We start from the raw sequence: 112,088 nt of genomic DNA on the forward strand, positions 1-112,088 counted from the left end.
GAACCGGCGGGCAGGCAAACGGCGGGCCGATTTCAGTATGGCCGCCGCATCCGGCGGCTGCGGAATAGAGCCGATTTTTCAACCGGAGAGAGATCCGATGACATTTACCAGGAACCTGAGGCGTGCCTGTCGCCCGATGGCAGTCTCTGGCCTGTCCCCGGCGCTTGATCTGACAGAACATGAGGACAACCAATGGCGGTGAATTCGAACCAGATGCAGGCGCTTCTCTGCACCGAGCCGGGTCGGCTGGACGTGGTGCAACGCCCCCGCCCCGAAGACAAACCCGGGCATATCCGGCTTAGGGTCGAAGCAATCGGGATCTGCGGAACCGATTATCACATCTATGACGGCAACCAGCCCTTTCTTGCCTATCCGCGCGTCATGGGGCACGAACTGGCCGCACGCGCGCTGCAGGACAGCGCTGACGGTCGTATCGCGCGCGGCGATCTGGTGGTGGTGAACCCCTATATCACCTGTGGCACCTGCCACGCCTGCCGCATCGGAAAACCCAATTGCTGCGAGGCTATCGGGGTGCTGGGCGTTCACCGCGACGGCGGCATGTGCGAAGAAATCGTCGTGCCGGAAGGCAATGTCTATGTCGCCACCGGGCTCGACGCGACTGCGGCTGCGATGGTCGAGTTTCTGGCCATCGGTGCCCATGGCGTCAGACGGTCGCGGCTTGTCGCTGGCTCGACCGCGCTTGTGGTCGGGGCAGGGCCGATTGGCATGGGGGCTGCGCTTTTCGCGCAGGTGGCGGGGGCCCGCGTGACGCTGCGCGACACGTCGCCCGACAGGCTGGCGCTTGCGCAGGGTATTCTGCCCGACGTGACCTGTCAGACCGTGGCCGACGCCGGACCCGAAGCCTTTGACACCGTGTTTGACGCCACTGGCAACATCAACGCGATGAATGCGGGCCTCAGTCTTTTGGCCCATGGCGGGTCTTATGTGCTGTTGTCGGTCGTCAAGGGCGATCTCAGCTTCCCCGACCCCGAGTTTCACAAACGCGAGGCGACCCTGATCGGCAGCCGCAACGCGCTGGAGGAAGACTTCCGCCATGTCATGGATTGCATGGCACGGGGGCTGATTCCGGTCGGGGCCATCGCCACCCATCGCACCACGCTGCACGGCGCCGCCACGGACCTGCCGAAATGGGCGGCAGACCGGGGCACCGTCATGAAAGCGCTGATCCACGTCTGATACCGCAGTCGTTTTTGCACGCGACTTGTTCAGCGGCCTGCTAACGATCACTTGACCCTGTGCAGCCCATTGGCTACGCCGCTGCCAACCCAAAGACAGGAGCCTTTGTGATGGCCAACCCTTCCCTTCTTATCCTCGCCGGTGACGGCATCGGTCCTGAAGTCATGGCCGAAGTGAAGAAAATCATCGGCTGGATGGGCGCAAACCGCGGCGTCACCTTCGATGTGACCGAAGATCTGGTCGGCGGCTGCGCCTATGACAAGCATGGCGTGCCGCTGCACGACGACACCATGGCCAAGGCGCAAGAGGTCGATGCGGTGCTGCTGGGCGCCGTGGGCGGCCCACAATATGACAATCTGGACTTCAGCGTGAAACCAGAGCGGGGCCTGCTGCGTCTGCGCAAGGAAATGGATCTGTTCTCCAACCTGCGCCCGGCTCAATGCTTTGATGCTCTGGCGGACTTTTCCAGCCTCAAGAAAGAGGTCGTGGCCGGTCTGGACATCGTGATCGTGCGCGAACTGACGAGCGGCGTCTATTTCGGCGAGCCGCGCGGCATTTTCGTCGAAGGCAATGAGCGCGTCGGCATCAACACCCAGCGCTATACCGAAAGCGAAATCGTCCGCGTCGCCCGGTCAGCCTTTGAACTGGCCCGCAAGCGCGCGAACAAGGTCTGCTCGATGGAGAAGGCCAATGTGATGGAATCGGGCATCCTGTGGCGCGACGTGGTGCAGGAAATCCATGACAAGGAATACCCCGATGTTCAGCTGTCGCATATGTATGCCGACAACGGCGCGATGCAGCTGGTGCGCTGGCCCAAACAGTTTGACGTGATCGTCACCGACAACCTGTTCGGCGATGTGCTGTCGGATTGCGCGGCGATGCTGACCGGGTCGTTGGGCATGCTGCCCTCGGCCAGCCTTGGCGCGCCGATGGCCAATGGCCGGCCCAAGGCGCTGTACGAACCGGTGCATGGCTCTGCGCCCGACATCGCGGGCACGGGCAAGGCGAACCCGATCGCCTGTATCCTGTCGTTTGCCATGGCGCTGCGCTATTCGTTCGACATGGGCGAGGATGCCACCCGGATTGAAAAGGCGGTCGAGCAGGTGCTGGCCGACGGCCTGCGCACCGCCGATCTGATGGGGCCACAGGATGGCACCCCGATCACCACCACCCAGATGGGCGACGCCATCATCGCGGCGCTGGACGCCAGCCTGTAAGCGTTGAGCGAAATGTTGCACAAAGGCCCGCCCTCTGGCGGGCCTTTGTCATTGATGTGACGGGACCCGTTGAGCCCGGACGTGGTTTCTGCACATACTGATAGCGCAAACAGGGATGGCGCTTTGCCCCTGCCAGCAAAGGGAGAGTCATGGGACACAATGTAAAAGGTGCGCTTCTCGCGCTGCTTGCGTTTGCGATTTACGCGACCCATGACGTTGTCATCAAGTTTCTGGGCGAGAGCTATAACTCGTTCCAGATCATCTTTTTTTCGGGCCTGATGGGCTTTCCGCTGATTTCCTTCATGCTGATGAGCGACCGGACAGACGGCAACCTCATTCCGCGCCATCCGTGGTGGTCGCTGTTGCGTTCGCTGACCGCCGTGTCCACGGGTGCTGCGGCCTTCTATGCCTTTACCGTCCTGCCGCTGGCGCAGACCTATGCAATCCTGTTCGCCATGCCGCTGTTGATCACGGTGCTGGCGATTCCGATGCTGGGCGAAAAGGTGGGCTTCCGGCGCGGCATTGCGGTGGTGGTCGGGCTGATCGGCGTGCTGATCGTGCTGCGCCCCGGATCGGCAGAGCTGTCCTGGGGCCATCTGGCGGCGCTGTCGGCGGCGATGACCGGCTCGCTGACTTCGGTGATCGTGCGCAAGATCGGGGCCGAGGAACGGTCTGCGGTGCTGATGCTGTATCCGATGGTGGCGACCTTTCTGCTGACCGGTGCTGCGATGCCCTTTGTCTATGTGCCGATGCCGCTGGAGCATCTGGCGCTGACCGGGGTGATTGCAGGGCTGGCGTTTGTGGCCGCGCTGCTGTCGATTGCGGCCTATCGCACCGCGCCCGCCATCATCGTGGCCCCGATGCAGTATTCGCAGATCATCTGGGCGGTGATCTATGGCGCGCTCTTGTTTGACGAACAGGCCGATTTTTACACACTGATCGGCACCGGGGTGATCATCAGCTCGGGCATCTACATCGTGCTGCGCGAGGGCACCGGCAGCGTGTCGAAAAACAGCCCGGTTCTGGCCAACAAATCGCGGCCTGAAACCGGGTTGATGCCCCGCATCAGCCTGCTTCTGAAGCGCGGCGAGCGCCGTCGCGCAGAATGACCCCGCGCCCCTCTTGCAAAGCGCAAACGAAAGGTTTAGGGCGTTTCCCACGGTCGGAGCGTAGCGCAGTCTGGTAGCGCACCTGCTTCGGGAGCAGGGGGTCGGAGGTTCGAATCCTCTCGCTCCGACCAAAAAATTCTTGTTTTGCAGCGGATCGGGGCGCGCAAGTCCTGCCTTGAGATCGCCCAACACGGTCATGCAATCAAAAAGGCTGTGGTCAATGCGCGGCGCACGCTGCACCATGACCATTCAGAACATTGCCCTGATGTCGATCATTCGCCTAAGGGTCGCGCTGATCTGAAGACCATCGCCCGTTGCCTCTGAGGTTGCCGCATGCTGGAAATTCTGTCTGACCGCACCTATCGGAACCTGTTCGCGGCTCAGGTTGTTGCGCTGCTTGGCACCGGGCTTGCGACCGTCGCCCTCGGACTTCTGGCCTATGATCTCGCCAACGAGAACGCGGCGATGGTTCTTGGCACGGTGTTTGCCATCAAGATGGTGGCCTATGTCGGCATTGCGCCGGTCGCGGCGGCGCTGGCAGACCGGGTCAACCGCCGGATGTTGCTGGTGACCCTTGATCTGGTGCGCGCGGCTGTGGCCCTGTGCCTGCCTTTTGTCAGCGAGGTCTGGCAGGTCTATGTCCTGATCTTTCTGCTGCAGTCAGCATCCGCCGCGTTTACACCGATGTTTCAGGCCACGATCCCCGATGTCCTGCCAGAGGAAGCCCGATATACCCGTGCGCTGTCGTTGTCGCGGCTGGCCTATGATCTGGAGAACATCGCCAGTCCCACACTCGCGGCGCTTTTGCTGACCGTGGTAAGCTATAACTCTTTGTTTCTGGGGACGGTTGTCGGCTTTGCCGCCTCGGCTGCACTCCTGGTCTCGGTTTCCCTGCCCAGCCCGAAACCCGCGGCGGCACGCGGGATTTATGATCGCACCACGCGGGGGATCCGCATTTACCTGGCAACCCCGCGTCTGCGCGGGCTGCTGGCGCTGAATGTCGCGGCGGCCTCTGCCGGGGCGATGGTGCTGGTCAATTCGGTGCTGCTGGTGCGTGGCACACTGGCGCTGGATGAGGCTGCGCTCGCGTGGACGATCTTTGCGTTCGGAGCGGGGTCGATGAGCGCGGCGCTTGTCTTGCCGCGCCTATTGGACCGCGTGCCGGATCGCCCGGTCATGGTCGGCGGCGCGCTGCTGATGGTGGCCACGCTGCTGAGTCTGGCGGCGACGATTGCTTTTGCCGGGCTTGGCTGGCCCGCCTTGCTGGTTGCCTGGTTGCTGATCGGATTGGGATTTTCCGCCGTTCTCACGCCATCGGGCCGGTTGCTGCGCCGGTCGGCACATGCCGAAGACCGGCCCGCCCTGTTCGCCGCGCAATTCGCCCTGAGCCATGCGTGCTGGCTGGTGACCTATCCGCTGTCCGGCTGGCTGATGACACAGTTCGGCGCGGTCATCACTCTTGCCGTTCTGGCGATGATCGCCAGTGCCGGCATCGCGTTTGCACTTCGGGTCTGGCCGCAACACGACCCCGAGATCATCGAGCATGCCCATGACAACCTGCCCCTCGACCATCCCCATCTGCGTGGCGAACGGCGGCATTCCCATCCTTTTGTCATCGACGAAAACCATGCCCGCTGGGTGCCGTAAGGTTCCGCGACCGGACCAGATTGCGCATCGTCGCAGGTGTTTCGTCAGTGGGCCGGACCGGCCTGAACCCGGCAGGCACGCCAAACGCCTGGCATCCGGCCGGACGCCGGTCAGGGGCTGATATCCATCCAGATCGGATGATGCCGCGCGCCCTCCGGGGTTGGCGCATGTCCCGAAGCCATCACGCTGATCCCGGCAGAGGGCAGAATGTAGCTGACCCGCAGCGGCCCCAGCGTGCCGCCATACTCCACCGTATCGCCCGGCAGCACATCCTGCAGACGTGCATCCGCCAGCAGCGCCCGGATCGCGCCTTTGTCGCCGTTGCCCTTGTCCGGGTCGGCATTGGCCTGACCCATCAGCACGAACGGCTCCTGCGGGGCCTGCGGGCTGTCCAGGAGATGCAGCCAGAACGCCGCCTCATCATGGTTGCGCCGGATATTGCGCCGCTCTGGCCCGTCAAACGCCGGTGGCGTGGCATGCCATGTCAAAAGGTGCAGGCGGCGGCCATCCGGCAGCACCACAGCCGTATCGTGGTGCCCGGTGGTCGACAGCCGCAGCACCTCTGCCGCACCGTCGGGCAAGGGCGGCAGATCTGCCCCCGGCAGATCGCGCCACAGGAGCCCCGAATGATCCACGCTTTGCGCCGCATCCACCGGCAGGCGCGACAGCAGCACCATGCCGCCTTCGCCCGGAAACCGGCCAAAGCCGATGGCATCGCGCGCCTCATCGCTGCGCCCGTTGCCGTCAAGGTCAAAGCCGCTGGCAATGCCGGTATTGGGCCGCAGCGCCACCAGATGGGGATAGGGCAGGGGCAGCGTCGCATTCAGCGCCGCCAGCGCCAGCCCGCCCGCATCATAATCAAACCCCGACAGCACCAGCAGATCCGCCTCCAGCGCCGCAATCGCCGCAGTGGCAATCGCCAGATCGGGTGACTTGCCCGCCGCCAGATCGCGCAACAACAGCCCCGGTCCCGCGCGGTTCAGATCGGTGTTCCAATAGGCCAGCCGCAGCGACTCTGCCGCAGCCGGACCGGCCAGCGCAATCAGAACACCCGCGAGGCCCGCGAGATGGCTGTGCTGTCGGCCCTGACCCGGGCGCGGCGGATGTCGCGGATCATCTCTGCGATCCGCCCCAGCGCGATGCCGCGCATAAACAGGCTGGCAGGAAGAAAGGCCCATGCTGTCATTGTCCAGATCAGGGTTTGCGAGGCCGTCATGCTGTCGGGGTTCACCCCCGAGGAGGACAGGCTGACAATAAACGGGATGATAAAGGGCAGCAGAAAGCCGAGTGCGATGTTGATCCGCCCGTCGCGCTCCAGCCGGTCCACCAGATCACCGGCGGTCGGATCAAAGGTCGGCAGGTTGACCCAGACGTTGAACACCCGGTCGCGCAGCGGCCAGGCCCCGGATTTGAGCAGCAGCACAAACACCGCAAGCGAGATCAGCGAGGTCAGATAGGCAATTCCCGCCGCATCGCGCACCGCCAGAACCTGTTCAGGTGTCGCGGTTTCGGCCAGCATCAGCTTGGCCAGCCGCACCGGAGAATAGGGAAAATCCATCGACCGCCCGACCAGATGCCCGATGGCTTGCACCAGTTCGGTCAGGCTGGTCGCCTCGGTCCGGCCGCTTTCCATGATCGACAGGCAGAACACGGTGGCAAACAGCATCGCCAGCCGCACCCGGTTGAACGGCGGGGCATCGCGGAATTCGATCAGGCTGGGGGCTTCGGTGTTGTATTCCACAAAGGTCAGCAGACCGGCAAACAGCGCCACCAGCGCGGCCATCTGCCTTGCATCAACGGACACGCCCGGCAGCAGCACAGAAGGCGTCACCACCACCAGCACCACCAGAACAGCCCTTATGAAAGCCCCCGAGAAACGCGAGACCACTGCTTTGCCACCTTCCACACGGTCGGGCCCGATACTGTGCCGGGCCCTTGTTCCGAAGATCTCCCACCATTTGTGGCGGGTTGCCTCAATCTTGCCCAATTTGTGCCTTCTTTCGCCCCGCCCCGCAATGCTCCGGTCTGTTTTGCTTATATAATGTGGCACATTCGCGGCGGGAGTGTCGCTTGATTGCATCAAGATTACTTAAAAAAATGGACCGCCCGGGGGGGCGGCCCAAGATGTTGTGGGTGAGGGAAATTCAGGCCCAAGGGCGGGTCGTGGCGGTCTTTGCTTCATAACTGTCGATCGCGGCGGCCTTTTCCAGGGTCAGGCCGATGTCGTCCAACCCGTTCATCAGGCAATGCTTGCGGTGGCTGTCCACCTCAAAGCCAAAGCTTTGCCCGTCCGACGTGGTGACGGTCTGCGCCAGCAGGTCAATGGTCATGCGGGCATTGGCGCCGCGGCGGGCATCGGCCATCAGAACGTCAATCACGTCCTGCGGCATTACGATCGGCAAGATGCCGTTCTTGAAGCAATTGTTATAGAAAATATCGGCAAAACTGGTGGCGATCACGCAGCGGATGCCGAAATCCAGGAGCGCCCAGGGCGCGTGTTCGCGCGATGAGCCGCAGCCGAAATTGTCGCCCGCAATGATGATCTCGGATGTGCGGTAAGCGGGCTGGTTCAGCACGAAACCCGGGATCTCGGCCCCGTCTTGCGTATAACGCATCTCGTCAAACAGGTTCTTGCCAAGGCCCGAGCGCTGGATAGTTTTGAGAAACTGCTTGGGGATAATCATGTCGGTGTCGATGTTGACCAGCGGCATCGGGGCCGCAATTCCGGTCAGAGTGGTGAATTTGTCCATCTTGGTTTCCAATCGGTGCCCACAAGGCGCGCGGCCTTCGGGGGTGTCTGGTTTGCGTATGGCGCGTGTATGGCACGCCTATGGCATATGGCCTGACGTTCGCAGGCGTGGCGCGCGCTGCGCACAAGAGGCGTGGCGCGCGCCGGGTCAGCGGTCAGAAACGGGCGGCGGGGTGAACCCCGCCATCCCGGCTCACATCAACTCGCGCACATCGGTCAGGTGGCCGGTCAGTGCCGCCGCCGCTGCCATCGCGGGTGACATCAGGTGCGTGCGTCCGCCCCGGCCCTGACGCCCCTCAAAGTTGCGGTTGCTGGTCGCGGCACAGCGCTCGCCCGGGGCCAGCTGGTCGGGGTTCATCGCAAGACACATCGAGCACCCGGCCAGACGCCATTCGAACCCGGCGTCGATGAAGATCTGTGCCAGACCCTCTTCTTCCGCCTGCGCCCGCACCAGACCCGAACCCGGCACCACCATGGCGCGGATACCGTCTTTTTTCTTCTTGCCCTTCAGGATCGCGGCGGCTGCCCGCAGATCTTCGATCCGGCCATTGGTGCACGATCCGATGAACACGGTGTCGATGGTGATATCCGACAGCTTCATGCCCGGCGTCAGGCCCATGTAGTCGAGCGAGCGTTGTGCCGCCTCGACCTTGCCGCCGGTGAAATCGGTGGCCGCTGGCACGGTGCCGGTGATCGGCAGCACATCCTCGGGCGAGGTGCCCCATGTCACCACCGGAGCGATGTCTTCGCCTTTCAGCGTGACAACCTTGTCCCAATGGGCATCGTCATCGGAAAACAGGGTTTTCCAATAGGCAACCGCTGCCTCCCACTTCGCCCCTTTCGGCGCGTGCGGGCGGCCCATGCAATAGGCAAAGGTCTTTTCATCCGGCGCAATCAGACCGGCGCGTGCGCCGCCCTCGATCGCCATGTTGCAGACCGTCATCCGGCCTTCCATCGACAGTTCGCGAATCGCCTGACCGCAGTATTCGATGACATAGCCGGTGCCGCCTGCGGTGCCGGTGGCCCCGATCACCGACAGGGTGATGTCCTTGGCGGTGACGCCGGGGCGCAGCGATCCGGTGATTTCCACCTTCATGTTCTTGCCCTTGCGCTGGATCAGCGTCTGGGTCGCCAGCACATGTTCCACCTCGGACGTGCCGATGCCATGCGCGAGGCTGCCGAATGCGCCATGGGTCGCGGTGTGCGAATCGCCACACACCACGGTCATGCCCGGCAGGGTCCAGCCCTGTTCAGGGCCGACGATATGCACGATGCCTTGCCGGACATCGGACACCGGGTAGTAGTTGATGCCGAAATCGCGGGCGTTCTTGTCCAGCGCGTCGACCTGAATCCGGCTGTCTTCGGTCATGGTCGCAGCATTGGCGCGGTCCAGCGTGGTCGGCACGTTGTGATCGGGCACGGCGATGGTCTTTTCCGGCGCGCGCACGGTGCGGTTGGTCATGCGCAGACCTTCAAACGCCTGCGGGCTGGTGACTTCGTGCACCAGATGGCGGTCGATATACAGCAAACAGGTGCCGTCTTCGGCCTGATGGACGACATGGTCGTCCCAGATTTTATCGTAGAGTGTACGCGGAGCGGTCATGGCTCTCACCTTATGCTGGGATGGCTTTTGAAAAGGGCAGGGATCAGCGCCCCAAAGGACGCAGGGTCAGCATCAGAGGCGCGCAAGCACGCTGCAGGTCATGCCGAAAAAGCGGGCGGGAAGCCGCGCACGGTCGGTGATGTTGAAATAGATGAACCCGGTCATGGCGCGCTTGATACGCGCAAATCCGCTGTCAGGCAAGGTTCCATCAGGGGCTTTGCATCCGTCTGCGCTTGCGCACCGGTGAAATCGGCGCTATGGCCCCCGGCTTGCCCGTTTTGTTGAGGTTGCGCCCCAAGGGTGCTACCCTAGGGGCTGTCCCGGCGCCGGGGGTGGATCGGCGCGTCAGATGGAGGACGATGTCCTGTCTCACTCAGATCCTGCGACCGGGCTTCCGGTCGGACCCCGGGCCAACCGCTTGAGCGGCCCGGATTACACCGCCGAACAGTTGCTGGAGGCGGTTCTTGCCTCGGTTGACGATGACAAAGCCGAAGGCATCGTGCAGATCGACCTGCGCGGCCGGTCAGACGTGGCCGATTACATGGTGATCTGCTCGGGCCGGTCGTCGCGTCAGGTGGCGGCGATTGCCGAAAAACTGGCCGACCGGATCAAGCAGGGCTTTGGCTTGGTCTGCAAGATGGAAGGCAAGGAAACCGGCGACTGGGTGCTGATCGACGCGGGCGATGTGATCGTCCATGTGTTCCGCCCCGAAGTGCGCGACTTCTATCAGCTTGAAAAGATGTGGCTGCCGTCGGGCGACGCGCTGCGCGGGTCGGTCGTCTAGACCACATGCGGGTGCATCTTTGCGCTGTGGGCCGGTTGCGCACCGGCCCCGAACGCGCGCTGATCGACGACTATGTGACACGCTTTGACCGCTCTGGCCGGGCGCTGTCCCTTGGCCCACTGACCGAGCATGAGGTCGAGGACAAGCGCGGCGGCGGAATGGCGGCCGAGGCGGAGCTGCTGGCACGTGCCGTGCCGGCGGGGGCGCTTCTGGTGACGCTGGACGAACGCGGCGCGCTGGTCACGAGCCCGGAGTTTGCCGGGATGCTGGCGCGCTGGCGCGACGACGGGCGGCAGGATCTGGCCTTTGTGATCGGCGGCGCGGACGGGATTGATCCGGGGCTGCGCGGACGGGCCGATGCCTCGCTCAGCTTTGGCAAGATGGTCTGGCCGCATATGCTGGTGCGGGTGATGCTGTGCGAACAGCTGTACCGCGCGGCGTCGATTCTGGCGGGGGCGCCCTACCACCGCGCGTAGGCGCTGGTGGAGCGTGCGGATGCCTCCGGCGGGAGTATTTTTGCCAAGATGAACGGGCTTAGCGCAGGCTTGCCCATCTGTGCTGCGCTTTGGTTTCCACCGCGCAGGGGCGGGCGGCGCGCAGGCGGAGGAGGGCGGTGTCGGGGTCTTCGCCTGCATCTGTGAGCAGCCGCAGCACCGCCATGCCGGAGCGGCCGCAGCCGCCCATGCAATGTACCAGCACCCGGCCGCCATGGGCCAGAATCGTTCGGGCGCGGGCCGATGTTTCGGGCCAGAGTGCTGCGGTTGCGGGTTTTGGCGTGCCGAAATCCGGCACTGGCAGGTGCGCCCACGTGATGCCCGCTGCGGCCAGATCTGTGGGCAGACTGGCCGCGCCGCCGGTCGCCAGTTCCAGCTTTGAGGTCATGGTCATGACCAGTATGGGCTGCCACGCCAGCAGGGTGGCAAGGTCGCCTGCATAGTCGCCCGTCCGCCCCGGCATCGGGCAGAGCGCGAGGGTGCCGCCAAGGGCGGGAATTTCTGCAATCTCAAGGGTCATCATCGGGCCTTCGGGTGGACGCGGGCGGTTGCAACGCCTAGGTTGGGGCAAGCAATCTTCCCGGAAGGCAGTATGTCTGACACTCCCGAAAAATCCTATCAGGTTCTGGCGCGGAAATACCGGCCCGCCACTTTTGCCGATCTGATCGGGCAGGAGGCGATGGTGCGCACGCTGAAGAATGCCTTTGCCGCCGACCGCATCGCGCATGCCTTTGTGATGACCGGGGTGCGGGGGGTCGGCAAGACCACCACGGCGCGCATTATTGCCAAGGGGCTGAACTGCGTGGGGCCGGATGGCAGCGGTGGGCCGACGACGGAACCATGTGGCGTCTGTGAGCCGTGCCGCGCGATTGCCGAGGGTCGCCATGTCGATGTGATGGAGATGGACGCCGCCAGCCGCACCGGAGTGGGCGACATTCGCGAGATCATCGATTCGGTGCACTACCGCGCGGCGTCGGCGCGCTACAAGATCTACATCATCGACGAAGTGCACATGCTGTCGACCAGCGCCTTCAATGCGCTGTTGAAAACGCTGGAGGAACCCCCGGCGCATGTGAAGTTCATCTTTGCCACCACCGAGATCCGCAAGGTGCCGGTCACGGTGCTGTCGCGATGCCAGCGCTTTGATCTGAAACGGATCGAGCCTGAGGTGATGATGGCGCACCTGAACCGCATCGCCGGGCTGGAGGGGGCATCGCTGGCGGCGGACGCCATGGCGCTGATCACCCGTGCGGCGGAAGGGTCGGTGCGCGACGCCATGAGCCTGATGGATCAGGCGATTGCCCATGGTGCGGGGGAAACGACGGCGTTGCAGGTGCGCGCCATGCTGGGGCTGGCCGACCGGGGCCGGGTGCTGGACCTGTTCGACCTGATCATGAAGGGCGACGCGGCCTCGGCGCTGACCGAGATTGCCGGGCAATATGCCGATGGCGCCGACCCGATGGCGATTCTGCGCGATCTGGCCGAGATCACCCATTGGGTGTCTGTGATCAAGATCACGCCCGAAGCCGCCGAAGACCCGACCACCCCGCCGGATGAGCGGGCGCGGGGGCTGGATATGGCGCAGCGCCTGCCGATGCGCAGTCTGAGCCGGATGTGGCAGATGCTGCTGAAAGCGATCGAAGAGGTGGGGCTGGCCCCCAATGCGATGATGGCGGCGGAAATGGCGATCATCCGGCTGACCCATGTGGCCGATCTGCCCGACCCTGAAACCCTGATCCGGCGTTTGCAGAACAGCTCTGGCCCGGTGCCGGGGGGGCCGGTAGTGGGCGGCGCGCCTGCGGGTGGGGGCGGTGGCTCTGTGCACGGCGCGGTGCTGCGTGCGCCGTCGGCCCCGATGCGCGGGCCGATGATGAACGGCGCAGGGCAGGTGATGGCGCTTGCGGCCGAGCAGGTGGTCTATGCGACGTTTGATCAGGTGGTGGCGCTGATCCGCGACCGGCGTGACATGAAGCTGCTCTATGAGGTTGAAGAGGGTGTGCGGCTGGTCCGCTACAGCCCCGGCCGGATCGAGTTTGAGCCGTCGCCAAAGGCAGGCTCCGATCTTGCCGCCCGTCTGGGCCAGCGTCTGCAAGCCTTTACCGGCCAGCGCTGGGGGGTGTCGGTGGTCTCGGGCGGCGGTGCGCCGACCCTTGCCGAGGCCCGCGACGCGGGCCGCGCACAGGCCGAGGCCGAGGTGTTGCAGACCCCGCTGGTGCAGGCGGTGATGCTGGCCTTTCCCGGCGCAAAGATCGCCGAGATCCGCACCGCCGAAGATCTGGTGCAGGCCGCCGCCGCCGAGGCGCTGCCGGAAGTCGAAGATGAATGGGATCCGTTCGAGGATAGCTGAGAGGATGATACGATGCTGAAGGGTTTGGGCGGTCTTGGCGATATGGCCGGGATGATGAAGAAGGCGCAGGAGATGCAGACCCGCATGGCCGAGATGCAGGACGAGCTGTCGCGCATCGTGGTCATTGGCGAGTCGGGTGCGGGCCTTGTGCGGGCGCGTGCCACCGCCAAGGGCGAGCTGACCGGGCTGGAGATTGATCCGTCGATCTTTGTCGCCTCGGAAAAAGAGGTGGTCGAGGATCTGATCCTTGCCGCCGTCAAGGATGCACAGGCCAAAGCGGCCGAGCGCAGCCAGTCGGAACTGGCCAAGCTGACCGAAGGTCTGGGTCTGCCCGCTGGCATGAAATTGCCGTTCTAGGGAATGTCCGGCCCCCCGCGCGAAATTGAGGCCCTGATTGCGCTGATGGCGCGGCTGCCGGGGCTTGGGCCACGGTCGGCGCGGCGGGCTGTGCTGCATCTTTTGAGGCGACGCGATCAGGTCATGGCCCCGCTGGCGCAGGCGATGGCCACCGTGGCGCTGAGCGCGCAGGATTGCCGGATCTGCGGCAATATTGGCACCACCGACCTTTGCCCGGTCTGCGACGACCCGCGCCGCGCGACGGGCGAAATCTGTGTGGTCGAAACCGTCGCCGATCTGTGGGCGATGGAACGGGGCGGCGCGTTCAAGGGCCGCTATCACGTGCTGGGCGGTACGCTTTCTGCGCTGGATGCCATCGGGCCAGAGGATCTGCGCATTCCCGATCTGGCCGAACGGGTCCGCACCGAGGGCGTGGCCGAGGTGATCCTGGCGCTGAATGCCACCGTCGATGGCCAGACCACCGCGCATTACATCGCCGATGCGCTGGCCAGCTCGGGCGTGCAGATCAGCAGTCTTGCGCAGGGGGTGCCGGTCGGCGGCGAGCTGGATTATCTTGACGATGGCACCATCGGCGCGGCCCTGCGCGCGCGGCGCCGGGTGTAAACCTGACGGACGACTTGCCGCAGGCGCAGCTTCCCTCTGGACAGGCGGTGACAATTCGACAACCTATGGGCGATAAGGTCCGGGCCGGCACCAACACTTGCATCACTCGGAAGCGGGCTTTCGCCCTCCGACCCGGAGGGTGAAAATACCGTCGTCCGGAGGATCTGGCCAACTCATTGGTGTGAAATGCAGATTGTTTACTTGAATGGCAGAAGTCTGCAATTGACGTGGCGCGAAGTGCAGACGCAATTCCGCCATCCGCTGTTTGTCGGCATGATCCTGATGCTGGAGCTTTGTATCGTTCTGATCGGTCCCTATGATCATTTGCTGAATTTTGACGCCCTGCAACTCGCGATCTTTTACGCGGTTGCCTTCACCAGCTTTACAGCGGCGCTGTACGGTGCGTTTTACATCTGCCACCAATGTGGCTGGCGCGCATACAGCCTGTTCACCGTCACTTTCGGCTGTGTGGCGGCCACGGTCTGCGGGTTGAGCGTGGCCCTGGTGCTGGGTGCGCCAATGCCCGGGTTCAGGGATATGGCACTGGTGACCGGGTTCAATTTGGTGTTCTGCTATCTGGGCGAGGTGATCCAGTCGACGTTCATCATTCCGCGTGTGCTGGCCGATCTGCGTGGCCGTCCGCAAAAGGCCGTGCTGGCCGAGTTCATCACCGCGGAGGCCGGAGCCTTGCCGCATCAGCCGGTGCGCTTTGGACCGGGCACCATTCCGCCGCCGATCTTTGCCGGACGGCCGGCCGAAATGCTGCCCCTGAAAGCCGCGTCGGTCACGCTGTTTGGCCAGGTTTTCCGGACCAGCAGCATCAGCCTGATCGCGGCAGAAGAGCATTACGTTGCCGTGATCCTGCAGGATGGGACGCGCCATTTGTTGCGGGGCAGGATCGCCGATGCGGTGGCATCGTTGCCGCCGGATCTGGGGCAACGGGTGCATCGCAGCTATTGGGTGGCCACTGCCGCCGTTGCCGGTTTCCGCCCGGACAAACCCGGCGCGCAACTGGTGCTGACCACGGGCCAGACCCTGCCGGTCGCCCGCCCGCGCCTTGCTGCCATCCGTGACTGGGCCGAGGCGGCGGCGGAGCGGAGCAAAGCCGGGCAGGGCACTGCACGGCCCGTCAAACCGGAGGGACGCAAGGCCAAAACGCGCAAGGCACCCCAAAGGGTGCCCCATGTCTCATCCTGACACGCCGTTCCGCGCTCAGCGGCGCGGATCTTCGTCATCCTCATCTTCGTCGTCATCATGCTGCGGCAGGTTGAAAAAGCTTTCCGCATCCGAGAAATCGGCGGGCTTTTCTTCTTTTTCCTGACGCGCGAACACTTCCAGCCCCGACGGCATCTTCGGCTCGTCCGACATGCCCAGCGACTGCTCGGTTGACACCAGCTTGCGGCGCTCGTCATCGCTCATCACCACGCCCTCAGAGGTGCGGCGGCGCACGGCGGCCTGAACCGCAGTGTCCAGCTCGGACTGTTTGCACAGGCCAAGCGCCACCGGATCCACCGGGCTGATGTTGTTGATGTTCCAATGCGTGCGCTCGCGGATCGCCTGAATCGTCGGCTTGGTGGTGCCGACCAGCTTGCCGATCGCGCCATCCGACAGTTCCGGGTGGAACTTGACCAGCCACAGAATGGCGGCCGGACGGTCCTGCCGTTTCGACAGCGGGGTATAGCGCGGGCCACGGCGTTTTTCTTCACCCACCGCTGCCGCGTTGAACTTGAGCTTGAGCTTGTAGAGCGGGTCTTTCTGACCCTTCTCGATCTCGCCCGCGTCCAGCTGGTTGTTGGCAACCGGGTCAAAGCCCTTGACGCCGGGGGCCACATCGCCATCGGCAATGCCCTGCACTTCCAATTCGTGCATGCCGCAGAAATCCGCGACCTGCTTGAATGACAGGGTGGTATTGTCCACGAGCCAGACGGCGGTGGCCTTTGCCATAAGCGGCTTGTTCATGCCCAACTCCTTTACAAATCTCTCCCGTGCCGGGAAAACGGCTGCAAGCCTTGGCCTGCGATTTCCACGATGTCGGGAATTCAAGGCTCATATAGGCGGTTTTGACGGATAGGGGAAGCGAAAATGCGGGGGCTGTGGCTGGCACAGATATTTGCGGCGGCGCTGATCTGCGCAAACAGCGGGGGCGCGCGGGCCGAGGGCGAGCGCGCAGGTGACTTCGACTATTACGTGATGGCGCTGTCATGGTCAGCCAACTGGTGCGCGCTGGAGGGCGACGCGCGGCGTGATCCGCAATGCGACCGGGGCCGGGGCACGCCGTTTGTGCTGCACGGGCTGTGGCCGCAATATGAGCGCGGCTGGCCCAGCTATTGCCGCACCAGGGCCGCCGACCCGTCGCGCAGCGACACAGCGGCGATGGCCGATGTGTTCGGCGGGGCAGGGGCGGCGTTTTATCAGTGGAAGAAACACGGGCGCTGCTCGGGTTTGCCCGCGCGCGACTATTACGGGCTGGCGCGCAGGGCATTCACCTCGATCAACATTTCCCCGGTGTTTCCAAAGGTCAACAAAGACCTGAAAGTTCCGGCAACGGTGATCGAAGGCGCGTTTCTGGAGGCCAACCCCGGCTTGCAGCGCGATCAGGTGACTGTCACCTGCCGCGCGGGCATGATTCAGGAGGTCCGCATCTGCCTGACCCGCGATCTTGCCCCCCGCCGCTGCGGCGCGGATGTGATCCGGGATTGCACCTTGCAGGATGCGGAACTGAATGCCGTGCGCTGATAAAAAAACGCGCCCGGAAGGGCGCGTTTTTTGCGGTCACGGGGGGCAGCGCGCTCAGGTCTCCGGCACCAGAATCTCGCGTTTGCCGACATGGTTGGCGGCTGTGACCACCATCTGCTCTTCCATCTGTTCCACCAGTTTCGCGGCCTTGTTATAGCCGATCCCCAGCTTGCGCTGGATATAGCTGGTCGAGCATTTGCGGTCCTTGGCCACAATCGCCACGGCCTGATCGTAGAGCGCGTCATCGCCGCCCTCGCCGGTGGACAGGCCCAGCACCACGTCGATGTCGCTGGCCGAATCCTCATCCGGGCCTTCAACCACGCCCGACATATAGACCGGCGGGCCAAAGGATTTCAGATGGTTGACGATTTCCTCAACCTCTTCATCGCTGACAAACGGCCCGTGAATCCGGGTGATCTTGGCGCCGTTGCCCATATAAAGCATGTCGCCCATGCCCAGAAGCTGCTCGGCGCCCTGTTCGCCAAGGATCGTGCGCGAGTCGATCTTGGAGGTGACCTGAAACGAAATCCGGGTCGGGAAGTTCGCCTTGATCGTCCCGGTGATCACATCGACCGAAGGCCGCTGCGTCGCCATGATCAGGTGAATGCCGCTTGCCCGCGCCATCTGCGCCAGACGCTGGATGCAGGCCTCGATCTCCTTGCCGGCCACCATCATCAGATCGGCCATCTCGTCGACGATCACCACGATATAGGGCAATGCGACCGGCGCGAATTCTTCGGTTTCGAACACCGGATCGCCGGTATCTTCGTCAAACCCGGTCTGAATGGTGCGCTTGAACATCTCGCCCTTGGCCAGCGCCTCGCGCACCCGGCCATTGAAGCCTTCGATATTCCGCACGCCCATTTTGGACATCTTGCGATAGCGCTCTTCCATCTCGCCCACGACCCATTTCAGGGCGACAACCGCCTTTTTCGGGTCGGTCACCACGGGCGACAGCAGGTGCGGGATGCCGTCATAGACCGACAGTTCCAGCATCTTGGGGTCGATCATGATCAACCGGCATTCCTCGGGCGACAGCTTGTAGAGCAGCGACAAGATCATCGTGTTGATCGCCACCGATTTTCCCGAACCCGTGGTCCCGGCGATCAGCAGGTGGGGCATCTTGGCCAGGTTGGCCACAATCGCATCACCGCCAATGTCCTTGCCCAAAGCCAGCGGCAGGCGCATGTTTGAATCGCCAAAGTCGCGGGCAGCGATGATTTCACGCAGGACCACCTTTTCGCGGGTGGCGTTCGGCAGTTCGATGCCGATCACCGACCGACCCGGCACGGTGGACACCCGCGCGCTCAGGGCAGACATGGAGCGCGCGATGTCATCCGCCAGCCCGATCACGCGGCTGGCCTTGAGGCCCGGCGCAGGTTCCAGCTCATACATCGTGACCACGGGGCCGGGGCGCACAGAAACGATCTCGCCCTTGACGCCGTAATCATCCAGCACCGATTCCAGCATCCGCGCGTTTTCTTCCAGCGCCTCATCCGACAGCGCAAACCGCTCTACCGTCGAGGGGCTCGACAGCAGCGACAGCGGCGGCAGCTCATAGGGTTGGCTTACGGCCGCGTCAAAGCGCATGCGCGGCTGGCTTTCGGCCACCGCCTGCCGGGATGGGGTCATCGGCTTTTTCACGATATGCTGCACCACCGGCTTGCGCACTTCGGCCACCGGGATGCGCGGCGGCATCGCGGTCATGACCGGCGATTTCACGCGCGGGATCACCGGGGTCGGGTCATAATCCGGCTCGTAATTGTCATCCGGCTGCCAGTCAGTGCTGTCCTCATCGTCAAAGGCGGGTTCGGGCGGCAGTGGGGCAGACAGCTCGGGGGTAAAGATATTGTCCGCATCTTCCCAGTCTTCGACCGCAATCTCCGGCTCTGGCGTATAGGTCCGGGGCAAAGGAACCACACGCGGCAGCGGGGCGGCCGGCACCTGAGCAGCGGGCACATGCGCTGCGGTCAGCGGCGGCTCTGGCGGCAGACCGGCGGTGACCACCGGCGGTGGCACCGGCACCGGCTTGCGCGTGTCGGCGATCAGCGGCTGCGGCCCGCGCAAGCGCTGGGTCAGGCTGCGCGCCACCGGCGGCTCACGCCGGGCCTGAACGGCGGTGGTGACCGGGTTCAGCACCGGGCCGGGATGGCGCATGCGCGAGCGGATCGCGTCAGAGATCCGCGCCTTGATCCGGTCATCATTCGGGGCCATTTCGTCGGAAAACTCTGGCAGCACCGGCTCCACCAGTTCCGGCTCCGGCTCGCTGCGGCGCATCAGCTGCGGCATCCGTGCCAGCAACCCGGCCTTTTCGCGCGGCGGCGCGTAATGCGCGGCCTCTGCCATAGGCTCGGGATAGCGCGGATCGGCGCGCAGGGTGCTGCGCAAGGCCGAAGGCCGCCCCCATTCCGACGCATGGGCCGCCGCCTCGGTCACCGGGGCTGGCGTGGCCTTCGCCCCCGCCGCGCGGTGGATGGCCGCACTGCGACCGCCCGCAGGGGCCATCACCGGCGCCTCGGGCACATCATCCCAATCCTGCGACCGGGTGGCCGCGCGGTAGGCCATCGCCTCGGCCTTGGCTGCCCGCCGTTCGGCCAGCGCCTCGGCCGCGCGCGAGGTGCCGCGCCCGGCCAGATTAAGCACCGTGCCATAGGCAAAGATCGTGCCCACCGCGAGGAAGCGGGCAATCACCGACAGCTCCAGCAGCGTGAACCCAGTCACCCAGAGCCCCATCACCAGCAACAGCCCGCCCAGGATCAGCGAAAACAGCGTCAGGCCGACCCCGGCACTGACCGGGGCCACCCCCAGCAGCGTGCCCAGAATCGTATCGCCAAACAGCCCGCCCAGACCAAACGAATGCGGCCAGCCCGAACCGGGCACCAAGGTAGCGGCAAAGACCGAGGCGAGGGCCACCGCGATCACCGCAAACACGATGCGCCCCACAGCCCGCTCGGCCCCGCGATGCGTCACGAACCGCACGCCCCAGACGCCCAGGATCACCGGAAGCATCCACGCACCCTTGCCGCCGATGATCATCAGCGTCGAGGCCACGGCGGCGCCAAACCGGCCCAGCATGTTGTTGGCAGGCTCATCCGTCGCCACCATCCAGCCCGGATCTTCCGGCGAATAGCTTCCCAGCATCAGCGCAAACAGCACCGCCACGGCCAGCAGCCCCAGCCCCATCAGCTCGCGCCCCCGGCGTTCCAGCATGGCAGCAGTGTCCTGATCCAGAAGAGGGTCGCGTTGACGCATGTTGATGGATGCCATGACCTTACCTGTCCTCAATCGTAGAGGCAGTCACGAAGGCGGATCAGCCCGTGCTGCAATTCTGTTTGTGGGGCGACCAGAGCCACCCGGATATAGGCCTTGCCGGGGTTCTCCGCCCCGACATCGCGCGACAGGTAAGCGCCGGGCAATACCCGCACCCCCGTCTCGCGCCACAGCTTCAATGCCGCCGCTTCGCCGTCGCCGTCGGGCACGGGAAGCCACAGGAAAAACCCGCCCTCCGGGGCGACCCGGTTGTGCCGCCCGGCAAAAACCTCATCCGCCATGCGGAACTTGGTCTGATACAGCGCCAGACTTTCGGCCACATGCGCCTCATCACTCCACGCGGCTTCTGACACGCGCTGAATCGGCAGCGGCAAGGGCGCGCCCGCAAAGGCGCGCAGCTGGCGGATCCGCGCCATGCTGGCCGCCCCCGTCGCCACAAAGCCCGAGCGCAGCCCCGGCAGGTTAGACCGTTTGGACAGCGAATGAAACACCGCCACCCGCTCCGGGTCGGTGCCGCTGGCCTGCGCCACGGCCAGCGCGCCGGGCGGCGGCGCATCGCGCCAGATCTCGGAATAGCATTCATCGGCGAAAATGCGGAAATCGTGCTTTTCCGCCAGCGCCATCAGCCGCGCCAGATAGTCAGCGGGGGCAACCACACCTTGCGGATTGGCGGGCGAGCACAGATAGGCCACCGTCACCCGGTCCAGAATCTCGGCGGGCAGGCCCTCATAATCGGGCAGAAACCCGGTCTCCGCCGTGGCAGGCACATAGACCGGCTCTGCCCCTACGGTCAGCGCGGCGACGGCATAGACCTGATAAAACGGGTTCGGCATCAGAATGACCGGGCGCTTTCCGCCCTTGGTTTCCGGTGACAGCGCGATGGCGGCGTTGAACAGCCCCTCGCGCGTGCCGTTCAGCGCCATGATCTGGTCGGCGCTCAGGGCCACGCCATAGCGCCGCTGCACCCAACCGGCGATGGCGGCCAGCAGCTCGGGCGTGCCGTCATTCGGCGGGTAGACCCCGAAGCCATCCAGATGCTGCGCCAGAATCGGCCCGACAAAGGCGGGCATCGGATGACGAGGCTCGCCGATGGTCATGGCAACGGGGGTGCCCCCCGGCGCATGTGTGTCCAACAGCTTCCGCAAACGCGGAAACGCATAATCCGGCAGGTTCGAGAACCGCTCTGGAAACGCCATATCTGCCTCATGTTCAGGGTCGTCGCGCCCTGTTTTGTCCCAAGATAGCCACTCATGGGGGCGCGGTCCAGAAAAAGCCGCGACTGCGCGGGGTTAGCCACAAGGGATTGTGTCTTTTTCGCCCGATCCCCGGCCCTGACCGCTAGCGCAGCGCCCGCTCTGCCGCCGCCCCCAGCCGCAGCAGCCGTTCCTCCTGCATCGGCCCCGCCATCAGGCTGATCCCGCAGGACGGCTCCGAGGTTGGCAGGGTCAGCGCGCAGCCCCCCATCAGATTGCCGATCCGGGTGTTGCGCAGCGCCAGCAGGTTTTCCGACACGTAATAGGCATCATCCGTCATCAGCCGCGCGGCATCCGGCGGCAGGATCGGCGCAGTCGGCACCAGCACCGCATCATAGCCCGCCACTGCCTGCGCCCAGAGGGCGCGCAGCGCGTGCAGCCGCCGCCATGCTGCCACATACTCCGCCGCCCCAAAGCCAGCCCCCGAGCGGAACCGTTCCAGAATGCGCGGAAACATCTTTTCCGGCGCGGCCTCGATCACCTTGCCCCAGATGCCATAGGCCTCTGACGTGAACAGAACCGCCGTCAGCGCCATCGCCTCCGCCACCTCCGGCACCGCGCCGCGCTCAATCCGCGCCCCCGCCCGCGCCAGCCGGGCCAGCGCATCGTCAAAGCCGCGCGCGGGGGCCGCGCGCAGATCGTCCAGCGCCACCGTCTCCAGCACCAGGAGCCGCGCCCCCGACAGGCTGGCGCCGGCCAGATCCGCCGGCCGGCCGCCCTCCAGCGCGGCCAGCAGCAGCGCGCAATCCTCGACCGTATGGGCCAGCGGCCCGACGGTATCGAACATCTCGCACAGCGGCACCACGCCTTTGGTGGACACCCGGCCATGGGTGGTCTTCAGCCCCACCAGATCGTTCCATGCCGCCGGAATCCGCACCGACCCGCCGGTATCAGACCCGATCGCCGCCGGTGCCAGCCCGAACGCCACCGAAGCCGCCGCCCCCGAAGACGACCCCCCCGCCACCGCCGCCTCATCATTGATGCAAGGCGGCGTGGCCGTTACCGGGTTGAGCCCCAGCCCGGAAAACGCAAGCTCCGACATGTGGGTTTTGCCAAGGCAAACAAGGCCTTGCAGCGTTGCCATCCGCAACACCTCGGCATCTGCCACCGGGGTCCGCCCCCGCAGCAGCGCCGACCCCGCCTCGGTCGCCCGGCCAGCGGTGTCGAACAGATCTTTCCAGCTCACGGGCACCCCGTCCAGAGGGCCGCGCCGGAACCCGGCCTTGGCCCGCGATGCCGCCGCCATCGCCTCGGACCGGCAGCGGTTGGGCATCACGCGGGCAAAGATCCGGTCGCGCAGCGGGTGGCGGTCAATCGCGTCCAGCTGCATCTCGCACAGCTCCACCGGGTTGATCCGGCCTGCGCCAATCCCTGCCCCCAGCTCTGCCGCTGTCATATTCGCCCAAGTCTTTGTCATGCCATTCCCCAGCCCGCTTGCGGCAAGGCTAGCGGCAAGGCAACGCATGGACAATTCCGATCTTTGCCCCATAGTCCCCGCCATGACATATGACAGCGACATCCTGATTGCCGGGGGGGGATTGAACGGCCCGGCACTGGCCCTTGCCCTCGCGCAAGCGGGGCTGAGCGTCACCGTGGTCGATGCCCGCCCCGCCCCGGCGCGGGCCGAAGCAGGCTTTGACGGCCGCAGCTACGCGCTTGCCATCGCGTCGAAACGCCTGCTGAGCGCCATTGGCATCTGGCCCGCCGTGGCGGAGCAGGTGCAACCGATCCTGCAGATCAAGGCGTCAGACGGCACCGCCGGGCAGGGGGCAGCGCCGTTCTTCCTGCACTTCGACTCGGCCGAGATCGAAGAGGGCCCGATGGGCTTCATGCTCGAAGACCGCCACCTCTACCGCGCTTTCCTTGACGCCATGGCGGCGACCCCCGGCCTTACCCTGCTCTCCGGCGAAACCGTTGTGGCGCAAGACGTGACCCTGCAAGGGGCTTCCGTCACCCTCGCCTCTGGCAAGACCCTGACCGCCCGCCTGCTGGTGGGCTGCGACGGGCGCGGCTCGGGCACCGCCGCGCGGGCGGGGATCACACGGGTTGGCTGGGGCTATGGCCAGACCGCGCTGGTCACCGCGATCCGGCATGACAAGGACCATCAGGGCATCGCCCAACAGTTCTTCATGCCCGCAGGCCCGCTTGCGATTTTGCCGCTGCCCGGCTGGCACCACTCCTCGATCGTGTGGAGCGAGACCGACAGCGCCGCCGCCGCCATTCAGGCGCTGGCGGATGCCGAGTATCTGGAGGTGCTGCGGCCGCGCTTTGGCGATTTCCTCGGCGGAATCAGCCTTGCCGGAGCCCGCTTCACCTATCCGCTGTCGCTCAGTCTCGCGCAGAGCTTCATTGCGCCGCGCATCGCACTGGTCGGCGACGCCGCCCATGGCGTCCACCCGATTGCCGGGCAGGGCCTGAACCTTGGGTTGCGCGATGTGGCGGCGCTGGCCGAAGTGCTGGTCGACGCCACCCGCCGAGGTGAAGACCCCGGTGCTGCGGATGTGCTGGAGCGCTATCAGCGCTGGCGGCGGTTCGATTCCACCACGCTGGCGCTGGGGATGGACAGCGTTAACAGGCTGTTTTCAAACGATAACCCGGCCTTGCGGCTGGCGCGCGACCTCGGCATGGCAGCGGTCAGCGCCCTGCCGGGCCTGCGCCGTGGCTTCATCCGGCAGGCCGCCGGGTTGACCGGCGATCTGCCGCGTCTGCTGTCTGGCCAGGCCCTGTGACCGCAGCATGGGGGCCGTCGCGGGTGGCATCGAGCCACCCGCGACGGCGTTGCCACGGTCGGCCCGCACGGCAGGTACGGTTCTGAGTCCTGTGCGCTTTTTGACGCGGAGGACGCCTCCGGCGGGAGTATTTTGCAAGCAGCAATGGCCAGAATGCGCTTAACCCCGCGTTAAGGTTAACGTGCCAGGATGGCGTGGCGGTACAGGGAGGAGTCCCGATGACCGCAAGCAGCAAGTCGCCCCGGTCGCGTGGAAAGCTCTTCCTGCGCACTGGACCGGTGCCGTTGGCCGGGGCGCGCTGGTCTTGCAATTGCTGCTTTCCAAATACTCAAAATACCACAGCGCCGCGGGGGTGACGGTGGGGTAAATGGCGCCTGACGGATCAGTCTGCCAGGTGCGCGCGGAAGCTTTGCACCACCTGATCATAGACCGCGCGTTTGAACGGCACGATGGCGTCACACATGTCTTGAGCGCCGATCCATTTCCACGCCGCAAATTCCGGGTGTTCGCGGGTGATGTCGATCTGGTCATCGCGGCCCAGAAAGCGGAACAGGAACCACTTTTGTTTTTGTCCGCGGTATTTGCCCTTCCACACTTTGCCCAGCAGGTCCGGCGGCAGGTCATACATCACCCAGTCCTTGGTCTGGCCGAGTGGCTCCACCAGATCGGCGGTGACTCCGGTTTCTTCCCACAGCTCGCGCAGGGCTGCGTCGCGGGGCGCTTCGCCTGCGTCGATGCCGCCTTGCGGCATCTGCCAGGCCGCAGTGCCCGCAGGCGCGTCGAGGCGTTGGCCGGCCCAGATCCTGCCTGTGTCATTGATCAGCATCACCCCGACGCAGGGGCGGTAGGGCAGGGTATCCGGGTCAATCTGCATTCTGTCTGCCGTTCTGGTCCAGCCATCCGGTTTGCCGGGGCAGGGCGGGGTTTACCGCCTGCCCCGGATCGTTCTTCACAGCGTTGCGGCGCATGGCCCCCACGCGAACCTTACTGCGCCACCGCCTGCAAGCCGCGCAGGATGTCGACGGCGTAGGCCAGCTGGTAGTCTTCGTCGCGCAGTTTGGCCGCTTCTTCGGTGCGGGCGCGTTCTTCTTCCAGCAGCTTGCGCTCATCCTCGGACATCGAGTCGTTGGACAGCGTGCCGCGCAGATCGGCCTCGGTGGTCTGGCGGCGGGCGGCGCTGGTTTCTTCTTCCGGCGCGGCTTCGGCATCGGGGTCCGGGCGGGGCTGATTGACCACGATATCGGGCATCACGCCCAGCGCCTGAATCGAGCGGCCCGAGGGGGTGTAATAGCGTGCCGTGGTCAGGCGCATCGCGCCTTCGCCGCGCAGCGGGATCACGGTCTGGACCGAGCCTTTGCCAAAGCTGCGGGTGCCGACCACGATGGCCCGGCGGTGATCTTGCAGCGCGCCGGCCACGATTTCCGAGGCCGAGGCCGAGCCGCCGTTGATCAGCACAACGATCGGCTTGCCCATCGCCAGATCGCCCGCCGTGGCGTTGATGCGTTCGCTGTCACTGGCTTCGCGGCCCCGGGTCGAGACGATCTCGCCCTTGTCGAGAAACGCATCCGACACCCGGATCGCCTGAGTCAGCAGGCCGCCGGGGTTGTTGCGCAGGTCAACGACAAAGCCGTTCACATTCTCCATGCCGCCCAGCTCGTCAATCGACTTCTTCAGGTTTTCTTCCAGCCCCGAAAAGGTCTGGTCGTTGAAGGTGGTCACCCGCAGCACCACGGTATCGCCCACCACGCGGCTGCGCACGGCGGTCAGCTTGATGGTGTCGCGGATGATCGAGACATCGAACGGCTCTGCCACATCCTTGCGCACCACGGTGATGATGATTTCCGACCCGACCGGGCCGCGCATCATGTCGACCGCCGCATCCAGTTGCAGGCCCAGCACCGACTCGCCGTTGACATGGGTGATGAAATCGCCCGCCTCGATCCCGGCCTCATCGGCGGGGGTGTCGTCGATGGGCGACACCACTTTGACAAAGCCCTCTTCCTGCGTCACCTCGATGCCCAGACCGCCGAACTCGCCACGGGTCTGCACCTGCATGTCGTCGAAATCCTTTGGCGCCAGATAGCCGGAATGCGGGTCGAGCGAGGTCAGCATGCCGTTGATCGCGGCTTCGATCAGCTCTTTGCTGTCGACCTCTTCGACATACTGCCCGCGCACCCGTTCAAAAATATCGCCGAACAGATCCAGCTGTTCATAGACATTGGCGTTGCGCGCATTTTCCTGCGCGATCAGCGGGGCAGCCAGTTGTGTCGTCAGGACGACCCCGGCCACGGTTCCGCCGATAGCGGCCATTACGAATTTCTTCATCGCCTCGTCCTATTCCCTCAATGCAGCGAACCATTCGGCCGGATCGACCGGGTCTGCCCCTTGCCTGAGCTCCATATAGAGCGTTTGTGTGCCTTGCACGCCACCACCTTCTTGCGCGGTTGCCAGAAATTCGGCAACCCCCGGCTCGCCGCCGCCCATCAGGCCCAGTGCAGCGCCAAGACCCAGCACCTCACCCACCTGTCCATACACGGTTTCCAGACCCGCAAGGATCAACAGATAGCCCCCTCCGGGCTCCAGCACGATCACATTTCCGTAGTCGAGCAAGGGCCCGAGGTAACGGATTGTTGCGGGCCAGGGCGTGGTGACCAGCGCGCGGGGCCGGGTGGCCAGCGTCAGACCGGGGCGGCGCACCCCCACTGCATCCGATTCCATCGACCGGCGCAGCACCGTGCCCAGCACCGGCAGGGGCAACCGGCCCTTGGCATCGGCAAAACTGCTGGCGTCGCGTTCGTCGAGCGCGAGGCCAGAGGCAAAGGCCTCGAGCGTATCGGCGCTTTCCAGCAGGCCGCGCAGCGTATCGGGGTCTTCGGTAAACCGGCGCGGCAATTCGGTGCGGTCCGAAATCGCCTGGCTCAGGGCGGTGCGCGCCTCTTGCGCCACATCCAGCCCGCCCAGCAGGGTCTGCCCCGCCGCCTGTTGCAGCGCCCGCAGGTCGCGCAACTCGCTTAGTTCTGCGTTCAAGGTCTCGGCCTCGGCCTGCAGCGCGGGGGTCACATCGGCCAGCATCATGCCCGACCGCACTGTGCCCAACGGCCCCGCCGGGTGCAGCAGCAGCAGCGGGCCGGGGCGGCTTTCCAGCTGGCTCAGCACGCCGACCAGCTGCGCCACCCGGTCCCGCTTGGCCTGAAACTGCAATTGCAGTGTGGTTTCGCGCAGATGCGCCTGCCGCAAGGCTTCGCGCAGCGCGCCAAGGCCGGTTTCATAGGCGCGGATGGTCTGGGTCAGCGCCGCCACCCGGTCGCGTGAGGTCTGGGCCGCCTCGAGTGCCGCCACCGCCCCCTGCAGATCGACCGAGGCCTGCGCTGCCTGTTCCGCCACGCCCCGCGCCCCCTGCGCAAGGGCCGGGCCGGTCAGCAGCATCAGGCCAAAGGCGGCAGCGCGGATCATGTCAGCAGGCTAACTCCGGTCATCTCATCCGGCTGCGGCAGCCCCATCAGCTGCAACACCGTTGGCGCAAGATCGGCCAGCCGCCCCCCTTCGCGCAAGCGCGAACCTTGCGGCGCGCCCATCACGATCACGGGAACCGGGTTCAGGGTGTGCGCGGTATGCGGGCCATTGGTCACCGGATCCCACATCTGTTCGCAATTGCCATGGTCGGCGGTGACGATCATCGCGCCGCCCCGCGCCCGCAGCGCCGCCACGGCGCGGCCCAAACCGTCATCCACCGCTTCACAGGCCTTGATTGCCGCGTCCAGCATGCCGGTATGCCCCACCATGTCGGGATTGGCGAAATTCACCACGATCAGATCGTATCCCGCCTCGATCGCGCCCACCAGCTGATCGGCCACCTCCGGCTCGCTCATCTCGGGTTGCAGATCATAGGTCGCGACCTTGGGCGACAGCGGCATGAAGCGGTTTTCACCGGCAAACGGCACCTCGCGCCCGCCGTTCAGGAAAAACGTCACATGCGGGTATTTCTCGGTTTCGGCGAGGCGGAACTGGGTCTTGCCCTGCGAAGCCACCCATTCGCCAAGGCTGTTCACGATCACCCGCTTGGGAAAGGCGGTGGCCATATAGACGTTATGCGCCTCGGAATACTCCACCATGCCCAGCATCGCCGACCAATGCGGGCGTGTGCCGGTGTCGAAAGCGTCAAACCCCGGCTGACCCAGCGCTGCGAGGATCTCGCGCGCGCGGTCGCCGCGAAAGTTCAGGCAGAACAGCCCGTCACCATCCCGCGCCCCGGCATAATCGCCGATCACCGTGGGGGCGAGGAATTCATCGGTCTCGCCTTTGGCATAGGACAGCGCGACCGCCGTTTCGGCAGCCGGCGCATGTTCGCCCGTGCCATGCACCATCGCGCCATAAGCCCGCGCCACCCGGTCCCAGCGGTTGTCGCGGTCCATCGCCCAATAGCGCCCGGTTACCGTGGCCACTTGCGCGCCCGCAGGCAGACCCGCCACCAGCTGCGCCATGTATCCGGCGGCGGAAGACGGCGGCACATCGCGCCCGTCGGTGATCGCATGCAGCGCCACTGGCACGCCCAGCGCGGTCAGCGCCCGGGCTGCCGCAAGCACATGGCTGATATGGCCATGCACGCCGCCATCCGAGATCACCCCCATCAGATGCGCCGTACCGGCCTTGGCCTTGATCGCATCAGCAAACGCCAGCAGCGCGGGGTTAAGGGCAAAGCTGCCCTCCTCCACCGCCAGATCAATCGCGCCCAGATCCATCGCCACCACCCGGCCCGCGCCGATATTGGTGTGCCCCACCTCGGAATTGCCCATCTGCCCGCGCGGCAGCCCGACATCGGGGCCAAAGGTGGTAAGGGTTGAATGCGGGCAGGTCGCCATCAGCGCGTCAAAGTTGGGGGTATGTGCCAGCGCAGGCGCATCCCATTCGCGCACCGGGCCAAGCCCCCAGCCGTCAAGAATGCACAGGACAACGGGTTTGGGGGCAGGGGTCATGGCGCGGCCTCATTTTCTATGCCCTTGGGTGATAGCCCTTGCGAGGCTGCCCGGCAACACCCCCGCAAACAGGCCATCCCATCGCCGCTGCGGTGGGAAAGTCTTAAAAATCAGTAAAATCCGCAGATCAACCCGTTGATTTCACGCCGTTTCATGTCTTGTAACACAGGGGGCACGGGCAGGGGATTTTACAGCGACCCCTCAATAGCCCAGGGCCAGACCATCCTTGCGGGGGTCTGATCCGCCGGTCAGCGTGCCGCTGTCCCAGTCGATCCAGATCGCTTGCCCGCCGCCATGCGGTTCATCTGCCAGCGATACCCGGTGCCCCCGAGCCTGCAACCCGGCGATGGAGGCGGTGGGGATGCCATGCTCGGCCTGCACCTCGCCGTCCTGATAGAACACGCGGGGACAATCCATCGCCTCTTGCAGGTCCATCCCATGATCCAGCAGGTTGGTCAGCAGATGCACATGACCAAACGGCTGGTAATCGCCCCCCATCACGCCAAACGGCATGACCGCGCGCCCGTCCTTTGTCACCATCCCCGGCATGATCGTGTGCATCGGCCGCTTGCCGGGGGCCAGTGCATTGGGGTGATCGGGGTCCAGCCGGAAGCTGGCGCCCCGGTTCTGCAACACCACCCCGGTATCGGCGCAAGTGATACCGCTGCCAAAGGCGTGATAGGTGGAGTTGATGAAGCTGACGGCATTGCGCTCTTCATCGACGATCGAGATGTAGACCGTATCGGTCTTGGCAAGGTCGGGGTCGGGCAGGTCTGTCATGGCGCGATCCGGGTCGATTGCAAGGCGCATCCGCGCCGCGCGCGTGCCGGACAGCAGGGCGGTCACGGTATCATCGCCGGGGGGCAGATCGCCCAGACAGTCGTTGCGGTCGCGGTACGCCAGCCGTGCCGCCTCGATCTCCAGATGCAGCCGTTCGGGGCCAAGCGGATCGAGGTCTGAGAGGGAGAAGCCGGACAGGATGTTGAGCATCAGCAGCGCGGTCAGCCCCTGATTGTTCGGTGGCATCTGATGGATGCGGTAGCCGTGATAGTCGGCCGAAACCGGCGTGACATAATCGGCGCTGGTCGCCGCGAAATCGGCCAGATCGTGCAGGCCGCCAAGCGCGCGCAACCGTCCGACAATCGACTTGGCCACCGGGCCTTCGTAAAAGCCGGCGCGGCCCTGTTCCGCGATCCGCCGCAGGGTCCGTGCCAAAGCCGGCTGGCGGTGCAGATCGCCGGCACGGGGCGCGCGGCCGCCGGGCAAAAAGATCGCCGCAGAGCCGGTGTCCTGCGCCAGCAACTCGCTTGCATTGGCCCAGTCAAACGCCACCCGGTCCTGCACGACATAGACCGTTTCCGCGTAATGGATCGCCGGGGCCAGCACCTTGTCGAGCCCCAGCCGCCCGTGGTCGGCAGACAGGCGGCACCATGCGTCAACGGCACCCGGGACGGTCACCGCAAGCGGGCCATAGGACGGCACCTTGTCCAGCCCCATCTTGCGGTAAGCGTCGATGGTGGCCGCTGCCGGGGCACGGCCCGACCCGTTCAGCGCGATCACAGGCTCTTGTCCCTTGAGGCACATCAGCACAAAGCAATCGCCGCCGATGCCGGTGGATTGTGGCTCTACCACTGCCTGCACCGCCGAGGCGCAGATGGCCGCATCAATCGCATTGCCGCCCGCGCGCATGATTTCCAGTGCGGCCAGCGTCGCCAGCGGGTGAGAGGTTGCGGCCATCGCACCTGTGGCACGCGCGGGGGAGCGGCCGGGAAGCTGAAAATTACGCATCGGAGCTTTTCTTTCTTGAAGCAATATTTGGTATACAGGATTTATGAGGTGTTGATTATCGGCAGTTTCAGGTTTTTTCTTTGTGCTGCCATCCTGTCGTGTGGCTGTCGGTTTGAAACATTGGCCTGCATGGCCGTTGTGAAAGGGCACGGCGCAGTCTCTTCTTCATTTTTGTATACAGAAACGGCATGCATTCGCGTGTCAAGCCAGAATTTTGCCTGACAGCCGGTGTTCGGGTCGACCCGGCTGTGTTCTGTTCATGAACACGCCTCCCCGGTTCCCTGACGCTGACCTGACTGGAGCGGGAGGGTCTGGTCGCCGGACGGGCAGGCTGGCGTTTCGCGATATGGACCATACCGCGCAGGCTGTCTGCGCCGGATGACCGCGGATTGAGCCGTGCCGGACGCCGCCCCGGCTGTGATCCTGCAAGGATCGCGCGGTCAGGTGTTTTGCCGCAGCGACGTATCGGTGTTTGGCCTGATGGGAATCGGCCTGCCTTCGGAATCCAGCGCGACAAAGGTGAAATTCGCCTCGGTCACCTTTTCGGTGCGGGCGATTTCGCGCGGTCGGCGCCACGCATCGACATGGATTGTCATTGAAGTGCGGCCCTGCCTGACCAGCGTGGCATAGAGCGACACCTCATCCCCGATCTTGACCGGACGGTGAAAGATCATGGCATCGACCGCAACTGTCGCACTTCGCCCGCCCGAGGTCAGCGCCGCGACACTTCCCGCAGCAAGGTCCATCTGGCTCATCAGCCAGCCGCCGAAAATATCGCCCGAAGGGTTGGTATCGGCGGGCATTGCGATGGTGCGGATGGTCGGGCTGCCTTCCGGTGGCTGGTCTTCTCGGCTCATGGTGGTCCTGTGATCCTTGGGAACTGGACCTTGAGTCTAACAGATTACGCATGCCCGGACAGGTCCCAACCAGACCAATTCACGGGGCCGATGTATGGGACGGCGCGGGACGCCAGACCTTGCGGCATCCGCCGGTCAGACGACAATACCCGCGCGCGTCAGCGTCTGAGCTTTCAGAACCCGTGCAGCCGGTCGGCCCATTGCCAGCCGATCATGAGTCCCTTGATCCGGGGCAGCATCAGCAGACTGCCTGTCAGCACCACCGCGCTGATCGCCAGAGCCGTCGCCATCGGGCCAAGGTCGCTGTAGACAATCATGAAGTGCAGCATGAAGCCGGCAATGTGGCACATCACCAGAATGGTGAAATAGGCCGGGCCATCATCGGCCTTTTGCTGGGCAAAGCTCTGGCCACAGACCTCACACGCGGGGGCGACTTTCAGATAGCTGGTGAACAACCGGCCCTCGCCACAGTTCGGGCAGCACTGGCGCAGGCCATTCAGGATCGCAGTTTTCTTATCGCGCTGATCATCTTGCATGGCCGTCTCCTGTGACTAGACACAATATATGCGATCAAAGCTCTGAGTTGAACGGTCGCCGCTGCGACCATTCACCTCAGAGCCGTCTGTCAACGCGCATCTGCGATACGGTCATGGCAGAAATCGGTCCGACCGAGGGGAGTTGATACCCGGGCCGTTGACGCGATCAGCCGGTCTGCCGCCGCAGTTCGCGCAGCTGATCGGCGGTGATATAGCCACTGGCGCGAAGCCCTTCATCGCGTTGCCATGATGCCAGCGCGCGGCGCGTGCCCGCCCCGAAGACACCATCAATCCCGCCGGTCCGGTAGCCAAGTCTGGTCAGCCGGCGCTGAATGTCGCGGCGTTCTTCTGCGGTCAGGCTCAGCAGCTGTTCTTCGGTGCGGTCATCAACCGTGTCTGATCCGCCGGGTGGCGGCGTTCCGGCCACCGGCCCGGCCTGCTGGGCGATCAGACGCACCTGCTGGGTCGTGACATAGCCGGTGGCGGGCAGGTTGTTTGCGCTCTGCCAGCGGCCAATCGCGGCGCGGGTGTTCGATCCCCACAGCCCGTCGGCACCGCCGGTCGGATAGCCCAGTTTCGTCAACTGCGTCTGCAGCTGCATGCGCTGTGTCCGCGACAGGCCGATCTGCGCCTCGACCGAGGCTGGCCGGGTATTTCCGGCGATCGGTCCGCTGACGGGCGGAGGCGAGGGCTGGCCCGGTATCACTGACCCACCTAGCCGCGCCAGCGCACGCTCGGCATTGGCGCGGTTCGCGCCATTGGGAAACCGGCTGAGGTAGTTGCGGTACGCCTCGGCGGTGTTCGCACTCTGAGCCTGAGCAAAGGCCGTCTTTTCAAGCTCCTGCTCCACCATTGTCCGGGCTACGCCGGAAAGGATGTCGCCAAAATCGTTCTGTGCGACTGCGGGTCCGGTCAATCCGAGGCTGGTGACCAGCAAGAGGGGGAATGTCAGTGTCTTCATGGCATGGCTTCCTTTCGGATCAAGGGCGGCAAACGCGCACGATCCGACCTCACAACGCACTGTCGCGGCAAAAGTTCCTCACTTCGCGCTGCACGTCAGCCCGAACGCGAGACATCTGGTCGGTGTTGTGCATTCCGACTGACCCCCTGCCGGGGACGGGGGCAACAGCCGCCAGTGATAAAAAGGGAAAAGGGTGAGAGGCTGGACAACGACCCAAGCGGGGCTCGTTACGGCTGCTTCCTTCCGGACCTGACCGGGTTGGCGAGGCGCTCGCCCGCGCCAACCTCTCAAGGCGTCAGATAGGGCAGGGGAACGGCGTTTGCAAGCCCCAGATCGCCAGACAGGAGCGGGTCAGGGGCGGATGATCAATCCCAGATCCCCGCCCAGCGTGCGCCATCGGTCAGGCTGAGCGCGACATGATGGGCAAACCGCCCGGATGCCGGAATGATGTCGGGCACCTGAACCACAGTCATGCCCGCGCTGAAGGCGGCTTCGGCGCCCGGTTCGCTGTCCTCAAACACCAGACAGCGGGCCGGGTCCACGCCCAGGCGCGACGCTGCCAGCAGATAGGGCTCGGGATGTGGTTTCGGTGCGGCCACGTCATCGCGGGTGATCACCGCGTGAAAGGCAGGGCGCAGGCCGGCCTGTACCAGCCGGGCCTCGGCCGGGTCGCGGCGCGACGAGGTGACCAGCGCCAGCCGGTGACGGTCGCGCAACCCGTGGACAATGTCTGACGCGCCGGGCTTCAGCAGCAGGTCAACCGCCTGCGCCGCCAGAAACGCCGTCTGCCATGTGGTGTTCAGGCGGTCCAGATCCAGCCCCGGAAACCGCGACAGGATCATTCCGGCACTGGTGATCTGATCCACCCCGACAAGGCTGTGCAGCAGGTCTTCGACCCCCTCATGCCCCTGCGCCGCAAAGGCCGCAGTTCCGGTCTGCACGGACAGACGCTCACTGTCGACCAGCGTTCCGTCAAGGTCAAAGAATACGGCATCAAACACGGGTCAGTCCTCAGGGCAAAGGGGCGCAGGCCGCCGGTTCGGCGTCTGGGTAACAGATCACACCCGGATGAGAAAGGTGTCGCAGCCCGAGGCTATGGCTCAAAGTGCCATCCGCATCCGCAAGAAACCTTCACTGGTGCGGTTGAGCGGTGTCAGCGCCAGAGCGGGATGCTCGCCCAGACAGGCCGCCGCCATCGGGCTGGTGTCAAAGATGACCGACGTTCCCGGCACCGGCCGGAATCGCCAGGCCGCTGGCTCTGGCCGCAGGGCGGCACCGCTTTCGGACAGCACACGCTGCATGTGGGCAATCAGGATGTCGCGGTTCGGGGTCTGTTCGTCCAGCACCACAATGCCGCTTTCAACCGGGGCATAGCCGCCATTGCCGGAGCCGCGATAGCTGTTGGTGGCCAGGATGAACTCTTGCGCCGGGTCAATGGGCCGGTTCTGCCAGCAAAGGTTGCGGATTCGGCGGCCGCCCCGGTCAGATGGCGCAGCGGTCAGGTCGATCTCATAGCTCAGCCCGCCGATGGTGTCATAGACAAAGGAGGGCAGATCCGGATCGAACAACGGCTGATCCGCCAGCCCCGGCGTTATCTGACAGTAGCCGCGCACCGAACATTCCAACCAGCTGCGCACTGCCGCTCCGGTCAGGCGCAGCGCCATGATGGTGTTGGGGTGAATGTAAAGATCCGCCGCATGGCGCAGCAGGATATCCCCCGCGGGGATATATGTATAATGCTCTGGTCCGCCCAGCCCCCCGGCCTTGAACGGGGCGGTTGCTGACAACACCGGCAGATGCGCCAGCGGCCCCCCGGCCAGCCGCGCGGTGACATAGGCACTTTGCGCCTGATTGACGATCTGCACCGAGGGGCAGTCGGTGACCATTGCGAAAAAGCTGTGGATGGCTTGCGCGGTGCGGCCAACCGGCTTGCGCGCCCAGGCCCGCGTCGCCTGATGAACCTGACGGACCTGCGCGGTCAGAGTGGCATCGGGCACCACCAGCGCCACCGGGCTGCCTGCTTCATCGCGGCAGGCAATGGGCCGCGCCTCGACCCGGTGGCCGGTCACCTGCCAGCCGTCGGGGGTGCGTGTCAGATCAAGGTCGATCACCCCAAGGTGCGACCCGAAAAAGCCCGGCATGACGGCAGGTTTGCCGTGCAGGGTCGCAGCCTGTGCGTCCATTCCCGGCTGGGCGGTCAGCCCCGGTCCGGGAAACACCATATGGACATGGCCCATGACAAGGGCGTCAACCCCGTCGATTTCGGCAATATCCAGTGCCCCGTCCTGCGGGGGCTCGCCCAAGGGGGCGGCACTGATACCGCAATGTGCCAGCACCACCACAACATCGGCCCCGGCAGCACGCAGCGCGGGGAGGTGGCGTGCCACGGTTCGGGCCATCGGGTGCATCTTTACATGACCGTCGATTGCCTGCCGGTCCCAGATCGCGGTTTCGGGGGGCAAGACCCCGATCACCCCCAGCCGGATCAGATGCGCAGTGCCGGATTGGTCGCTCAGATGCCGCTTTATGATGGTCCAGGGCTGTATCAGCGGCGCAAGCGGGCTGTCCTCTCTGGGGATCGTATTGGCGGACAGAATCGGAAAGGCGGCCTCGCCCAAGGCTGACGCCAGAGTGCCGATCCCGTGCGAGAATTCGTGATTGCCAAGGTTGACCGCATCATAGCGCAATTGCTCCATCGCCTGCATCATCGGGTGCGGACGCAGGCCGGTGCGGGCCACATAATCGCCCAGCGGATTGCCCTGCAGAAAATCGCCATTGTCCAGCAGCACCGCCTCTGCCACCTCATGCCGGGCTTGTGCGATCAGGCTGGCGGTCAGGCAAAGGCCTTGGCGCACGCAGGGAGTATCGGCATGATAATCGTGCCCTGACAGGTGCATATGCAGATCGCTTGTCGCCAGCAGCCGCAGGTGAACCCGCTCTGGCAAAGCCGGGTCTTTTGGGTCAGGCAATGGTGCTGCGACAGGCAAACTGAGTGTCATACGCTCGCAATTGTTACAGTGACCCGGGTTCAGGAATTTTTCTCACAGCAATTAGACTTAGGCAAACCGATGGCAAGCCCAGAGAATGCGAAAAATGTAACTGTGACAACTTGTTCTTCTTGGAGTTGCATTTTGACACTACCCTGTCAGCGCCGGTTTACGTATGCCCGCCGGTCATGCGATCACGGGCCAAAGTCTTTGGGCATGCGACAGGGAACGACAATGCAACTGGCGGAAACGGTGACATTTGGCGGCTCGGGGCTCAATCGCGCGGCCGAACTGCGTGGTGATGCGGCAGCACAGGCCGGGATGCTGGCGCGGGGCAGGGTGTTGCCGGTCTGGCGCGGCAAGCCGCTGATGCAGTCAGGGGGCCTGGGCTGGGTCGGCTCCGACTCGGTCGTGCTGTACCATGCCGGCGCGCCGGTGTTTCTGGGGTTTGACGCGGATCAGCCCTGCTTTGCCGCTGATATCTCAGACTGGCTGCCCGAAGCCGGAGCCGAGGCGGTGCAAGCCGGGTTCATGGACCAGAGCGAGCAGCGTCACCCCGGCCTGCCCGACAGCTATGCCTTTGCCGAGTTGCGCGCCGCCATGCTGCGCCTGACCCCGCGCGAGGCTGAGCTGGCGGCAACGGCCAAGGCGGTGCTGCAATGGCACCGCAGCCACGGGTTTTGCGCGGTCTGTGGCGCGGCATCGGCGCCGGTGATGGCCGGGTGGCAGCGATCCTGCCCGGCGTGTGGCGCGCAGCACTTTCCGCGCACCGATCCGGTCGTGATCATGCTGGTCACCCACGGCAATCGCGCGCTTCTGGGGCGCAGCCCGGTCTGGCCCGAGGGGATGTATTCCTGTCTGGCGGGCTTTGTCGAACCGGGGGAGACTGTGGAGGCCGCCGTCCGGCGTGAGGTGTGGGAAGAGGCGGGCATCCGGCTGGGCGCGGTGCGCTATCTGTCCAGCCAGCCCTGGCCATTCCCCGCCAGCCTGATGCTGGGCTGTGCCGCCGAGGCGCTGACCGAGGCCATCACACTGGATCCGGCAGAGCTGGAACATGCGCTTTGGGTCACACGCGAAGACATGGTTTCGGTGATGGCGGGCACTCATCCGCTGATCAAGCCCGCCCGGAAAGGCGCAATTGCGCATTTTTTGATTCAGAACTGGCTTGCAGACCGGCTGGATTGACGCCAGATTCGGACAGGAACGGGCGAGAACAGCCCGGCTTGGCTGTGGGCATCCTGCCCATTGCCGCCAATCCGTGAAACCGGGCAGGGGTACAGGATGCAACTTTCGTCACGAACCGATATCGAGGCGCCGGTAGAGTTTGTCTTTGCCGCCCTGTCGGATTTTGAAGCTTGGGAACGCGCGGCCATGCGCCGTGGCGCAGATGTCAGCCGTATCGACAAGCTGCGCGCGCCCGGCGTTGGCATGGGTTGGCATGTCATCTTCCGCTTTCGTGGCAAAGAGCGCACGGTCGATCTGCGACTGACCGGGCTGGAGCCCGATGCAAAGCTTGCCTTCACCGGCGCGGGCCGCATGATCGAAGGCGATATGTCGGTCGAACTGTTGTCTTTGTCGCCCAAACGCACCCGTCTGGTGCTGCACAGCAAAGTGCGCCCTCTGACCATCGCCGCGCGTCTGTTCCTGCAATCCCTGAAACTGGCCAAGGGCAGGGTGCAGGGCAAGCTGAACAAACGGCTTCAGGATCTGGCGACCGATCTTGAAACCCGGTTTGCCGCAAGCCAGCGCCGCTGACGCCTGCCGAACCGGCAGGCTCTGTCCGTCAGCCGCGGTCGCGGTCTGACGGATAGACGCCCATCACCGTGACATTGTTGGTGAAATACCGCAGCTCTTCCAGTGCGAGCGCGACATGCGCATCTTCGGGATGGCCTTCGATGTCGGCATAGAACTCGGTCGCCATGAAGCTGCCGCCGACCATATAGCTTTCCAGCTTGGTCATGTTCACGCCATTGGTGGCAAAGCCCCCCAGCGCCTTGTAAAGCGCGGCCGGAATGTTGCGGACCCGAAAGGTAAAGGTGGTGATCATCTGCGCGGCACGGCGGCTGTGATCGGCCTCGCGGCTCATCACCAGAAAACGGGTGGTGTTGTTCTTCTGATCCTCGATATGGCGGGCCAGCACCTCCAGCCCGTAAATCTGTGCCGCAAGCTCACTTGCCAGTGCGGCGCGGGTCTTGTCCCCGGCTTCGGCCACCTCACGCGCGGCGCGGGCATTGTCAGAGCTGACGCGGCCGGTGATGCCATGACTGCGCAGAAAGCCCGCGCATTGCGGCAGGATCACCACATGCCCATGCGCCTCGGTCACATCGGCCAGTGATGCCCCCGGCACCCCCAGCAGATTGACATGCACCCGCACAAAGGCTTCGTCCACGATATGCAGCCCGGATTTCGGCAAAAGGCTGTGTACATCGGCCACCCGGCCATAGGTCGAATTCTCGACCGCCAGCATCCCCAGATCGACCGCGCCCGACCGCGTCATCTCGACCACATCCTCGAATGTGGTGCAGGGCACGACCTCCATCTCAGGCCGCGCCTGTTGGCAGGCCTGATGCGAATAGGCCCCAAGTTCGCCCTGAAATGCGATCTTGCCAGTCATGTTTCAGCTCCGATTGATAAACACGCACAAAAAGGGGCGATTGGTCGCGCACCTACACCTTGAAACCTGTATAGGGAAGCGGGTAGAAGCCCTGAAAAGAGAATGCCAAGGGAAAGCGCGACATGTTCGACACGATGACGATGACCAAGGTGTTGGGGGCGGTCTGCGGCTCGCTTCTGGTGTTTCTGCTGGGCGGCTGGGCTGCTACGGCGCTGTATACCACGGGTGGCGGACATGGCGATGACCATGCTCAGGCCTATGTGATCGACACCGGCGCGACAGAGGCGCCCGCCGAAGCAGCAGAGGCCCCGGATTTCGAGGCGATCTTTGCCGCTGCCGACGCAGGCGCGGGCGAAGCCGTGTTTGCCAAATGCCGCGCCTGCCACAAGCTTGACGGCGCCGATGGCGTTGGTCCGCATCTGAACGGCATCGTCGACAAGGCCAAAGCCACGTCGGCAGGCTATGCCTATTCTGACACGCTTCTGGGTATGGCGGGCGAGACCTGGACGCGGGAAAACCTGTATGCCTTCCTGCAGAACCCGCGCGGCTATGCGCCCGGCACCAAGATGGCCTTTGCCGGCCTGCCGCGCAGCGACGAGCGTGCCAACCTGATCGCTTATCTGGCAACGGTCAACTGATCTGCCTGAAACGCTGGCTGAAACAGCCTGCAAGGGCCGTCCCATCGGGGCGGTCCTTTTTGATTCTTGCCCCGATCACGCAATCGCCACTTGAGCCATCGACAAACCGCGCTTTACTTCCCTTAATGAAGCAAAGCCGCGCAAAAAGTGGCAAAGACAGATAGGGGAAGCTCAAATGGCAATGGCATATGGCAAAACGTTGGTGCTGGGTGCGGCTCTGATGACGGCGCTCCCGGTTTGGGCGCAGGAAACGGTGATCACCTCACACGGCATCTCGACCTTTGGCGAATTGCAGCTGCCCGCCGATTTTACCCATCTGCCCTACGTCAACCCCGATGCGCCAAAGGGCGGCGAGATCTCGATCTGGGCGCCCGGCGGCTTTGACAGCATGAACCCCTATTCGGTCAAGGGTCGCGCTGCGGGTCTGTCCTCGGCCCCGTATGAGACGATCGTGACCGGCACGGCGGATGAAATCGGCGCGGTCTATTGCCTGCTGTGTTCCACGATGGAATACCCCGAAGACCGTTCCTGGGTGATCTTCAACCTGCGCCCCGAGGTGACCTTTTCCGACGGCACCCCGATGACCGCCGAAGATGTGCTGTTCAGCTATGAGACCTTTCTGGCAAAGGGCTTAAGCGATTTCCGCGCCATTCTGGCCACCCAGGTCGAAACGGTCGAGGTGCTGGACCCGCATCGCATCAAGTTCACCTTCAAACCTGGTGTTCCCCACCGCGATTTGCCCGCCGACATGGGCGGTCTGTCGGTGATGTCAAAAGCGCATTACGAGGCGAACAATCTGGATCTGGAAGAATCGAGCATGACCCCGATGCTGGGCACCGGGCAATACACGCCGGGCCGGGTCGATGTGGGCAAATCCGTGACATGGGTGCGCAACCCCGATTACTGGGGCAATGATCTGCCGCTGAACAAGGGCCGGGGCAACTTTGACAGCATCCGCATCGAATACTACGCCGACTACGACGCCGCGTTTGAGGGCTTCAAGGCCGGGAACTACACCTTCCGCAACGAGGCCAGCTCGGTCAAATGGGCCACGGGCTATGATTTTCCCGAAATCGCGGACGGCCATATCATCAAAGCCGAACTGCCCGATGGCAGCAAGGCCACCGGGCAGGCGTTCTTGTTCAACATGCGGCGCGAGAAGTTTCAGGACCCGCGCGTGCGCGAAGCCATCGGTCTGATGTTCAACTTTGAATGGTCGAACGCCACCCTGTTCTACGGCATCTATGCGCGCATCACTTCGGTCTGGGAAAACACCTGGCTGGCGGCGACGGGCATCCCATCGGCAGAGGAAACCGCCATCCTGCAGCCGCTGGTCGATGAAGGGCTGCTGCCTGCCACGATCCTGACCGATGAAGCGGTGATGCCCCCCACCTCGGGCGAGCGGCAGCTGGACCGCGCCAATCTGCGCCGCGCCAGTGCGCTGCTGGATGAGGCGGGCTGGACCGTGGGCAGCGACGGCAGGCGTCGCAATGCCGCAGGGCAGGTGCTGTCGGTCGAAATGCTGAACGACAGCCCCAGCTTTGACCGCATCATGAACCCCTATATCGAAAACCTCAAAGCGCTGGGGGTCGATGCGAAACTGACCCGCGTTGACAATGCGCAGATGGAATCGCGCACCCGCCCGCCGTCTTATGATTTCGACATGGTGGTCGGCAATGCGCGGTCGAACTACATTTCCGGGTCGGAACTCAAGCAGGTTTACGGTTCGGCAACAGCCGACATGTCGGCCTTTAACATCATGGGCCTGAAAAGCCCCGCCGTTGACCGGCTGATTGATGTGGCCATGGCCTCGGCCTCGCTGGAGGATCTGACCGTCGCCACGCAGGCGCTGGACCGGGTATTGCGCGCTGAACGGTTCTGGGTACCGCAGTTCTACAAGAACGCCCATACCGTTGCCTATTATAACATGTTCGAGCATCCCGAAACCTTGCCGCCCTATGCTCTGGGCGAACTGGATTTCTGGTGGTACAACGCCGAAAAGGCAGAGGCGCTGCGGGCAGCGCGCGTCCTGCGATAACAAGAACAACAGGCAGGCACGCCACATGGGCGCCTATATTCTCCGGCGGATTTTGCTGATTATTCCGACGTTGATCGGGATCATGATCCTTAACTTCGCGCTGACGCAATTCGTGCCGGGTGGCCCGGTCGAGCAGGTTCTGGCCCGGATCGACGGCGGCGGCGATTCCATTCAGGCGATCAGCGGCGCAGGGGACGCGGGCATCGGTCAGCAAGGCAACGACACCGGCTATGTCGGGGCCCAGGGCCTCGACCCCGGGTTTCTGGCCGAGCTGGAAGTGCAGTTCGGCTTTGCCCGTTTTGTCTGCGACCCGGCCTTTACCGGCACGCCATCGGCCCGCGCGCCCGAATGCGTCAAAGAGCTGATCCCGGCGTGGGAGCGGTTCTTTATCATGATGGGCAATTACATCCGCTTCGACTTTGGCGAGAGCCATTTCCGGTCTATCGGGGTGCTGGATCTGGTCTGGGAAAAGCTGCCGGTGTCGCTGACCCTTGGCCTGTGGTCGACGCTGATCGCCTATGCCATCTCGATCCCGCTGGGCATCCGCAAGGCGGTGCGCGACGGGTCGCGCTTTGACACCTGGACCAGCGGCGTGATCATCGCCGCCTATGCCATTCCCGGATTTCTGTTTGCCATTCTGCTGTTGGTGCTGTTCGCGGGGGGCAGTTACTTTCGCTGGTTCCCGTTGCGCGGCCTGACTTCGGACAATTTTGATCAGCTCTCGATGATCGGCAAGGTGCTGGATTATCTGTGGCACATCACCCTGCCGGTGCTCGCCTCTACCATCTCCAGCTTTGCCACCCTGACCCTGCTGACCAAAAACAGCTTTCTGGACGAGATCAAAAAGCAATACGTGATGACCGCCCGCGCCAAGGGCCTGTCCGAGCGCAGCGTTCTGTATGGCCATGTGTTCCGCAACGCGATGCTGATCGTCATTGCGGGCTTTCCGGCGCTGTTCCTGTCGGTGTTCTTTGGCTCCAGCCTGATCATCGAGACGATCTTCAGCCTTGACGGTCTGGGCCAGCTGGGGTTCCGTGCGGCGGTCGAGCGGGACTATCCGGTGATCTTCGGCACGCTGTTCTTCTTTGGCCTGATCGGTCTGGTGGTCGGCATCCTGTCAGACCTGATGTATGTCTGGGTTGACCCGCGCATTGATTTCGAGCGGAGGGGGTAGCACATGGCCCTGTCCCCGCTGAACCAGCGCCGCTGGCGCAATTTCAAGGCCAACCGCCGGGCTTATTGGTCGCTGATCCTGTTTTCCATCCTGTATGGCATCTCGCTTTGTGCCGAGCTGGTCGCCAATGACAAACCGCTGCTGGTGCAGTTCCGGGGCGAATGGCACGCGCCTTTCGTGCAGTTCTACCCGGAAACCGCCTTTGGCGGCGATTTCCAGACCGAGGCGAAGTACAAGGATATCGAAGTGCGCTGCCTGATCATGGCCGCCGGGTCCGAGGCCTGCTGGGACGACCCCGAGGGCATTCTGGCCGAGGCCACGACCATGGGCACCGCCGCAGGCGAGGCGATCGAGCCGGGCCGGATCATCTGGGCCCCGGTGCCCTACAGCTTCACCACCATCAACGACATCGGCAAAGCCGCTCCCTCTGCGCCGGACGCGCAGCATTGGCTGGGCACCGATGACACCGCCCGCGATGTGCTGGCCCGCGTGATCTATGGCTTCCGCCTGTCGGTCAGCTTTGCGCTGATCGTCACCGTGCTCACCTCGGTCATCGGCATCGCCGCAGGCGCGGTGCAGGGCTACTTCGGCGGCGTCACCGACCTGATCTTTCAGCGCGTCATCGAGATCTGGGGGGCCACGCCGTCGCTTTATGTCATCATCATTGTGGCCGCGATTTTCACCATGAACTTCTGGATACTGGTGTTTCTGATGGTGCTGTTCGGCTGGACCGCGCTTGTCGGCGTGGTGCGGGCCGAATTCCTGCGCGCCCGCAACTTCGAATATGTCCGCGCCGCCCGCGCGCTGGGCGTGCCCGACCGGGTGATCATGTTCCGCCACGTGCTGCCCAATGCCATGGTCGCCACGCTGACCATGCTGCCGTTCATCATCACCGGCACCATCGGCGCGCTGACCGCTCTCGACTTTCTGGGGTTCGGCCTGCCGTCTTCCTCCCCGTCGCTGGGCGAGATGACCCAGCAGGCCAAGCAGAACCTGCAAGCGCCATGGCTCGCCTTTACCGCGTTTTTCACCTTTGCCATCATGCTGTCGCTGCTGGTCTTCATATTTGAGGGTATCCGCGACGCCTTTGACCCGCGAAAGACCTTTCAATGAGCGTGCTTGCGGTCAAGGATCTGAAGATCAGCTTCCGGCAGGATGGACGGGTGATACAGGCGGTCAAAGGTGTGACCTTTACCGTGGGCAATGGCGAAACCGTCGCGCTGGTGGGCGAATCCGGCTCGGGCAAATCCGTCACCGCGCTGTCGACGGTCGGCCTGCTGGGCGATAATGCGATTGTCGAGGGCTCGGTCACCTATCAGGGCGCGCAGATGGTAGGCGCATCGGAAACCGAACTGCGCCGGGTGCGCGGCAATGACATCAGTTTCATCTTTCAGGAACCGATGACCAGCCTCAACCCGTTGCACACCATTGAAAAGCAGCTGGGCGAAAGCCTTGCGCTGCATCAGGGTCTGGTGGGGCAGGCGGCGCGCGCCCGCATTCTGGATCTGATGGAAAAGGTCGGCATCCGCGACGCGGAAAGCCGCCTTGGGGCCTATCCGCATGAGCTGTCCGGCGGGCAGCGCCAGCGGGTGATGATCGCCATGGCGCTGGCCAATGGCCCTGACCTGTTGATCGCGGATGAGCCGACCACGGCGCTGGATGTCACCATTCAGGCCCAGATCCTTGACCTGCTGGCCGACCTGAAGCGGTCTGAGGGTCTCAGCCTGCTGTTCATCACCCATGACCTTGGCATCGTGCGCCGCATTGCCGACCGGGTCTGCGTGATGCAGGGCGGCGAGATTGTCGAACAGGGGCGCACCGTCGACATTTTTGCCAACCCGCAGCACCCCTATACCCGGAAACTGCTGGCGGCAGAGCCGACCGGCCTGCCGGATGCGGTGCCGGAAAACACGCCCGAGGTGGTCAGCACCAAATCCCTGCGGGTCTGGTTCCCGATCACCGCCGGCTTCCTGCGCAAGACGGTGGGGCATGTGAAAGCGGTCAACGACGCCACGCTGTCGGTGCGCGCGGGTGAGACGCTGGGCATCGTCGGCGAAAGCGGGTCGGGCAAGACCACGCTGGCGCTGGCCATCCTGCGGCTGGTGCCATCGACCGGGCCGGTGGTGGTGCTGGGGCGCGACATTTCCGGCCTGACCGGGGCCGCCCTGCGCCCGGTGCGCCGCGACATGCAGGTGGTGTTCCAGGACCCGTTCGGCAGCCTGTCGCCGCGCATGACCGCCGAGCAGATCATCGCCGAAGGGCTGGCGCTGCATGGCACCGACACGCCCGCACAATCGCGCGACAAGGTGGCTGCGATCATGACCGAGGTGGGGCTGGACCCCGCCACCATGACCCGTTACCCGCACGAATTTTCCGGCGGCCAGCGTCAGCGCATCGCCATCGCCCGCGCCATGATCCTGCGCCCGAAACTGGTAGTGCTGGACGAGCCGACAAGCGCGCTGGACATGACCGTTCAGGTGCAGATCGTTGACCTTTTGCGCGATCTGCAGCGCAAATGGGGGCTGGCCTATATCTTCATCAGCCACGATCTGCGCGTGGTCCGGGCGCTGTCGCACAAGGTGATGGTGATGAAAGCGGGCGATGTGGTCGAACAGGGCGACGCCCGCGATGTATTCGACGCGCCCACATCAGACTACACCCGCGCGCTGATGCTGGCCGCTTTTGGTGCCATGCCGGGGGCGCAGGCAAAGGCCGACGCATGAAGCTGTTGTTCCTGCACCAGAACTTCCCCGGCCAGTTCCTGCATCTGGCCCCGGAAATGGCCCGGCGCGGCCATGACGTGCTGGCGATGACCGATGCAAAGAACAACCGCCAATCCACCGTCAAGACCCTGCGCTACAAGCATGCCGCCGCCAAGGTTGACCCGGCGCAGACCCGGCTGGGGCGCAATTATACCACCATGTCAGACCGGGGCGTCACGGTCGCGCGCGCCTGCGCCCATCTGCGCGACACCGAAGGCTATACCCCCGATGTGATTTTCGGCCATTCCGGCTGGGGCGAGACGCTGTTTCTGAAAGAAATCTGGCCGCAGGCCAAGCTGATCGTCTATGCCGAGTTCTACTATCGCGGGGTCGGGGCCGATGTCGGTTTTGACACCGAGTTCACCCCTTACGGTCTTGACCAGATCCTGATCGCGCAGGGCCGCGCCGCGCATCTGGGGCAGGCGCTGGTCCATGCTGATGCTGGTCTCGCGCCGACCGCATGGCAGGCCAGCACCTATCCCGATGCGCTGCGCCCGATGATCCGGGTGATCCATGACGGCGTCGATTGCGATGTGATGCAGCCGAACCCGCAGGCCAGCCTGACCCTGCCGGATGGCCGCACCTTACGCGCGGGCGATGAGGTGCTGACCTTTGTGAACCGCAATCTGGAACCCTACCGCGGCTATCACACCCTTATGCGGGCGCTGCCCGATGTGCTGCGCGCCCGCCCGAACGCCCATGCAGTGATCGTCGGCGGCGATGAGGTGAGCTATGGCAATCCGCCAAAGGGGGCAAAGGGCTGGAAAGACCTGATCTTATCCGAAGTGCAGGACCGTCTGCCGATGGACCGGGTGCATTTCATGGGCAAGGTGCCCTACGGCACCTTTGTCTCAATCATGCAGATCAGCCGGGTGCATGCCTACCTGACCTATCCCTTCGTGCTGTCGTGGTCGATGCTGGAGGCGATGGCGGCAGGCTGTCTGGTCGTCGGCTCCGACACCGCCCCGGTGGCCGAGGTGATCCGGCATGGCGAAAACGGCCTGCTGGTCGATTTCTTCGATGTGCAGGCTTGGGCGCAGACCCTGACCGACACGCTGGCCAACCCTGATCGCTACGCCCCGCTGCGCGTGGCCGCGCGTCAGACGGCGCTTGCGCAGTATGACCTGCGCGGCATCTGTCTGCCGCGCATGGTCGAGTTTGTCGAAAGCTTCGGCCCGCAGACCTAGGCTGCTTTCGCCTGCGTCAGCTCTGTCAGCACCTCTGCCGCGATCTGGAACGACCGCAGCCGCGCCGTGTGGTCATGGATCATGCCGGTCACCATCAGCTCATCCGGCTGATAGCGTTCGATCATTGCCGCCAGCTCGCGGCGCAGCGTCGCGCGCGACCCCACCGCTGCCACCGAAAGTGCTGCTTCGACCCCATGCATCACCTGCGGCGGGATCTGCGCCTCAACATCATGCACCGGGCGCGGCAGTTTGCCGGGCTTGCCGGTCCGCAACCGGGCAAAGGCCAGCATCTGCGAGGTGCGCAGGAACTGCGCTTCGGCATCGGTGTCCGCCGCGCAGACCCCCGCCGCCATCATCGCATAGGGCTCGGCCAGAAACTGCGACGGGCGGAAGGTGGAGCGATAGGTGGCCAAGGCATCCTCCAGCATCGCCGGAGCAAAATGCGAGGCAAAGGCGTAGGGTAGCCCCAGATAGGCCGCCAGCTGCGCGCCATAGAGGCTGCTGCCCAAGATCCAGACCGGCACATGCGTGCCCGCCCCCGGGATCGCCTGCACCGCTGCATTCTCTGGCGGGGTGTCGAAATACCCCATCAGCTCCACCACATCCTGCGGGAAGCTGTCATCGGGTGCCATATGCCGCCGCAGCGCCCGTGCGGTGGCCATATCGGTGCCCGGCGCGCGGCCAAGCCCCAGATCAATCCGCCCCGGATACAGCGTCTCCAGCGTGCCGAACTGCTCGGCCACGATCAGCGGCGCGTGGTTGGGCAGCATGATGCCACCCGCGCCGACGCGGATGGTCTTTGTTGCCCCGGCCACATGGCCGATTACGATGGCGGTGGCCGCGCTGGCAATGCCGGGCATGTTGTGATGTTCGGCCAGCCAGAAGCGGTGATAGCCCGAGGCTTCGGCCAGCTGTGCCAGGGCAACTGTGTTGGCCAGCGCCTGTGCGGTGCTGCTGCCTTCGGGCACGGGGGACAGATCGAGTAGCGAGTAATGGTGCATGGCGGTATCTCCTGCCCGTCGATCTAGGGGCAGGGGACGCGCATTGTAAGACCCAAGGGCGCTCAGACCGCTGCGGAATGCTGCGCCTTGGTCTGGTCATAGGCATCAAACGCCCGCGCCACCATCCGCGTCAGCGGCCGCGCTGCGGGCGGGATCGTCAGGCCAGAGGCATCCAGCTTGATCATCCCATCAAACCCCTCTGCCGCGCGGCGCAGCATCGCGTCCAGCCGGTCGGGGGTGCAGGCGAAATCGCGCAGAATCTCGGTGCGTGACACGTGGAAATCGCACATCAGCGCCTCGATGATCCGGGCGCGCATCTTGTCTTCGCCCGCAAAGACATGGCCGCGATGAGTGGGGAACTGCCCGGCCCGGATCGCCTTGGTGTAATCCGAAGTGCCGCTGACATGCTGCGCAAAGCCTTGCGGAAACCGGCTGATAGACGACGCGCCCAACCCGATCAGCACCGGGGCGGTGTCATCGGTATAGCCCTGGAAATTCCGCCGCAACGTCCCCGCTGCCAGCGCCCGCGCCATGCCATCGGTGGGCCGGGCGAAATGGTCGATGCCGACATCGACATAGCCATCCCAGCGGAACAGCTCTGCCGCCGTCTCGAACAGCCGCAACCGCTCTTGCGGGGTCGGGATCGTGTCCGACGGGATCATCTGCTGGCGGCGGCTCATCCACGGCACATGGGCATAACCGTACAGCGCCACCCGGTCGGGCGACAGCGTCAGCAGCTTTTGCACCGAATCGGAAATCCGCGCCGTGGTCTGGTGCGGCAGGCCATACAGAATATCGGCGTTCAGACTGCGCACCCCCCGGTCGCGGATCATGTCTGCCACCTGCCGTGTCAGCTCATAGCTTTGTTCGCGGCCGATGGTCTTCTGGATCAGCGGGTCAAAGTCCTGCACCCCGATCGAGGCACGGTTCATGCCCGCTGCGGCCAGCGCATCCAGCCGCACAGCATCAATCTCGTTCGGGTCGATCTCGACCGAAAACTCGGCCCCTGCGCCCAAGGGCACCGCCTCAAACACCGCCGCTGCCAGCCGCTCCATCTGGGAAGCGGGCAACAGGGTCGGCGTTCCGCCGCCCCAATGCAGCCTTGACAAGGTGACCCCGCGCGGCAGATGCTGACGCAGCAGCGCAATTTCGGCATGAAGGGTCGCTGCATAGGCGTTCACCGGATCGTCGCTGCTGGTTCCTTGGGTGCGGCAGGCACAGAACCAGCACAAGCGCCGGCAGAACGGCACATGCAGATAAAGCGAAATCGCTGACCCCTCCGGGATCGCCTCGATCCACTGGGTGAACAGTGCAGAGTCCACTGTCCCGTCAAAATGCGGGGCCGTGGGATAGCTGGTGTAGCGCGGCACGCGCGCGTCAAAGAGTCCAAGGCGAGCAAGTTGCGGTGAATGTGTCATTCCCGTATCTTCACCGCACAGAACCAGATCTGCCTTGATACAGATCAACCAAGGAAAGAGTGGCAATGTCCGTTCACCGAGACATCCGATCACCAACCCAGGACTGTGGCGAATGCCCGATCCGTCACCGGGCCGTCTGCGCGCGGTGCGAAACCGATGAACTGGCCCAGCTGGAGCAGATCAAGTACTATCGCAGCTATCAGGCCGGTCAGACCGTGATCTGGTCCGGTGACAAGATGGATTTCGTGGCCAGTGTCGTGACCGGCATCGCCACCCTGACCCAGACGATGGAAGACGGCCGCCGCCAGATGGTCGGCCTGTTGCTGCCATCTGACTTCGTTGGCCGCCCGGGCCGGTCCTCTGCCGCCTATGACGTGACTGCGACCACCGATCTGGTGATGTGCTGCTTTCGCCGCAAACCGTTCGAAGACATGATGGCCAATACGCCACATATCGCGCATCGCCTGCTGGAAATGACGCTGGATGAGCTGGACGCCGCCCGCGAATGGATGCTGCTTCTGGGCCGCAAAACCGCGCGGGAGAAGATCGCGTCGCTGCTGGCCATCATCGCCCGCCGCGATGCCAGCCTGAGAGAGCCGCGTGCCAATCTGGGCGCGATCACCTTTGACCTGCCGCTGACGCGCGAGGAGATGGCTGACTATCTTGGCCTGACGCTGGAAACCGTCAGCCGCCAGATGAGTGCGCTCAAACGTGATGGCATCATCACGCTGGACGGCAAACGCCATGTCACGATACCCTCGGTTGATGCCCTGATGGAAGAAACGGGCGATGACAGTGATGGGGGTTTTCTTGTTTAAGACTGCGGCTTTGGCTCTGGCCTTTGCGCTGCCTGCACAGGCAGGATTGGCGGCAGATGTGATGCGCTGCGGCTGGTACGCCAACCCGACGCCGGGCAACCACTGGCTGACCGACCGCGATGGCAGCTGGATTCTTTCGACCCAAGGCGGCCCCGAAGTGTCGGGCTGGTTCGACCTGCCAGCCGAGGCCTTTGCGTTTGACGGCTCGAACTGGATCGAAACCAACGGCTCTTATGGCTATGGCTGCGCCTGCATCACCGGACGGTTCGGCACCGCCGACACGGGTGAGGTGATACACGTCACCAGAATGACGGCCTTGCCGCTGTCGCGCTGCACGGCGGACCCGGATTTGCCAGCGGCCGAGGGCTAAGCGCCCCCGGCCACAAGCCGGTCAATGCGCCATCAGCACCGGCACAGTCGCCTGTTCCAGCATATTGCGCGTGGCCCCGCCCAGAATCGCCTCGCGGAACCGCGAATGGCCGTAAGCGCCCATCACCAGCAGATCGGCGTTCATGTCGCCGACATGGCGCAACAGCACATCGGATACGCGGGGCAGGGTGCGGGCCAGCACGGTCACTTCGGCGTGCACGCCATGGCGCACCAGCATCTGGCACAGCATGCCGCCGGGGTCTGACCGTTCCGGCCCGTGAACCGGCGGGTCGATGACGGTGATCGTGACCTGATCCGCCTGTTTCAGCAGCGGCAGCGCCGCGCGCACCGCAGCCAGCGCCTCACGGCTCTGATTCCAGGCCACGACGATCCGCTTGGGTGTGGCGCTTGCCAGCCCGGTTTCGGGCAGCACCAGCACCGGCGCATTGCCCTCGAACATCGCGGCCTCGACCACGGCTTCGGCCTCTGTCCCCTGGTCCTTGCCGTAAGGGCGTGCCAGCACGACCAGATCGGCAAAGCGCGCGCGCCGGGCGACCAGTTCGGTCATCGCGCCAATCTGGGTGACTGCCGCCTCGACACTGGCGCGCAGGCCCGGACTTTCGGCCCGCACCGCAGCATTGACCGCCGCTTCGAGTGTGCGCGCATCTTCTTCGGCGCGATCCTGCGCCACCTGCAACAGCACGGCACCCGATCCGACATAGGCATAGCCGATCTGGGTGCGGTCCACCCCCAGCGCCAATACATCCAGATGCCCGTCATTCTGTACACAGATCTGCGCCGCAGCCGCGATGGCCAGCGGCACATGGGCAGCATGGGTGGCAACGGTAAAAATGGATTTATAGGTCATGGACAGGCCTCCTGTTTCCCTACGCCCGTATCCTGTGGTCCGAACCGGGCCCCAAAGCGATGACGTCATGCTGATCATTATCATGCGCGCGAACAGCATTGGTTGACATGGATCAAGGCCGCGTCCCGTCGGCTCGCGCAAAAGCAGGAGTGTCGGAAAGCGCGTGGACTCCCCCGAATCAAGCCGGGGCCAGATTCAGCCAAAGACGAAGGGACGCGGAATGTGGGATTATCTAAAACTGGTTGTGCTTGGCCTGATCGCCGTTGCTGCGGCGATTGCGGCCAATTACGCCTGGGATCTGGCCTATATGGTCAATGCGGTCACCGTCATGCTTGCGGCGGGCATCACCTTTTTGGTGGTGCTGCGCAGCGCGGGCGAGACAAAGACCGTCAACAGGAACGAATACATGGATGGGGTGGTGCGCGCAGGCGTGATTGCCACCTCGTTCTGGGGGATCGTCGGCTTTCTGGTCGGCGTCGTCATCGCCAGCCAGCTTGCCTGGCCCTGGCTCAACTTTGAGGCATTGCAGGGGATCGGCAACTTTGGCCGCCTGCGCCCGCTGCACACCAGCGCGGTGATCTTTGCCTTTGGCGGCAACGCCCTAATCATGACCGCGTTCTACGTCGTGCAGCGCACCAGTGCGGTGCGGCTGTGGGGCGGCAATCTGGCGTGGTTCGTGTTCTGGGGCTGGCAGCTGGTGATCGTGCTGGCCGCAAGCGGCTATGTGCTGGGCGCCACGCAGTCCAAGGAATACGCCGAACCGGTCTGGTATGTTGACCTGCTGATCACCGTGGTCTGGGTCTCTTTCCTTGCGGTGTTCGCCGGCACGCTGATGAAGCGCAAGGAACCCCACATCTATGTGGCAAACTGGTTCTATCTGGCCTTTATCATCACCATCGCCATGCTGCACCTTGTGAACAACATGGCGATACCCGTGTCGTTCTTCAGCTCGCAATCGGTGCAGGTCACCGCAGGCGTGCAGGATGCGATGATCCAGTGGTGGTATGGCCACAACGCGGTGGGCTTCTTCCTGACCGCCGGGTTCCTGGGGATGATGTACTACTTCGTCCCGAAACAGGCCGAACGCCCGGTGTTCAGCTACAAACTGTCGATCATCCACTTCTGGGCGCTGATCTTCCTCTATATCTGGGCCGGTCCGCACCACCTGCACTATACCGCGCTGCCCGACTGGGCCTCGACGCTGGGCATGGTGTTCTCGATCATCCTGTGGATGCCAAGCTGGGGCGGCATGATCAACGGTCTGATGACGCTGTCCGGCGCATGGGACAAGCTGCGTACCGATCCGGTGATCCGGATGATGGTGGTCAGCATCGGTTTCTACGGCATGTCGACGTTTGAAGGCCCGATGATGAGCATCAAGGCCGTGAACTCGCTGTCGCATTACACCGACTGGACCATCGGTCACGTCCACTCCGGCGCCTTGGGCTGGAACGGCATGATTACCTTTGGCGCGCTCTACTTCCTGACCCCGCGCCTGTGGAACCGCGACCGGCTCTACAGCCTCAGCCTTGTCAGCTGGCACTTCTGGCTCGCCACCATCGGCATCGTGCTTTACGCCTCGTCGATGTGGGTGTCGGGCATCATGGAAGGCCTGATGTGGCGCGAAGTCGATGCCAATGGCTATCTGGTGAACGCATTCGCCGACACCGTTTCCGCCAAATATCCCATGTATGTGGTGCGTATGCTGGGGGGGCTGCTGTTCCTCTCGGGTGCGGTCATCATGTGCTATAACCTGTGGATGACCGTACGTGCGCTGCCCAGCCGGGTGACGACACATGCGGCTGTTCCTGCTGAATGACCGGAGGGCAGGACAATGGCTTTTCTTGACAAACACAAGGCAATCGAAACCCATGCCACGCTTCTGATGGTGCTCAGCCTGCTGGTTGTGTCCATCGGCGGTCTGGTCCAGATCGTCCCGCTGTTCTATCTTGAGAACACGATCGAAAAGGTCGAAGGGGTCCGCCCCTACACCCCGCTGGAACTGACCGGGCGTGACATCTACATCCGCGAAGGCTGCTACAACTGCCATAGCCAGATGATCCGCCCGATGCGCGACGAGGTGGAACGCTATGGCCATTACAGCCTGGCGGCCGAGTCGATGTATGACCATCCGTTCCAGTGGGGGTCCAAACGCACCGGGCCCGATCTGGCCCGGGTGGGCGGGCGCTATTCCGACGAATGGCATCAGGATCACTTTACCAACGCCAAATCGGTGGTGCCTGAATCGGTGATGCCGCCCTATGGCTTCCTGTTCAACCGCGAGATCGACGGCAAATACATCGAGAATGTGGTCAAAACCCATGCCTTCGTCGGCGTGCCCTACTCCGAGGATATGGTCGCCAACGCACAAGCCGATTTCGCGGCGCAAGCCGATCCGAACGGCGACTCCTCTGGCCTGCAATCGCGCTATGGCGCGGCGGCGGTGCCCAACGGGGCCGATGTCAACGTGCGCAACTTTGACGGCCAGCCCCGGCTGACCGAAGCCGATGCGCTGATCGCCTATATGCAAGTCCTCGGCACGATGGTCGATTTCTCGACCTTCACGCCCGACGCCAGCCGCTAAGGGGGGGATATGGAAACCTACAGCTTGCTGCGTGAATTTGCCGACAGTTGGGCATTGTTGTTGCTGTTCCTGTTCTTCCTTGGCGTGGTGTTCTGGGCGTTCCGCCCCGGCAGCCGCAAGGTGCATGACGACGTGGCCAACTCCATCTTTCGCAATGACAAAAAACCTGCCGAAGGGAATGACCCCAAGGCCCACGTGAAGGAGGCGTGACAGCATGTGCGCCAAGAAAGTGACGCAAAAACCAGCCGAGGTGCCGACCACCGGCCACGTCTGGGACGGCATCGAAGAGCTCGACAATCCGATGCCGCGCTGGTGGGTCTGGGTGTTCTATGCCACCATCGTCTGGGGCATCGGCTATTCCATCGCCTATCCGGCATGGCCACTGATCACGGGGGCGACGCCGGGTCTGCTCGGGGCCTCGACCCGCGCCGATGTGGTGGCCGAGATCAAGCAGTTCGACGATGCGAACAGCGCGATCAAGGCCCGACTGGTCGAGGCTGACATGACAACGGTGTCGCAAGACCCCGAGCTGATGTCCTTTGCCCAGAACGCCGGGGCCGCCGTGTTCCGCACCAATTGCACCACCTGTCACGGGTCCGGTGCCAACGGCATCGCGGGCAAGGGCTATCCCAGCCTGCTGGATGATGACTGGCTCTGGGGCGGCGATGTTGAAAGCATCCAGACCACGATCACCCACGGCATCCGCAACACCACCCATCCCGATGCGCGCTATTCCCAGATGCCCGCCTTCGGGGTCGACGAGTTGCTGGAAAAACCCCAGATTGCCGAAGTGGTGGAATATGTCCTGAAACTCTCGGGGCAGGACCATGACGCTACCCTCGCCACAGCGGGCGAGACGGTGTTTCTTGACAACTGTTCCGCCTGCCACGCCGAAAACGGCACCGGCGACATCAGTCAGGGCGCGCCGAATCTGGCCGATGCGATCTGGCTCTATGGCGGGTCGCGGGATGCGATCACCTATACCGTCGTCAACGCCCGCTTTGGCGTGATGCCGGGCTGGAACACCAAACTGACCGAGGACGAGATCCGCGCCGTGGCTCTTTATGTCCACAGCCGCGGTGGTGGTCAGTAACGAGTGCCACCCCGGACAGGGGCAACCTTGTCCGGGGGTTTTTGCGCCTTCGTCACAGGGGGCGCACGTCCTGTCGCCAGCCGCATCAGATCCGATGCGGCTTTCGGTCACTCCCCCTGATTTCCCAGTGTTTCAAGTCCTTTCGCGCGTATCTGCCGCATCGAAACCTGCATCTGCGCCGCGCATTTTGATGCAGGTCAATGTCTCGCCGGTCGCCCCGGCGTAGGACAGACTGGAATAAGCCAAAGATCGGAGCCAGGTCGTGAGCACCCCGGAAGCCACCCAACCCCCCCCCAGCCTATATGCCGCGCGCGAACCCATCTTTCCGCGCCGGGTGAAGGGGACGTTCCGCAACCTGAAATGGTGGTTGATGGCGCTGATGCTGGGCATCTACTACATCACGCCCTGGATCAGGTGGGACCGTGGCCCCAGCCTGCCCGATCAGGCGGTCCTGCTCGATCTGGCGCACCGGCGGTTCTTTTTCTTCATGATCGAGATCTGGCCCCATGAGTTCTACTTCGTCGCCGGTCTGCTGGTCATGGCCGGGCTTGGCCTGTTCCTGTTCACCTCTGCCGCCGGGCGGGTCTGGTGCGGCTATGCCTGCCCGCAAACCGTGTGGACCGACCTGTTCATTCTGGTCGAACGCTGGGTCGAGGGCGACCGCAACGCCCGCATCCGCCTGCACCGCCAGAAATGGGATGCCGAAAAGGCCCGCAAGCGTGCGGTGAAATGGACCGCGTGGTTCCTGATCGCCATGGCGACCGGCGGGGCCTGGGTGTTTTACTTCACCGATGCGCCGACGCTGCTGGTCAACCTGTTCACCGGACAGGCCAGCGCCGTCGCCTATCTGACCGTCCTGATCCTGACCGGCACCACCTTTGCCTTTGGCGGGTTCGCCCGCGAACAGATGTGCATCTACGCCTGCCCCTGGCCACGCATTCAGGCCGCGATGATGGATGAAGACACCCTGACCATCGGCTACCGCGACTGGCGCGGCGAGCCGCGCGGCAAGCTGCACAAGGGGGTCATAGCGACAGGGCAGGGCGACTGCATCGACTGCATGGCCTGCGTCAACGTCTGCCCGATGGGCATCGACATCCGCGACGGTCAGCAACTGGCCTGTATCACCTGCGGGCTGTGCATCGACGCCTGCAACGACACGATGGATAAAATCGGCCGCCCGCGCGACCTGATCGGCTATCTGGCGCTGACGGACGAGACCGCCGAACGCGCCGGGGCAACGGCAAAGTCGGTGTGGAAACACGTGTTCCGCCCGCGCACCATCCTCTATACCGTGCTCTGGGCCGGGGTTGGCATCGGGCTGGTCGTGGCGCTGTTCCTGCGCTCGCCGATTGATGTCAACGTGACCCCGGTGCGCAACCCCACCTTTGTCACCCTGTCTGACGGCACCATCCGCAACGCCTATGATGTGCGCCTGCGCAACAAGCAGGGCGCGGATGCGGCGTTCACCATCTCGGTCGCCTCCGACTCCGGCCTGACCGCCGAGCTTGAGGGGCTGGAGGGCCTGTCGGTCACCGTCAACGCCAATGAAACCCTGTCGCAGCGGGTCTATCTGAACGCCCCGCGCGGATCACGGCCCGCCACCACCGACCGCACCCCGATCCGGATGTGGTTCGAGGAATTGGGCACCACGAACCGGGTCCACCATGATACCGTGTTCAACGGAAAGGACGAATAGATGTCAGAATTCACCGGGCGCAAGATGGCAATGGTCATGGTCAGCTTCTTTGGCGTGATCATCGCGGTCAATGTTCTGATGGCGTACAAGGCCGTCAGCACCTTTCCGGGGCTGGAGGTGAAAAATTCCTATGTCGCCAGCCAACAGTTCGACGCCATCCGCACGGCGCAGAAAGACCTGAACTGGACGATGACGCCGGAGTACGATGCCGCTGACCGCAGGCTCTATCTGGCTTTCACCGATGAGGGTGGTCAGCCGGTCCAGCTTTCAAACCTTTCGGTGCTGGTCGGCCGCTCGACGGCGGCGCGCGATGACCAGACCCCCGAGTTCACCTATGCCGCCAACCTCTGGACCACGCCGATTGATCTGGAACCCGGCAAATGGCTGCTGCGGGTCGAAGCCCATGCCGCCGATGGCACGCTGTTTTCGCAGCGCGTCAGCATCATGGTAAGGGGCTGATCCCATGACCCTCGCCGCCGGATCTCTGACCCAACCCGAGCCGATGCGCGCCAGCCTGTCGGCCTGTCCGGCCTGCATCGCGGCCCCCTCAGCCGAGCGTCTGGCGCAGATGGCGCAGCCCACCAGCGCCCGGCTGATGCTGTCGGTGCCGCTGGCGCATTGCGCCGTCTGCATCTCTACCCTTGAACAGGCGATGATCGCCGTCCCCGGCGTCACCTCGGCCCGGCTGAACCTGACGCTGAAACGCATCAGCGTCGAGGCGGAGCCCTCGGTCACCGCCGACACCCTGATCGCCGCCGCCGCCAGCGCCGGATACGAGGCGCATGAGCTGGACCCCGGTCTCTTGTCCAGCACCGAAACCGACCGTCAGGGCCGCGATCTGTTGATGCGGCTGGGCGTCGCGTTCTTTTCGATGATGAACATCATGCTGCTGTCCGTCGCCGTCTGGTCCGGGGCCGAGGATGCCACGCGCGACATGTTCCACTGGATTTCCGCTGTCATCGCCCTGCCCACCGTGATCTTTTCCGGCCAGCCGTTCTTTAAATCCGCGTGGGCGTCCTTGCGCGCAGGGCGGCTGGGCATGGATGTTCCGATCAGTCTTGCGCTGATTCTCGCCTCGTCGATCTCGCTGTTTGAAACCTGGATGTCAGGCCATCACGCCTATTTCGACGCCGCCGTGATGCTGACCTTCTTCCTGCTTCTGGGCCGCTATCTCGACCACCGCACCCGCGCCGTCGCCCGCTCTGCCGCCGAGGAACTGGCAGCGCTCGAGGTGCCCCGCGCCACCGTCCTGCGCGAGGGTATCGAATCGGTGGTCAGCATCACCGAGGTTGCGGTCGGTGATCTGGTCCGTGTCCGTCCCGGCGGGCGGATGCCGGTCGATGGTGTGGTCACACAGGGCACATCCGAACTCGACCGCTCGCTCCTGACCGGCGAATCGCTGCCGGCCTATGCCGGGATCGGCACTGTGGTGTCGGCGGGCGAGGTGAACCTGACCGGGCCGCTCACCTTGCGCGTCACCGCTGCGGGCAAGGACAGCAGCCTGCACCGCATGGCCGATCTGGTCGCCGTGGCCGAATCCGCCCGCACCAAATACACCAGCCTGGCCGAGCGTGCCGCCGCCCTCTATTCGCCCCTTGTGCATATCCTGTCCTTCGCCGCCTTTGGCTTCTGGATGTGGAAAACCGGCGGCGATCTGCGCTATGCCGTCAACATCTCTGCCGCCGTGCTGATCATCACCTGCCCCTGCGCCCTTGGCCTTGCCGTGCCCGCCGTGGTCACCTCTGCCTCTGGCCGCCTGTTCCGCAAGGGCCTGCTGATCAAGCAGGGCACCGCGTTGGAGCGTCTGGCCGAGGTTGATACCGTGGTATTCGACAAGACCGGCACCCTGACCATGGGCGCGCCGGAACTGACCAATATGGACACCCATCCGCGCAGCGCTCAGGAAGTTGCCTATGCCCTCGCCGGTGCCTCGTCGCACCCGTTGGCCATGGCGCTGGCCGATGCTGCGCGTCGCGCTGGTCTGCGCCCCGAGCGGGTCGAAGACATCCGCGAGGTTCCGGGCTATGGCGTTGAAGGTGTCTGGAAAGGCACCCGCGTCCGCCTTGGCCGCGCCGGATGGTGCGGCGGGGAGGGGCTGGACGTGACCGCCACCTACCTGTGCACCGGCACCGGCAGCCCTCGCGCCTTTACCTTCGCCGACCGCCTGCGCCCCGGGGCCGAAACCGCCATCGCCGCGTTGAAAGCCCAAGGCATGGATATCAAGCTGATCTCCGGCGACGTTCCCGGCGCTGTGCGCGATCTGGCCGACCGGCTGGGCATCACCGACTGGACCGCAGGCGCGTTGCCGGCCGAAAAGGCGCAGGCCGTGGCCCGCCTGACCGCACAGGGCCGCCGCGTGCTGATGGTCGGCGACGGGCTGAACGACACCGCAGCCCTCGCCTCGGCGCATGTCTCGATCTCCCCCGCCTCGGCGCTCGATGCGGCGCGGGTCGCGTCTGACATCGTGCTTCTGGGGCAGGATATGGCGCCGATTGCCGATGCCGTCCGCATCGCCGGTCAGGCCACAAGGCGGATCCGCGAAAACTTCGGCATCTCGGCGCTTTATAACGTGGTCGCGGTGCCGCTGGCGCTGGTCGGCCTCGCCACCCCGCTCGCGGCGGCACTGGCGATGTCGCTGTCGTCGATCACCGTCTCGCTTAACGCGCTAAGGCTGAAGTAATGGAAATTCTCGGACTGCTGATCCCGGTCTCACTGATCCTCGGCGGCCTTGGCCTTGCCGCCTTTTTCTGGGCGATGCGCACCAAGCAATTCGACGACCCCGAAGGTGACGCCAACCGCATCCTCACCAAGGAGTATGACGACAAGCCAAAACCGGAAGAGCCGAAACGTTAGGAGATTGTGACCGTCGCCGGGTCCAGCCCGTCAATCGTCACCGTGCAGACCTGCCCGCGCGCAAGCGGGCCCACGCCCGCAGGCGTGCCGGTCATGATCAGATCGCCGGGGGCCAGTTCGACCAGCCGCGACAGATAGGCGATCACGGCAGGCACCGGCCAGATCATGTCTGACAACTGCGCCTCTTGCCGCACAGCGCCATCCACCACACAGCGGATCACCGCATCGGCCGCCACCGGACCGGGCCGCAGCGTACCGATCACGGCAGAGCGGTCAAAGCCCTTGGCCATATCCCAGGGCCGCCGCGCCGCCTTGGCCTGCGCCTGCAGATCACGCCGGGTCAGATCATTGCCCGCCGCATGGCCCCAGATCAGGGCTTCGGCCTCAGACTCGGACAGCATGAACCCGCCCCGACCCAAGGCGACCACCAGCTCGGCCTCATGATGCAGATCGGCGGTCGCGGGCGGATAGGGAATGGTACTGCCCCCCGCCACCACCGCATCAGCGGGCTTGGTAAAGAAAAACGGCGGCTCGGCATTCGGGTCATGCCCCATCTCGCGGGCATGTTCGGCATAATTGCGCCCGACGCAGAAAATCCGCCGCACCGGAAAGCGCTCCGTGGTTCCGGCAATCGCCAGACTGACCGGGGCAGGGGGGGCAAAGACCAATCCGCTCATCGCTCACGGCCCGATGGCAAAGCATTGCACGGCACGGGCCTGCAACCGGCGGCATGCAAGGTCTGCCTGATCCTGCGTCAGCCCCATGAAATTGGCGTCATAGCCGCCCCCGCGCTGCACCACCTTGCGCAACCCGTCGTTCAGAATAGCACTCTCGGCCAGCTGGGTTTTCAACAGCAAGCGTTCCGCCGACGAGCGCGAGTTGAACTTGCCCAGATGCACGCCCCAATGCCGCGCGTTCGAGGTGGACAGCCGGATCACCACCGGCTCTTCCGCCGCCCGTGCCTCTGGTGCGTCAGCCGCGCGGTCAAAGATCGGCGCATTGCGCTTTGGCGGGGCCGAGGCTGCGGGGGCAAGCACCGCCGCCACCTGCATCGGTTCGGTCACCGTCAACTCATCGCTGGGCAGATCAGATTCGGGCAGGGCGGCAAACTGGTCGGCCTGTGCGTCCAGCGTTGGCTCGGCGGCCATCGCCACCGCCTGCGCCGCCAGCGTACCCGGTTCCGGGGCCACCTCGGGCGCAGCGGCAATCACCATTTCTGCCGGTGCCTCCGCAACCGCTTCGGGTGCGGCTTCTGCGACCAGCGTCTCTGGCCGAGCAGGCGGGGCCGCAATCGCGGGGGCCTCAACCGCAGCCACAGCCGCAGCCACCGCCTGCGCGTCCAGCGTGCCGGGCGGCGGCGGCTCTGCCACCGCTTCGGCCAAAGCCGCGGCAATGCTGCCCTCAATCGCAGCCACGGCGACTTCAGCCGCAGCGATCTTGCCCGCATCCGGGCGGGTCACCGGGCGTGGCGAATTCGCCACCGCCGTCTGCAGGCGAATCGTCTTGCCCGCGCCGCCCTGCACTTCGGGCAGCGTATCGGCCTGCGCCATCAGCACCGCCTCTACATCCGCCGAATAGGATGGCACCGGCGGCACGTTGGTCGGCGCGTTCGCCGGGGCCTTCTTGAAGCCCAGATCCAGCAGCTGCGCCACCTTGGCATTGCGCGCCGCCGTCGAAGCCCCACCAAACACCGTCGCAATGATCCGCACATTCCCCCGCTCGGCCGAAGCGGTCAGGTTGAACCCGGCCGCGTTGGTAAAGCCGGTCTTGATGCCATCGGCACCCTTGTAGGCGTCCAGAAACCGGGTGTTGGTGTTGCGCACCTGCGCCACGCCGGCATCGGTCGTCCGGCGCGAAAAGATGTTGTAATACTGGGGGAAATCGTAGAACAGCCGCCGCCCCAGCGTGTTCATGTCGCGCGCCGTCGACAGATGCCCGTTGGCCGTCAGCCCGTTCGCGTTCTTGAAGGTCGAATTGCGCATTCCCAGCGCTTTGGCCGTCGCGTTCATCCGCTTGGCAAATCCAGCCTCGGTCCCGCCGATATGGTCGCCCAGAGCCGAGGCCGCATCATTGGCTGATTTGGTGGCCGCCGCGCGGATCAGATAGCGGACCGAGATTTTCTGCCCCGCCTTCAGCCCCAGCCGCGACGGTGGTTGTCCGGCAGCATTCTTCGTGACCGTGACCAGCGTATCCAGCGACAACCGCCCGCGCTGGATCTCGTCAAAGGTGATATACAGCGTCAGCATTTTGGTCAGCGAGGCCGGATGCAACCGCGTATCGGCGTTCTCGGCATGCAGGATTTCACCCGTGCGGGCATCCTGCACAATCGCGGCATAGGGGGCTGCACCTGACGGCTGCGGGGACGAACAGGCCGCCACCACAATAAATGCCACCAGACAAACGAAATTGCGGGCATGACGCCCCAGAAGCGTTGTCATGATGTCGTTCCTTGCTCTGCCTCGGTCCGCCCCGGATTTTTGAATGGGACGTGATTTGTGGCAACGCTAGCACAGCAGATGATTCCGCAAAACCCCGGAAATTCAAGGGCTTTGCGGTTTATCTTCAGGTTGTGATAATTCGGGCGATTCCCGCGCCGCCCGCCCTATATTTTGTGGTAATACTGCAGTTGAACCACCAGATCGGGCAGGCCGCCCAGATCGGTCAACTGGCGGAACCGCGCGTGCCCCTCGGGCGTCTCGGCGTGCTCCAACGCCCAGGTCAGACCATGCGGTACATGCACGCCCCAGCCCCCGACATCCAGCACCGGCAGCACATCGGATTTCAGCGAATTGCCCACCATCATCGCCTGTTCCGGCGCTGTGCCATGGCGGGCAAAGATCGTCGCATAGACCGCCGCCGTCTTGTCCGACACGATCTCCACCCCGTCAAACAGATCGCCCAGACCCGACTGCGCCAGCTTGCGTTCTTGGTCCAGCAGATCGCCCTTGGTGATCAACAGCACGCGGTGATCCGCCGACAGCGCCTCCACCGCCTCCCGCGCATGGGGGAGCAATTCAATCGGATGGCGCAGCATTTCGCGACCCGCCGCCATCAGATCGCTGATGACAGATGCGGGCACCCGGCCATCGGTCACCTCGATCGCGGTCTCGATCATCGACAGCACAAACCCCTTGATGCCAAATCCATAATGCCCAAGGTTGCGCCGTTCTGCCGCCAGCAACCGCTCGTGCAGGTGATCGTGACCGGCATAATCGCTCAAAAGCGCGACAAAGCGCTCTTGTGTCAGACGGAAAAACGCCTCGTTCTGCCACAAGGTATCATCTGCATCAAAACTGATCGTGGTCAGGGTCATCGTGGCCTCCGTCTGCTTGGTCTTCATGCCTGCTTTACCTCTTTGTCGCAATCGTTGGGGGGACACTCTTTCCCCACGGCCAAAAACCTCTATATTGCGCGCAGAACCCAATCATCCGAATCCCCTTGCATGAGGCACCGCCCGTGAACCAGTTTCCCCATTCCATGTCGGACAAGACCGATGGGCCGGGCAATGACGCGGGGCTGCTCACCAAGACCAAGACCCGCACACAGCGCCCGCCGATGTATAAGGTGATGTTGCTGAACGATGATTATACACCGATGGAATTCGTGGTGCATGTGCTCGAACGGTTCTTTGGCCTCAACCATGCGCAGGCGTTTGAAATCATGCTGACCGTCCACAAAAAAGGCCTCGCCGTTGTCGGCGTCTTCTCGCATGAGGTGGCGGAAACCAAGGTCGCGCAGGTGATGGATTTTGCCCGCCGCCACCAGCACCCCCTCCAGTGCACGATGGAGAAGGAATAGGCGCCCCCGCGCCTGTTCCGCAGATATATGCGCTCCACACGCCTTGATTTCGCCCTCGAAAGCGGTGCCCTTGTTCTGCCGCCCGAAGGTCCGGTTGTGATCTATCGCCCGCGCGAAGGCGATGATCTGTCCAGCATTTCCATCGCCCGCACCCATATCGCCACCGGCTTTCGCCCCGCTGCCGAATGGTTCAACGCGCGCGGCTATCAGGCGGCCGAGGGGCCGCCCTATGCCGCTGCCGTCGTCTGCCTGCCGCGGTCGCGCGATGCCGCCCGCGCCCTGATCTCGCGCGCCATGGTCGAGGTGGTGCCGGGTGGCCCGGTCGCGGTGGATGGCCAGAAAACCGATGGCATCGACAGCATTCTGAAAGACTGCCGCGCCATGGGGCTGGCCATGTCCGGCCCGCTGTCCAAGGCGCATGGCAAGATCTTTGTGCTGCAGGCCGGGGCCGATCTGACCGGCTGGGATGCCCGCCCGCGCCTGATCGAAGGCGGGTTCCAGACCCTGCCGGGCATGTTCTCTGCCGACGCGCCCGACCGGGGCTCGGTCCTGCTGGCACAGGCCCTGCCGGAAAAGCTGGGCACCCGTGTGATCGACCTTGGTGCCGGCTGGGGCTATCTGTCCCGCGCCATCCTCAGCCGGTCTTCGGTGACCGAGCTTGATGTGGTGGAGGCCGAGCAGGACGCGCTCGACTGCGCGCAGATCAACGTCGAAGACCCACGCGCCCGTTTCCACTGGGCCGATGCCCGCAGCTTCAAACCGATGCGCCCGGCGCATGCGGTGGTGATGAACCCACCCTTTCACGCCGGGCGCGATGCCGACCCGGCACTTGGCATCGCCTTCCTGCGGGCAGCGGCCTCCATGCTGGTGCCCGATGGCACGCTATGGCTGGTCGCCAACCGGCATTTGCCCTATCATCAGCCGCTGACCACCCTGTTCCGTCAGGTCGAAGACATCGGCAGTGACTCTGCCTTCCGGCTGACCCGCGCAAGCCACCCGGTCCGGGCGCGCTAACCCCCTTTCCCAACGCTGAGGCTCGCATGTCCCTCTCCATCTCCGGCAAGACCGCCATTGTGACCGGCGCGGCAAAGGGTATTGGCCTCGCCGTCGCCCGCCATTTTCAGGCCAAGGGTGCAAATGTCATGTTCGTTGACATCGACGAACCCTGTCTGGAGGCAGAGCTGGGCGCCGAGGCCCGCGCCGAAGGGCCGGTACGCATGTTCACCGGCGATCTGCGTCAGAAACTGACCATCGCCAATCTGCTGTCCGCCACCATCGACGCCTTTGACCGGGTCGATATCCTGGTGAACGCCAGCCGCCGCATGGCGATTTCCGACCCGCTGAATGCCGAAGATGATGCGGTCGAAATGCTTTGGCAGGAAAACGTGATGACCAGCCTGCGCCTGTCGCAGATGACCGCCAAACGCATGATTGCCCAAGCCGAGAAATCCGGCACCGAAGAGTCGCTGATCGGCGCGATCATCAACATCTCGTCCATCGCGGGCAGCAAGACCCAACCCGGCCTGCTGGGCTATTCGATGGCCTCTGCCGCCGTCGATCAGATGACCCGCTCGCTCGCCGTGGCCCTCGCGCCAAAGGGCATCCGCGTCAACGCCGTCGCCATCGGCTCGGTGATGAGCGCGAGTTTGAAAACCGCGCTCAAGGACACACCTGACTGGCGTGAGGCCATTGTCGGTGGCACCCCGCTTGGCCGCATCGCCGCCCCGGACGAGCTGACCGAGGTGATGCAGTTCCTTGCCTCCGACGCCTCTGGCTTCATGACCGGGCAGGTGTTGCAGGTCGATGGCGGGCGCGGTTTGCTGGACCGCGTGGTGATTCCCGCCTTCTGATCATTCCGGATACTGCGCCTTGCATTGTGCAATCGCCGGGCTTGCGGCGCGCACCAGTGCGGCGCGCTTGTCACGCATCGACGCCAGTTTCTGCGCCTCGGCCCGCAGGTCGATCGCCTTTGGCCGGGTGACCGTCTCGGACACTTCGCGCAGGCACAACTCGGGCGGCGGCGGTGGCGGCGCCGGCTGTCCTTCGACTGCGGCCTCGCGTGCCACCGGGCAGCGCACCCAGCGGTCGCGGTAGGTGGTGACCTCCTCCAGCGCGTAGCCGCGCGCCAGATTGCCCTCGCTCTCCACGATCAGCCGGTCAAGGATCCGCACATCCCGCGTCTCCCGGGCGATGCACTGTTCTTGCGGGGTGCCGCAAGCGGCTAGCAGCAACATAACAATCAGACTGCGGCGCATGGAATCCTCCGGCATTGCCAAGGCTTCACTATACGCCGCCGCTGCGGCAAATGCCATGTTGGCGCGGGCACGGGCATTTGCTAGGCAGGAGGCAACAGGCGAGGGGGACCAACCAATGACCGATCAATTCGATGCCCGGAAGAGCCGTGCCGCAGCATGGTTCCGAACCCTGCGTGACCGGATCGTGGCCTCCTTCGAGGCGCTGGAGGACAGCCACGGCACCGGAACCCCCGGCCGGTTCGAGGTGACCCCCACCACCCGCGCCGATGGCGGCGGCGGGTTGATGAGCGTGATGCGCGGTGGCCGCGTGTTCGAAAAGATCGGCGTCAACGTCTCCGAAGTGCACGGCACCTTGGGCGAGCGCGCCCAAAAGGCGATGGCCGCTCGGGGCGTTCCCGGTATGGAAAGTGACCCGCGGTTCTGGGCCTCCGGCATTTCCCTCGTCGCCCATATGGTCAACCCGCATTGCCCCGCCGTCCACATGAACACCCGCATGTTCTGGACCCCGCATGCATGGTGGTTCGGCGGCGGGGCCGACCTGAACCCGGCGCTGGAATATGCCGAAGACACCGCGCATTTCCATGCCGAAATGCAGCGCGCCTGCGATGCCCATGACCCGGCCTATTACCCGCGCTTCAAGGCCTGGGCCGATGAATACTTCTTCGTCCCCCACCGTGGCCGCGCCCGTGGCGTGGGCGGCATCTTCTACGACGACCTCAACACCGGCGGTGCCACTTCTGACTCGTGGGAGGCCGATTTCGCCTTTACCCAAGCCGTCGGCTCTGCCTTCCTGCCCGCCTTCGTGCCCCTGACCGAACGCCGCGTCGCCACGCCGTGGACCGAGGCCGACCGTGAGGCGCAGCTGATCCACCGGGGCCTCTATGCCGAATACAACCTCGTCTATGACCGGGGCACCAAATTCGGGCTGGAAACCGGCCATGACGCAAATGCCGTGCTGATGAGCCTGCCGCCCATCGCCAAATGGACCTGACCCAGCTTCCGGCTTTTGCGCTCACAGCGCTGCTGATCGAGTTGACGCCGGGACCGAACATGGCCTGGCTGGCGCTGCTTGCCGCGACCGAAGGCCGCCGCCCGGGCTATGCCGCCGTCGCGGGCGTTTGTCTGGGCCTCGCGCTGATCGGCCTTGTGTCCGCGCTTGGTCTTGCCACCCTGCTCCAGGCGCAGCCGCTGGCCTATCAGGCCCTGCGCTGGGCCGGTGTCGCCTATCTGCTGTACATCGCATGGGACACATGGCGCGGGGCCGGGGCGGATGAGGGGCACGCAGGGGCCGGGGCCACTGCCTTTGCGCAGTTCCGGCGCGGGCTGATCACCAACCTGCTGAACCCGAAGGCGGCGGCGTTCTTTGTCACCGTGCTGCCCGGATTCATGACCCCCACCGCGCGTTTTGCCGAAGTGTCAGTGCTGTCCTTTACCTTTGTCGCCATCGCCACCCTGATCCATGCTGCCATCGTCACCACCGCAGGCACAGCAACGGTCTGGCTTGCACAGGGCCACCGCGTCAGGCAAACCCGGCGCATCATGGCCCTTGCACTGGTTGCCGTGGCGCTCTGGCTATTCACAAGGACTTGACCGCAATGACCGCCCCATCGGCCGATATCACCATCCACGCCGCCTATGCCTCCGTGGTCGAAGATGACGAAGACGGGTTTCTGTTCATCGGCTTTGCCCAGGGCGAGGAAGAGGATGAACCCTACGCCCTGTTCCGCCAGCCCCTGACCGGCGGGCCGGTCTGGTTTGCGGTCAATGACGAGGATTTCGGGGCCGAAGACGCGGTGCAAAGCATCACCCGCGATGCGCGCGGCCTGACCATCGCCATCCGCCCCGAGCATGTGGCCAGCTTCGGCTGGGCCGCTGTCATCGCCATCCGCATCGGCCCGCAGACCGAAGATGCCGATCAGGCGCTGGCCGCCCTGCATGACATGATTGGCGATTCTTTCCCCCTCTGACCTGCGCTGAAATCGCTTGGCGATGCGGCCCTTGCGCCCGTATGTCTTGTGACATGCGGGCAGCAGACCCGCCAAAGGGAACAGTGTAGGGAACCATTATCATGAGAAAGCGTCTGTCTGCCGAATTGATCGGCACGTTCTGGCTGGTGTTGGGGGGATGCGGCAGCGCCATTCTGGCCGCAGGCTTCCCCGATGTCGGCATCGGCCTGTTGGGCGTGTCGCTGGCCTTTGGCCTGACCGTTCTGACCATGGCCTATGCCGTGGGCGGCATCTCGGGCGGGCATTTCAACCCCGCCGTCAGCCTTGGCCTTGCCATCGCGGGCCGGTTCGAGATGAAACACCTGCCCGCCTATTGGGCGGCACAGGTCGCGGGAGCGGTGCTGGCGGCGCTGGTGCTGTATGTGATCGTCTCGGGCAAGGGCGATTTTGCCGGGGTCGGCGGCTTTGCCTCCAACGGCTATGGCGCGGCCTCGCCCGGCGGGTTCAGCCTGACGGCGGCTCTGGTGACAGAGGTGGTGATGACCGCCATTTTCCTGATCATCATCCTTGGTGCCACCGCTCGGGGCGCTGCCGCAGGTTTTGCCCCGCTCGCCATCGGCCTTGGCCTGACGCTGATTCACCTCGTGTCGATCCCGGTGACCAACACCTCGGTCAACCCCGCCCGTTCTACCGGCGTGGCGCTGTTCGCCGACGGTCCGGCGCTGGCGCAGCTCTGGCTGTTCTGGCTCGCCCCTCTGGCCGGTGCCGCCATCGGCGCGATGATCTGGCAGGCGCTGCTGGCCGACGACTGAACGAGAGGCGGGGTGAACCCCGCCCTACCCATGCGCAACCGCCGCGCCCGAAGACCGGGCAAATCCGGCAGACAAATGTGTAGGGCGGGGGTCTCCCCGCCCTCCACGTTTCAGGCTTCACGCACCGTATCAATCATCCGCTGCACATTGTCGGGGTCAGCATCCGGCGTGATCCCGTGGCCCAGGTTGAAGATATGCGGCCCCTTGCGGAACGCATCCACCACCCGCCGCGTCTCACGCACCAGATCGTCGCCGCCGGTCACCATATGCACCGGCGACAGGTTGCCCTGCACACAGCCGCCCGGCTGCACATGCGCCGCCGCCCATTCCGGGGTCACCGAATTGTCGATCGCCACACAATCCGCCCCCACCGCCTTGGCAAAGCCGATGTACCCCTCACCCGCCTCCCGCGGGAAGGCGATCACCGGCAGGCCGGGGTGCAACTCTTTCAGCGCCGCAATGATCTTTGCCGCCGGTTTCAGCGCGAAATCGGTAAAATCCGCGCCTTTCAGGCTTCCGGCCCAGCTGTCAAACAGCTTAACCACCTCGGCCCCGGCCTTGACCTGCTCCGACAGATACAGCACCGTCGCATCGGTGATGATGTCGATCAGCGCCACAAACGCCTCGCGGTCCGCCGTTTTCAGGGCATGCGCTGCACCCTGATCTTTCGACCCGCGTCCGGCGATCATATAGGTCGCCACCGTCCACGGCGCCCCGGCAAAGCCGATCAACGTGGTGTCTTTCGGCAACTCCCGCGCCAGAATCCGCACCGTCTCATAGACCGGCGACAGCGTGTCATGAATCGCCTCGATGGGTTTCAGCGCCTGCACCTGCGCCATGCTGGTGGTGGTTTCCATCCGTGGACCTTCGCCTTCGACAAACCACAGCTTTGGCCCCAGCGCCTGCGGCAACAGCAGAATGTCGGCAAACAGGATCGCCGCGTCAAAGCCATAGCGCCGGATCGGCTGCAAGGTAACTTCGGCGGCCAGATCCGGGTTGTAGCACAGCGACAAAAAGTCGCCCGCCTGCGCCCGTGTCGCGCGATACTCGGGCAGGTAGCGTCCCGCCTGACGCATCATCCAGATCGGCGGGGTCGGAAGAATTTCGCCTTTCAGCGCGCGAAGGATGGTCTTTTCGGTCATTCTGGGCTCCTTTGTCCCATGGGTCCGACGTGCGCCCCGCCTTGTCAAGAGTTGTCAGGCGAACCTGACAGTTGTATGCCGGAAGCCATGATGCAAAACCTGCCCACCCCCGCCCAACCCCTGAAGATCGGAACCCGTGGTTCCCCCCTTGCCCTGTGGCAGGCGCATGAGGTGCGGCGCAGCCTGATGGCGGCTTTTTCGCTCCCGGAGGAGGCGTTTGAAATCTGCGTGATCAAGGTGATGGGCGACCAGATTCTCGACAAGGCGCTGAAAGACATCGGCGGCAAGGGCCTGTTCACCCGCGAGATCGAAGAGGCGCTGCTGGAGGGCGGCATCGACATCGCGGTGCATTCGATGAAAGACATGCCCACGCTGCAACCCGACGGCCTGATCCTCGATTGCTACCTCCCGCGTGAAGATGTGCGCGATGCCTTTGTCAGCCCGCATGTGGCCGGTCTGGCCGATCTGCCGCAGGGTGCGGTCGTCGGCTCGTCCAGCCTGCGCCGCCGCGCACAGCTGCGCCTGAAACGCCCCGATCTGCAACTGGTCGAGTTTCGCGGCAATGTGCAGACCCGGATGAAGAAGCTGCACGATGGCGTGGCTGTCGCCACCTTTCTGGCCATGGCGGGACTGAACCGGCTGGGCATGGCCCATATGGCCCGCTCGGCGATCGAGGTCGAAGACATGCTGCCCGCCGTCGCCCAGGGCGCCATCGGGATCGAACGTCGCAGCAATGATGCCCATACCGCCAGCCTGCTGGCCGCGATCCACGACACGCCCACCGGCCTGCGCCTGAACGCCGAACGCGCCATGCTGGCGCGGCTGGACGGGTCCTGCGAAACCCCGATTGCCGGGCTGGCCACGCTGGACGGCTCCAGCCTGCACCTGCGCGGTGAAATCCTGCGCCCGGACGGGTCAGAATCCATCACCGGCAGCCGCTCGGGCCCCGCCGCAGACGCCGCCGCCTTGGGCACGGATCTGGCCGAAGAGCTGCTGTCACAGGCCCCCGCCGGCTTCTTCAGCTGGCGTTAAGCCGCCCGGCTCTTAAATTTCCGTTACATTGGTGTTACATTGCACCGATGCTCGACCCTGACCCCACCCCGCTGCCAAAGCACGTCGCCTCTGCCCTGCAAGCCGCGCTCAGGCAGCCATCACAACGCATCCGGGCGCTGGCCCTGCCGGATGGCGGGCGGGTGTGGCTGAAACGGGTTGAACAGGCCACCGGGCGGATGCGGCTGCAAAAGGGCAACGGCCTGTCGGCCTTTGTCGCCGAACGCGAGGCGCTGCGCCTGTTGCATGCCAAAGGCGTGCCGGTGCCCGAGGTGATCGCCGAAGGCCCCGATTACCTGCTGTTGCCCGACCTTGGCCCCACGCTTTCTGCGCTGATCAGGGACCACACCCACCCCATGCCCGACCGTATCGCCGCCTTTGCCGCCGCAGGCGCGGCGCTGGCGGGTCTGCACCGGGCGGGGTATGCGCATGGCCGCCCCGCCTTGCGCGATTTCTGCTGGCAGTCGGGGCAGTTGCGGATGATTGATCTGGAACGCTTCCGCAGTTACAAGCGCAGCCCGGTTGTGCGGGCGATGGATGTGGTGATCTTTACCCACAGCTGGTTTGCCAATGACCGTGGCATCCTCCCCGGCCCGGAACTCTATGCTGCCATCGACACCTATCGCGCCGCCGCCCCGGCCGGAGTATGGCGCTGGGTTGCGCGGCTGACGCGGCTGCTGGCACCGCTTGACGGGCTGGCCCGCGCTGTGATCCGGTTCAGCAAACCGTCAAGGGATGTGCAGGCGATCCCGCCTGCGCTGGCCTGGCTGCGCCGCGCTACGCAAGCGCCGGGCTGATCCGCCCCCGGTCCGCCAGCCACAGCCCCAAGGCCCCCAGAATCGCAATCCCACCGCCCAGAGCAGCGGTCAGCGCATAGCCGCCAATCGCCACACCCGCGCTGAAGGCCAGCGCCGCCATCACATCCGCCACCAGCTTTTGCAGCGCCAGCATCGACGCCGCCGTGCCGGGCCGCCCCACCATCAGATCCTGATAATAGGAAATCGGCAGGATCAGCATCGCCACCCCGCCCAGTCCCGCAGGCAAGGTCATCGCCCAGATCCACGCCGACCCCGCCAGAAACGGCAGCGCGATCAGGTGGCTGACATACAGAACTGTGCCCCAGAAAATCAGCTTGGGCCGCGAGACATGCGCCAGATAGCGCGGCAACAGCAGCATGAACGGCACCTCCCACCCCGCCACCATGCCGACATAAAGCGCGGTATCCGCCGCATCGCGCCCAGCGGTTTCTGAAAACACCAGCGCGGCCAGGATCATGTACAAAACCCCCGCCGAGGTCACAGCGCCAAGGCACAACAGCCGCAGCGCCACCTCGGGCCGCGCCAGCTGCGCCAGTGCAGCTCCCAGCCGCAGGCCCGACGGCTGATCGGCCCAGCCGGTCTGCCCGTCGCGCGGCCAATACCCCCAGATCAGCGCCAGCAGCGCCAGACTGGCGACGCCCCCGGTGGCATAGGTCAGCATCACATCCGCCCCCCGGCCAAAGGCAAAGGTCCAGAACACCAGCATCAAAAGGAAGGTCACCGACATCGCCGCCCGTACTGTCGCCTGTATCCCCTCGCGCTGCGCCGGAAATCCCTGACTGGCCAGCCGGTTCAGCGCAAAGGCCTGACCAAACACCGACGAGGCCACCGGCAGCAGAATCCCGTTGGTCAGCACAAAACTGACCGGGCCGGGCGCAAACACCATCAGCGCCGCCCCCACAGCGCCAATCAGCGCCGTGATCAGCGCCAGCCGCCGCCGGTTCGCCTTCTGGTCCGACAGAATGCCCAGCAGCACCGAAGTCACCACCGCCACCACCGAGGCCAGCACCAGCACCAGCGCAAACACCGGCTCGGGCAGGCCCAGAACCTCGATCCCGATCAGCGACTGATAGGGGTAGAGTGAGGCGTTGATCATCCCCATCAACCCGATCACCCCCGCCAGCATCCTGAATACCGGGGTTGTCAGAACTGTCTGCAGCGCGGTCACGACAGGGGGGTGCTTTCTGTTGGAATGACCTTGCCGGGGTTCATCCGGCCTTCAGGGTCCAGCGCCGCCTTGATCGCCCGCATCACATCCAGTGCCACCGCATCCTTGCGCCGCGCCATCGAGGGCAGCTTGGACAGGCCGACGCCATGCTCTGCCGAAAAGCTGCCGTGCAGCTCGGCCACCACATCCTCGATCATTGTGATCACCCGGTCATAGGTGGCTTCAGAGCCATCGACCGGGAACGCGGTGAAATGCAGATTGCCATCGCCCAGATGTGCCACCACCATCGCTTCATGCGCCTGATCTATCGCTTGCAGGCGCGCGTGAATGGCCGCCAGAAAATCAGCCGCCCGGTCCAGCGGCACTGCAATGTCGGTGTCGACAAAGGGACGCTTCGCAAAGGTGATCTCTGCCGCCGCCTCACGCCGTGCCCACATCATCAGGCGCTGCGCCTCGCTTTGCGCGACGATGGCATCCGTGATCACCCCCTCCTCCATCAGCGCCGCCACCGTGACCTCCAAAAGTCCGGTCAGCGGCACCGACCCGTCCTCGCCCACGTCGCACAGCGCCGGTGAGGTGGCGCCCAGCTCGGTCAGGATCGTCACTTCCGGCACGTCGCCAAACGGCAGCCCCAGATCGGGCCGCACGCTGGCCAACCGCCGCATGTAACTGGCAGGCATGAATTCAAACGCCTCTACCAGCCCGCCCGACGCCTCTTGCAGCCGGTTCAGCAGCACCGAAGCATCGGCAAGGCTGCGCAGGGCCAGCGTGGCCGTCGCATAGGCGCGCGGGGCAGGGACCAGCTTCATCACCGCGGCCGTGATGATGCCCAAAGTGCCCTCGGCCCCGATGAACAGATCGCGCAAGGCGTAGCCGGAGTTGTCCTTGTGCAGCGCCGACATCAGGTTCAGCACCCGCCCGTCGGCCAGCACCACCTCCATCCCCAGACACAAGGCCCGGGTCGAACCATAGCGCAGCACGTTCGACCCGCCCGCATTGGTCGACAGCACGCCGCCAATCATCGCTGACCCGCGCGCGCCGAACCACAGCGGGAAGTACAGCCCCTGCTCCGCCGCCGCGTCATGCAAGGCCGACAGGATCACCCCGGCCTCCACCGTGGCGATGCGAGTCGCCGGGTTCAGATCGCGGATGCGGTTCATCCGCTCCAGCGAGAGCAGCAAACCACCTTGCGTGTAAGTGCCCCCCACCAGCCCGGTGTTGCCCGAGACCGGCACCACTGCGACCCCATGCCGCGCCGCCAGCCGCAGACAGGCCGAAACCTCGCCGGTATCCGCGGGCCGCACCACCGCCACCGGCTGGCCGGGATATTTCCCGGTCCAGTCCCGCGCATGGCGGTTCCTGTCCGCGCCGGTCAGCACATGGGCCGGGCCCAGCAGGTCTGTCAGATCAGCAATCAGGGTCATCGCGCCATCCTTGCACGGGCTGCCCGCGACGGGCCGCACAGCAATGACCCGACACGCGCCGCGCATCAAGCCCTCGCGGGCGGTCTTTGCTGCTGGCTGCGCTTATTCTGGCCCCGGTCGCGCGCGAAAAACGGCGGATGCCTCCGGCGGGAGTATTTGGCAAGCAGCAATGGCAGGGTCAGTCGATCTGATCCACCAGAGTCAGGATCTGCGGCCCCAGGGCCTCGACCGCGCGTTTCACGCCGTCTGCGTTGGGGTGGATGCCATCAGCCTGCATATATTGCGAAATCTGGCCGGGGTCGGTGGCGGCGGGGTCGATCAGGCCGAAATAGCTGTCGACCAGTTGCGCGCCATAGTGCGCGGCCAGCTCGGGATAAAGCTGGTCAAAGGCAGCCTTGTACTCGGGGCCGAAATTGCCCGGCGCGGCCATGCCGATCAGCAGCACCGGCAGCTGGCGCGTCTGCGCCTCGGTCAGGATCGCCTCGATATTGCTGCGGGTCACCGAGGGTTGCAGCCCGCGCAGCAGATCGTTGCCGCCCAGCGTCACGATCAGGGCATCGACCTCTGGTGTCAGGCTCCAGGCCAGCCGCGACAGGCCGCCAGCCGAGGTGTCGCCCGACACGCCGCCGTTGAGCACGGTGACATCGGCACCTTGCGCGTCGAGCCACGCGTTCAGCTGCGGCACCAGCCCCTCGCCCTCGGGCAATCCGTAGCCGGCGGTCAGGCTGTCCCCCAGCGCGAAAACGGTCACGGGTTCGGCATAAGCCACGCTTGCGGCGGAAAACGGTAACGCCAGCGTGAAGGTCAGGTTGCGCAGGCCGCGCAATGCGCCATATGCAACAGGGGACAGAATAAAGGAAAACATCATGGGTCAGACCGTTCTGGCGTTGAAGGATGCGACGCTGACACTGGCAGGCAATGCCGGGCCGGTCGAAATTCTGAAGGGCATCTCCCTTGATGTCGCGCAAGGCGAGACATTGGGGCTGATCGGTCCGTCCGGGTCTGGCAAGTCGTCACTCCTCATGCTGATGGGCGGTCTGGAACGCGCCACATCGGGGTCTGTCCTTGCGCTGGGGTCGGATCTGACCGCCCTGGACGAAGATGCCCTCGCGCGCTTTCGTAGGGGGAATATGGGGGTGGTGTTCCAGTCTTTCCACCTGATCCCGACAATGACCGCTTTGGAAAACGTCGCCGTGCCGCTGGAACTGGCGGGCGTGGCCGATGCTTTCGAGCGCGCCGCCGAGGAATTGCGCAGCGTGGGCCTGGGCGCGCGGATGGACCATTACCCCACGCAACTGTCGGGCGGCGAGCAGCAGCGCGTGGCCCTCGCCCGCGCCGCAGCCCCGCGCCCGGCGATCCTGCTGGCCGATGAGCCGACCGGCAATCTGGACGGCGTCAACGGGGCCGCGATCATGGACATGCTGTTCGGCCTGCGCGACCGCCATGGCGCGACACTGGTTCTGGTTACCCATGCGCCGGAGTTGGCCGAGCGGTGTGACCGCGTGGTGCGGCTGGCCGATGGCCGGATCGTCGGCGAAGACCGGATGAAGGCGGCGGCGGAATGAGCGCCGTGGCGGGCTGGCCTCTGGCATGGCGACTGGCCCGGCGCGAATTGCGCGGCGGCTTGCGCGGTTTTCGCATCTTTCTCGCCTGCCTTGCGCTGGGCGTGATGGCGATTGCCTCGGTCGGCATGGTGCGCGCCGCGATCGAGGCGGGGTTGCGCGACCAGGGGGCGGTGCTGCTGGGTGGCGATGCGCAGATGGAATTCACCTATCGCTTCGCCGATGAGGCCGAGCGCGCCTATATGGACCGGATTGCAACCGGCGTGTCCGAAGTGGTTGATTTCAACTCGATGGCCGTGCGCGGCGAAGACACCGCGCTGACCCAGATCAAGGCAGTCGATGCCGCCTATCCGCTGCTGGGCGCGGTGGAGCTGGAGCCTCAGATGCCGCTGGCCGACGCGCTTGCCACGCAAGACGGCCTGCCCGGCGCGGTGATGGACCGGGTTCTGGTCGACCGGCTGGGCCTTGTGCCGGGCGATACCTTTCGCCTTGGCGTGCAGGAGTTCCGCCTGGGCGCGGTGCTGCTGCGCGAGCCCGACTCGGCGACCCAAGGCTTTACCCTTGGCCCCCGGACCATGGTGCTGACCGAGGGTCTGGCGCAGTCGGGGCTGATCGGTCCGGGCTCGCTCTATGAAACCGAATACCGGCTGCTGCTGCCCGAAGGCAGCGATCTGGCCGCGCTGGAAGACCAGACCGAGGCGCTGTACCGTGACAATGGCGTGCGCTGGCAGGACAGCCGCCGCGCCACGCCGGGGGTGGAGCGCTTTGTCGAACGGATGGGGTCGTTCCTGATCCTTGTCGGGCTGGCCGGGCTGGCCGTGGGCGGGGTCGGGGTATCCTCGGCGGTGCGCGCCTATCTGGATGGCAAGGTCTCGACCATCGCCACGCTGAAAACGCTGGGGGCCGAGGGCAACACGATTTTCCGCATCTACCTGATGCAGATCGCGGTTCTGGCGGGACTTGGGGTGACCATCGGGCTGGTGCTGGGCACCGTGATTCCGATGCTGCTGGCGCCAGTGATTTCGGCCTCCCTGCCGCTGCCGGTGATCTTCCGGCCCTATCCGATGCCGCTTTTGGAGGCGGCGTTCTACGGGCTGACGACGGCGTTCGTCTTCACGCTCTGGCCGCTGGCGCGGACCCGCAATATGCGCGCCGCTGCGCTCTATCGCGGCGCGGGGCGTGAGGGCTGGGCCGGATGGCCAGCGGCCATCGCCGTGGCCGGGCTGCTGGTGTTGCTGGTCGGCGGGGCTGTGTGGTTTTCCGGCGTGCCGGAACTGGCGCTGGGCTCTGCCGCCGGCATTGCCGGGGCGCTGATGGTGCTGGCGGGGGCGGCGTGGCTGTTGCGCCGGGCGGCCAATGGCCTTGCGCGGTCCGCTCTGGCGCGGGGCAGGGTGGCGCTGCGTCTGGCGCTGGCCGCCATCGGCGGGCCACGGGCCGAGGCGACCAGCGTGGTGCTGTCGCTTGGGCTTGGCCTGTCGGTGCTGGCCGCTGTTGGTCAGATCGAATCCAACCTGCGCCTTGCCATCGCACAGGATCTGCCCGATCGCGCGCCGTCCTACTTCTTTGTCGACATCCAGCCCGACCAGATCGACGGCTTCCTTGCCCGCGTCAACGAGGATCCGGCGGTCAGCCGGGTGGACACCGCGCCGATGCTGCGCGGGGTGGTGACGCAGATCAACGGCCGCCCGGCGCGCGAAGTGGCGGGCGAGCACTGGGTGGTGCGGGGCGATCGTGGCGTGACCTATGCGGCGGTGCCGTCCGAGACCACCACCATCACCGCAGGCGAATGGTGGCCCGCCGATTATGACGGCGCGCCGCAGGTCAGCTTTTCAGCTGAATCCGCCGCCGAGATCGGGTTGCAGCTGGGCGACACCGTCACCGTCAACGTTCTTGGCCGGGACATCACCGCCACCATCACCAGCTTTCGCAATGTGGATTTCTCGTCCGGCGGGATGGGCTTTGTGATGACCCTGAACCCGGCGGCTCTGGCGGGTGCCCCCCACACCCATATCGCCACCGTCTATGCCGAGCCCGAGGCCGAGGCCGCGATCCTGCGTGACCTGTCGCGCGCCTATCCCAATATCACCGCGATCCGCGTCAAGGATGCCATCGACCGGGTGACCGAGGCGCTGGGCGCGATTGCCACCGCCACCGCCTGGGCGGCGGCTGCTACCCTGCTGACCGGCTTTGTCGTGCTGATCGGCGCGGCTGCGGCGGGGGAGCGCGCGCGGGTCTATGAGGCGGCAGTGCTGAAAACGCTCGGCGCCACACGGGGCCGCATCCTCGCCAGCTTTGCCCTGCGCTCCGCGCTGATGGGGGCCGCAGCCGGGCTGGTCGCGATTGTGGCGGGCGGTCTGGCAGGCTGGGCGGTGATGGTGTTCGTGATGGACTCGAGCTACCGGTTCGAGCCGGTCTCGGCCCTCGCGATCATTCTGGGCGGGGTGCTTGCCACCCTTGCCGCAGGCCTCGCCTTTGCCCTGCGCCCGCTGTCCGCCCGTCCGGCACAGGTGTTGCGCGCGGCGGATTGAGAAGAGTGAAGAAAATGGAGCGCGCTTCGCGCGCGCTTTTTTTATCTCGCCTCTGCGGCAAAGCCGCAACCGGCTCGGCCATGCGCTCTGCGCGGGGATATTTAAGCCAAGATAAAGCGGGTGGTCAGAGCAGGCGGGGCAGCCCGATCAGGCCGGGCAGGTCGGCCATGTCGAAAAACGGCTCTGCGCCCACAGCCACCAGCCGCTCTGCCGGGGTATGCGCGGCATAGCCGAGGCAGCGCATCCCGGCGGCTTGTGCCGCCCGTGCGCCGGTCGGGCTGTCTTCCACCACCACGCAATCGGCAGGGGCGACACCCAGGTGCCGTGCCGCGTGCAGATACAGGTCAGGCGCGGGTTTCGGCGCGCCCAGCGTCTGGCCGGAATAGAGGTGGCCCCGGAACCGCGCGATCAGCCCGGGGTGCTGACCCAGCGTGATCTGCATCTTTTCATCCGACCCGTTCGAGCCCATGGCAAAGGCAATACCCGCTGCCTCCAGCCTGTCCAGCACGGTCAGGATGCCGGGGATCAGCGGCGTGCCCTTGGCCAGATGTGCATAAAGCCGCTGGTAGAACGCCCCGACCCAGGTCTCGGGCAGCGCCGCCCCCGCATCCCGGGCGCGGGCCGCCACATCGGCCATGGTGCCGCCGATGAAATCGCGCGCGATCACCTCGACCGTCAGATGCAGGCCATGCGCGGCAAACTCCCCCACCAGCAGCTCGAAGGTCATGCCCTCGCTGTCCACCACCACGCCGTCACAGTCGAAAATCACAGCTTTGGGGGTCATCCGGGCATCCTGAGCAGGGTCACATGGGTGTCGCCATATCTGCGCTGGTCGATGAGGTCCAGCCCGGCGGGCGGCACCGGGGCGGTGCCTTCCTCCCAGACGATCACCGCAGCGGGGGCGAGCCAGCCGCCCGCAAGGCAGCCCGCAATCGCCTTTTCGCCCAGACCCTTGCCATAGGGCGGATCAAGGAACACCAGATCAAACCCCGCGCCCCGGTTGTCCCCCAGCTGCGTCGCATCGCGCCGCCAGACCTCGGTTTCCGCTTCGGCCCGCATCAGCGCGATGTTGCGCCTGACCAGCGCGAGGCCCGTCTTGCCATCCTCGACAAAGCTGGCCTGCGCCGCCCCGCGCGACAGCGCCTCCAGCCCCAGAGCACCAGTGCCGGCAAACAGATCCAGCACCCGCGCGCCCTGCACCAGATTGCCGTGGCCGCCGTTCAGCAACAGGTTGAAGATCGACTCGCGCACCCGGTCGGAGGTGGGGCGCAGATGCGCCAGCGCATCGCCCGCCCCCACCGGGGCCAGATGCAGCCCGCGCGCCCGCCCGCCGATGATCCTCATCGCAAGAGCGCCTTGAGATCGGTGGCCGGGTCCGCCACCACCTCGGGCGCGGGCGATTTGCCCGCCTCGATCAGCCGCTTGCCGACCATATAGGCCCGCGCATCGTTCATCGCATCCAGCGCCAGCAGCCGCTCACCCTGATAATACCAGAACGACACCGCCCCCCCCTCGCCGGGGCGGGTCACGATCCGGTCATAGCCGGTGTTCAGCCCGGCGATCTGCAGCTTGCAGTCATACTGATCCGACCAGAACCATGGCCGCGCCTCATACGCCTTGCCCGCGCCAAGGATATTGGCGGCAACGGTTTCGGCCTGATCAATCGCATTGCCCACCGATTCCAGCCGCAGCCGCCCCGCCCCCCACGGGAAGGACGCGCAATCGCCCGCCGCCCAGACATCCGGGGCCGAGGTGCGGCCAAAGGCATCGGTGGCGATGCCATTGTCGATCACGATCCCCGCCGCCTGCGCCACCGCCGTGTCAGGCAGGATGCCCACGCCGACAAGCACGAAATCGGCCGCAATCTCGCGCCCGTCCGACAGCCGCGCGCCAGTCACGCGCCCGTCGCCCAGCAACCGCTCCAGCCCGGTCGACTCTAGGATCGTCACGCCATGCGCGGCATGCAGCGCGCGGAAATAGTCCGAGGTTTCCGGCGCGGCCACCCGTTGCAGAATGCGCGGCGCCATCTCCAGCACCGTGACCTGCAGCCCGAGCTTTGCCGACACCGCTGCCGCCTCCAGCCCGATATAGCCGCCGCCGACAATCACCACCCGGCGGCCCGGCTGAAACTCAGCCCGCATCGCATCCACATCTGTCAGCCCGCGCAGGGTATAAACCCCGGCCAGATCGCCCCCCATCGCAGCCGGCAAACGGCGCGGCGTTGACCCGGTGGTCAGCGCCAGCGCGTCATAGGGGATCACCTCGGCCCCCAGACTCACCGTCCGCGCCGCCGTATCCACCCCGGTCACCGGCGACCCCAACCGCAGGTCCACCCCCTGATCGGCCCAGAACTCCGGCCCGCGCAGCCACAGCCGCTCGGCCTCCATCTCGCCCATCAGATAGGCTTTCGACAGCGGCGGGCGCTGATAGGGCGGCGCGGTTTCCGCGCCGATCATGGTAATCGGCCCCGTATGCCCCAGCCCGCGCAGCTTTGCCGCCAGCGCTGCCCCGGCCTGTCCCGCCCCGATGATCACCACGCGCATGCCATATTCCTCTGGTCGCCCAACGGGCCGGACCCTATATCTTGCCGCAGTCAGAACGCAACGCGAGAGGGACACCACCATGACGATTTCTATAGGCGACACGCTGCCGGATGCGACCCTGATCAAGCTCGGCGACAAGGGGCCAGAGCCCGTTTCGCTGCAAGATCTGGCACGCGGCCGCAAGCTGGTACTGTTTGCCGTGCCGGGGGCGTTCACGCCGACCTGCCATTCCGCCCATGTCCCCAGCTTTATCCGCACCAAGGACCAGTTCACCGCCAAGGGCGTGAACGAGATCGTCTGCGTCTCGGTCAACGATCCCTTCGTGATGAAGGCCTGGGGCGAGGCGACCGGCGCGACCGAGGCGGGCGTGACCATGCTGGCCGATGCCGATTCGGGATTTACCAAGGCCATGGGGCTTGGCTTCTCTGCCGCGCCCGCCGGGCTGTTGGACCGCTCCAAACGCTACGCGCTTTATGCCGAGGATGGCGTGGTCAAACAGCTGCATCTGGAGGAATCGCCGGGCACCTGCGACATCTCGGGCGGTGAGGCGCTTCTGGCTGCGATCTGAGCCGCGCGCCGCGTTCAGAACAAATCGCTTCCCCTCCCCCTCGTGGGGAGGGGGCAGGGGTGGGGGGCGCGTCAGACCCGCCGCCACGCCCCAGACAGCGCCCTCAATACCCCGCAGCCTTGTCCATCCGCCGCGCCAGATCCACGTCCAGCTTGGTCAGCCCGCCCGCGTCATGGCTGGTCAGTTTCACCTTGACCGTGCGGTAGCTGTTCGACCAGTCCGGGTGATGGTTCAGATCTTCGGCGTCGTCGGCCACTTTCGTCATAAAGGCAAAGGCCTGTTTGAAATCCTTGAACAGAAAGGTCTTTTCCAGCGCATCCTTGTTTTCTGCCATCTTCCACCCGGTGCCGAACAGCGGCAGCAGGGTGGATCGGTCCAACTCTGTTTTGTCGGTCATTCGGGCTTGTCCTTGTTCATCAGCGCATCATCCATCGCGGTCGCCCGCGCAGCGGCTGGGCGGGTCTTGATCCGGTCCCAGTATGCAGACAACGCGTCGGTCCGGGGAAGCGTTCCGAATTGCAGCCCCCAACCGACCTGACTGCCGACATAGACATCCGCCGCCGAAAACGCCTCCCCCGCCACAAACTCATGCCCCGCCACATGGTCAGACAACGCCCCCACCGCCGTTTCCAGACTGCCATAGCCGGTGCGCCCCGCCTCCTGCACGGTGCCGGGCTTCCAGCCAAACGACGCATTCACCGCCGCCTGTTCCAACGGCCCGGCGGCAAAGAACATCCAGCGGTAAAAAGCGGCCCGGCTCGCGGGCATCAGCCCGGCCTGCGGGAAGGCATCGGCCAGATAGGTGCAGATCGCGGCACATTCCGTCACCACCTGCCCGTCATGCACCACCGCCGGCACCTTTCCCATCGGGTTCACCGCCAGATAGCCGGGGGCTTTCATCTCGGCCCCATAGCCCAGCACCACCGTCTCATACGGCTGGCCCAGCTCTTCCAGCATCCAGCGCACGATCCGGCCCCGCGACATCGGGTTGGTGTAAAAGGTCAGGCTGTCCATGATCGTCCCTCACATGGTTCGATGTTACTCTGCCACGCCCGGCCCGCGCTGTCAGTCTTCCGATTGCACCCGGCGGAACGGGCCGTATTGCGTCAGCACCTCGATTTCCTCATCCACCGCGCGGCGCTCTTCCTGCAAGTACCGCGCCACGGCGTCGCGAAAGCCCGCATCGGCGATCCAGTGCAGCGAATGCACCGGGGTCGGCAGATAGCCGCGCGCCAGCTTGTGCTCGCCCTGCGCCCCCGCCTCGACGCGGGCGAGCCCGTTGGCAATCGCCCAGTCGATCGCCTGATAATAGCACAGTTCGAAATGCAGGCAGGGGTGATCCTCACTGCAGCCCCAATAGCGGCCAAACAGCACATCGCGCCCGATGAAATTCAGCGCCCCCGCCACGGGCCGCGCGCCGTCAAACGCCAGCACCAGCAGAATGTCGTCGCGCATGGTCTCATGAAACCGGGTGAACGCTGCCCGCGTGAGGTAAGGTGTGCCCCATTTGCGCGCGCCGGTATCCTGATAGAACTGCCAAAACGCCTCCCAATGCGCAGGCTCGATCTGATCGCCGGTCAAGGCCCGGATGGTCAGGTTTGATGCCCGCGCCGTCTCACGCTCCTTGCGAATCATCTTGCGCTTGCGGCTCGACAGCTGGCCCAGAAAATCGTCAAACGAGGCGTAGCCGTTGTTTTCCCAGTGAAACTGCTGCGTCACCCGGTGCAGCACGCCCTCGACGCCCGCCAAAGCCTCGGCCTCGTCTTCGGTGCAGAATGTCACATGCAGCGACGACAGCCGGTTCTTTGCCGCCACCGAAATCGCCGCCGCCAGCAACAGCTCGCGGTGCGCCGCATCGCCCAGAAACCGCCGTCCGGTCGCGGGCGTGAACGGCACTGCAATCTGCAGCTTCGGATAGTACCGCCCGCCCGCCCGCTCAAACGCCTGCGCCCAGCCGTGGTCAAAGATATACTCGCCCTGCGAATGGCCCTTGGCATACATCGGCACGGCGGCCACCATCCGGCCCGCCTCGCGCAGCACCAGCGGATGCGCGGTCCAGCCTGTGCCGGTCCCGGTCGAGCCGGACAGCTCCAGCGCGCTCAGAAACCGATAGGTGGTGAACGGGTCCACCGGCCGCCCCGATACCTGTTCAGGGGCCGCCACCGCATCCCACTCGTCGGCATCAATCTCGGTCAGGCTCTGGTGCAGGGTGATTTCGGTCATGGTTCCGTTATTCCGGGCGCGCCCGCATAGACTGTGCCGCGCGCCCGCAAATTCAAGCGGGCAGCGCGCTCAGATAGCCCTCGAACGTCACATTCGCCGCAATCTGCCGCGCCATTGCCTCTTGTTCGGACGTGCGGATGGTCCAGCACAGCACCGGCACTCCCGCAGCGCGCAGGTCCAGCACACGCGGCCGTGTCAGGTCATTGCCCTGATGGCTGATGAACGACGCCCCCACCCGGTCAAAATCGGGAATCCCGCGAAGCCGGTCGCAGACCTCGGCAGGCACCGGGGCCCAGTCGTCATACTCATAGGATGATGTGGTCAACCCCCGCGCCACATGTGGCGCCAGCCGTGCCATATGCGCCACCGAATGCGGGTTGAACGACATCACCGCCACTTCGCCGCCGTATCCGGCCAAAGCGTCCGCCACCGCCGCCTCCAGCCGCCCGTCGGTCTCGCCCATCGCCCCGGTCTGATCCTTGATCTCGATCAGCAGCGGCACCCGGCCCGCGACCATGCCCAACACCTCCGGCAGCGTCGGAATCCGGTCGGTGCCCCCGGTCAGCACAATCTGCTCCAACGCGGCGGCAGAGCGCGCCGACACCGGCCCGCGTTCCGCCGTCAGCCGGTCCAGCTCGTCGTCATGGAACACCATGGCCTGCCCATCGGCAGACAGTTGCACATCGACTTCAATGGCATAGCCCGCCGCCACCGCAGCGCGGATCGCGGCAGGGCTGTTCTCGATCCGCCCCTGCGCGCGGTCATGCAACGCCCGATGCGTCACCGGCAGGCGCAGGAACCCGGCGGGCAGGGCGGGGCGTGTCATGTCAGGCAATCTCGAACACCGCTTCGATCTCGACCGCCACGCCAAACGGCAAAGACGCCGCCGACACGGCTGACCGCGCATGCCGCCCGGCATCGCCCAACACCGCCACCATGAAATCCGAGGCCCCGTTGATCACCTTCGGCTGGTCCACGAACTCGGGGCCGGAGTTCACAAACCCCACCAGCTTGACCAGCCGCACCACGCGGTCAATCTCACCGCCCGTCGCCGCCTTGACCTGCGCCAGCAAGGAAATCGCACAGGCCTTTGCCGCCTCGGCCCCCTGTTCCACGGTCAGCTCCGCGCCCAGCTTGCCCTTGATCAGACCGCCCGCGTTCTGGCTGATCTGGCCCGAGATGAACACCTGTTTGCCGCTGATGACCCAAGGCACGTAATTCGCCGCCGGAGCAGGCGCGTCGGGCAGGGTCACGCCCAGTTCGGCAAGGCGGGCTTCGATCTTAGACATGGGAACACCTCCGTTCAGTTTGGCGCAGGCTAGCCGCCTGATCCGGTGGCGGCAAGGCCAGCTGCCCGGCAATTCGGCACTCCAATGTATCACATGACATATCCGGCCCGCCCTGATGCCCGAAACCTGCCCAAAACGCACCGCAAATCCAAGCCTGCGTTGTATTTTGATGCCACGGCCTATATCAAACCCCATGATTATTGCGACGCTGTGACTCAATAACGACGCCCGCCGGTTCCGGGCAGAAAATGGCTGTATCCCGTATGTTTTCCACTGCACCCTGTCTCACCCCCCGCCCTGCGCTGCTGCGCGCCGCCGGCACTCTGGCCGCCGTGGCCCTGCTGGCCGCCTGCGCGCAAAAGCCGGCCCCCTCCGGCTTCAGCGACCCGCTGGAGGTGAACAACCGCGAGATCCACGACTTCAACCGCAGCATCGACAACGCCATCCTGCGCCCGCTCTCCAGCGGCTTTGGCGAGGGGCCGCCCGGCCCGGTGATGCGAGGTGTCACCAATTTCGCGCAAAACCTCGACGCCCCCGGCGCCGTGGTCAACAACCTGCTGCAAGGCCGCCCGCAGTTCGCGCTGCAAAACACCCTGCGGTTCGCGCTTAACACCACCGTCGGCATCGGCGGGCTGTTTGACCCGGCCCGCGCCATCGGGCTGGAGGGCAAGACCACCGATTTCGGCGAAACCCTGCATGTCTGGGGCGCGGGAGAGGGGAATTACGTCGAACTCCCCTTCCTCGGCCCGTCAACGGAACGCGACATGGTGGGCAAGATCGTCGATGTCGGCCTGAACCCGCTGCGCTACGTGCTGCCAAAGCCGGAAAGCAACATCGTGCCGGTGGCAAAGGTGGTATCAAGTCTTGGTGATCGGGCGCGCTATTCCGAAACGGTCGACTCTGTCTTATATGACTCTGCGGACAGCTATGCGCAGGCCCGCCTGCTGTATCTGCAAAACCGCCGCTTTCAACTGGGGCAAACCGCCGGCGACGCTGGCGATGACGCTTTCGAGGATCCGTATGAGGACATCTATGGCGAATGACAGGCTGATCATCACACGTCGCGGCTTTGGCATCGGGCTGGTCGGCGGTGCCGCCGCACTGGCCATGCCCGTGGCCGCTGCGGCTCTTACCGTCGATCAGGCCAGCACACTGGTCGGCAAGGCGATTGCCGATGTGAATGCCACGATCAACTCGGGCAAATCCGCCAGTGCGATGTATGGCGATTTTGAACGCATCTTCAGCCGCTACGCCGATGTGCCCACGATCGCCCGCTCGGCCCTCGGCCCGGCCGCCCGGTCCGCCTCGCGCGCGCAGCTTGCGGCCTTTACCACCGCGTACCAAAGCTACATGGCCCGCAAATACGGGGCCCGGTTCCGCGAATTCATCGGCGGCCAGATTGAGGTCACCGGCGCCCGCGCCGTCAAAAGCTATTTTGAGGTGATCTCGGTCGCCAAACTGCGCGGTCAGGCCCCGTTTGATGTGCGCTGGCACGTATCCGACCGCTCGGGGAAGGATCTGTTCTTCAACATCATCATCGAAGGCGTGAACATGCTGGCCAGCGAACGCACCGAAATCGGTGCGATGCTCGACCGCCGCCGGGGCGACATCGACGGTCTGATCGCCGACATGAAAAACGCCTGACGCCGCGCCCGTCAAAGACCCAGAACGCCGACCCCCGCAAATGCGCAGGGTCGGCGTTTTGCTGTCGGGGCAGGGCGCAGGGATAGGACGAGGCGAGGCACTCACCCCAGCGCCAGCACTCCCGCGCCAATGGCAAACGACCCCAGCAGCATCGCCAGCGACCACAGGTGAAATTCGCGCCACAGCCCCGGCTTGCCCGACAGCCGCAGCGCGATCAGATTGGCCAATGACCCGATGGCCAGCCCAAAGCCGCCGACGTTGACGCCCCATGCCAGCGCGCGCCAGTCGTCGGTGAAGGGCGCAAGGAAAATCGCCGCAGGCACGTTCGACATGATCTGCGACAGCCCCGCCCCCAGCGCGTAGACAGCGCCTTGCCCCTCGGTCCACGCTGCTACCAGATCTGCGGCCCCCGGCATCTGGCCCAGCAGCCCCAGATTGATAAACATCAGCACAAAAACCAGCAGCAGCGGCCAGTCCACCCCGCGCAGAACCGCACGGAAGCACAGCGCAAACACGGCAATCACCGCCACAGCGCCCGGCACCGCAAGCTCTGCATTCACCGCGAACAGAAATAGCGGATAGGCGGCAAGTGCGCTGATCATCAGCCCCCGCTGCACCGGCAGCGGGCCAGAGGTTTCCAGCACGGCCAGCCGCCCCTTGCCAAAGCCCAGCGGGATCAGCGCCAGCAAGAGCACGATCATCGCCGCCGCAATCGGCATCATGGCCAGGGTGAACTGTCCGAATCCAACCCCCGATGTCTGCCACAGGAACAGGTTCTGCGGGTTGCCAACCGGTGACAGCGCCGACCCGGCATTCACCGCCAGTGCCTGAAAGATCACCAGCCGCCCCAGCGGCAGATCGACCATCCGCGCCAGCCCCACTGTCAGCGGCACCGTCACGAACAGCGCCACATCATTGGTCACCACCGCCGACAACGCCGCCGCAAACACCACCAACGCAAAGGCCAGCCCGCGCAGGCTGCCGATCTGCCCGATGATCCAGCGACCGCTGCGGTCAATCAGGCCGGAAACCTCCAGCCCGCGACTCAGCACCATCAGCCCGGCAAGCGCTGCCACGGTTTTCCAGTCCACCAACCCGAACAGGGTGACCGCCGGTCTTGGCACCGCCCAGAGCATCACAGGGAAAACGGCAATCAGCCCCAGCAACAACCAGTCCTGCGCCAGCCGCGCTGAAATGGCGCGAAAAATACCGATCATAGTGCCCGCTCCATGCCTGCCGCGCATGTGACCGGAAATTCCGGCCTTCTCAAGCACAGAATGGGCCGGGGGCGGAACGGGGCAGAAAGACGGCGAAGCGCATCCTGCCTGCTCTGCATCCCTGAGCCTGCCCGGCACCCTGCATCCCTCTTAGGTGGGGGAAGTCTTAAGGTCCGGTTAATATCGCACAACTAACCTGTTGATAACAAAGGGACACTCTCAGTGCCCCCTGTGTTACACACGCCCCCTTTCAGGGGGGCGCACTCAGTTCCCGAACACGCCCATCACATCGCGCAAGACCTGTTCGGCCAGATCGCCCTCCTGTACCGGCCCCTCATTGACCCAGTCATCGGGTATCGGCCCGTCATAGACGATCACCTCCTGCGCCGGCACCTCTGCCGCAGCAGGCGCGCCGGGCTGCGGCACCGAGGTGGGCGACTGACCGTCGGCCATCACATTGGGCGACGACGCGTAGCCCCCCGGCGGCAGCTTCGGCTCGGGGATCAGCATGGGCAGCGGCTGCGGCTGAACGCCATCATGCACCCGCACCATCACCTCGCGCCAGATCTCGGCCGGCAAACCACCGCCCGTCACCCCGGTCAGCGGCGCGTTGTCATCGTTGCCCATCCAGACCCCGGCCACATAGTCAGCGGTAAAGCCCAGAAACCACGCATCCCGCGCCGCCTGTGTCGTGCCGGTCTTGCCCGCCGCCTGCCAACCGGGAATCCGTGCCCGCGTCCCGGTGCCGGACTCGATCACCTGGTTCATCATATAGGTCAGGTACAGCGCCGCCTCTTCGCTGATCACCCGCTGCCCCAGACCGCCAGTCGCGCCCAAGAGCACATCATTCTCACCCTGCAACCGCAGCTCGACCAGACCGTAAGGCGTGACCGAAGAGCCGCCGTTCAGAATGCCGGCATAAGCCCCCGACATCTCCAGAAGGGACGATTCCGACGCGCCAAGCGCCAGCGCCGGCCCATCGGCCAGCGCCGAGACAATGCCGAACCCATTGGCCACCCGCCGCACCGCATCACGCCCCACCGCCTCGGATACCCGAACGGCGGGGATGTTGCGGCTTTCGGCCAGCGCCTGCGCCAGCGTGATCATGCCCTTGAACTGGTTGTCATAGTTCTTGGGTGTCCAGGCCCCGGAACCGGGGATGTTGATGGTCAGCGGCGTATCCTCGACATAATCCGCCGGGGTGAACCCCAGATCCATCGCCGCCGCATAGGCAAAGGGCTTGAAGCTGGACCCGGTCTGCCGCTTGGCCTGTGTGGCGCGGTTGAAACTGCCCGCCGCCACCGCCTCACGCCCGCCGACCATGGCGCGCACCGCCCCGTCCGCCGACATCACCACAATCGCCGCCTGCGCCTTGGAACCCTCTTTCACCTTGGTGTCAAAGACAAACTCCAGCGCCTCTTCCGACGCCTTTTGCAGCCGCTGGTCCAGCGTGGTGCGGATGATCACATCCTCGGTCGTGTTCGATGACAGAAAGCTTGGCGTCGACTCCATCACCCAATCGGCAAAGGCGCCGCCCGATTTCGTCTCGGCGGCCTTTGACAGCCGGGCCGGGTTCTGGCGGGCATCGGCGGCCTGCGCGGCGGTCAGATAGCCCTGATCCTCCATCAGACCGACCACAATCGCGGCGCGCTCCTGCGAGCGCAGCAGGTTGTTGGTCGGCGCAAAGCGCGACGGCGCGGTCAAAAGTCCCGCCAGCATCGCCGCCTCAGCCGGGCCAACCTCATTGGCAGACTTGCCGAAATAACGCTGCGCCGCCGCTTCAAACCCACGCGCGCCCGCGCCCATATAGGCCCGGTTCAGATAGATGGTCAGGATTTCCTCTTTGGAATACTTGACCTCCATCGCCATCGCATAGGGGATCTCCTTGACCTTGCGCCAGATACCGCCGCTGCGGCAGTCCTGTTCATAAGCGGCTTCGGATTTCCATTCGCTGGGGTTATAGGGCACGCCAAGGCACAGCAGTTTGGCGACCTGCTGGGTGATGGTTGACCCGCCGTTGCCCGACAGGGGGCCGCGCCCTTCGCTCAGGTTGATCCGCACCGCCCCGGCAATGCCGCGCGGGCTGATGCCGAAATGGCGGTAGAACCGCTTGTCCTCGGTCGCCACCACCGCGTCATGCAGAAACGGCGAGACATTGGCCGCCGTGATCTGGCCGCCAAACGTCTCCCCGCGCCAGGCAAAGACCTGACCCTCGCGGTCCAGCATGGTCACCGATCCGCGCGCCCGGCCATCCAGCAGTTCGGTCACGGCGGGCAGCTGGCTGTAGAAATAGAACACCGCCAGCGCCAGCACCATGCCGACCACCGCCCCGATGCGCCAGGTCACCCCCCACAGCACCCGCCAGATCAGCCGCCACAACCCGATGATCAGGCCGACAATCAGACCGTGCTGACGCTTTGGCTTGCGCGGCGCGGGTTTGCGCGGCGGACGCCCGCCCGATGTGGGTTTGGCGGCTGCGGGCCGACTGGCCGCATACCGCTTGTCCGCAGTGAGTTTTCCCCGGCCGTTGCCCGATGCTGCCATTGCCTGCCCAACCATTCAAGACGTGTTCTTTTGCCCGACTCTAGCCGGAATAACCCGGGTTGTGGAGAGCGGGCCTTCACGATTCGGATATGTGTCATGCCTAAAAATTCATCAAGTTGCACAATAAGTATAAAAATTGTGCAATAAGGCGCGCATTCAGGCAGAGTTCCGCCGTCGGTTTCTTGTTCTGCACCTGCGAAAGGCGGCTTGTTGTCTGCAAGGGCCCAACCCCGGGCCCCACAGAAATGAAGGGGAAGGACGTGAAACTAATTATTGCAGCAATCAAGCCGTTCAAGCTGGAGGAAGTGCGTGAAGCACTGACCACCATCGGGGTGCGCGGCATGATGGTCACCGAGATCAAGGGTTTCGGCAGCCAGTCTGGTCATACCGAAATTTATCGCGGCGCCGAATACGCCGTGAACTTTGTGCCAAAGGTCCGGCTGGAAATCGTGGTCAGCGACAGCCTTGCGGATGCCGTCGTCGAAACGATCCGCACCACCGCGAAAACCGACAAGATCGGCGATGGCAAGATCTTCGTGCTGGATGTCCAGCATGCCGTGCGCGTGCGCACCGGCGAAATCAACGACGATGCGCTCTGACGCGTTGGGGACAGGGGAAACGCAAAGATGAACACTCCGATGAAACTTGCTGGTCTTGCGACGCTGGGCGCGTCGCTGTTTGCCAGCCTGCCCGCCTGGGCACAGGACGCCACCGCCGAGGCGGCAGAGGTTGTCGCCGCAGCACCGGCGGCCGTGGATAACGCCTTTATTTTCAACACCCTGCTGTTCCTGATCGGCGGCTTTCTGGTGTTTTGGATGGCCGCTGGCTTTGCGATGCTCGAGGCCGGTCTGGTGCGGTCGAAAAACGTCACGATGCAGCTGACCAAGAACATTGCGCTCTTTGCCATCGCCTCGCTGATGTACTGGATCGTGGGTTACAACCTGATGTATCCGGGCGACGCCTGGACCATGACCGGCTATGTCGGCCAGCTGTTCTCGGCCAAAACCATCGGCGGCGATCCTGATCTGGCGACCGGCTATTCGGCCGGATCGGACTTCTTCTTTCAGCTGATGTTCTGCGCCACCACCGCCTCGATCGTCTCGGGCACGCTGGCCGAGCGCATCAAGCTGTGGCCGTTCCTGATCTTTACGGTTGTCCTGACCGGGTTCCTCTACCCGATCGAGGCCTCCTGGCAGTGGGGCGGCGGCTGGTTGTCGGAAGCAGGCTTCTCTGACTTTGCCGGATCGACACTGGTTCACGCCGCAGGTGGCTTTGCTGCCCTCTCGGGTGCGCTGATCCTGGGGCCGCGTCTGGGCAAATACACCAAGGAAGGCCGCGTCAACCCGATGCCGGGTTCCAACCTTGCTCTTGCCACGCTGGGCACGTTTGTGCTGTGGCTGGGCTGGTTCGGCTTTAACGGCGCGTCCCAACTGGCTCTGGGCACCGAAGTCGATGCCAATGCCGTCTCGATCATCTTTGCCAACACCAACATGGCCGCGTCTGCCGGGGCCGTGGTGGCGATGATCCTGTCGCAGCTGATCTACAAAAAGGTCGACCTGACGATGGTGCTCAACGGCGCGCTGGCTGGTCTGGTCTCGATCACCGCCGGGCCGCTGGACCCGTCGCTGTTCGGCGCAGTCTGGATCGGCGGTATCGGTGGCGTGATCGTTCTGGTTGTCGTGCCACTGCTCGACAAGCTCAAGATCGACGACGTGGTTGGTGCGATCCCGGTTCACCTGGTCGCCGGCTTCTGGGGCACCATGGCGGTTCCGTTCTACACCGACGGCACCAGCTTTGGCATGCAGTTCGTGGGCTTCGCCGCAATCGGTCTGTTCATGTTCGTCACCTCGGGCATCGTCTGGGTCGTCCTGAAATCGACCATGGGTCTGCGTCCGACCCAGGAAGACGAGATGATGGGTCTGGACAAGGCCGAACTGGGTCTCGAAGCCTACCCGGAGTTTACCAAGGGCTGACGCCTCCTCCTCCCAGTCAGTCTGACGTCTGGCCCGAACCGCAAGGTTCGGGCCTTTTTACTGGCCCGAATGCGCATGAAAAAGCCCGCGACAGGCGCGGGCTTTCCAACACTCGGGGCTTTGGCTTAGCCCGCAACCTTCGCAATCGCCGCCGCCAGAATCGGCACGGTGCGGGCGTTCAGCCCGGCGATATTGATGCGGCTGTCGCCCACCATGTAAATCCCGTGATCGTCGCGCAGCACGTTCACCTGCGCCTCGGTCAGGCCAAGGCGGCTGAACATGCCGCGATGATCGGCCACGAAATCGAAGCGGTCAGAATTGGTGGCGCGGCGCAGCTCTTCCGCCAGCGCCTTGCGTAAGGACAGCATGTTCAGCCGCACCTCTTCCAGCTCGGCCTTCCAGTCGGCACGCAAGGCATCATCCTCCAGGATCATCGTCACCAGACGCGCACCGTGATCGGGCGGAAAGCTGTAGTTCTGCCGGTTCAGGAATGCCAGATTCCCCTGCACCACCGCCCGGCGCGCGGGGTCTGTCAGGGCGATCAGCACCCCCGTGCGCTCGCGGTAAATCCCGAAGTTCTTGGAACAAGACGCGGCAATCAGCACTTCGGGGAACCGCGCCGCGATCATCCTCGTGGCGGCCGCATCTTCCTCCAGCCCGTCGCCAAAGCCCTGATAGGCCAGGTCAATGAACGGCACCGCACCGCGCGCCTCCAGCACATCGGCGACCTGCGCCCACTGGTCAGCGGTGAAATTCGCGCCGGTCGGGTTGTGGCAGCAGCCGTGCAACAGCACGATGTCGCCCTTGGCAACCTTGTCCAGATCCTCCAGCACGCCCGCAAAGTCGACCCCACGCGTCTCGGCGTCGAAATAGCGATACTCGGCCATCTTCATGCCAAGGTACCTGATGATCGACGGATGGTTCGGCCAGGTCGGGTTCGACAGCCAGACCGTCGCTCCCGGCGACGCCATCCGGATCAGCTCCAGCGCCTGCCGGATCGCCCCGGTGCCGCCCGGCGTCGCCACCGATGCCGCACGGTCGGCAAAACCCTCCCCAAGGATCATCCCGACCATCGCCGCGTTATACGCAGGCTCTCCGGCCAGCCCGGTGTAGGATTTGGTGACCTCCACCTCCCACAGCTTTTTCTCCGCCGCCTTCACCGCCCGCATCACCGGAGTCAGGCCGGTGGCATCCTTGTAGACGCCGACACCAAGGTCGATCTTGGTGTCGCGCGGGTCATCGCGGTACATCGCGATCAGTTGCAGGATCTTGTCCTGCGGTTGCGGGTTCAGAACTTCCAGCATTGGCCTATCCTTTGGCGACGGCAAGGTCTTCGTACATGCCCCATTCGGACCACGATCCGTCATAGAGCGCATGGCTGCGGTGGCCGATCCGTTCCAGCGCAAGGCTCAGAATCGCGGCGGTCACGCCCGACCCGCAAGAGGTGATGGCCGGTTTGGACAGATCCACCCCCGCCGCCTCGAACACCGCTTTCAGATCGGCAGGCCCCTTCATGGTGCCATCCCCGTTCAAGAGCGTGCTGAACGGCACATTCTTTGACCCCGGAATATGGCCCGAGCGCAATCCGGGGCGCGGCTCTGCCACCTCGCCGCGGAACCGTGCAGCGGCGCGGGCGTCGATGATCTCGGCCTGCGCCAGCTTGGCGGCATGCGCCACCTGCGTCACATCCTTGATCAGCTGGTTCTGGCGGCTGACGGTCATGTGGCGGTCGCGCACCACCGGCGGCATATCCTCGACCTCGCGGCCTTCGGCCTGCCATTTGGGAAAGCCGCCGTCCAGCACAGCCACATCCATCTTGCCCATCAGGCGGAACGTCCACCAGACCCGCGCTGCCGAAAACAGCCCCGCACCGTCATAGACCACCACCTGATGCCCGTCGCCCACGCCCATGGCGCGCATCCGGCTCATGAACTTTTCCACCGGCGGCACCATATGCGGCAGGTTCGACCGCTGGTCGCTGATCTCGTCAATGTCGAAAAACCGCGCACCGGGGATATGCGCGGCCGCGTATTCCGCCCGCGCATCGCGGCCCGAGTCGGGCATGAACCACGACGCATCCAGCACCCGCAAATCCGGGTCTTTCAGATGAGCAGCCAGCCAGCCGGTCGAAACCAGCGTTTTCGGGTCGTCGATCGGCGATTGGGTCACGAGGGTTGTCATGCATCAGGCTCCGCGCGGGTCAGCCCCGGCATATATCGGCAGAGGGGCGCAGGGCAAGGGTTCAGGCACCGGGGGCGTGGTTTTGGCCATCCCACGCGTCGGGTTTGGGGCCAAATTGCAGTTGCGCCAATCGAAGTGACGCAGGACCACACCTCGGAACAAACCGGACACTGGCGGTTTGATTGCCGGTATCCGGTTTACCGTTCTACAGTTTGTTTATGGAGTTTCCCCCATCGGCGATCATCGCGCTGCCCGTCACGAAAGAAGCGTGATCAGAAAGCAGGAACAAAGCCGCATTGGCGATTTCGGACGGCTCGGCCATGCGCTTCAGCGCGTGGAAACCGCGCACGACTTCATGAAAACCGGCATCATCACCGGCCATGGGCGTCATCGTGCCTCCTGGGAGGAGTGCGTTCACGCGGGTGTTTTCAGGCCCATGTTCTGCCGCCAGAACCTGTGTCATACCGATAAGCCCCGCCTTCGCAGCGGCATATGCCCCCATGCCGGGTAAACCGATTGTGTGTCCCACGAATGAGGAGGTGAACACAATCGAACCGCCACCGCGTTTGCGCATCGCAGGGATCTGGAACTTGGCTGCATAGAACCCGCTATCAAGGTTTACCGCGATCACTTTATGCCAATTGCTGTCTGCCATGTCGGGAATTGGTCCCATTTCTCCAGTGACACCAGCATTGTTGAAAGCGCCGTCGAGACCGCCAAAGCGCGACTCCGCAAGCTTCACCAACTCTTCGGCGTACCCCCCGTCTTCGACGTTCCCCGCGAGGAAAGCCGCCTCGCCACCCTTGGCAGAAATATCTTCTGTGATTTTCACAAGCAGTTCGGCGCGGCGCGCTCCGAGAACCAGCTTCGCGCCTTCAGCTGCGAAAATTGTGGCGGCGGCAGCTCCAATGCCACTGCTCGCGCCCGTGATGATAATTGTCTTTCCGTTGAGAAGCATTCCCATCTCCATATTCTGAGGTTTGGGAACTGCTTAGTGAAATCGTTCCGCCAGACCGACCCGCTTCTTGCGCAAATACCATCTGCCTGCCCCGAGGCCGCCCTTCATTGCGGGTGCCGCATCATTCAGTCTGGGCTCTGTCCGGTCATTTGCTGCACCACGCACCATCGGCGGCAGATGCCGGGCAGGCCAGCTTCTGCCGCCTTACGAACAACGGATACTCATGGGAACGCGCTCTATTTTCCAAAACACACACGTCATGACGCATGCCATACATTGGCCATACGCAGATCAGACGCGCGCCATAGCCGGAAAAATTCACGTTCAGCACAGCCGGAGGCACCTCTCGGACGGGCACCTCAGTCGCGGTGGTTCTGTTTCATGATGCGAGCCTTCTGCCGGTCCCAGTCGCGCTTGGCGCTGGTTTCGCGCTTGTCGGCCAGCTTCTTGCCCTTGGCGACGCCCAGCTTGATCTTCACGATGCCGCGCTCGTTGAAGTACATCTTGATCGGCACGATGGTCATGCCTTCGCGCGCGGTCGAATTCCACAGCCGCGCGAGTTCCCGCTTTGAAACCAACAGCTTACGGCGGCGGCGTTCGTCGTGGCTGTCCCAGTGGTTCGACTGGGTATAAGGCGCGATATAGCCGTTGATCAGCCACAACTCGCCTCCCTCGACGCTCGCATAGCTGTCGCCGATGTTCGACCCGCCCTTGCGCAGCGACTTCACCTCGGACCCTTGCAGCATGATCCCGGCTTCCAGATCGGATTCGATATGGTAATCGAACCGCGCCCGGCGGTTTTCGGCAATCAGCTTGGAGTTCGGATCAGAAATCTTAACCATCCATTCCACATAAGCGCGCTTCGATGGCAAGTCCAGATGGCGACATACGCAGATGTCGGATCAGGGCAGGCGGGCGGGCACAGCCCCCTGCCGGTTTCCCCGGACAAGCGTGTAAATACCAGAGCTTACGATCAGCGCCGCGCCGATCAGCGTGGCCAGATCGGGCCGCTCGTCAAACACCGCCATCGCCAGCACCATCGCAAACACCAGCCGCACATAGCGGAACGGCGTGACAAAGCCGATCTCGCCGGTCCGCATCGCCGAGGTCAGGGCGTGATAGCCCAGCACCGCAAACAGCGCGGTGCCCGCCAGCAGCGCCCAACCCTGCGCACCCGGCCAGACAGCCCCCCCGGTCCAGCCCAGAATGATCCCCCCTGCCAAGGCCAGCATCGCAAACCCCGCCACCCCTAACTGCCTGTTAGACATCACCTTTGGTGCCGCCCGCGTCGCCAGATCGCGCCCGGCAAAGCCCAGCATCCCTGCCACCGCCAGCAGCGACAGCGCCGAGAACCCGTCAAATCCCGGCCGGATGATGATCAGCACGCCGACAAAGCCGACAGCCACCGCCGACCAGCGCCGCCAGCCGACCCGCTCGCCGAAAAACAGCGCAGCCCCCCCGACCACGACAAGGGGCGAGGCCTGCAGAATGGCCGATGTCGTCGACAGCGGCGTCAGCGCGATGGCCAGCGCATAGAACAACCGCCCCGACACCTCGAACCCCGACCGGATCGCCAGCCCGCGCGTCAGCAGCGCCGGGTGAAACGCAGGCTCCCCCATCCGCCGCGCCATCAGCGCAAACACCGCCATGCCCACCAGCCCGACGATCAGCACCGCCTGACCCATCGGCATCACCCGGGCGCTGGCCTTCAGAAACACATCCTCGACCGCAAACCCCGCCATCGACAGAATCATGAATGCCGCGCCACGCAGATTGTCGTTCTGGAACATCGGGCCCTGCCTGACTGTCTGAGGGTTAGCCGCCGGGGCGCAGCGGACCGCGCCCTATGCCTGTGCATTCATCTTGGCGGAAATACTCACGGGGGGGTCAAGGGGGGCAGTCAGCCCCCCTTTGCAACGGGTCAGGTCAAGCCACGTAAAACGGCCATCCCCGTCCCGTCAAAGCCTCAGTTCAACAGCCCGGCGTGGCGCATCGCCGCCTTGATCTTGTCTTTGGTGCCCTCGGTCAGCGCCACCAGCGGCAGCCGTACCTCCTCAGTGCAGCGGCCCAGCAGCGACAGCCCGTATTTGGCCCCGGCCAGACCCGGCTCGATAAAGATCGCCTCATGCAGCGGCATCAGCCGGTCCTGAATCTGCAGGGCAGTGCGGTAGTCCCCGGCCAGCGTGGCATTCTGGAACTCGGCACACAGGCGCGGGGCGACGTTGGCCGTGACCGAAATGCAGCCGGTGCCGCCATGGGCGTTAAAGCCCAAGGCCGTGGCATCCTCGCCCGACAGCTGGATGAACGCCTTGCCGCAGGTCTCGCGCTGCATCGACACGCGCTCGATCTTGCCGGTGGCGTCCTTGACCCCGACGATGCGAGGCAGCTTGGCCAGCGTGCCCATGGTCTCGGGCGACATGTCCACGACCGACCGGCCCGGAATGTTATAGATGATGATCGGCAACGTGCAGCAATCGTGCAGGGCGGTGTAATGCGCAATCAGCCCGGCTTGGGTCGGCTTGTTGTAATAGGGCGTCACCACCAGCGCCGCATCGGCGCCCACGCGTTCCGCATGGCGGATCAGGCGGATGCCTTCGACCGTGTTGTTCGACCCGGCCCCCGCAATGACCGGCACCCGGCCACCTGCAAACCCGACCACCGCCTCGATCACCGCCTCATGCTCTTCATGGCTCAGCGTCGGGCTTTCGCCGGTGGTGCCCACCGGAACCAGCCCGTGCGAGCCTTCGGCAATCTGCCAGTCCACCAGCTTCTTCAGCGTATCCAGATCGAGTTCGCCGTTCCTGAACGGCGTAACCAAGGCGGGGATGGACCCTTTGATCATGGCACGCAGACTCCTGTTAGCAGCGACGGGGGTATTCGAGTCGCTTGGGCTGAAAATCCTGCCTTGATTATCCGGGGTGCGCGCAATTGCCAAGCACAGCGTTTTTGCCGCAGATCCGGGGGGCGAATTGCGCGCGCGTTGACAGGATCGTGGCTTGTCGGCTCTGACCGCTTCAGGCAAAATCCGATGCATGAGCAGACAAGCAAAAAAAACGATGACAGGAACCATCACCGGCCTGCTGGCCCCGGTTGCGCTTGCCCTTGCGCTGGCGGGTCCGGTGCAGGCCGATGACACTCAGGCGATGCGGCAGGTGCTGTCCCGGATCGCCGCCAAAGACTGGGCCGGGGCCACCGCCCTTGCCCCGCACGAGACCGCCCGCGATCTGGTGGCATGGAACAAGCTGCGCGCCGGCGATGGCTTGCTGGGCGATTACGAGTCGTTCCTGCAACGCCGCCCCGACTGGCCGGGCCTGCCCTTCCTGCGGCAAAAGGGCGAAACCGCGGTTGCGCGCTCGACCTCGCCTGAACGGGTGGTCGCCTATTTCGCCGGAACCGCGCCGCAAACCGGCGAGGGGGCGGTCGCTTTGGTCCGCGCGCTGCAGGCGCTGGGGCGGGCCGATCAGGCCGAAGACCGGGCGATGCAGGCGTGGTCCGACCTGACCCTCACCGCCGAGCAGGAAGCGGCGCTGTTGTCGCTCGCCCCGAAATCGGTCGCACTGGTGCACGAGCTGCGGATGGACCGCCTGCTGTGGGAGGGCCGTCGTCTTGAGGCGGAACGGATGATGTCGCGCCTGCCCGCTGATTGGCAGGCGTTGGCCAAGGCCCGTCTGGCCCTGCAGACCGGGGCCAATGGCGTCAACACGCTGATCAACGCCGTGCCGAATGTGCGCGCCGCCGACCCCGGTCTGGCGTTCGAGCGCTTCATCTGGCGCATGAAGCGCGACATGTATGACGAAGCCCTGCCGCTGATCCTTGAGCGCAGCGCCTCTGCCGCCAGCCTGGGCGATCCGCAGGCCTGGGCGCAACGCCGGGCGATCCTGACCCGCTGGCTTTTGCGGCAGAACCGCCCGGCCGAGGCGTACCGGGTGGCCTCGACCCATCACCTGACCTCTGGTGGCGGCTATGCCGATCTGGAGTTTCTCTCTGGCTTCATCGCCCTGCGCCGCCTGAATGATCCTGCCCGCGCGCTGGAGCATTTCCGCCATCTGGAGGCTGGGGTGGCCACCCCGATTTCTCTGTCTCGGGCGCTTTACTGGCAGGGCCGCGCACAAGAGGCAGCGGGCGCACGTGATGCGGCGCAGCGCGCCTATCAGGCTGCCGCCCGCCACCAGACCGCCTACTACGGCTTGCTGGCCGCTGAAAAGCTGGGGCTGCAGCTCGATGCCAGCCTGATCAGCCCCGCCCGCCCGCCCGACTGGCGGCAGGCGGCATGGACCCGGTCTTCGGTGCATCAGGCGGCGTTGCTGGCGCTGCGCGCGGGCGACCGCACTCTGGCCAAACGCTTCTGGCTGCATCTGGCCGAAAGCCTTGACGCCATTGGCTTGGATCAGCTGGGCGACATGGCGCTGGCTTTGAACGAGCCGCATATCGCTGTGCTGGTGGGCAAACATGCGGCCGAGCGCAGCGTGATCCTGCCGCGCGCCTATTACCCGGTCACCGATCTGGTGCCGGATGGTCTTGCCGTCAGCCGCGCCTTTGCCCTGTCGATTGCGCGGCGCGAAAGCGAGTTCGAACCCGCCGCCCGCTCTACCGCCGATGCGCGCGGGCTGATGCAGCTGTTGCCTGGCACTGCCAAGATGATGGCCACCAAGGTCGCCCTGCCGTTTGACGCGGGCCGCCTGACCCGCGACCCCGGCTACAACGCCACGCTTGGCAGCGCGTATCTGAAACAGCTGGTCGACGAATTCGGCCCCTCCATCGCGCTGGTGGCCTCGGGGTATAACGCCGGCCCGGGCCGCCCGCGCCGCTGGATGACCGAATACGGCGATCCGCGAAGCCCCGATGTCGATGTCATCGACTGGGTGGAATCGATCCCCTTTACGGAGACCCGCACCTATGTGATGCGGGTGGTCGAAGGTGTCATCCTCTACCGCGCCAAGCTGCGCGGCAGCCCCGGTCCGGTCAAGGTCACTGCCGAACTCAAGGGCTGACCGCCCCGGATTGCTGCTTTGAAAATACTCCCGCGCGGAGCGCTCCCGCCCGCGCGGGCAGCGCCACGGCTCAGGCCGGGCGCTTGCTTTTCACATGTTGCCGCCACAGCGTGAACAGCCCGGCGGCCACCACGATCCCGGCCCCCGTCGCCACGTTCAGCCGCAACGCTTCGCCGAACACGAACAGCCCGATCAGCGTGGCAAAGGGCAGTTGCAGATAGGCCAGCGGCTGGATCGCCGAGGCCTCGGCCACCTCATAGGCGCGGATCAGGCACCAGTGCGACAGCGCGGCGGTCATGCACAAGAGCGCCATCCAACCCATATCGCCTGGTGTCATCGGCTCGAAATGCCAGATGCCGATGGCGGTCATCACGACCGCGCCCGTGGTCCCGGTCCAGAAAAACGACACCATCGCCGCATCCGTCCGCGCGACATAGCGGGTCAGCAGGCCGTAGAGCGCAAACATCAGCGCCGCCGCCAGCGGGATCAGCGCCTCGACCCGGAACACGCCATACCCGGGTTGCAGGATCACCACCACGCCGACAAAGCCGACCCCGATCGCCAGCCACCGCCGCCAGCCCACGGTCTCGCCCAGAATGGGGCCGGAGAGTGCTGCGATCAGCAGGGGATAGGTCGCAAACACCGCATGGCTTTCGACCAGCCCCAGCGCGATAAAGGCCAGCACCATCACGCAGATCTCCAGCGCCAGCAGCACACCGCGCAGCATCTGCAGCTTTGGCATCCGCGACCGCACCGCCGCCCGGATCCCGCCGGGAGACCGGGAGACCAGCGCGATGACAAAGGCGGCAAAGAACCAGTAGCGCAGCATCACCACCATCCAGACGTTATACGTCCCGGCCAGATGGCGCGACAGCCCGTCCTGCACCGCAAAAATCAGCGTGGTGCCGACCATCAGCCAGATGCCCAGCTTTGTGTTCTGCGTGACACTCATGTCTTTGCCGCCCGTTCCAGCGACAGCGCATAAAGCCCCGCCGCAATGATGATGCCCGCGCCCAAAGCCACCAGCGGACTCAGGGTTTCGCCGTAAACCGTCATCCCGATCCCGGTGACAAAGACGATCTGCAGATAGGCATAGGGCTGCACCCGCGACGCCTCGATCTGCTCATAGCATTTCAGCAGCAGCCAATGCGAAAAGATCGACAGCACCGTATAGACGGCCAGCAGCGGCATGTCGGTGACAGCCACTGGTTGCCAGTTTGGCAGGCCCAGCACCGTCATGACCACCGCCCCGATCACGCCGGGCCAGAAGAAGGACGGAAAGGTCGGCTCGTCCCGCGTCGTCAGCCGGGTCAGGATCGAATAGAGCCCGAACATCACCGCCGCCGCCAGCGGCAGCAGCGCCGCAGGGGTGAACACCCCCATGCCGGGCCGCAAGATCACGATCACCCCGATCATCCCCGCGCCAATCGCCAGCCAGCGTTGCCAGATGATCCGCTCGCCCAGGATCAGGCCCGAAAACGCCGCGATCAGCAGCGGGCAGATCGCAAACACCGCATGGCTTTCGATCAGGCCGATCAGCGTATAGCCCCAGACGATCACACAGATCTCGCCCACCAGCAGCAGCGCGCGCGCCACATGCACCGGCATATGGCGCGAGGCGACGGCGGCGCGCATGCCGCCGGGGCGGCGCAGGGCCAGCAGCAGCACAAAGCCCGCAAACACCCAGTAGCGCACCATCACCACCATCAGCGTGTTGTATTCGGTGGCCAGATAGCGCGAAAACCCATCCTGCGCGGCAAAGGCCGCGACCGCCGCGACCATCAGCCAGATGCCCAAGCGTGGGTTGCGGCTCATCGCGTGCCCGTTGTCATGTGCCGCTTGCGCCCGTGTCCGGGCTGGCGGGTGACGGTGAAACCGGCGTCAGACAGGCTGCGCCGGACATGCCCGGCGGCGGTATAGGTGGCGCAGGTGCCGCCCGGTGCCGTGTGCCGGCCCACCTCTGCCATGATCTCGGGCGACCACAGCTCGGGGTTCTTGGCGGGCGAGAAGCCATCCAGAAACCACGCATCTGCCGCGCCCCGCCACGCGGGCAGCGTCTCGCGCGCATCGCCGATGATCACCTCGACCTCTACCCCCGACAGGCGAAACTGGTGCGCGCCGCTGGCCCAATGGGCCAGAAACTCCGGTGCCACCGCCTGTGCTTCGGGGAAATGCGCCAAGGCCCGGGCGATGTCGGCGGCGCGCATCGGATAGGCCTCGAAACTGGTGAAGCGGACCGTGCCCGCCCGCCCCGTCGTCGCCCAGGCGATCAGCACCGCCAGCAGGTTCAGCCCGGTGCCAAAGCCAAGTTCGGCAATCTGGAACCCGTCACACAGCCGGTCCGGCAGGCCATTGCCCGCCAGAAACACATGCCGGGTCTCTGCCAGCCCGTCATGGAGCGAAAAATACGGGTCATCAAACCGGCGCGACACCGGGATCACCCCGTCGCGCCAGTCCAGACCGTCGGCGCCAGACGCTGCACCCTGTTCGAGTTCCGACATTTGCCCTATGCCTCGCGCGGGGGAGTCCAAATCGGGGCCATCCATGGTCAGAAGGCGCAGCAAATGACAAGACCCGATCTGACGATAAGGGGCGGCGGCATCTTTGGCCTGTCCATCGCATGGGAGGCGGCACGGCGTGGCGCACGGGTGCGGCTGATCGAGACGGTTGGGATCGGCGCAGGGTCATCGGGCGGAGTGGTCGGCGCACTGGCCCCGCATGTGCCGGAAAACTGGAACGAAAAGAAAGCCTTCCAGCTTGACAGCCTGCTGATGGCCGAAGCCTTCTTGGCCGGGGTCACCGAGGCCTCCGGCCTGCCCACCGGCTATGCCCGTCTGGGCCGGTTGCAGCCCTTGGACAGCGCCGAAGCGGTCGCCCGTGCGCAGGACCGCGCGGCAGAGGCGCAGAGCCTGTGGCAGGGCCGCGCCGCGTGGCAGGTGATGCCCGCCACCGGCGGGGCTTGGGAACCGGCCACGCCCACCGGTCTTTTGATCCGCGACACCCTTTCCGCGCGCCTGCATCCGCGCATGGCTGCGGCAGCGCTGGTCGCCGCGATCCGCGCCAAAGGCGGCGAGGTGGTCATCGGTGAGGCGGACGCGGTTGGCCCGGTGATCTGGGCGACCGGCCATGCGGGGCTGATGGCGCTGAACGACGATCTGGGCGGCAAGGTCGGGGCCGGGGTCAAGGGGCAGGCGCTGTTGCTGGCCCATGACGCCCGCGATCTGCCGCAGATGCAGGTCGACGGCCTGCACATCGTGCCGCATGCAGACGGAACGGTGGCCATCGGCTCCACCTCGGAAAACCAGTGGGAGGATCCGGTGTCCGTCGATGCGCAATGCGACGCACTGCTGGCCCGCGCCATCGCCGCCGTGCCCGCTTTGCAAGGCTCAACGGTGCTGGAGCGCTGGGCCGGCGTCCGCCCCCGCGCCCGCAGCCGCGCGCCGATGCTGGGCGCATGGCCGGGACGGGCGGGGGAATATGTCGCCAATGGCGGCTTCAAGATCGGCTTTGGCATGGCCCCCAAGGTGGCGCAGGTGATGGTCGATCTGAGCTTGGACGGGGTGGACCGGGTGCCGGAGGGGTTCCGGGTCGAGGCGTCACTTTAGGGCGCTGCGGCCTTGACCGGCGGGGAGGGGGGCGCTGCCCCCCGCCTTCGGCCCCCCCGGAGTATTTCTGCCAAGATGAAATCAGCGGGTGATTTCAGCACGCAAAAGCTGCATCAGCTCGGTCAGGCCTTTCGCTGAGCGCTCATCCTTGAGCTGGCCCTGCTCATCAAAGGCTGCGCCCGAATTGGCGATGAACACCTCTGGCCCCGGCAGCAGGCGCGGGCGGAACGGGATCAGGCAATGGCGCAGCGAGAATTGCGACCGCTCGCCCCCGGCGCGGCCAGCGGCGGCAGAGACGATGGCCACGGGCTTGTCGCGCCAGGGCGCGCCCTTGGTGCGGCTGACCCAGTCGAGCGCGTTTTTCAGCACGCCGGACAGGTTCTTGTTGTATTCCGGCGTGGCGATCACGATTGCATCTGCTTTGGCGATCTGATCGGCAAGGGTCTGCACCTCGGGGGGCATCCCCGCCGCCTCCAGATCCCCATCGTAAAGCGGCAGGCGCAGGTTGCCGTCGACAAAGCTGCACTCGCCAAAGGCGCGCACCGCCTCGTGCATCAAAAGACGGTTGGTTGAAGCGGCGCGCAGCGCGCCGCAGAGGCCGAGAAGAGTGGGTGTCATGGGACTCCTTTCAGGAACAGGGACAGGGCAAAGGGCGCGACCAGCGCCGTCGCAATCGCATTCAGCGCCATGCCGAGCGCCGCAAAGGCCCCGGCGGTGGGATGCACCTGTAGCGCGCGGGCGGTGCCGATGCCATGGCTGGTCAGCCCGACCGCAAAGCCGCGCGCCCGCCAGTCGCGCAGCCGCAGCAGGTTCAGCAGTGGCGTCGCCACCACCGCCCCGGTGATCCCGGTCAGGATCACCAGCACCGCCGTCAGCGTGGGCGAGCCGCCGATGCGTTCGGCAATGCCGATCGCCACCGGGGCGGTCGCCGATTTGGGGGCCAGCGAGGCGAGCACGGTACCGTCCAGCCCCAGCGCCGCGCCGATGGCGAGGGCCGACAGCGCAGCGGTCAGCGAGCCGGTGACCAGCGCCGCAAGCGCGGGCCAGACCGCGCGGCGCAGGCTGGGCAGGCTGTCATAAAGCGGCAAGGCAAGGGCGATGGTGGCCGGCCCCAGCAGAAAATGCACGAATTGTGCGCCCTCGAAATAGGTGGCGTAGGGCGTGGCCGTCAGATGCAGCAGCACCGCAAGCAGCGCCACTGCGATCAGCACCGGATTGACCGCCGGGTTGCGCCCGGCCAGCCGGAAACAGGCGTCCCCCAGCGCATAGGCGATCAGGGTGGCGGTGAGCCACAAGAGGGGGCCTTGGGACAGATAGCTCCAGATCTCGGCGAAATCAGTCATCGCGCGCCCCCGTCAGCCGGGCCACGGCGGCAAAGGTCAGCGCACCGACCGCGATGGCGAGGATGGTGGAGCCGATGACCGCGACCGCAATCGCGGCGGTCTGGCTGCCCAGCGTGGCGAAATGGCCGACCACCCCGACACCGGCGGGCACAAACAGCAGCGACAGATGCGCCAGAATACCCTGCGCCGTGGGCCGGATCAGGGCGGCAAAGCGGGGCGAGGCGATCAGAAGTGCGAGCATCAGCACCATGCCCAGCACCGGGCCGGGCAGCGGCAGCGACAGGGCGCGGGCGGCGGCCTCTCCCAGCAGCTGAAGGCTCAGAATCGCAATCAGGGCGTGAAGCATCGGCGCGGCCTTTGGCTGTTTTGCCAAGCCTAAGGCCTTTGGCGCAAAAGGAAAGGGCGGCTGGGGGACCAGCCGCCCTTTCCGATGCACAGATGCTTATGTGGCGGGCATCGCCTGTGCCTGCGTCGCGCCAAAGTGGCGGCGGTTCAGCGACAGCACCAGCATAACCATGGCAATCTGCACCGCGACCAGAACCGCCGTCAGCGACCAGTAGGCGACCCCGAATTTCGCCACCAGACCGGCACCCACCAGTGCCTTGTTGATCCAGAACTGCATCAGCACCGACAGGCCGATACCGGGGCAGACCAGCCCGTAAGCGCCCGCCGAAGGCGGGGCCGAGCGCAGAAAGCGGGCCACATAGTCATGCCGCTTCATCACCGACAGACCGAACCCAAGGAAGCCGATCTGCAGCGCCAGCAGCGCAGTCAGGAACCACAGATCGTCTCCTGGTGCGGCATGCACCCCGAAATGCACGTGCAACCCGTGGTTCTGGCGCAGCATCAGAATGCCAAGCACAGTGGCCAGCGGCACGATGTTCATCAGCGTCGGGATCTGCTCTGCCACGGTGCCATGCTGCAGCATGGCCAGCACGCCAAGCATCACACCCAAGGCGGCCCAAATCACGGCGATCACCAGCAGCACCGTCGACAGCACCAGCGCTGTGCCCGCCACCAGCGGCGAAGACGACAGCGCCGCCGGGGCCGACATGCCCACACCGACCATGCCAAGCGCGAACGCGGGCTGCACCTGCAGGAACGACCCGGCCTTGGCCATGTCAAACGTGCCTGCCACCGACAACCGCGCGACATGCGCCCCCATCATGCGCAGCGTCAGCACCGCCACCGCGGCAAAGGCGATCAGCGCCAGCGGGAACAGATACTCCACCACGCTCCACAACCCCGGCACAAAGGCCAGACCGGCGGAAAAACTGACGTTGATCGTCATCGCCAGCATCAGCGGCAGGCCGAACAAACCCGCCCCTGCATTGGAATTCTGCACGGCCGCAAAGCCCGCCGAACGTTTGTAGGTGCCGTAGCGGCCCAGGTTCCAGATCAGCAGACGGAAATGCTGCACGGCAAAAAAGCCAAGGCCCAGATAGGCCAGAACGATCATCGTCTGTTGCAGCGGATCACCCAGTGCAAAGGCGCGGGCGACATCTTCGAACACCGGCACCGGCTGGCCGGGGTGTGGCACCCACATGTAGAGCCAGAGGAAAAATGTGACTGCGATCCCGCCCGCACCCAGAGCGGACAGGAAATAAGGCGGTGTCCAGTGATCGGCGGGACGGGACAGGGGTGTCATCAGAGGTCTCCCATACAAATTCATTAAAGTGAATGTGTATGGTCGGACAGGGCAAGTCAAGCCTGCGGCCCCGCCTTGGGACAAGGAGTCGCGGGTCGCTTCTCCCGCCTGTCGGCCAGTTCTCGCGACTCAGACCGCGCGCTGAAAGGTCAGGCTGGTGGCCCGGTCATAGCCCGGATGCGCACTGCGCCCGACCTCGGCAAAGCCCATGGCGCGAAAGGCGGCGTGGTTCCCGACCAGTTCAACCCGCGTCTGCAGCTCCAGCACCGGCAGGCCAAGCGCACGGGCGCGCGTGGCGGCCACCTCGACCAGCGTCCGCGCCAGCCCCTTGCCGCGATGGGTGCCCGCGACCGCCAGCTTGCCCAGATACAGCGCCTGCGGCTTTGGCGTCAGGATCATGCAGGCCACTGGCGGCGTGCCGGTTACCCAGACCTCGCCCCGCCGTGCCTGTCCGGCTATTGCCTCGGCCGTCAAGGCGTGCATCGAGGACGGCGGGTCGATCCGCCCCTCCATCGAAGCAAATTCGGTCTGGATCAGCCGCAAAACGGCGGGCCAGTCATAGGGATCAAGGGCCTGATGCGGGGTCATGAGCAGTTTTCTTCCATGTTCGGGCGAGAAAACGCGAAACCGACAGCCGCTGCAATGGGCCAACATCTTGGGGATAACCCGCGGCAAACCGCCAGATACGGGGGCTCCCCGGTTGACTCTGCCTGCCCCGATGCACGACCATCACCGCCTTGCGACTCAACGAGGCAGATTTGCGTTTTTCCCGGCTCCGGCTCAATGGCTTCAAAAGCTTTGTCGACCCCACGGATCTGGTGATCCATGAGGGGCTGACCGGCGTGGTCGGGCCAAACGGCTGTGGCAAATCCAACCTGCTGGAGGCGCTGCGCTGGGTGATGGGCGAAAACCGCCCCACCGCGATGCGCGGCGGCGGGATGGAGGATGTGATCTTTGCCGGGGCTGCCACGCGAGGCGCGCGGCACTTTGCCGAAGTCTCGATCGTGATCGACAATCAGGACCGGCTGGCGCCATCAGGCTTCAACGATGCCGACACCATCGAAATCGTGCGCCGGATCACCCGCGATGCCGGCTCGGCCTATAAGGCCAATGCCAAGGACGTGCGGGCGCGCGATGTGCAGATGCTGTTCGCCGATGCCTCGACCGGGTCACATTCCCCGGCGCTGGTGCGGCAGGGTCAGATCTCGGAACTGATCAACGCCAAGCCAAAGGCGCGCCGTCGCATTCTGGAAGAAGCCGCCGGGATCTCGGGCCTTTATGCCCGCCGGCATGAGGCGGAGCTGAAGCTGTCGGGTGCAGAACAGAACCTGCTGCGCGTCGATGATGTGCTCGAAGGTCTGGCGCAGCAGGTCGCCACCCTGACCCGTCAGGCCCGGCAAGCCGCCCGCTACCGCGAGATCGGCGAAGATCTGCGCCGGTCCGAAGGCATGCTGCTGTTCCGCCGCTGGCGCGAGGCCGACATGGCCCGCGCCGAGGCGGAAGCGCAGCTGCGCGACCGGCTGGTCGCCGCAGGCAAGGCCGATGCCGCCGCCCGTGCGAGCAGCAAAGCGCGCGAGGCGCGCGAAGATGCGCTGCCACCCAAGCGCGAGGAAGAGGCGGTTGCGGCGGCCATCCTGCAACGGCTGGTGTTGCAGCGCGACGCGCTGGGCGATCAGGAAGCCCGCGCCATGCAGCTGATCGACACGCTGCGGGGCCGGATCACCCAGCTGGACCGCGACATGGAGCGTGAGGCCGGGTTGAACCGCGACGCGGGCGAAACCATCACCCGTCTGGACTGGGAAATCGAACAGCTCCTGCGCGCCCATGACGGCCATGATGAGCGTTTGCAAGAGGCCGCCGATACCGCGCGGGAGGCGGGCGCGATCCTGTCCGACCGCGAAACCCTGCTGTCGCAGGCGACTGAGGATTCCGCCCGCCTCGCCGCCCGGCACCAATCAGTGCAACGCCTGTTGTCCGACACCCGCGCCACCGTGGACCGGGCCGAAGCCGAAGCCGCCCGTGCCCGCGACATGGTCGAGGCCGCCGAAGCCGCGGTTGAGTCTGCCGCCGAGGCTTATGCAAGCGCCAGCGAAGGGCAGGAAGACGCAGCCGCACTGGCCGAGGCCGCCGAAGAAGCGCTGGAACAGGCCGAAGCCGCCCGCTCCGAGGTTCAGGGCCGCGAGGCCGAAGCCCGCGCCGCGCGCGGCGAAGCCGAAGGCGAGGCCAACGCCCTGCGCGCCGAAGTCGCGGCCCTTGCCCGGTTGGTCGACCGCGAGTCGCAGGCGGGCCGCCAGCTGCTTGACCGCCTGACGGTGGAGCCCGGCTTTGAAAAGGCGCTGGGGGCGGCCCTCGCCGATGATCTGCGCGCGCCGGAAGTCGCCGCCGACGCCCGCTCCGGCTGGGCCGTGCTGCCCGGCTATGACGACACCGCGCCGCTGCCCAAAGGCGCGCAGCCGCTCGCCCGCCATGTCGGTGCGCCGGATGTGCTGGACCGCAGGCTCAGCCAGATCGGCCTTGTCGAGCGCGCCCAAGGCACCGCGCTGCAACCGCAGCTGCAGCCCGGTCAGCGCCTTGTCAGCCTTGAGGGCGACCTGTGGCGCTGGGATGGCTTCCGCGCCTCAGCCGAAGATGCGCCCTCTGCCGCCGCCGCCCGGCTGCAACAGCTCAACCGGCTGGTGCAGCTGAAACTCGATCTGGAACAGATCTCTGCCCGTGCCGAAGGCGCCAAACGCGCGCATGAGGCGTTGCAGGCCCGGCTTGCCGATCTGGCCCGCGCCGATCAGATGGCCCGCGATGCCCGCCGCGCCGCCGATGCCCGCGTGACCGAAGCCAACCGCGCCGCCAGCCGCGCCGAAGCCGAGGCCTCGATCGCCGGGGGCAAGCTGGAATCGGCCAGACTGGCCGTGGCGCGGTATGAGGACGAGGCGATGTCGGCGCGCAGCCGGCTGCGCGAGGCGGATGCCGCCGCCATCGAGCTGCCCGATCTTGACGCTGCCCGCGACCGGGTCGAGGCGGCCAAGGTCGCGGTCGAGGCGGCGCGTCTGGCTATGCTCACCCGCCGCTCCGCCCATGACGAGCTGCGCCGCGAGGGCGAAGCCCGCGTGAAGCGCCGTCAGGAAGCGACCAAGGAACTGTCCGGCTGGCGGCACCGTCTGGAAACGGCGGAAAAGCGCAGTGCCGAGCTGGCCGGACGCCGCGCCGAGACCGAGGAAGAGCTCGAAGAGGCCAGCGCCGCCCCCGAAGAACTCGCCGCCAAGCGCGAGGAACTGTCCGACGCCATCGACACCGCCGAGGCCCGCCGGCACAAGGCCGCCGAAGCGCTGGCCGGGGCCGAAGCCGCCCTGCGCGACGCGCAACTGGCCGAGCGCGACGCCGAACGCCTGAACGGTGAAGCGCGCGAGGCCCGCGCCCGCGCCGAGGCCCGCAACGACGCCGCCCGCGAAACCGTGGCCTATGCCGCCGAGCGCATCGCCGAAGATGCCAGTTGCACCCCCGCCGAACTGCTGGCCTCGCTTGCGGTCGATCCCGACAAGATGCCCGACGCGGAAACCCTGGATGTCGAGGTGCAGCGTCTGAAGCGCCAGCGCGAGGGCTTGGGCGCGGTTAACCTGCGGGCCGAAGAAGACATGGCGACGGTGGCGGGTGAACATGCCACCCTGTTGAAAGAAAAGACCGATCTGGAAGAGGCGATCAAAAAGCTGCGCGCCGGAATTTCGGGCCTGAACAAAGAGGGGCGCGAGCGTCTGCTGACCGCCTTTGAACAGGTCAACCAGAACTTCGCCACACTGTTCACCCACCTGTTCGGCGGCGGCGAGGCGCGGCTTGTGCTGGTGGAATCCGACGACCCGCTGGAGGCGGGCCTCGAAATCCTGTGCCAGCCGCCGGGCAAGAAACTGGCCACCCTGTCGCTGCTCTCGGGCGGCGAGCAGACCCTGACCGCGCTGGCGCTGATCTTTGGCGTCTTCCTCGCCAACCCCGCGCCGATCTGTGTGCTGGATGAGGTGGACGCGCCGCTCGATGACGCCAACGTCACCCGCTTTTGCGATCTGCTGGATGAAATGGCCCGCCGGACCGAGACCCGCTTTCTGATCATCACCCACCATGCCGTCACCATGGCGCGGATGGATCGGCTGTTCGGCGTCACCATGGCCGAACAGGGCGTCAGCCAGCTGGTCAGCGTCGACCTCAAGAAAGCCGAGGCGCTGGTCGCATGATCGAGGCGTTGCGGCAGGCGGGCTTTCTGGCCGTGGAGGCCGAAGGCGACACCATTCATGCCCGGCTCTGGGCTGCTTCGGTCGATTTCACCTCCACGCCCGAGGGCGATCACTGGCACCTTGCCCTGCAGTGGCCGGTCCGCGCCAATGACGCGCAACGCGCGCAGTGGAACGCCGCGCACCCCGACGCCGCGATGGACATCCACAACGGCGAAACCCGCCTGTCGATGCGGGTGCCGCCGGGCGATGTGCAAGCCCTTCACCTGTGGACGGCCCTCGCCGAGCAGGCGGTGGCCGATCTGATCCGCTGGCGCCGCGCCCAACGCCAGCCCGGCGAGGGCTACTGACCCCTTCGCATTGCAGCTTTCAAAAATACTCCGGGGGAGTCCGCAGGACGGGGGCAGCGCCCCCAAACCCGAGGCAAAGGCCCCTTGGCCGCAGCCGAGATAAATCCGTGCGGCGCAGCCGCTCCTTTGGATCCACGGCCGATGTCAGGCGTTACGGCCCCAGATCCGCGCCTAACGCCCTGATCCGCGCCACATATTCCCGCAACAGCCCGACCCGCCGGGGCCGGAAGCTTTCCGCCAGCGGCACCACCTCGGTCACCCGCGCCAGATCAAAGCGCCGGAAATCCTGCCGCAGGCGGCACCAGGCCAGACAGACCAGCGCGCCGTCGATATAGACAATCCCCAGCGGCCAGATCACCCGCTCTGACTCTACGCCCTTCACATCGGTGAACCCGATCCGGCAGGCCTGTTCGTTCCAACAGGCCTGCCGGATCACCGCGGATTGCGGCGGCGACGGCGGGCGGCGCACAAAGCTGTGGCTGCGGCTGACCGCATGCGTGGCATGGCGCTGCACCCGTTCTGGCAGGGTGGCGATGATCTTGGCCAGCGCCGCCTCGGCTGCCGTTGCCAATGCGCCGTCGCCCATCTGCCGCACCTGCGCCAGTCCCAGCACCAGCGCCTCGACCTCGATCCGGGTGAACATCTGCGGCGGCAAGGCCGGGTCTTCGGTCAGCGTATAGCCAAGCCCCGCCGCCCCGTCGATCAGCGCGCCCCCGGCGCGCAATCCGTCGATGTCGCGGTAGAGCGTGCGCTCTGACACCCCCATTTCCTCTGCCAGCCGCGCAGCCGTCACCGGCTGCGGCAAGCGGCGCAGGGTCGACAACAGGCGCAGCAATCGGTCAGCTCGGGCCATCACATCCTGCCGGAATCTGTCAGGAGCCTTACAGCATATTCCCCACATGCACATCAACAAGGAGAATGTGATGCTGACCCTGTTCCACGCCCCGAAATCCCGCTCCAGCCGGATTGTCACCCTGATCGAAG

General features: G+C 65.0%; 108 protein-coding genes, 1 tRNA gene and 1 other RNA gene (2 of these 110 only partly in view). 53 read left to right on the forward strand and 57 right to left on the reverse strand.

The features are described from left to right. The 6 genes from J2X53_RS00545 to J2X53_RS00570 all read left to right on the forward strand — a co-directional run. On the forward strand, positions 1-68 hold the 3' end of the coding sequence (locus J2X53_RS00545) for an FCD domain-containing protein (RefSeq protein ID WP_349035540.1). It extends 679 nt beyond the left edge of the window; only the last 68 of its 747 coding nucleotides appear in the window; its start codon lies beyond the left edge, outside the window; its stop codon occupies positions 66-68. A gap of 124 nt (positions 69-192) precedes the next feature. Next, positions 193-1,197, forward strand: a complete 1,005-nt coding sequence (locus tag J2X53_RS00550) for a zinc-binding alcohol dehydrogenase family protein (protein WP_349035541.1) — start codon at positions 193-195, stop codon at positions 1,195-1,197. Positions 1,198-1,307: 110 nt separating this feature from the next. After that, positions 1,308-2,414 (forward strand): 3-isopropylmalate dehydrogenase, encoded by a 1,107-nt coding sequence (gene leuB / locus J2X53_RS00555; RefSeq protein ID WP_349035542.1) that lies wholly within the window; start codon positions 1,308-1,310, stop codon positions 2,412-2,414. A gap of 149 nt (positions 2,415-2,563) precedes the next feature. Continuing rightward, a complete protein-coding gene (locus J2X53_RS00560) occupies positions 2,564-3,523 on the forward strand; it encodes a DMT family transporter (RefSeq protein ID WP_349035543.1) in 960 nt (319 codons plus the stop codon). A gap of 54 nt (positions 3,524-3,577) precedes the next feature. Beyond that, positions 3,578-3,654: transfer RNA gene (locus J2X53_RS00565), tRNA-Pro, on the forward strand. Positions 3,655-3,856: 202 nt separating this feature from the next. Next, entirely contained in the window at positions 3,857-5,170 is a 1,314-nt protein-coding gene (locus J2X53_RS00570; RefSeq protein WP_349035544.1) for an MFS transporter, read from the forward strand. Positions 5,171-5,280: 110 nt separating this feature from the next. On the opposite strand, the gene J2X53_RS00575 is transcribed toward J2X53_RS00570, so the two are convergent. From J2X53_RS00575 to leuC, 4 genes are all read right to left on the reverse strand, one after another. After that, the gene (locus J2X53_RS00575; protein WP_349036269.1) at positions 5,281-6,216 is read right to left on the reverse strand and encodes an endonuclease/exonuclease/phosphatase family protein; all 936 of its coding nucleotides are present in this window, start codon (positions 6,214-6,216) and stop codon (positions 5,281-5,283) included. Continuing rightward, positions 6,213-7,058: a hypothetical protein gene (locus J2X53_RS00580; RefSeq protein ID WP_349035545.1), complete on the reverse strand. Its 846-nt coding sequence runs from the start codon at positions 7,056-7,058 to the stop codon at positions 6,213-6,215. The genes J2X53_RS00575 and J2X53_RS00580 overlap by 4 nt, the downstream gene beginning before the upstream one ends. 256 nt (positions 7,059-7,314) lie before the next feature. Continuing rightward, complete coding sequence (leuD, locus tag J2X53_RS00585) at positions 7,315-7,920, reverse strand: 3-isopropylmalate dehydratase small subunit (protein ID WP_349035546.1); 606 nt, start codon at positions 7,918-7,920, stop codon at positions 7,315-7,317. Positions 7,921-8,112: 192 nt separating this feature from the next. After that, positions 8,113-9,522, reverse strand: coding sequence for a 3-isopropylmalate dehydratase large subunit (leuC, locus tag J2X53_RS00590; protein WP_349035547.1), 1,410 nt, complete (start codon positions 9,520-9,522; stop codon positions 8,113-8,115). Between the two features lie 418 nt (positions 9,523-9,940). Here leuC and rsfS point away from each other — a divergent pair, with 418 nt between their 5' ends. Next, a complete protein-coding gene (gene rsfS, locus J2X53_RS00595) occupies positions 9,941-10,306 on the forward strand; it encodes a ribosome silencing factor (protein WP_349035548.1) in 366 nt (121 codons plus the stop codon). Positions 10,307-10,311: 5 nt separating this feature from the next. Then, complete coding sequence (gene rlmH, locus J2X53_RS00600) at positions 10,312-10,782, forward strand: 23S rRNA (pseudouridine(1915)-N(3))-methyltransferase RlmH (RefSeq protein ID WP_349035549.1); 471 nt, start codon at positions 10,312-10,314, stop codon at positions 10,780-10,782. A 58-nt stretch (positions 10,783-10,840) separates the two neighbouring features. Here rlmH and J2X53_RS00605 read toward each other — a convergent pair whose 3' ends face one another. Continuing rightward, complete coding sequence (locus J2X53_RS00605; protein ID WP_349035550.1) at positions 10,841-11,320, reverse strand: protein-tyrosine phosphatase family protein; 480 nt, start codon at positions 11,318-11,320, stop codon at positions 10,841-10,843. 72 nt (positions 11,321-11,392) lie between these two features. On the opposite strand from J2X53_RS00605, the gene J2X53_RS00610 reads away from it, so the two are divergent. From J2X53_RS00610 to J2X53_RS00625, 4 genes are all read left to right on the forward strand, one after another. Further along, positions 11,393-13,147, forward strand: coding sequence for a DNA polymerase III subunit gamma/tau (locus J2X53_RS00610; protein WP_349035551.1), 1,755 nt, complete (start codon positions 11,393-11,395; stop codon positions 13,145-13,147). A gap of 12 nt (positions 13,148-13,159) precedes the next feature. Further along, positions 13,160-13,504 (forward strand): YbaB/EbfC family nucleoid-associated protein, encoded by a 345-nt coding sequence (locus J2X53_RS00615; protein WP_118150230.1) that lies wholly within the window; start codon positions 13,160-13,162, stop codon positions 13,502-13,504. A gap of 3 nt (positions 13,505-13,507) precedes the next feature. Next, positions 13,508-14,107 (forward strand): recombination mediator RecR, encoded by a 600-nt coding sequence (gene recR, locus J2X53_RS00620; RefSeq protein ID WP_349035552.1) that lies wholly within the window; start codon positions 13,508-13,510, stop codon positions 14,105-14,107. 222 nt (positions 14,108-14,329) lie between these two features. Then, positions 14,330-15,304, forward strand: a complete 975-nt coding sequence (locus J2X53_RS00625; RefSeq protein WP_349035553.1) for a LytTR family DNA-binding domain-containing protein — start codon at positions 14,330-14,332, stop codon at positions 15,302-15,304. 15 nt (positions 15,305-15,319) lie between these two features. On the opposite strand, the gene J2X53_RS00630 is transcribed toward J2X53_RS00625, so the two are convergent. Further along, complete coding sequence (locus tag J2X53_RS00630) at positions 15,320-16,066, reverse strand: cell cycle transcriptional regulator TrcR (protein WP_349035554.1); 747 nt, start codon at positions 16,064-16,066, stop codon at positions 15,320-15,322. Positions 16,067-16,189: 123 nt separating this feature from the next. Between J2X53_RS00630 and J2X53_RS00635 the strand changes: the two genes are divergently transcribed. Beyond that, positions 16,190-16,843: a ribonuclease T2 gene (locus tag J2X53_RS00635; protein WP_349035555.1), complete on the forward strand. Its 654-nt coding sequence runs from the start codon at positions 16,190-16,192 to the stop codon at positions 16,841-16,843. Positions 16,844-16,897: 54 nt separating this feature from the next. Here the strand turns inward: J2X53_RS00635 and J2X53_RS00640 are convergent, their stop codons facing one another. The 3 genes from J2X53_RS00640 to J2X53_RS00650 all read right to left on the reverse strand — a co-directional run bounded on the left by J2X53_RS00640 (position 16,898) and on the right by J2X53_RS00650 (position 22,783). Then, positions 16,898-20,110, reverse strand: coding sequence for a DNA translocase FtsK 4TM domain-containing protein (locus tag J2X53_RS00640; RefSeq protein ID WP_349035556.1), 3,213 nt, complete (start codon positions 20,108-20,110; stop codon positions 16,898-16,900). Positions 20,111-20,124: 14 nt separating this feature from the next. Continuing rightward, the gene (locus tag J2X53_RS00645; RefSeq protein ID WP_349035557.1) at positions 20,125-21,309 is read right to left on the reverse strand and encodes an aminotransferase class I/II-fold pyridoxal phosphate-dependent enzyme; all 1,185 of its coding nucleotides are present in this window, start codon (positions 21,307-21,309) and stop codon (positions 20,125-20,127) included. 142 nt (positions 21,310-21,451) lie between these two features. Further along, the gene (locus J2X53_RS00650) at positions 21,452-22,783 is read right to left on the reverse strand and encodes an amidase family protein (RefSeq protein WP_349035558.1); all 1,332 of its coding nucleotides are present in this window, start codon (positions 22,781-22,783) and stop codon (positions 21,452-21,454) included. An 82-nt stretch (positions 22,784-22,865) separates the two neighbouring features. On the opposite strand from J2X53_RS00650, the gene J2X53_RS00655 reads away from it, so the two are divergent. Further along, positions 22,866-24,095, forward strand: coding sequence for an FAD-dependent monooxygenase (locus tag J2X53_RS00655; RefSeq protein ID WP_349035559.1), 1,230 nt, complete (start codon positions 22,866-22,868; stop codon positions 24,093-24,095). A gap of 382 nt (positions 24,096-24,477) precedes the next feature. On the opposite strand, the gene J2X53_RS00660 is transcribed toward J2X53_RS00655, so the two are convergent. The 11 genes from J2X53_RS00660 to J2X53_RS00710 all read right to left on the reverse strand — a co-directional run bounded on the left by J2X53_RS00660 (position 24,478) and on the right by J2X53_RS00710 (position 36,209). Then, the gene (locus tag J2X53_RS00660; RefSeq protein WP_349035560.1) at positions 24,478-24,969 is read right to left on the reverse strand and encodes an RNA pyrophosphohydrolase; all 492 of its coding nucleotides are present in this window, start codon (positions 24,967-24,969) and stop codon (positions 24,478-24,480) included. Positions 24,970-25,079: 110 nt separating this feature from the next. Further along, on the reverse strand, positions 25,080-26,420 hold the full coding sequence (locus J2X53_RS00665) for a S41 family peptidase (protein WP_349035561.1): 1,341 nt from the start codon (positions 26,418-26,420) through the stop codon (positions 25,080-25,082). A 9-nt stretch (positions 26,421-26,429) separates the two neighbouring features. After that, a complete protein-coding gene (locus J2X53_RS00670) occupies positions 26,430-27,548 on the reverse strand; it encodes a peptidase M23 (protein WP_349035562.1) in 1,119 nt (372 codons plus the stop codon). Then, a complete protein-coding gene (gene gpmI, locus J2X53_RS00675) occupies positions 27,545-29,068 on the reverse strand; it encodes a 2,3-bisphosphoglycerate-independent phosphoglycerate mutase (protein ID WP_349035563.1) in 1,524 nt (507 codons plus the stop codon). Before gpmI ends, J2X53_RS00670 begins: the two co-directional genes overlap by 4 nt. A gap of 201 nt (positions 29,069-29,269) precedes the next feature. Beyond that, on the reverse strand, positions 29,270-30,856 hold the full coding sequence (ggt, locus tag J2X53_RS00680; protein ID WP_349035564.1) for a gamma-glutamyltransferase: 1,587 nt from the start codon (positions 30,854-30,856) through the stop codon (positions 29,270-29,272). A gap of 440 nt (positions 30,857-31,296) precedes the next feature. Then, positions 31,297-31,713, reverse strand: coding sequence for an acyl-CoA thioesterase (locus J2X53_RS00685; protein ID WP_349035565.1), 417 nt, complete (start codon positions 31,711-31,713; stop codon positions 31,297-31,299). A gap of 173 nt (positions 31,714-31,886) precedes the next feature. Beyond that, a complete protein-coding gene (locus J2X53_RS00690; protein WP_349035566.1) occupies positions 31,887-32,249 on the reverse strand; it encodes a DUF983 domain-containing protein in 363 nt (120 codons plus the stop codon). A 166-nt stretch (positions 32,250-32,415) separates the two neighbouring features. Then, on the reverse strand, positions 32,416-33,210 hold the full coding sequence (locus J2X53_RS00695; RefSeq protein WP_349035567.1) for a peptidoglycan-binding protein: 795 nt from the start codon (positions 33,208-33,210) through the stop codon (positions 32,416-32,418). A gap of 191 nt (positions 33,211-33,401) precedes the next feature. Then, positions 33,402-33,500: signal recognition particle sRNA small type (gene ffs, locus J2X53_RS00700), an RNA gene on the reverse strand. A gap of 75 nt (positions 33,501-33,575) precedes the next feature. Continuing rightward, complete coding sequence (locus tag J2X53_RS00705; RefSeq protein WP_349035568.1) at positions 33,576-34,211, reverse strand: HAD family phosphatase; 636 nt, start codon at positions 34,209-34,211, stop codon at positions 33,576-33,578. Between the two features lie 99 nt (positions 34,212-34,310). Continuing rightward, positions 34,311-36,209, reverse strand: coding sequence for a bifunctional 2',3'-cyclic-nucleotide 2'-phosphodiesterase/3'-nucleotidase (locus J2X53_RS00710; RefSeq protein WP_349035569.1), 1,899 nt, complete (start codon positions 36,207-36,209; stop codon positions 34,311-34,313). A gap of 222 nt (positions 36,210-36,431) precedes the next feature. Between J2X53_RS00710 and nudC the strand changes: the two genes are divergently transcribed. Beyond that, complete coding sequence (gene nudC, locus J2X53_RS00715) at positions 36,432-37,382, forward strand: NAD(+) diphosphatase (RefSeq protein ID WP_349035570.1); 951 nt, start codon at positions 36,432-36,434, stop codon at positions 37,380-37,382. 96 nt (positions 37,383-37,478) lie between these two features. Continuing rightward, positions 37,479-37,952 carry an SRPBCC family protein gene (locus tag J2X53_RS00720; protein WP_349035571.1) on the forward strand — a complete coding sequence of 158 codons (474 nt, stop codon included), beginning with the start codon at positions 37,479-37,481 and terminating at the stop codon, positions 37,950-37,952. A 28-nt stretch (positions 37,953-37,980) separates the two neighbouring features. Here the strand turns inward: J2X53_RS00720 and J2X53_RS00725 are convergent, their stop codons facing one another. Next, entirely contained in the window at positions 37,981-38,811 is an 831-nt protein-coding gene (locus tag J2X53_RS00725) for a prephenate dehydratase (protein WP_349035572.1), read from the reverse strand. 122 nt (positions 38,812-38,933) lie between these two features. Here J2X53_RS00725 and J2X53_RS00730 point away from each other — a divergent pair, with 122 nt between their 5' ends. The 6 genes from J2X53_RS00730 to J2X53_RS00755 all read left to right on the forward strand — a co-directional run bounded on the left by J2X53_RS00730 (position 38,934) and on the right by J2X53_RS00755 (position 46,610). Beyond that, positions 38,934-39,449 (forward strand): c-type cytochrome, encoded by a 516-nt coding sequence (locus J2X53_RS00730; RefSeq protein ID WP_349035573.1) that lies wholly within the window; start codon positions 38,934-38,936, stop codon positions 39,447-39,449. A gap of 220 nt (positions 39,450-39,669) precedes the next feature. After that, entirely contained in the window at positions 39,670-41,487 is a 1,818-nt protein-coding gene (locus tag J2X53_RS00735; protein WP_349035574.1) for an extracellular solute-binding protein, read from the forward strand. A 25-nt stretch (positions 41,488-41,512) separates the two neighbouring features. Further along, positions 41,513-42,661, forward strand: a complete 1,149-nt coding sequence (locus J2X53_RS00740; protein WP_349035575.1) for an ABC transporter permease subunit — start codon at positions 41,513-41,515, stop codon at positions 42,659-42,661. A 3-nt stretch (positions 42,662-42,664) separates the two neighbouring features. Next, positions 42,665-43,774, forward strand: a complete 1,110-nt coding sequence (locus tag J2X53_RS00745; RefSeq protein WP_349035576.1) for an ABC transporter permease — start codon at positions 42,665-42,667, stop codon at positions 43,772-43,774. After that, positions 43,771-45,384, forward strand: a complete 1,614-nt coding sequence (locus J2X53_RS00750) for an ABC transporter ATP-binding protein (RefSeq protein ID WP_349035577.1) — start codon at positions 43,771-43,773, stop codon at positions 45,382-45,384. Before J2X53_RS00745 ends, J2X53_RS00750 begins: the two co-directional genes overlap by 4 nt. Continuing rightward, positions 45,381-46,610: a glycosyltransferase family 4 protein gene (locus J2X53_RS00755; RefSeq protein WP_349035578.1), complete on the forward strand. Its 1,230-nt coding sequence runs from the start codon at positions 45,381-45,383 to the stop codon at positions 46,608-46,610. Before J2X53_RS00750 ends, J2X53_RS00755 begins: the two co-directional genes overlap by 4 nt. On the opposite strand, the gene J2X53_RS00760 is transcribed toward J2X53_RS00755, so the two are convergent. Then, positions 46,607-47,611, reverse strand: coding sequence for an LLM class flavin-dependent oxidoreductase (locus J2X53_RS00760; protein ID WP_349035579.1), 1,005 nt, complete (start codon positions 47,609-47,611; stop codon positions 46,607-46,609). The two genes, J2X53_RS00755 and J2X53_RS00760, sit on opposite strands and share 4 nt — an antisense overlap. Before the next feature lie 62 nt (positions 47,612-47,673). Continuing rightward, a complete protein-coding gene (gene hemN, locus J2X53_RS00765) occupies positions 47,674-49,029 on the reverse strand; it encodes an oxygen-independent coproporphyrinogen III oxidase (protein ID WP_349035580.1) in 1,356 nt (451 codons plus the stop codon). Between the two features lie 65 nt (positions 49,030-49,094). Here hemN and fnrL point away from each other — a divergent pair, with 65 nt between their 5' ends. Both fnrL and J2X53_RS00775 read left to right on the forward strand, forming a co-directional pair. Continuing rightward, positions 49,095-49,847 carry a transcriptional regulator FnrL gene (gene fnrL / locus J2X53_RS00770; protein WP_349035581.1) on the forward strand — a complete coding sequence of 251 codons (753 nt, stop codon included), beginning with the start codon at positions 49,095-49,097 and terminating at the stop codon, positions 49,845-49,847. Continuing rightward, positions 49,840-50,217: a DUF4087 domain-containing protein gene (locus J2X53_RS00775; RefSeq protein WP_349035582.1), complete on the forward strand. Its 378-nt coding sequence runs from the start codon at positions 49,840-49,842 to the stop codon at positions 50,215-50,217. Before fnrL ends, J2X53_RS00775 begins: the two co-directional genes overlap by 8 nt. Before the next feature lie 21 nt (positions 50,218-50,238). Here J2X53_RS00775 and J2X53_RS00780 read toward each other — a convergent pair whose 3' ends face one another. Then, positions 50,239-51,084, reverse strand: coding sequence for a universal stress protein (locus tag J2X53_RS00780; RefSeq protein WP_349035583.1), 846 nt, complete (start codon positions 51,082-51,084; stop codon positions 50,239-50,241). A gap of 220 nt (positions 51,085-51,304) precedes the next feature. Here J2X53_RS00780 and ccoN point away from each other — a divergent pair, with 220 nt between their 5' ends. The 8 genes from ccoN (at position 51,305) to ccoS (ending at position 59,313) form a co-directional block, all read left to right on the forward strand. Further along, a complete protein-coding gene (gene ccoN / locus J2X53_RS00785; protein ID WP_349035584.1) occupies positions 51,305-52,903 on the forward strand; it encodes a cytochrome-c oxidase, cbb3-type subunit I in 1,599 nt (532 codons plus the stop codon). Between the two features lie 15 nt (positions 52,904-52,918). After that, positions 52,919-53,668 carry a cytochrome-c oxidase, cbb3-type subunit II gene (gene ccoO / locus J2X53_RS00790; protein ID WP_349035585.1) on the forward strand — a complete coding sequence of 250 codons (750 nt, stop codon included), beginning with the start codon at positions 52,919-52,921 and terminating at the stop codon, positions 53,666-53,668. A gap of 9 nt (positions 53,669-53,677) precedes the next feature. Continuing rightward, positions 53,678-53,878 (forward strand): cbb3-type cytochrome c oxidase subunit 3, encoded by a 201-nt coding sequence (locus J2X53_RS00795; RefSeq protein WP_349035586.1) that lies wholly within the window; start codon positions 53,678-53,680, stop codon positions 53,876-53,878. Between the two features lie 4 nt (positions 53,879-53,882). Next, on the forward strand, positions 53,883-54,761 hold the full coding sequence (gene ccoP / locus J2X53_RS00800; protein ID WP_349035587.1) for a cytochrome-c oxidase, cbb3-type subunit III: 879 nt from the start codon (positions 53,883-53,885) through the stop codon (positions 54,759-54,761). 262 nt (positions 54,762-55,023) lie between these two features. Next, complete coding sequence (ccoG, locus tag J2X53_RS00805; protein ID WP_349035588.1) at positions 55,024-56,460, forward strand: cytochrome c oxidase accessory protein CcoG; 1,437 nt, start codon at positions 55,024-55,026, stop codon at positions 56,458-56,460. Next, a complete protein-coding gene (locus J2X53_RS00810) occupies positions 56,461-56,919 on the forward strand; it encodes a FixH family protein (protein WP_349035589.1) in 459 nt (152 codons plus the stop codon). Positions 56,920-56,923: 4 nt separating this feature from the next. Next, positions 56,924-59,140, forward strand: coding sequence for a heavy metal translocating P-type ATPase (locus J2X53_RS00815; protein WP_349035590.1), 2,217 nt, complete (start codon positions 56,924-56,926; stop codon positions 59,138-59,140). Beyond that, complete coding sequence (gene ccoS, locus J2X53_RS00820; protein ID WP_349035591.1) at positions 59,140-59,313, forward strand: cbb3-type cytochrome oxidase assembly protein CcoS; 174 nt, start codon at positions 59,140-59,142, stop codon at positions 59,311-59,313. Before J2X53_RS00815 ends, ccoS begins: the two co-directional genes overlap by 1 nt. Here ccoS and J2X53_RS00825 read toward each other — a convergent pair. The 3 genes from J2X53_RS00825 to J2X53_RS00835 form a co-directional block, all read right to left on the reverse strand. Continuing rightward, the gene (locus J2X53_RS00825) at positions 59,310-59,990 is read right to left on the reverse strand and encodes a fumarylacetoacetate hydrolase family protein (RefSeq protein ID WP_349035592.1); all 681 of its coding nucleotides are present in this window, start codon (positions 59,988-59,990) and stop codon (positions 59,310-59,312) included. The genes ccoS and J2X53_RS00825 overlap by 4 nt on opposite strands. A gap of 3 nt (positions 59,991-59,993) precedes the next feature. Next, positions 59,994-61,751 (reverse strand): D-alanyl-D-alanine carboxypeptidase family protein, encoded by a 1,758-nt coding sequence (locus J2X53_RS00830; protein WP_349035593.1) that lies wholly within the window; start codon positions 61,749-61,751, stop codon positions 59,994-59,996. Positions 61,752-61,915: 164 nt separating this feature from the next. After that, entirely contained in the window at positions 61,916-62,653 is a 738-nt protein-coding gene (locus J2X53_RS00835; RefSeq protein ID WP_349035594.1) for an HAD family hydrolase, read from the reverse strand. Positions 62,654-62,790: 137 nt separating this feature from the next. On the opposite strand from J2X53_RS00835, the gene clpS reads away from it, so the two are divergent. From clpS to J2X53_RS00850, 3 genes are read left to right on the forward strand one after another with little or no spacing between them, the layout of a single operon-like run. Beyond that, the gene (gene clpS, locus J2X53_RS00840) at positions 62,791-63,111 is read left to right on the forward strand and encodes an ATP-dependent Clp protease adapter ClpS (RefSeq protein WP_100196244.1); all 321 of its coding nucleotides are present in this window, start codon (positions 62,791-62,793) and stop codon (positions 63,109-63,111) included. Between the two features lie 27 nt (positions 63,112-63,138). Next, entirely contained in the window at positions 63,139-64,125 is a 987-nt protein-coding gene (locus J2X53_RS00845) for a methyltransferase (RefSeq protein WP_349035595.1), read from the forward strand. Positions 64,126-64,151: 26 nt separating this feature from the next. Further along, the gene (locus J2X53_RS00850) at positions 64,152-64,961 is read left to right on the forward strand and encodes an SDR family oxidoreductase (RefSeq protein WP_349035596.1); all 810 of its coding nucleotides are present in this window, start codon (positions 64,152-64,154) and stop codon (positions 64,959-64,961) included. Here J2X53_RS00850 and J2X53_RS00855 read toward each other — a convergent pair whose 3' ends face one another. Next, positions 64,962-65,366: a hypothetical protein gene (locus J2X53_RS00855; protein WP_349035597.1), complete on the reverse strand. Its 405-nt coding sequence runs from the start codon at positions 65,364-65,366 to the stop codon at positions 64,962-64,964. It abuts the gene before it with no gap. 115 nt (positions 65,367-65,481) lie between these two features. On the opposite strand from J2X53_RS00855, the gene hemF reads away from it, so the two are divergent. The 4 genes from hemF to aqpZ all read left to right on the forward strand — a co-directional run bounded on the left by hemF (position 65,482) and on the right by aqpZ (position 68,124). Then, entirely contained in the window at positions 65,482-66,357 is an 876-nt protein-coding gene (gene hemF, locus J2X53_RS00860; protein ID WP_349035598.1) for an oxygen-dependent coproporphyrinogen oxidase, read from the forward strand. After that, positions 66,348-66,956: a LysE family translocator gene (locus J2X53_RS00865; RefSeq protein ID WP_349035599.1), complete on the forward strand. Its 609-nt coding sequence runs from the start codon at positions 66,348-66,350 to the stop codon at positions 66,954-66,956. The genes hemF and J2X53_RS00865 overlap by 10 nt, the downstream gene beginning before the upstream one ends. Before the next feature lie 5 nt (positions 66,957-66,961). Then, complete coding sequence (locus J2X53_RS00870; protein ID WP_349035600.1) at positions 66,962-67,333, forward strand: hypothetical protein; 372 nt, start codon at positions 66,962-66,964, stop codon at positions 67,331-67,333. A 101-nt stretch (positions 67,334-67,434) separates the two neighbouring features. Then, the gene (gene aqpZ / locus J2X53_RS00875) at positions 67,435-68,124 is read left to right on the forward strand and encodes an aquaporin Z (RefSeq protein WP_349035601.1); all 690 of its coding nucleotides are present in this window, start codon (positions 67,435-67,437) and stop codon (positions 68,122-68,124) included. Between the two features lie 110 nt (positions 68,125-68,234). Here aqpZ and hemE read toward each other — a convergent pair whose 3' ends face one another. Further along, positions 68,235-69,266, reverse strand: coding sequence for a uroporphyrinogen decarboxylase (gene hemE, locus J2X53_RS00880; RefSeq protein WP_349035602.1), 1,032 nt, complete (start codon positions 69,264-69,266; stop codon positions 68,235-68,237). Between the two features lie 87 nt (positions 69,267-69,353). Between hemE and hemC the strand changes: the two genes are divergently transcribed. Next, positions 69,354-70,298: a hydroxymethylbilane synthase gene (gene hemC / locus J2X53_RS00885; RefSeq protein WP_349036270.1), complete on the forward strand. Its 945-nt coding sequence runs from the start codon at positions 69,354-69,356 to the stop codon at positions 70,296-70,298. A 47-nt stretch (positions 70,299-70,345) separates the two neighbouring features. Further along, complete coding sequence (locus J2X53_RS00890) at positions 70,346-71,113, forward strand: phosphotransferase (protein WP_349035603.1); 768 nt, start codon at positions 70,346-70,348, stop codon at positions 71,111-71,113. Here J2X53_RS00890 and J2X53_RS00895 read toward each other — a convergent pair. From J2X53_RS00895 to J2X53_RS00905, 3 genes are all read right to left on the reverse strand, one after another. Next, positions 71,094-72,302: a hypothetical protein gene (locus J2X53_RS00895; RefSeq protein ID WP_349035604.1), complete on the reverse strand. Its 1,209-nt coding sequence runs from the start codon at positions 72,300-72,302 to the stop codon at positions 71,094-71,096. The genes J2X53_RS00890 and J2X53_RS00895 overlap by 20 nt on opposite strands. Beyond that, a complete protein-coding gene (locus J2X53_RS00900; protein ID WP_349035605.1) occupies positions 72,299-73,726 on the reverse strand; it encodes an FAD-binding oxidoreductase in 1,428 nt (475 codons plus the stop codon). The genes J2X53_RS00895 and J2X53_RS00900 overlap by 4 nt, the downstream gene beginning before the upstream one ends. A gap of 178 nt (positions 73,727-73,904) precedes the next feature. Then, the gene (locus J2X53_RS00905) at positions 73,905-74,594 is read right to left on the reverse strand and encodes an arylesterase (protein WP_349035606.1); all 690 of its coding nucleotides are present in this window, start codon (positions 74,592-74,594) and stop codon (positions 73,905-73,907) included. On the opposite strand from J2X53_RS00905, the gene J2X53_RS00910 reads away from it, so the two are divergent. Further along, positions 74,593-75,291 carry an ATP-binding cassette domain-containing protein gene (locus J2X53_RS00910; protein WP_349035607.1) on the forward strand — a complete coding sequence of 233 codons (699 nt, stop codon included), beginning with the start codon at positions 74,593-74,595 and terminating at the stop codon, positions 75,289-75,291. The two genes, J2X53_RS00905 and J2X53_RS00910, sit on opposite strands and share 2 nt — an antisense overlap. Beyond that, complete coding sequence (locus J2X53_RS00915) at positions 75,288-77,816, forward strand: FtsX-like permease family protein (RefSeq protein ID WP_349035608.1); 2,529 nt, start codon at positions 75,288-75,290, stop codon at positions 77,814-77,816. Before J2X53_RS00910 ends, J2X53_RS00915 begins: the two co-directional genes overlap by 4 nt. A gap of 124 nt (positions 77,817-77,940) precedes the next feature. Here the strand turns inward: J2X53_RS00915 and J2X53_RS00920 are convergent, their stop codons facing one another. The 3 genes from J2X53_RS00920 to J2X53_RS00930 are packed head-to-tail and all read right to left on the reverse strand — an operon-like array spanning position 77,941 to position 80,359. Continuing rightward, positions 77,941-78,600, reverse strand: coding sequence for an HAD-IA family hydrolase (locus tag J2X53_RS00920; RefSeq protein WP_349035609.1), 660 nt, complete (start codon positions 78,598-78,600; stop codon positions 77,941-77,943). Further along, positions 78,597-79,160: a 16S rRNA (guanine(966)-N(2))-methyltransferase RsmD gene (gene rsmD / locus J2X53_RS00925; RefSeq protein WP_349035610.1), complete on the reverse strand. Its 564-nt coding sequence runs from the start codon at positions 79,158-79,160 to the stop codon at positions 78,597-78,599. The genes J2X53_RS00920 and rsmD overlap by 4 nt, the downstream gene beginning before the upstream one ends. Further along, on the reverse strand, positions 79,157-80,359 hold the full coding sequence (locus J2X53_RS00930) for an FAD-dependent oxidoreductase (protein ID WP_349035611.1): 1,203 nt from the start codon (positions 80,357-80,359) through the stop codon (positions 79,157-79,159). The genes rsmD and J2X53_RS00930 overlap by 4 nt, the downstream gene beginning before the upstream one ends. A 79-nt stretch (positions 80,360-80,438) precedes the next feature. On the opposite strand from J2X53_RS00930, the gene J2X53_RS00935 reads away from it, so the two are divergent. Then, positions 80,439-80,927 carry a peroxiredoxin gene (locus J2X53_RS00935; RefSeq protein WP_349035612.1) on the forward strand — a complete coding sequence of 163 codons (489 nt, stop codon included), beginning with the start codon at positions 80,439-80,441 and terminating at the stop codon, positions 80,925-80,927. Positions 80,928-81,030: 103 nt separating this feature from the next. Here J2X53_RS00935 and J2X53_RS00940 read toward each other — a convergent pair whose 3' ends face one another. The 5 genes from J2X53_RS00940 to J2X53_RS00960 are packed head-to-tail and all read right to left on the reverse strand — an operon-like array spanning position 81,031 to position 84,439. After that, positions 81,031-81,324: a 4a-hydroxytetrahydrobiopterin dehydratase gene (locus tag J2X53_RS00940; protein WP_349035613.1), complete on the reverse strand. Its 294-nt coding sequence runs from the start codon at positions 81,322-81,324 to the stop codon at positions 81,031-81,033. Further along, positions 81,321-81,941: a glutathione S-transferase family protein gene (locus J2X53_RS00945; protein WP_349035614.1), complete on the reverse strand. Its 621-nt coding sequence runs from the start codon at positions 81,939-81,941 to the stop codon at positions 81,321-81,323. The genes J2X53_RS00940 and J2X53_RS00945 overlap by 4 nt, the downstream gene beginning before the upstream one ends. A 51-nt stretch (positions 81,942-81,992) precedes the next feature. Then, complete coding sequence (locus J2X53_RS00950) at positions 81,993-83,150, reverse strand: GNAT family N-acetyltransferase (protein ID WP_349035615.1); 1,158 nt, start codon at positions 83,148-83,150, stop codon at positions 81,993-81,995. 52 nt (positions 83,151-83,202) lie between these two features. Then, positions 83,203-83,976 (reverse strand): glycerophosphodiester phosphodiesterase family protein, encoded by a 774-nt coding sequence (locus J2X53_RS00955; protein WP_349035616.1) that lies wholly within the window; start codon positions 83,974-83,976, stop codon positions 83,203-83,205. Between the two features lies 1 nt (position 83,977). Further along, positions 83,978-84,439: a RidA family protein gene (locus tag J2X53_RS00960; RefSeq protein ID WP_349035617.1), complete on the reverse strand. Its 462-nt coding sequence runs from the start codon at positions 84,437-84,439 to the stop codon at positions 83,978-83,980. A gap of 248 nt (positions 84,440-84,687) precedes the next feature. Here J2X53_RS00960 and J2X53_RS00965 point away from each other — a divergent pair, with 248 nt between their 5' ends. Both J2X53_RS00965 and J2X53_RS00970 read left to right on the forward strand, forming a co-directional pair. Then, the gene (locus J2X53_RS00965) at positions 84,688-85,482 is read left to right on the forward strand and encodes a VacJ family lipoprotein (protein ID WP_349035618.1); all 795 of its coding nucleotides are present in this window, start codon (positions 84,688-84,690) and stop codon (positions 85,480-85,482) included. Then, positions 85,472-86,083: an ABC transporter substrate-binding protein gene (locus J2X53_RS00970; protein WP_349035619.1), complete on the forward strand. Its 612-nt coding sequence runs from the start codon at positions 85,472-85,474 to the stop codon at positions 86,081-86,083. Before J2X53_RS00965 ends, J2X53_RS00970 begins: the two co-directional genes overlap by 11 nt. Positions 86,084-86,184: 101 nt before the next feature. Here J2X53_RS00970 and J2X53_RS00975 read toward each other — a convergent pair whose 3' ends face one another. Together J2X53_RS00975 and J2X53_RS00980 are read right to left on the reverse strand one after the other, a co-directional pair. Beyond that, on the reverse strand, positions 86,185-87,300 hold the full coding sequence (locus J2X53_RS00975; protein WP_349035620.1) for an SLC13 family permease: 1,116 nt from the start codon (positions 87,298-87,300) through the stop codon (positions 86,185-86,187). A 264-nt stretch (positions 87,301-87,564) separates the two neighbouring features. Next, entirely contained in the window at positions 87,565-89,844 is a 2,280-nt protein-coding gene (locus J2X53_RS00980) for a transglycosylase domain-containing protein (protein ID WP_349036271.1), read from the reverse strand. 260 nt (positions 89,845-90,104) lie between these two features. Between J2X53_RS00980 and J2X53_RS00985 the strand changes: the two genes are divergently transcribed. Then, the gene (locus J2X53_RS00985) at positions 90,105-90,443 is read left to right on the forward strand and encodes a P-II family nitrogen regulator (RefSeq protein WP_118150570.1); all 339 of its coding nucleotides are present in this window, start codon (positions 90,105-90,107) and stop codon (positions 90,441-90,443) included. 27 nt (positions 90,444-90,470) lie between these two features. Then, the gene (locus J2X53_RS00990) at positions 90,471-91,817 is read left to right on the forward strand and encodes an ammonium transporter (RefSeq protein ID WP_349035621.1); all 1,347 of its coding nucleotides are present in this window, start codon (positions 90,471-90,473) and stop codon (positions 91,815-91,817) included. Between the two features lie 125 nt (positions 91,818-91,942). On the opposite strand, the gene J2X53_RS00995 is transcribed toward J2X53_RS00990, so the two are convergent. The 6 genes from J2X53_RS00995 to dapA all read right to left on the reverse strand — a co-directional run bounded on the left by J2X53_RS00995 (position 91,943) and on the right by dapA (position 97,798). Then, a complete protein-coding gene (locus tag J2X53_RS00995) occupies positions 91,943-93,121 on the reverse strand; it encodes an amino acid aminotransferase (protein ID WP_349035622.1) in 1,179 nt (392 codons plus the stop codon). A 4-nt stretch (positions 93,122-93,125) separates the two neighbouring features. Then, the gene (gene sseA, locus J2X53_RS01000) at positions 93,126-93,998 is read right to left on the reverse strand and encodes a 3-mercaptopyruvate sulfurtransferase (RefSeq protein WP_349035623.1); all 873 of its coding nucleotides are present in this window, start codon (positions 93,996-93,998) and stop codon (positions 93,126-93,128) included. Between the two features lie 205 nt (positions 93,999-94,203). Continuing rightward, entirely contained in the window at positions 94,204-94,956 is a 753-nt protein-coding gene (locus J2X53_RS01005) for an SDR family oxidoreductase (protein WP_349035624.1), read from the reverse strand. Positions 94,957-95,315: 359 nt separating this feature from the next. Beyond that, entirely contained in the window at positions 95,316-95,798 is a 483-nt protein-coding gene (smpB, locus tag J2X53_RS01010) for an SsrA-binding protein SmpB (RefSeq protein ID WP_135429174.1), read from the reverse strand. Positions 95,799-95,858: 60 nt separating this feature from the next. Then, positions 95,859-96,746 (reverse strand): DMT family transporter, encoded by an 888-nt coding sequence (locus tag J2X53_RS01015; RefSeq protein ID WP_349035625.1) that lies wholly within the window; start codon positions 96,744-96,746, stop codon positions 95,859-95,861. Positions 96,747-96,922: 176 nt separating this feature from the next. After that, positions 96,923-97,798: a 4-hydroxy-tetrahydrodipicolinate synthase gene (gene dapA / locus J2X53_RS01020; protein WP_349035626.1), complete on the reverse strand. Its 876-nt coding sequence runs from the start codon at positions 97,796-97,798 to the stop codon at positions 96,923-96,925. 214 nt (positions 97,799-98,012) lie between these two features. On the opposite strand from dapA, the gene J2X53_RS01025 reads away from it, so the two are divergent. Continuing rightward, the gene (locus J2X53_RS01025; protein WP_349035627.1) at positions 98,013-99,947 is read left to right on the forward strand and encodes a transglycosylase SLT domain-containing protein; all 1,935 of its coding nucleotides are present in this window, start codon (positions 98,013-98,015) and stop codon (positions 99,945-99,947) included. A gap of 70 nt (positions 99,948-100,017) precedes the next feature. On the opposite strand, the gene J2X53_RS01030 is transcribed toward J2X53_RS01025, so the two are convergent. The 3 genes from J2X53_RS01030 to mnmD are packed head-to-tail and all read right to left on the reverse strand — an operon-like array spanning position 100,018 to position 102,448. Then, entirely contained in the window at positions 100,018-100,899 is an 882-nt protein-coding gene (locus J2X53_RS01030) for a DMT family transporter (RefSeq protein WP_349035628.1), read from the reverse strand. Next, entirely contained in the window at positions 100,896-101,762 is an 867-nt protein-coding gene (locus tag J2X53_RS01035; RefSeq protein WP_349035629.1) for a DMT family transporter, read from the reverse strand. Before J2X53_RS01035 ends, J2X53_RS01030 begins: the two co-directional genes overlap by 4 nt. Continuing rightward, positions 101,759-102,448 (reverse strand): tRNA (5-methylaminomethyl-2-thiouridine)(34)-methyltransferase MnmD, encoded by a 690-nt coding sequence (gene mnmD / locus J2X53_RS01040; protein WP_349035630.1) that lies wholly within the window; start codon positions 102,446-102,448, stop codon positions 101,759-101,761. The genes J2X53_RS01035 and mnmD overlap by 4 nt, the downstream gene beginning before the upstream one ends. 63 nt (positions 102,449-102,511) lie before the next feature. Between mnmD and J2X53_RS01045 the strand changes: the two genes are divergently transcribed. Further along, the gene (locus J2X53_RS01045) at positions 102,512-103,552 is read left to right on the forward strand and encodes an FAD-dependent oxidoreductase (protein WP_349035631.1); all 1,041 of its coding nucleotides are present in this window, start codon (positions 102,512-102,514) and stop codon (positions 103,550-103,552) included. Positions 103,553-103,633: 81 nt separating this feature from the next. Here J2X53_RS01045 and J2X53_RS01050 read toward each other — a convergent pair whose 3' ends face one another. The 5 genes from J2X53_RS01050 to J2X53_RS01070 all read right to left on the reverse strand — a co-directional run bounded on the left by J2X53_RS01050 (position 103,634) and on the right by J2X53_RS01070 (position 107,131). Next, positions 103,634-104,170 carry an NADPH-dependent FMN reductase gene (locus J2X53_RS01050; protein ID WP_349035632.1) on the reverse strand — a complete coding sequence of 179 codons (537 nt, stop codon included), beginning with the start codon at positions 104,168-104,170 and terminating at the stop codon, positions 103,634-103,636. Beyond that, positions 104,167-104,895: an LrgB family protein gene (locus tag J2X53_RS01055; RefSeq protein WP_349035633.1), complete on the reverse strand. Its 729-nt coding sequence runs from the start codon at positions 104,893-104,895 to the stop codon at positions 104,167-104,169. The genes J2X53_RS01050 and J2X53_RS01055 overlap by 4 nt, the downstream gene beginning before the upstream one ends. Then, positions 104,888-105,241 (reverse strand): CidA/LrgA family protein, encoded by a 354-nt coding sequence (locus J2X53_RS01060; protein ID WP_349035634.1) that lies wholly within the window; start codon positions 105,239-105,241, stop codon positions 104,888-104,890. The genes J2X53_RS01055 and J2X53_RS01060 overlap by 8 nt, the downstream gene beginning before the upstream one ends. A 96-nt stretch (positions 105,242-105,337) precedes the next feature. Then, positions 105,338-106,543, reverse strand: coding sequence for a hypothetical protein (locus tag J2X53_RS01065; RefSeq protein ID WP_349035635.1), 1,206 nt, complete (start codon positions 106,541-106,543; stop codon positions 105,338-105,340). A 129-nt stretch (positions 106,544-106,672) separates the two neighbouring features. Beyond that, positions 106,673-107,131, reverse strand: a complete 459-nt coding sequence (locus J2X53_RS01070) for a GNAT family N-acetyltransferase (RefSeq protein WP_349035636.1) — start codon at positions 107,129-107,131, stop codon at positions 106,673-106,675. 170 nt (positions 107,132-107,301) lie between these two features. Here J2X53_RS01070 and smc point away from each other — a divergent pair, with 170 nt between their 5' ends. Together smc and J2X53_RS01080 are read left to right on the forward strand one after the other, a co-directional pair. Next, positions 107,302-110,757, forward strand: a complete 3,456-nt coding sequence (gene smc, locus J2X53_RS01075) for a chromosome segregation protein SMC (RefSeq protein WP_349035637.1) — start codon at positions 107,302-107,304, stop codon at positions 110,755-110,757. After that, complete coding sequence (locus J2X53_RS01080) at positions 110,754-111,104, forward strand: hypothetical protein (protein ID WP_349035638.1); 351 nt, start codon at positions 110,754-110,756, stop codon at positions 111,102-111,104. Before smc ends, J2X53_RS01080 begins: the two co-directional genes overlap by 4 nt. Before the next feature lie 151 nt (positions 111,105-111,255). Here the strand turns inward: J2X53_RS01080 and J2X53_RS01085 are convergent, their stop codons facing one another. Beyond that, complete coding sequence (locus J2X53_RS01085; protein WP_349035639.1) at positions 111,256-111,957, reverse strand: YafY family protein; 702 nt, start codon at positions 111,955-111,957, stop codon at positions 111,256-111,258. A gap of 46 nt (positions 111,958-112,003) precedes the next feature. Here J2X53_RS01085 and J2X53_RS01090 point away from each other — a divergent pair, with 46 nt between their 5' ends. Further along, on the forward strand, positions 112,004-112,088 hold the 5' end (the start) of the coding sequence (locus tag J2X53_RS01090; protein WP_349035640.1) for a glutathione S-transferase family protein. It continues 533 nt past the right edge of the window; only the first 85 of its 618 coding nucleotides appear in the window; it begins with the start codon at positions 112,004-112,006; its stop codon lies beyond the right edge, outside the window.

It is taken from the genome of Pseudotabrizicola sp. 4114 (genome assembly GCF_031457365.1).
Taxonomy (GTDB): domain Bacteria; phylum Pseudomonadota; class Alphaproteobacteria; order Rhodobacterales; family Rhodobacteraceae; genus Pseudotabrizicola.

Bases quoted from the DNA above. Each gene is read 5' to 3' on its own strand.
- J2X53_RS01080 (WP_349035638.1), top strand. From the start codon at position 110,754: ATGATCGAGGCGTTGCGGCAGGCGGGCTTTCTGGCCGTGGAGGCCGAA.
- J2X53_RS00900 (WP_349035605.1), bottom strand. From the start codon at position 73,726: ATGACCCTGATTGCTGATCTGACAGACCTGCTGGGCCCGGCCCATGTG.
- nudC (WP_349035570.1), top strand. From the start codon at position 36,432: ATGCAACTGGCGGAAACGGTGACATTTGGCGGCTCGGGGCTCAATCGC.
- fnrL (WP_349035581.1), top strand. From the start codon at position 49,095: ATGTCCGTTCACCGAGACATCCGATCACCAACCCAGGACTGTGGCGAA.
- J2X53_RS00975 (WP_349035620.1), bottom strand. From the start codon at position 87,300: ATGATCGGTATTTTTCGCGCCATTTCAGCGCGGCTGGCGCAGGACTGG.
- J2X53_RS01050 (WP_349035632.1), bottom strand. From the start codon at position 104,170: ATGACACCCACTCTTCTCGGCCTCTGCGGCGCGCTGCGCGCCGCTTCA.
- ccoP (WP_349035587.1), top strand. From the start codon at position 53,883: ATGTGCGCCAAGAAAGTGACGCAAAAACCAGCCGAGGTGCCGACCACC.
- J2X53_RS00630 (WP_349035554.1), bottom strand. From the start codon at position 16,066: ATGAACAAGCCGCTTATGGCAAAGGCCACCGCCGTCTGGCTCGTGGAC.
- J2X53_RS00730 (WP_349035573.1), top strand. From the start codon at position 38,934: ATGTTCGACACGATGACGATGACCAAGGTGTTGGGGGCGGTCTGCGGC.
- rsmD (WP_349035610.1), bottom strand. From the start codon at position 79,160: ATGAGGATCATCGGCGGGCGGGCGCGCGGGCTGCATCTGGCCCCGGTG.
- leuD (WP_349035546.1), bottom strand. From the start codon at position 7,920: ATGGACAAATTCACCACTCTGACCGGAATTGCGGCCCCGATGCCGCTG.
- rlmH (WP_349035549.1), top strand. From the start codon at position 10,312: ATGCGGGTGCATCTTTGCGCTGTGGGCCGGTTGCGCACCGGCCCCGAA.
- J2X53_RS00960 (WP_349035617.1), bottom strand. From the start codon at position 84,439: ATGTCTAAGATCGAAGCCCGCCTTGCCGAACTGGGCGTGACCCTGCCC.
- J2X53_RS01015 (WP_349035625.1), bottom strand. From the start codon at position 96,746: ATGTTCCAGAACGACAATCTGCGTGGCGCGGCATTCATGATTCTGTCG.
- J2X53_RS00640 (WP_349035556.1), bottom strand. From the start codon at position 20,110: ATGGCATCCATCAACATGCGTCAACGCGACCCTCTTCTGGATCAGGAC.
- J2X53_RS00825 (WP_349035592.1), bottom strand. From the start codon at position 59,990: ATGAGCGGATTGGTCTTTGCCCCCCCTGCCCCGGTCAGTCTGGCGATT.
- J2X53_RS00745 (WP_349035576.1), top strand. From the start codon at position 42,665: ATGGCCCTGTCCCCGCTGAACCAGCGCCGCTGGCGCAATTTCAAGGCC.
- ccoO (WP_349035585.1), top strand. From the start codon at position 52,919: ATGGCTTTTCTTGACAAACACAAGGCAATCGAAACCCATGCCACGCTT.
- J2X53_RS01035 (WP_349035629.1), bottom strand. From the start codon at position 101,762: ATGAGCCGCAACCCACGCTTGGGCATCTGGCTGATGGTCGCGGCGGTC.
- J2X53_RS00890 (WP_349035603.1), top strand. From the start codon at position 70,346: ATGCTCGACCCTGACCCCACCCCGCTGCCAAAGCACGTCGCCTCTGCC.
- J2X53_RS00850 (WP_349035596.1), top strand. From the start codon at position 64,152: ATGTCCCTCTCCATCTCCGGCAAGACCGCCATTGTGACCGGCGCGGCA.
- J2X53_RS00695 (WP_349035567.1), bottom strand. From the start codon at position 33,210: ATGAAGACACTGACATTCCCCCTCTTGCTGGTCACCAGCCTCGGATTG.
- J2X53_RS01025 (WP_349035627.1), top strand. From the start codon at position 98,013: ATGACAGGAACCATCACCGGCCTGCTGGCCCCGGTTGCGCTTGCCCTT.
- J2X53_RS00845 (WP_349035595.1), top strand. From the start codon at position 63,139: ATGCGCTCCACACGCCTTGATTTCGCCCTCGAAAGCGGTGCCCTTGTT.
- J2X53_RS00915 (WP_349035608.1), top strand. From the start codon at position 75,288: ATGAGCGCCGTGGCGGGCTGGCCTCTGGCATGGCGACTGGCCCGGCGC.
- J2X53_RS00605 (WP_349035550.1), bottom strand. From the start codon at position 11,320: ATGACCCTTGAGATTGCAGAAATTCCCGCCCTTGGCGGCACCCTCGCG.
- J2X53_RS00615 (WP_118150230.1), top strand. From the start codon at position 13,160: ATGCTGAAGGGTTTGGGCGGTCTTGGCGATATGGCCGGGATGATGAAG.
- hemE (WP_349035602.1), bottom strand. From the start codon at position 69,266: ATGACCGAAAAGACCATCCTTCGCGCGCTGAAAGGCGAAATTCTTCCG.
- J2X53_RS00570 (WP_349035544.1), top strand. From the start codon at position 3,857: ATGCTGGAAATTCTGTCTGACCGCACCTATCGGAACCTGTTCGCGGCT.
- J2X53_RS00655 (WP_349035559.1), top strand. From the start codon at position 22,866: ATGACATATGACAGCGACATCCTGATTGCCGGGGGGGGATTGAACGGC.
- mnmD (WP_349035630.1), bottom strand. From the start codon at position 102,448: ATGTCGGAACTCGAACAGGGTGCAGCGTCTGGCGCCGACGGTCTGGAC.
- J2X53_RS00750 (WP_349035577.1), top strand. From the start codon at position 43,771: ATGAGCGTGCTTGCGGTCAAGGATCTGAAGATCAGCTTCCGGCAGGAT.
- J2X53_RS00940 (WP_349035613.1), bottom strand. From the start codon at position 81,324: ATGACCGACAAAACAGAGTTGGACCGATCCACCCTGCTGCCGCTGTTC.
- J2X53_RS00725 (WP_349035572.1), bottom strand. From the start codon at position 38,811: ATGACTGGCAAGATCGCATTTCAGGGCGAACTTGGGGCCTATTCGCAT.
- aqpZ (WP_349035601.1), top strand. From the start codon at position 67,435: ATGAGAAAGCGTCTGTCTGCCGAATTGATCGGCACGTTCTGGCTGGTG.
- J2X53_RS00910 (WP_349035607.1), top strand. From the start codon at position 74,593: ATGGGTCAGACCGTTCTGGCGTTGAAGGATGCGACGCTGACACTGGCA.
- J2X53_RS00855 (WP_349035597.1), bottom strand. From the start codon at position 65,366: ATGCGCCGCAGTCTGATTGTTATGTTGCTGCTAGCCGCTTGCGGCACC.
- J2X53_RS00970 (WP_349035619.1), top strand. From the start codon at position 85,472: ATGGCGAATGACAGGCTGATCATCACACGTCGCGGCTTTGGCATCGGG.
- hemN (WP_349035580.1), bottom strand. From the start codon at position 49,029: ATGACACATTCACCGCAACTTGCTCGCCTTGGACTCTTTGACGCGCGC.
- sseA (WP_349035623.1), bottom strand. From the start codon at position 93,998: ATGACAACCCTCGTGACCCAATCGCCGATCGACGACCCGAAAACGCTG.
- J2X53_RS00795 (WP_349035586.1), top strand. From the start codon at position 53,678: ATGGAAACCTACAGCTTGCTGCGTGAATTTGCCGACAGTTGGGCATTG.
- J2X53_RS00905 (WP_349035606.1), bottom strand. From the start codon at position 74,594: ATGATGTTTTCCTTTATTCTGTCCCCTGTTGCATATGGCGCATTGCGC.
- J2X53_RS00950 (WP_349035615.1), bottom strand. From the start codon at position 83,150: ATGACCGAAATCACCCTGCACCAGAGCCTGACCGAGATTGATGCCGAC.
- J2X53_RS00665 (WP_349035561.1), bottom strand. From the start codon at position 26,420: ATGAAGAAATTCGTAATGGCCGCTATCGGCGGAACCGTGGCCGGGGTC.
- J2X53_RS00780 (WP_349035583.1), bottom strand. From the start codon at position 51,084: ATGACCTATAAATCCATTTTTACCGTTGCCACCCATGCTGCCCATGTG.
- dapA (WP_349035626.1), bottom strand. From the start codon at position 97,798: ATGATCAAAGGGTCCATCCCCGCCTTGGTTACGCCGTTCAGGAACGGC.
- J2X53_RS01005 (WP_349035624.1), bottom strand. From the start codon at position 94,956: ATGCTTCTCAACGGAAAGACAATTATCATCACGGGCGCGAGCAGTGGC.
- ccoS (WP_349035591.1), top strand. From the start codon at position 59,140: ATGGAAATTCTCGGACTGCTGATCCCGGTCTCACTGATCCTCGGCGGC.
- J2X53_RS00870 (WP_349035600.1), top strand. From the start codon at position 66,962: ATGACCGCCCCATCGGCCGATATCACCATCCACGCCGCCTATGCCTCC.
- J2X53_RS00945 (WP_349035614.1), bottom strand. From the start codon at position 81,941: ATGGACAGCCTGACCTTTTACACCAACCCGATGTCGCGGGGCCGGATC.
- J2X53_RS00990 (WP_349035621.1), top strand. From the start codon at position 90,471: ATGAACACTCCGATGAAACTTGCTGGTCTTGCGACGCTGGGCGCGTCG.
- J2X53_RS00815 (WP_349035590.1), top strand. From the start codon at position 56,924: ATGACCCTCGCCGCCGGATCTCTGACCCAACCCGAGCCGATGCGCGCC.
- J2X53_RS01045 (WP_349035631.1), top strand. From the start codon at position 102,512: ATGACAAGACCCGATCTGACGATAAGGGGCGGCGGCATCTTTGGCCTG.
- gpmI (WP_349035563.1), bottom strand. From the start codon at position 29,068: ATGACCCCTGCCCCCAAACCCGTTGTCCTGTGCATTCTTGACGGCTGG.
- clpS (WP_100196244.1), top strand. From the start codon at position 62,791: ATGTCGGACAAGACCGATGGGCCGGGCAATGACGCGGGGCTGCTCACC.
- J2X53_RS00755 (WP_349035578.1), top strand. From the start codon at position 45,381: ATGAAGCTGTTGTTCCTGCACCAGAACTTCCCCGGCCAGTTCCTGCAT.
- J2X53_RS00980 (WP_349036271.1), bottom strand. From the start codon at position 89,844: ATGGCAGCATCGGGCAACGGCCGGGGAAAACTCACTGCGGACAAGCGG.
- J2X53_RS00830 (WP_349035593.1), bottom strand. From the start codon at position 61,751: ATGACAACGCTTCTGGGGCGTCATGCCCGCAATTTCGTTTGTCTGGTG.
- ccoN (WP_349035584.1), top strand. From the start codon at position 51,305: ATGTGGGATTATCTAAAACTGGTTGTGCTTGGCCTGATCGCCGTTGCT.
- J2X53_RS00965 (WP_349035618.1), top strand. From the start codon at position 84,688: ATGGCTGTATCCCGTATGTTTTCCACTGCACCCTGTCTCACCCCCCGC.
- J2X53_RS00720 (WP_349035571.1), top strand. From the start codon at position 37,479: ATGCAACTTTCGTCACGAACCGATATCGAGGCGCCGGTAGAGTTTGTC.
- J2X53_RS00610 (WP_349035551.1), top strand. From the start codon at position 11,393: ATGTCTGACACTCCCGAAAAATCCTATCAGGTTCTGGCGCGGAAATAC.
- J2X53_RS00735 (WP_349035574.1), top strand. From the start codon at position 39,670: ATGACGGCGCTCCCGGTTTGGGCGCAGGAAACGGTGATCACCTCACAC.
- J2X53_RS00835 (WP_349035594.1), bottom strand. From the start codon at position 62,653: ATGAAGACCAAGCAGACGGAGGCCACGATGACCCTGACCACGATCAGT.
- J2X53_RS00865 (WP_349035599.1), top strand. From the start codon at position 66,348: ATGGACCTGACCCAGCTTCCGGCTTTTGCGCTCACAGCGCTGCTGATC.
- J2X53_RS00550 (WP_349035541.1), top strand. From the start codon at position 193: ATGGCGGTGAATTCGAACCAGATGCAGGCGCTTCTCTGCACCGAGCCG.
- recR (WP_349035552.1), top strand. From the start codon at position 13,508: ATGTCCGGCCCCCCGCGCGAAATTGAGGCCCTGATTGCGCTGATGGCG.
- J2X53_RS01060 (WP_349035634.1), bottom strand. From the start codon at position 105,241: ATGCTTCACGCCCTGATTGCGATTCTGAGCCTTCAGCTGCTGGGAGAG.
- J2X53_RS00710 (WP_349035569.1), bottom strand. From the start codon at position 36,209: ATGACACTCAGTTTGCCTGTCGCAGCACCATTGCCTGACCCAAAAGAC.
- J2X53_RS01085 (WP_349035639.1), bottom strand. From the start codon at position 111,957: ATGGCCCGAGCTGACCGATTGCTGCGCCTGTTGTCGACCCTGCGCCGC.
- smpB (WP_135429174.1), bottom strand. From the start codon at position 95,798: ATGGTTAAGATTTCTGATCCGAACTCCAAGCTGATTGCCGAAAACCGC.
- J2X53_RS00810 (WP_349035589.1), top strand. From the start codon at position 56,461: ATGTCAGAATTCACCGGGCGCAAGATGGCAATGGTCATGGTCAGCTTC.
- J2X53_RS00920 (WP_349035609.1), bottom strand. From the start codon at position 78,600: ATGACCCCCAAAGCTGTGATTTTCGACTGTGACGGCGTGGTGGTGGAC.
- J2X53_RS00685 (WP_349035565.1), bottom strand. From the start codon at position 31,713: ATGAGCCGAGAAGACCAGCCACCGGAAGGCAGCCCGACCATCCGCACC.
- J2X53_RS00560 (WP_349035543.1), top strand. From the start codon at position 2,564: ATGGGACACAATGTAAAAGGTGCGCTTCTCGCGCTGCTTGCGTTTGCG.
- J2X53_RS01030 (WP_349035628.1), bottom strand. From the start codon at position 100,899: ATGAGTGTCACGCAGAACACAAAGCTGGGCATCTGGCTGATGGTCGGC.
- hemF (WP_349035598.1), top strand. From the start codon at position 65,482: ATGACCGATCAATTCGATGCCCGGAAGAGCCGTGCCGCAGCATGGTTC.
- J2X53_RS00645 (WP_349035557.1), bottom strand. From the start codon at position 21,309: ATGGCGTTTCCAGAGCGGTTCTCGAACCTGCCGGATTATGCGTTTCCG.
- J2X53_RS00670 (WP_349035562.1), bottom strand. From the start codon at position 27,548: ATGATCCGCGCTGCCGCCTTTGGCCTGATGCTGCTGACCGGCCCGGCC.
- J2X53_RS00935 (WP_349035612.1), top strand. From the start codon at position 80,439: ATGACGATTTCTATAGGCGACACGCTGCCGGATGCGACCCTGATCAAG.
- J2X53_RS00740 (WP_349035575.1), top strand. From the start codon at position 41,513: ATGGGCGCCTATATTCTCCGGCGGATTTTGCTGATTATTCCGACGTTG.
- leuC (WP_349035547.1), bottom strand. From the start codon at position 9,522: ATGACCGCTCCGCGTACACTCTACGATAAAATCTGGGACGACCATGTC.
- J2X53_RS01065 (WP_349035635.1), bottom strand. From the start codon at position 106,543: ATGACACCCCTGTCCCGTCCCGCCGATCACTGGACACCGCCTTATTTC.
- J2X53_RS00690 (WP_349035566.1), bottom strand. From the start codon at position 32,249: ATGCAAGATGATCAGCGCGATAAGAAAACTGCGATCCTGAATGGCCTG.
- J2X53_RS00660 (WP_349035560.1), bottom strand. From the start codon at position 24,969: ATGCAGATTGACCCGGATACCCTGCCCTACCGCCCCTGCGTCGGGGTG.
- J2X53_RS00955 (WP_349035616.1), bottom strand. From the start codon at position 83,976: ATGACACGCCCCGCCCTGCCCGCCGGGTTCCTGCGCCTGCCGGTGACG.
- J2X53_RS00635 (WP_349035555.1), top strand. From the start codon at position 16,190: ATGCGGGGGCTGTGGCTGGCACAGATATTTGCGGCGGCGCTGATCTGC.
- J2X53_RS00995 (WP_349035622.1), bottom strand. From the start codon at position 93,121: ATGCTGGAAGTTCTGAACCCGCAACCGCAGGACAAGATCCTGCAACTG.
- J2X53_RS00760 (WP_349035579.1), bottom strand. From the start codon at position 47,611: ATGCACCATTACTCGCTACTCGATCTGTCCCCCGTGCCCGAAGGCAGC.
- J2X53_RS00650 (WP_349035558.1), bottom strand. From the start codon at position 22,783: ATGACAAAGACTTGGGCGAATATGACAGCGGCAGAGCTGGGGGCAGGG.
- J2X53_RS01055 (WP_349035633.1), bottom strand. From the start codon at position 104,895: ATGACTGATTTCGCCGAGATCTGGAGCTATCTGTCCCAAGGCCCCCTC.
- hemC (WP_349036270.1), top strand. From the start codon at position 69,354: ATGATGCAAAACCTGCCCACCCCCGCCCAACCCCTGAAGATCGGAACC.
- ggt (WP_349035564.1), bottom strand. From the start codon at position 30,856: ATGCGTAATTTTCAGCTTCCCGGCCGCTCCCCCGCGCGTGCCACAGGT.
- leuB (WP_349035542.1), top strand. From the start codon at position 1,308: ATGGCCAACCCTTCCCTTCTTATCCTCGCCGGTGACGGCATCGGTCCT.
- J2X53_RS00930 (WP_349035611.1), bottom strand. From the start codon at position 80,359: ATGCGCGTGGTGATCATCGGGGCGGGACAGGCCGGGGCAGCGCTGGCG.
- J2X53_RS01070 (WP_349035636.1), bottom strand. From the start codon at position 107,131: ATGACCCCGCATCAGGCCCTTGATCCCTATGACTGGCCCGCCGTTTTG.